This is a genomic window from Microcoleus sp. S13C4 (assembly GCF_036700865.1).
Classification (GTDB): Bacteria; Cyanobacteriota; Cyanobacteriia; order Cyanobacteriales; family Microcoleaceae; genus Microcoleus.
In genome coordinates this window covers 1-92742 of sequence record NZ_JAUBPS010000023.1, presented here as the reverse complement: position 1 = coordinate 92742, position 92742 = coordinate 1, and the positions used below count along the sequence as shown (strand labels likewise).

77 protein-coding genes, 2 tRNA genes and 4 pseudogenes are annotated in these 92742 nt (G+C 45.6%); 33 read left to right on the top strand and 50 right to left on the bottom strand.

Translation table 11 applies throughout. The features are described 5' to 3' along the window. Positions 1 to 4701, top strand: a 4701-nt coding sequence (locus QT996_RS12435) for a trifunctional serine/threonine-protein kinase/ATP-binding protein/sensor histidine kinase (RefSeq protein ID WP_445304562.1), incomplete at its 5' end; no start/stop codon positions are given. Between the two features lie 129 nt (positions 4702 to 4830). Here the strand turns inward: QT996_RS12435 and QT996_RS12430 are convergent. Together QT996_RS12430 and QT996_RS12425 are read right to left on the bottom strand one after the other, a co-directional pair. Beyond that, positions 4831 to 7053 (bottom strand): PAS domain S-box protein, encoded by a 2223-nt coding sequence (locus tag QT996_RS12430; protein ID WP_333046844.1) that lies wholly within the window; start codon positions 7051 to 7053, stop codon positions 4831 to 4833. 412 nt (positions 7054 to 7465) lie between these two features. Continuing rightward, positions 7466 to 8944 (bottom strand): leucyl aminopeptidase, encoded by a 1479-nt coding sequence (locus QT996_RS12425; RefSeq protein ID WP_333046843.1) that lies wholly within the window; start codon positions 8942 to 8944, stop codon positions 7466 to 7468. A 337-nt stretch (positions 8945 to 9281) separates the two neighbouring features. Between QT996_RS12425 and QT996_RS12420 the strand changes: the two genes are divergently transcribed. Continuing rightward, positions 9282 to 11483, top strand: coding sequence for a transglycosylase SLT domain-containing protein (locus tag QT996_RS12420; protein ID WP_333046842.1), 2202 nt, complete (start codon positions 9282 to 9284; stop codon positions 11481 to 11483). A 154-nt stretch (positions 11484 to 11637) separates the two neighbouring features. On the opposite strand, the gene QT996_RS12415 is transcribed toward QT996_RS12420, so the two are convergent. After that, on the bottom strand, positions 11638 to 12135 hold the full coding sequence (locus QT996_RS12415; RefSeq protein ID WP_333046841.1) for a pentapeptide repeat-containing protein: 498 nt from the start codon (positions 12133 to 12135) through the stop codon (positions 11638 to 11640). Between the two features lie 109 nt (positions 12136 to 12244). On the opposite strand from QT996_RS12415, the gene QT996_RS12410 reads away from it, so the two are divergent. Next, complete coding sequence (locus QT996_RS12410) at positions 12245 to 12613, top strand: phage holin family protein (RefSeq protein WP_333046840.1); 369 nt, start codon at positions 12245 to 12247, stop codon at positions 12611 to 12613. Positions 12614 to 12617: 4 nt separating this feature from the next. Here the strand turns inward: QT996_RS12410 and QT996_RS12405 are convergent, their stop codons facing one another. Next, complete coding sequence (locus QT996_RS12405; protein ID WP_333046839.1) at positions 12618 to 13409, bottom strand: cobalamin biosynthesis protein; 792 nt, start codon at positions 13407 to 13409, stop codon at positions 12618 to 12620. A gap of 119 nt (positions 13410 to 13528) precedes the next feature. On the opposite strand from QT996_RS12405, the gene QT996_RS12400 reads away from it, so the two are divergent. Further along, the gene (locus QT996_RS12400) at positions 13529 to 13891 is read left to right on the top strand and encodes a hypothetical protein (RefSeq protein ID WP_333046838.1); all 363 of its coding nucleotides are present in this window, start codon (positions 13529 to 13531) and stop codon (positions 13889 to 13891) included. Positions 13892 to 13941: 50 nt separating this feature from the next. On the opposite strand, the pseudogene QT996_RS12395 reads toward QT996_RS12400, so the two are convergent. Continuing rightward, a pseudogene (locus QT996_RS12395) lies at positions 13942 to 14184 on the bottom strand (TetR/AcrR family transcriptional regulator); the annotation flags it as partial. 75 nt (positions 14185 to 14259) lie between these two features. Between QT996_RS12395 and QT996_RS12390 the strand changes: the two are divergent. Next, complete coding sequence (locus QT996_RS12390) at positions 14260 to 14622, top strand: hypothetical protein (RefSeq protein WP_333046836.1); 363 nt, start codon at positions 14260 to 14262, stop codon at positions 14620 to 14622. A gap of 8 nt (positions 14623 to 14630) precedes the next feature. Here QT996_RS12390 and QT996_RS12385 read toward each other — a convergent pair whose 3' ends face one another. Then, on the bottom strand, positions 14631 to 15152 hold the full coding sequence (locus QT996_RS12385) for a GNAT family N-acetyltransferase (RefSeq protein ID WP_333046835.1): 522 nt from the start codon (positions 15150 to 15152) through the stop codon (positions 14631 to 14633). Positions 15153 to 15176: 24 nt separating this feature from the next. Then, positions 15177 to 15794 carry a helix-turn-helix domain-containing protein gene (locus QT996_RS12380; protein WP_333046834.1) on the bottom strand — a complete coding sequence of 206 codons (618 nt, stop codon included), beginning with the start codon at positions 15792 to 15794 and terminating at the stop codon, positions 15177 to 15179. Positions 15795 to 16076: 282 nt separating this feature from the next. Between QT996_RS12380 and QT996_RS12375 the strand changes: the two genes are divergently transcribed. Together QT996_RS12375 and QT996_RS12370 are read left to right on the top strand one after the other, a co-directional pair. Beyond that, entirely contained in the window at positions 16077 to 17672 is a 1596-nt protein-coding gene (locus QT996_RS12375; protein ID WP_333046833.1) for a pitrilysin family protein, read from the top strand. 343 nt (positions 17673 to 18015) lie between these two features. Continuing rightward, positions 18016 to 19497, top strand: coding sequence for a pitrilysin family protein (locus tag QT996_RS12370; protein WP_333046832.1), 1482 nt, complete (start codon positions 18016 to 18018; stop codon positions 19495 to 19497). Between the two features lie 188 nt (positions 19498 to 19685). Here QT996_RS12370 and QT996_RS12365 read toward each other — a convergent pair whose 3' ends face one another. From QT996_RS12365 to QT996_RS12355, 3 genes are all read right to left on the bottom strand, one after another. Continuing rightward, positions 19686 to 20333, bottom strand: coding sequence for a PEP-CTERM sorting domain-containing protein (locus QT996_RS12365; RefSeq protein WP_333046831.1), 648 nt, complete (start codon positions 20331 to 20333; stop codon positions 19686 to 19688). Positions 20334 to 20738: 405 nt separating this feature from the next. Then, positions 20739 to 22130, bottom strand: a complete 1392-nt coding sequence (asnS, locus tag QT996_RS12360) for an asparagine--tRNA ligase (protein ID WP_333046830.1) — start codon at positions 22128 to 22130, stop codon at positions 20739 to 20741. Between the two features lie 113 nt (positions 22131 to 22243). Further along, positions 22244 to 22609 (bottom strand): DUF2203 domain-containing protein, encoded by a 366-nt coding sequence (locus tag QT996_RS12355; RefSeq protein ID WP_333046829.1) that lies wholly within the window; start codon positions 22607 to 22609, stop codon positions 22244 to 22246. Between the two features lie 115 nt (positions 22610 to 22724). On the opposite strand from QT996_RS12355, the gene QT996_RS12350 reads away from it, so the two are divergent. Then, complete coding sequence (locus QT996_RS12350; protein WP_333046828.1) at positions 22725 to 23000, top strand: DUF6439 family protein; 276 nt, start codon at positions 22725 to 22727, stop codon at positions 22998 to 23000. A 271-nt stretch (positions 23001 to 23271) separates the two neighbouring features. Here QT996_RS12350 and QT996_RS12345 read toward each other — a convergent pair whose 3' ends face one another. Both QT996_RS12345 and QT996_RS12340 read right to left on the bottom strand, forming a co-directional pair. Further along, positions 23272 to 23760, bottom strand: coding sequence for an anti-sigma regulatory factor (locus tag QT996_RS12345; RefSeq protein ID WP_333046827.1), 489 nt, complete (start codon positions 23758 to 23760; stop codon positions 23272 to 23274). A 293-nt stretch (positions 23761 to 24053) separates the two neighbouring features. Further along, positions 24054 to 24203, bottom strand: coding sequence for a hypothetical protein (locus QT996_RS12340; RefSeq protein ID WP_333046826.1), 150 nt, complete (start codon positions 24201 to 24203; stop codon positions 24054 to 24056). Between the two features lie 251 nt (positions 24204 to 24454). On the opposite strand from QT996_RS12340, the gene QT996_RS12335 reads away from it, so the two are divergent. Together QT996_RS12335 and QT996_RS12330 are read left to right on the top strand one after the other, a co-directional pair. After that, the gene (locus QT996_RS12335; protein WP_333046825.1) at positions 24455 to 25351 is read left to right on the top strand and encodes an alpha/beta fold hydrolase; all 897 of its coding nucleotides are present in this window, start codon (positions 24455 to 24457) and stop codon (positions 25349 to 25351) included. 139 nt (positions 25352 to 25490) lie between these two features. Next, positions 25491 to 26477, top strand: coding sequence for an aldo/keto reductase (locus tag QT996_RS12330; RefSeq protein ID WP_333046824.1), 987 nt, complete (start codon positions 25491 to 25493; stop codon positions 26475 to 26477). A 233-nt stretch (positions 26478 to 26710) separates the two neighbouring features. Here QT996_RS12330 and QT996_RS12325 read toward each other — a convergent pair whose 3' ends face one another. Together QT996_RS12325 and QT996_RS12320 are read right to left on the bottom strand one after the other, a co-directional pair. Beyond that, the gene (locus tag QT996_RS12325) at positions 26711 to 26851 is read right to left on the bottom strand and encodes a hypothetical protein (RefSeq protein WP_006631167.1); all 141 of its coding nucleotides are present in this window, start codon (positions 26849 to 26851) and stop codon (positions 26711 to 26713) included. Between the two features lie 108 nt (positions 26852 to 26959). Next, complete coding sequence (locus QT996_RS12320) at positions 26960 to 28651, bottom strand: transglutaminase domain-containing protein (protein WP_333046851.1); 1692 nt, start codon at positions 28649 to 28651, stop codon at positions 26960 to 26962. A 422-nt stretch (positions 28652 to 29073) separates the two neighbouring features. On the opposite strand from QT996_RS12320, the gene QT996_RS12315 reads away from it, so the two are divergent. Further along, complete coding sequence (locus tag QT996_RS12315; RefSeq protein WP_333046823.1) at positions 29074 to 29940, top strand: DUF928 domain-containing protein; 867 nt, start codon at positions 29074 to 29076, stop codon at positions 29938 to 29940. A 414-nt stretch (positions 29941 to 30354) separates the two neighbouring features. After that, on the top strand, positions 30355 to 32475 hold the full coding sequence (locus QT996_RS12310) for a ShlB/FhaC/HecB family hemolysin secretion/activation protein (RefSeq protein WP_333046822.1): 2121 nt from the start codon (positions 30355 to 30357) through the stop codon (positions 32473 to 32475). A gap of 169 nt (positions 32476 to 32644) precedes the next feature. Here the strand turns inward: QT996_RS12310 and QT996_RS12305 are convergent, their stop codons facing one another. Both QT996_RS12305 and QT996_RS12300 read right to left on the bottom strand, forming a co-directional pair. Continuing rightward, positions 32645 to 33043 carry an alr0857 family protein gene (locus QT996_RS12305; protein WP_333046821.1) on the bottom strand — a complete coding sequence of 133 codons (399 nt, stop codon included), beginning with the start codon at positions 33041 to 33043 and terminating at the stop codon, positions 32645 to 32647. Between the two features lie 407 nt (positions 33044 to 33450). Continuing rightward, positions 33451 to 33966 (bottom strand): HNH endonuclease, encoded by a 516-nt coding sequence (locus tag QT996_RS12300; RefSeq protein WP_190660760.1) that lies wholly within the window; start codon positions 33964 to 33966, stop codon positions 33451 to 33453. Positions 33967 to 34534: 568 nt separating this feature from the next. Between QT996_RS12300 and QT996_RS12295 the strand changes: the two genes are divergently transcribed. Next, positions 34535 to 34870: a ribbon-helix-helix domain-containing protein gene (locus QT996_RS12295; protein WP_039886507.1), complete on the top strand. Its 336-nt coding sequence runs from the start codon at positions 34535 to 34537 to the stop codon at positions 34868 to 34870. A 530-nt stretch (positions 34871 to 35400) separates the two neighbouring features. Beyond that, complete coding sequence (locus QT996_RS12290) at positions 35401 to 36732, top strand: D-alanyl-D-alanine carboxypeptidase (protein ID WP_333046850.1); 1332 nt, start codon at positions 35401 to 35403, stop codon at positions 36730 to 36732. A gap of 176 nt (positions 36733 to 36908) precedes the next feature. On the opposite strand, the gene QT996_RS12285 is transcribed toward QT996_RS12290, so the two are convergent. After that, a complete protein-coding gene (locus QT996_RS12285) occupies positions 36909 to 38015 on the bottom strand; it encodes an N-acetylmuramoyl-L-alanine amidase-like domain-containing protein (protein WP_333046820.1) in 1107 nt (368 codons plus the stop codon). 180 nt (positions 38016 to 38195) lie between these two features. Here QT996_RS12285 and QT996_RS12280 point away from each other — a divergent pair, with 180 nt between their 5' ends. Continuing rightward, complete coding sequence (locus QT996_RS12280; protein ID WP_333046819.1) at positions 38196 to 39698, top strand: serine hydrolase; 1503 nt, start codon at positions 38196 to 38198, stop codon at positions 39696 to 39698. A gap of 452 nt (positions 39699 to 40150) precedes the next feature. Here QT996_RS12280 and QT996_RS12275 read toward each other — a convergent pair. Then, positions 40151 to 40222 (bottom strand) — tRNA-Gln (locus tag QT996_RS12275). Positions 40223 to 40324: 102 nt separating this feature from the next. Next, positions 40325 to 43099 (bottom strand): GAF domain-containing protein, encoded by a 2775-nt coding sequence (locus QT996_RS12270; RefSeq protein ID WP_333046818.1) that lies wholly within the window; start codon positions 43097 to 43099, stop codon positions 40325 to 40327. A 777-nt stretch (positions 43100 to 43876) separates the two neighbouring features. On the opposite strand from QT996_RS12270, the gene QT996_RS12265 reads away from it, so the two are divergent. Next, a complete protein-coding gene (locus QT996_RS12265; protein WP_333046817.1) occupies positions 43877 to 44263 on the top strand; it encodes a response regulator in 387 nt (128 codons plus the stop codon). 143 nt (positions 44264 to 44406) lie between these two features. Here the strand turns inward: QT996_RS12265 and cheB are convergent, their stop codons facing one another. The 11 genes from cheB to QT996_RS12210 all read right to left on the bottom strand — a co-directional run bounded on the left by cheB (position 44407) and on the right by QT996_RS12210 (position 61268). Next, complete coding sequence (gene cheB / locus QT996_RS12260; RefSeq protein WP_333046816.1) at positions 44407 to 45492, bottom strand: chemotaxis-specific protein-glutamate methyltransferase CheB; 1086 nt, start codon at positions 45490 to 45492, stop codon at positions 44407 to 44409. Continuing rightward, a complete protein-coding gene (locus tag QT996_RS12255) occupies positions 45492 to 45692 on the bottom strand; it encodes a hypothetical protein (RefSeq protein WP_333046815.1) in 201 nt (66 codons plus the stop codon). The genes cheB and QT996_RS12255 overlap by 1 nt, the downstream gene beginning before the upstream one ends. Positions 45693 to 45754: 62 nt before the next feature. Beyond that, on the bottom strand, positions 45755 to 48247 hold the full coding sequence (locus QT996_RS12250; protein ID WP_333046849.1) for a hybrid sensor histidine kinase/response regulator: 2493 nt from the start codon (positions 48245 to 48247) through the stop codon (positions 45755 to 45757). Between the two features lie 98 nt (positions 48248 to 48345). Then, positions 48346 to 50229 carry a methyl-accepting chemotaxis protein gene (locus QT996_RS12245; RefSeq protein ID WP_333046814.1) on the bottom strand — a complete coding sequence of 628 codons (1884 nt, stop codon included), beginning with the start codon at positions 50227 to 50229 and terminating at the stop codon, positions 48346 to 48348. A gap of 488 nt (positions 50230 to 50717) precedes the next feature. Beyond that, the gene (locus QT996_RS12240; protein ID WP_333046813.1) at positions 50718 to 52178 is read right to left on the bottom strand and encodes a methyl-accepting chemotaxis protein; all 1461 of its coding nucleotides are present in this window, start codon (positions 52176 to 52178) and stop codon (positions 50718 to 50720) included. Positions 52179 to 52437: 259 nt separating this feature from the next. After that, the gene (locus tag QT996_RS12235; protein WP_333046812.1) at positions 52438 to 53568 is read right to left on the bottom strand and encodes a chemotaxis protein CheW; all 1131 of its coding nucleotides are present in this window, start codon (positions 53566 to 53568) and stop codon (positions 52438 to 52440) included. A 3-nt stretch (positions 53569 to 53571) separates the two neighbouring features. Then, positions 53572 to 55242, bottom strand: coding sequence for a CheR family methyltransferase (locus QT996_RS12230; RefSeq protein ID WP_333046811.1), 1671 nt, complete (start codon positions 55240 to 55242; stop codon positions 53572 to 53574). Positions 55243 to 55623: 381 nt separating this feature from the next. Next, entirely contained in the window at positions 55624 to 57390 is a 1767-nt protein-coding gene (locus QT996_RS12225; protein ID WP_333046810.1) for a R3H domain-containing nucleic acid-binding protein, read from the bottom strand. Between the two features lie 115 nt (positions 57391 to 57505). Next, on the bottom strand, positions 57506 to 58657 hold the full coding sequence (ldpA, locus tag QT996_RS12220; protein WP_333046809.1) for a circadian clock protein LdpA: 1152 nt from the start codon (positions 58655 to 58657) through the stop codon (positions 57506 to 57508). Positions 58658 to 59084: 427 nt separating this feature from the next. Beyond that, complete coding sequence (locus tag QT996_RS12215; protein WP_333046808.1) at positions 59085 to 60407, bottom strand: four-carbon acid sugar kinase family protein; 1323 nt, start codon at positions 60405 to 60407, stop codon at positions 59085 to 59087. A gap of 192 nt (positions 60408 to 60599) precedes the next feature. Then, positions 60600 to 61268, bottom strand: a complete 669-nt coding sequence (locus QT996_RS12210; RefSeq protein ID WP_333046807.1) for a hypothetical protein — start codon at positions 61266 to 61268, stop codon at positions 60600 to 60602. Between the two features lie 96 nt (positions 61269 to 61364). On the opposite strand from QT996_RS12210, the gene QT996_RS12205 reads away from it, so the two are divergent. Next, on the top strand, positions 61365 to 62534 hold the full coding sequence (locus QT996_RS12205) for an IscS subfamily cysteine desulfurase (protein WP_333046806.1): 1170 nt from the start codon (positions 61365 to 61367) through the stop codon (positions 62532 to 62534). 260 nt (positions 62535 to 62794) lie between these two features. On the opposite strand, the gene QT996_RS12200 is transcribed toward QT996_RS12205, so the two are convergent. Both QT996_RS12200 and QT996_RS12195 read right to left on the bottom strand, forming a co-directional pair. Further along, the gene (locus QT996_RS12200; protein ID WP_333046805.1) at positions 62795 to 63799 is read right to left on the bottom strand and encodes a glycosyltransferase family 2 protein; all 1005 of its coding nucleotides are present in this window, start codon (positions 63797 to 63799) and stop codon (positions 62795 to 62797) included. A 52-nt stretch (positions 63800 to 63851) separates the two neighbouring features. After that, positions 63852 to 64583, bottom strand: coding sequence for a C40 family peptidase (locus tag QT996_RS12195; protein WP_333046804.1), 732 nt, complete (start codon positions 64581 to 64583; stop codon positions 63852 to 63854). Between the two features lie 95 nt (positions 64584 to 64678). Here QT996_RS12195 and QT996_RS12190 point away from each other — a divergent pair, with 95 nt between their 5' ends. Continuing rightward, entirely contained in the window at positions 64679 to 65617 is a 939-nt protein-coding gene (locus QT996_RS12190; protein ID WP_333046803.1) for a serine hydrolase, read from the top strand. A gap of 229 nt (positions 65618 to 65846) precedes the next feature. Next, complete coding sequence (locus QT996_RS12185; RefSeq protein WP_333046802.1) at positions 65847 to 67073, top strand: alpha-1,2-fucosyltransferase; 1227 nt, start codon at positions 65847 to 65849, stop codon at positions 67071 to 67073. A 101-nt stretch (positions 67074 to 67174) separates the two neighbouring features. Here the strand turns inward: QT996_RS12185 and QT996_RS12180 are convergent. The 4 genes from QT996_RS12180 to alr form a co-directional block, all read right to left on the bottom strand. Beyond that, positions 67175 to 67263 (bottom strand) — tRNA-Ser (locus tag QT996_RS12180). Between the two features lie 97 nt (positions 67264 to 67360). Continuing rightward, the gene (locus QT996_RS12175) at positions 67361 to 68500 is read right to left on the bottom strand and encodes a patatin-like phospholipase family protein (protein ID WP_333046801.1); all 1140 of its coding nucleotides are present in this window, start codon (positions 68498 to 68500) and stop codon (positions 67361 to 67363) included. 47 nt (positions 68501 to 68547) lie between these two features. Further along, complete coding sequence (locus QT996_RS12170) at positions 68548 to 69396, bottom strand: mechanosensitive ion channel family protein (protein WP_333046799.1); 849 nt, start codon at positions 69394 to 69396, stop codon at positions 68548 to 68550. 210 nt (positions 69397 to 69606) lie between these two features. Next, entirely contained in the window at positions 69607 to 70809 is a 1203-nt protein-coding gene (gene alr / locus QT996_RS12165; protein WP_333046798.1) for an alanine racemase, read from the bottom strand. Positions 70810 to 70943: 134 nt separating this feature from the next. Here alr and QT996_RS12160 point away from each other — a divergent pair, with 134 nt between their 5' ends. Continuing rightward, entirely contained in the window at positions 70944 to 72524 is a 1581-nt protein-coding gene (locus tag QT996_RS12160; protein WP_333046848.1) for a peptidoglycan-binding protein, read from the top strand. 100 nt (positions 72525 to 72624) lie between these two features. On the opposite strand, the gene QT996_RS12155 is transcribed toward QT996_RS12160, so the two are convergent. The 5 genes and pseudogenes from QT996_RS12155 to QT996_RS12135 form a co-directional block, all read right to left on the bottom strand. Then, positions 72625 to 73659 carry an S-layer homology domain-containing protein gene (locus QT996_RS12155; protein ID WP_333046797.1) on the bottom strand — a complete coding sequence of 345 codons (1035 nt, stop codon included), beginning with the start codon at positions 73657 to 73659 and terminating at the stop codon, positions 72625 to 72627. Between the two features lie 98 nt (positions 73660 to 73757). Beyond that, positions 73758 to 73823, bottom strand: a pseudogene (locus QT996_RS12150) (DUF3370 family protein); the annotation flags it as partial. Positions 73824 to 73841: 18 nt separating this feature from the next. Beyond that, entirely contained in the window at positions 73842 to 74723 is an 882-nt protein-coding gene (locus tag QT996_RS12145; RefSeq protein ID WP_333046796.1) for a hypothetical protein, read from the bottom strand. Positions 74724 to 74866: 143 nt separating this feature from the next. Then, complete coding sequence (locus QT996_RS12140; protein ID WP_333046795.1) at positions 74867 to 75472, bottom strand: DUF1517 domain-containing protein; 606 nt, start codon at positions 75470 to 75472, stop codon at positions 74867 to 74869. 487 nt (positions 75473 to 75959) lie between these two features. After that, the gene (locus QT996_RS12135; RefSeq protein ID WP_333046794.1) at positions 75960 to 76484 is read right to left on the bottom strand and encodes a hypothetical protein; all 525 of its coding nucleotides are present in this window, start codon (positions 76482 to 76484) and stop codon (positions 75960 to 75962) included. 357 nt (positions 76485 to 76841) lie between these two features. Between QT996_RS12135 and rfbB the strand changes: the two genes are divergently transcribed. The 4 genes from rfbB (at position 76842) to hpsJ-A (ending at position 80713) form a co-directional block, all read left to right on the top strand. Continuing rightward, complete coding sequence (gene rfbB / locus QT996_RS12130; protein ID WP_333046793.1) at positions 76842 to 77948, top strand: dTDP-glucose 4,6-dehydratase; 1107 nt, start codon at positions 76842 to 76844, stop codon at positions 77946 to 77948. A gap of 385 nt (positions 77949 to 78333) precedes the next feature. Next, positions 78334 to 79185 carry a cyanoexosortase A gene (gene crtA / locus QT996_RS12125; protein ID WP_333046792.1) on the top strand — a complete coding sequence of 284 codons (852 nt, stop codon included), beginning with the start codon at positions 78334 to 78336 and terminating at the stop codon, positions 79183 to 79185. Further along, complete coding sequence (locus tag QT996_RS12120) at positions 79185 to 79853, top strand: cyanoexosortase A system-associated protein (RefSeq protein WP_333046791.1); 669 nt, start codon at positions 79185 to 79187, stop codon at positions 79851 to 79853. The genes crtA and QT996_RS12120 overlap by 1 nt, the downstream gene beginning before the upstream one ends. Positions 79854 to 80032: 179 nt before the next feature. Continuing rightward, positions 80033 to 80713, top strand: a complete 681-nt coding sequence (gene hpsJ-A, locus QT996_RS12115; protein ID WP_333046790.1) for an HpsJ-like protein, cyanoexosortase A-associated — start codon at positions 80033 to 80035, stop codon at positions 80711 to 80713. Between the two features lie 423 nt (positions 80714 to 81136). Here hpsJ-A and QT996_RS12110 read toward each other — a convergent pair whose 3' ends face one another. From QT996_RS12110 to QT996_RS12100, 3 genes and pseudogenes are all read right to left on the bottom strand, one after another. Beyond that, positions 81137 to 81778: a cofactor assembly of complex C subunit B gene (locus QT996_RS12110; RefSeq protein WP_333046789.1), complete on the bottom strand. Its 642-nt coding sequence runs from the start codon at positions 81776 to 81778 to the stop codon at positions 81137 to 81139. A gap of 83 nt (positions 81779 to 81861) precedes the next feature. After that, a complete protein-coding gene (gene rpaB / locus QT996_RS12105; protein WP_071587789.1) occupies positions 81862 to 82593 on the bottom strand; it encodes a response regulator transcription factor RpaB in 732 nt (243 codons plus the stop codon). A gap of 145 nt (positions 82594 to 82738) precedes the next feature. Next, positions 82739 to 83979: pseudogene (locus QT996_RS12100) on the bottom strand (RNA-guided endonuclease InsQ/TnpB family protein). Positions 83980 to 84096: 117 nt separating this feature from the next. Here QT996_RS12100 and radA point away from each other — a divergent pair. The 5 genes from radA to QT996_RS12075 all read left to right on the top strand — a co-directional run bounded on the left by radA (position 84097) and on the right by QT996_RS12075 (position 87637). After that, the gene (radA, locus tag QT996_RS12095; RefSeq protein ID WP_333046788.1) at positions 84097 to 85653 is read left to right on the top strand and encodes a DNA repair protein RadA; all 1557 of its coding nucleotides are present in this window, start codon (positions 84097 to 84099) and stop codon (positions 85651 to 85653) included. Positions 85654 to 85659: 6 nt separating this feature from the next. Then, complete coding sequence (locus QT996_RS12090) at positions 85660 to 85929, top strand: DUF2281 domain-containing protein (protein ID WP_333046787.1); 270 nt, start codon at positions 85660 to 85662, stop codon at positions 85927 to 85929. Continuing rightward, entirely contained in the window at positions 85926 to 86252 is a 327-nt protein-coding gene (locus tag QT996_RS12085; protein ID WP_333046786.1) for a type II toxin-antitoxin system VapC family toxin, read from the top strand. The genes QT996_RS12090 and QT996_RS12085 overlap by 4 nt, the downstream gene beginning before the upstream one ends. 129 nt (positions 86253 to 86381) lie before the next feature. Beyond that, on the top strand, positions 86382 to 87236 hold the full coding sequence (locus tag QT996_RS12080) for a TIGR02587 family membrane protein (RefSeq protein ID WP_333046785.1): 855 nt from the start codon (positions 86382 to 86384) through the stop codon (positions 87234 to 87236). After that, positions 87233 to 87637: a TIGR02588 family protein gene (locus QT996_RS12075; RefSeq protein WP_333046784.1), complete on the top strand. Its 405-nt coding sequence runs from the start codon at positions 87233 to 87235 to the stop codon at positions 87635 to 87637. The genes QT996_RS12080 and QT996_RS12075 overlap by 4 nt, the downstream gene beginning before the upstream one ends. Before the next feature lie 170 nt (positions 87638 to 87807). Here QT996_RS12075 and QT996_RS12070 read toward each other — a convergent pair whose 3' ends face one another. From QT996_RS12070 to QT996_RS12050, 5 genes are all read right to left on the bottom strand, one after another. Beyond that, entirely contained in the window at positions 87808 to 88401 is a 594-nt protein-coding gene (locus QT996_RS12070) for a CPBP family intramembrane glutamic endopeptidase (protein WP_333046783.1), read from the bottom strand. A gap of 46 nt (positions 88402 to 88447) precedes the next feature. Beyond that, on the bottom strand, positions 88448 to 89593 hold the full coding sequence (locus QT996_RS12065; RefSeq protein ID WP_333046782.1) for a DUF3326 domain-containing protein: 1146 nt from the start codon (positions 89591 to 89593) through the stop codon (positions 88448 to 88450). After that, positions 89590 to 89781, bottom strand: coding sequence for a hypothetical protein (locus QT996_RS12060; protein ID WP_333046781.1), 192 nt, complete (start codon positions 89779 to 89781; stop codon positions 89590 to 89592). The genes QT996_RS12065 and QT996_RS12060 overlap by 4 nt, the downstream gene beginning before the upstream one ends. Before the next feature lie 57 nt (positions 89782 to 89838). Further along, positions 89839 to 90156 (bottom strand): 2Fe-2S iron-sulfur cluster-binding protein, encoded by a 318-nt coding sequence (locus tag QT996_RS12055; RefSeq protein WP_333046780.1) that lies wholly within the window; start codon positions 90154 to 90156, stop codon positions 89839 to 89841. Between the two features lie 812 nt (positions 90157 to 90968). Next, the gene (locus tag QT996_RS12050) at positions 90969 to 91235 is read right to left on the bottom strand and encodes a transposase (protein ID WP_333046847.1); all 267 of its coding nucleotides are present in this window, start codon (positions 91233 to 91235) and stop codon (positions 90969 to 90971) included. 2 nt (positions 91236 to 91237) lie between these two features. Between QT996_RS12050 and QT996_RS12045 the strand changes: the two genes are divergently transcribed. Genes QT996_RS12045 through QT996_RS28640 form a run of 3 tightly spaced genes read left to right on the top strand, consistent with a single transcriptional unit; the run spans position 91238 to position 92185 of the window. Further along, the gene (locus QT996_RS12045) at positions 91238 to 91624 is read left to right on the top strand and encodes an IS630 transposase-related protein (protein WP_333046779.1); all 387 of its coding nucleotides are present in this window, start codon (positions 91238 to 91240) and stop codon (positions 91622 to 91624) included. Continuing rightward, positions 91621 to 91929 carry a transposase gene (locus tag QT996_RS12040; protein ID WP_333046778.1) on the top strand — a complete coding sequence of 103 codons (309 nt, stop codon included), beginning with the start codon at positions 91621 to 91623 and terminating at the stop codon, positions 91927 to 91929. Before QT996_RS12045 ends, QT996_RS12040 begins: the two co-directional genes overlap by 4 nt. Beyond that, complete coding sequence (locus QT996_RS28640) at positions 91925 to 92185, top strand: transposase (RefSeq protein WP_445304563.1); 261 nt, start codon at positions 91925 to 91927, stop codon at positions 92183 to 92185. Before QT996_RS12040 ends, QT996_RS28640 begins: the two co-directional genes overlap by 5 nt. A gap of 142 nt (positions 92186 to 92327) precedes the next feature. Here the strand turns inward: QT996_RS28640 and QT996_RS12035 are convergent, their stop codons facing one another. Continuing rightward, positions 92328 to 92483, bottom strand: coding sequence for a hypothetical protein (locus tag QT996_RS12035; RefSeq protein WP_333046846.1), 156 nt, complete (start codon positions 92481 to 92483; stop codon positions 92328 to 92330). A gap of 18 nt (positions 92484 to 92501) precedes the next feature. Between QT996_RS12035 and QT996_RS12030 the strand changes: the two are divergent. Beyond that, positions 92502 to 92742: pseudogene (locus QT996_RS12030) on the top strand (hypothetical protein); the annotation flags it as partial.

Genomic DNA, 92742 nt, shown 5'->3' with positions numbered 1-92742 from the left:
GACGACCCCATGGAGTTGATTCACTGCCATATTGCCAAACAACCTCCTGCAATAAACAGCAAAGAAATCCCGCAGGTAGTGTCGGAGATTGTCATGAAGCTGATGGCAAAAAATGCCGAAAAACGCTATCAAAGTTCCTTGGGATTGAAGCATGACTTAGAAAAGTGTTTGCAGCAGTGCCAAGAAACTGGAAAGATTGAAACTTTTGAGTTAGGAACGCGGGATATATGCGATCGCTTCCTGATTCCTGAAAAGCTTTATGGACGAGAAGGAGAAATACAGCAACTTTTAGCAGCCTTTGAACGAGTAGCACAAGGGAACAGCGAAATGATGCTCGTTGCAGGCTTTTCTGGCATCGGAAAAACCGTTGTGGTCAATGAAGTTCACAAACCCATTGTCCGAAAGCATGGCTATTTCAGTAAAGGTAAATTTGACCAGTTCAATCGCAATATTCCCTTTTCGGCATTTGTGCAAGCCTTTCGCGATTTAATGACACAATTGCTCAGTGAAAGCGATCTCCAACTCCAAGCATGGAAAACAAAAATTTTAGCAGCACTCGGTGACAACGGTCAAGTCATTATCGAAGTAATTCCCGAACTAGAACGGATTATCGGACAACAACCCGCAGCCCAAGAATTATCAGGGATAGCTGCTCAAAATCTCTTCAATTTACTATTCCAAAAATTTATATCTGTCTTTACCACAAAAGAGCATCCCTTAGTGATGTTTCTGGATGACTTACAATGGGCGGATTCGGCATCTTTAAAATTGATGCAGTTGCTCATAGGTGAATTCCAGTCCAGTCACCTGCTACTAATTGGAGCCTATCGAGACAATGAAGTTTCCGCTGCCCATCCCTTGATGTTGACCCTAGATGAAGTCACTAAAACAGGGGCAACGGTCAATACCATCACACTTGCACCTCTGGCTCGAACCAGTTTGAATCAATTAGTAGCAGATACGCTGACTTGTTCTCCTAAATTAGCAGAACCGCTGACGGAATTGGTGTATCAGAAGACAAAAGGCAACCCATTTTTTGCGACGCAGTTTCTCAAGGCCTTGCATCAAGATAAATTGATTATTTTCGATATCAAAGCAGGCTATTGGCAGTGCGATATCAGCCAAATTACAGAAGCAGCCCTCACGGATGATGTGGTGGAATTCATGGCGCAGCAGTTACAGAAATTACCCGTGGAAACTCAGGAGGTTTTAAAATTAGCCGCTTGCATTGGCAATCAGTTTGATCTGACAACATTAGCAATTGTTTCCCAAATATCGGAGACTGAAACGGCAACGGCTTTATGGAAAACTTTACAAGAAGGTTTGGTTTTGCCTCAGAGTGAGATTTATAAATTTTATGTAGGGGAAGAAGACAATATCGATCGAGCTACTACTCAAACGGTTGCCTATCGTTTTTTGCACGATCGCGTCCAGCAAGCTGCTTATTCTTTAATTGCTGCTGACCAAAAACAGGCAACTCACCTGAAAATCGGGCAATTGTTGCTCAAAAATACTCCGATTCAAGAACGGGAAGAGCAGATTTTTGCCATTGTCAACCAATTGAATATAGGATTGGAGTTAATTTCTCAACCAGCGGAACTCGAAGAACTAGCGCGGTTGAACTTGATGGCAGGAAGCAAAGCAAAAGCATCCACAGCTTATGCCGCAGCCGTGAAATACCTGAGTACGGCGATGGATTTGCTATCGAGCCAGAGCTGGCAAACTCAGTACGATTTGACTTTAGAAATCGTTGTGGAAGTGGCAGAGGCAGAATATCTCAACACCAATTTCGTTGCCGCCAATACCTTAGTTGAAATGGTGTTTCAACACGGAAAAACATTAATTGATCGCATCCCCGCTTACGAGATCAAGATGCAAGTTCATGTAGCCCAATACCAATTTAACGATGCTACTGACATGGGATTGCAAGCATTGGAACTACTAGGCTACCCCGTCAACCTCAGCGAGCAGGAATTTTTAGTGGAATTGCCCGCTCTAGAACGGCTGGAAGACTACCCCATTATGACCGACCCGGCCCAACTGGCAGCCATGCGGATTCTTCAAGCCAGTTTAGCTTCCATTTTCGCAGGTAGACCGCAAATTCTGCTGCCAGTAGTCCTGACACAAGTGAAACTATGTGTCAAATACGGTTACTCTCCGGTCGCATCAAGTGCCTATGTCTGGTACGGGACCCTCCTGTGTGGCGGGCTTGGCAATATAAATCTTGGATATCAAGCAGGGCGACTTGGGCTACAAATGCTCAAACAGTTGGATGCGAGAACGCACAAAGCCGTCATTTACAATATGTTCTACACCTTCGTTCACCACTGGAAGGAACCTGTAAGAGAAAGCTTATCTCCCCTCGCTGAGGGCGTGCAGAGCGGTCTGGAAAGCGGAAACAACGAATATGCTGGCTACTGTGCCATCAACTACTGCTTCTACAAATTCTTGGTAGGAGAACACTTGGAAACCGTTGAACAAGAACAGGTAAAATACCACGAATTGTTGTTGAAGTTGAAACAAGAACACTCCATCTGTTTGTCTCAGATCTGGCATCAACTGTTGTTAAATCTATTGGGAAAAGCAGCCAATCCACTCGAGTTGATTGGTGAGAGTTTTGATGAATCCGTCATGTTGCCCCGCCTCCATGCTGAGAACAACTACTACGCCTTGTTGATCGGCTATTTAGCAAAGACGTTTGTGTTCTATTTGTTGGAAGAGTCGGCTCTAGCAGTTCAGAGTGCAGCTAACGCAGCCAATTACTCCAGCGCTGGCGCTGGCGCTGAATATTTTGTCACCTTGCACTTGTACCAATCGCTGGCACTGCTGGCGAACTATCCCAACGTCAGTTCCCAAGAGCGATCGCATTACCTAAGTCAGGTTGATGCCAATCAGGAAAAAATGCAGCTTTGGATGCAGCACGCTCCGATGAACTACGAGCATAAATATCGTTTAGTGGAAGCTGAAAAACATCGGGTTTTCAACCAAAAAACAGAAGCCATCGAATTCTATGACCTGGCGATTAAAGGAGCAAAAGAAAACGCATACCTCCAAGAAGAAGCAATCGCCAACGAATTAGCTGCCAAGTTCTACCTGGACTGGGGCAAAGAAAAAGTTGCCGCCAGCTATATGCAGGAAGCGTACTACTGTTATGCCCGTTGGGGAGCTAAAGCCAAAATAGAAGACTTAGAACAACGCTATCCCCAATTACTTGCGCCCATCCTGAATCAGCCCAAACTCCGCTTTAATCCTCTAGAGACGCTGGCAACGATTAGCCACTCTTCACAGACTTCCAGTAATAGCAGCACCAGTATTTCCGATGCCCTTGATTTCGCATCTATTGTGCAAGCTGCTCAAGCTTTATCCAGTAAAATTCAGCTTGATGAATTGCTCGATACCCTCAATCAAATTATTTTGAAAACTTCAGGGGCAGAAACTTGTGCTTTGCTACTCCCCCATCAGGATGAATGGCAAATCCGAGCAATAACGCACCTCAATCCAGATAACGAGTTACCCACAACCCTGCTGCAAACCCAACCTCTAGATGGCTCGGCGGTGATTCCGCTCAAGCTGGTTTATTATGTCAAACATACCCTGCAAACTGTGGTTATGGAAGGTGGCCAAACCGAGATTCCGGGTTTAATGAACGACTGTACGCTCCAGTATCACTCTGAGAGTATGCTATGTACTCCGATTCTCGATCGCGGGAACTTAGTTGGGATACTTTATCTCGAACATCGATCGACAAAAGGAGTGTTTACTCGCGATCGTCTCCTCGTCCTTAACTTCCTCTGTACTCAGGCTGCCATTTCCTTAGAAAATGCGCGATTGTATCAACAAGCGCAGGATTACGCCCACCAGGTGGAACAATCTCAACTGCAATTAGTGCAAAGCGAAAAAATGTCGGCGTTGGGGAACTTAGTGGCCGGGGTTGCCCATGAAATTAATAATCCAGTCGGATTTATTTCTGGCAATATTCATGAAGCGATCGCTGCTGTCAAAGATATTACAGAATACTTGCAACTCTATCAAGAAAAATTTCCCAGTCCGGGTGAGGAGATTGAAGAAAAAGCTGAAGAGAGCGATATCGAATATCTTTTAGAAGATTTACCCAAAATGTTGAATTCGATGCAAATCGGGTGCGATCGCATTCAAGGTATCAGCACCAGTCTTCGTACCTTCTCCCGAGCCGACAAAGATTACAAAGTTCCTTTCAATATTCATGACGGAATTAATAGTACGATTTTGATTCTCAAACACAGATTGAAAGCGAACGAACAGCGTCCAGCGATTGAAGTTGTGAAAGAGTACGGGAACTTGCCCTCAGTTGATTGCTTCCCCGGACAATTAAATCAGGTGTTTATGAATATATTGGTCAATGCCATTGATGCACTGGAAGAATCAAATCGGGAACGGAGTTTAGAGAAGATTAAAGCCGCAGCCAATTGCATCACGATTCGCACCGAAAGACAGTCTCAGGAGTGGGTGACGATTCGCATTTCTGACAACGGGCCAGGGATATCAGATGAGATAAAAGGTCATATTTTTGACCACTTATTTACCACTAAAGGTGTGGGTAAAGGCACGGGATTGGGTTTGGCGATCGCACGGCAGATTGTAGCGGAGAAACACTCTGGTATGCTCGAAGTCAACTCAACTTTAGGTTGGGGTACACAATTTACAATTTCACTGCCATGTTGATTATTACCTTGGTAATTTATAGCCAATTTTTGGATTTTTCTTGAAAATTGATTTTTTTTTACAGCCCATTTGACAATTTATAGTGATCGATAACTTCTGCCAAATTCTGGATACTTCCGTCGCACTCATTCATAAAGGAATCTCGATCGCAAATTCCGTACCTTCTCCTACTGTGGAACGGCAGCTCAAGGCTCCGGCGTGTTTTTCCGCGACAATTCGGTAACTGATGGCTAACCCTAAACCAGTACCTTTTCCCATCGGTTTAGTCGTGAAAAACGGATCAAACAATCGGCTCCGCACGTCTTCTGTCATGCCGATCGCATTATCGGCAATGCGGATGCAAATACTATTTTCGTTCAGGGCTTCTGTACGAATTCTAATAGTTGGTTTCCAATCGTCGCCGCCGGCCGCAGATCGCCTTTTTTGGTTGCAAGCATCTTCCAAGGCGTCAATACTGTTGCTAAGCAGATTCATAAATACCTGATTGAGCTGACCTGCATAACATTCTATTAAAGGGAGCTGACCGTAATCTTTGATTATTTTTATTTCTGGATAGTCGCCTCTGGCTCGGAGTTTGTTGTGCAATATTAAGAGGGTATTATCTATGCCTTCGTGAAGGTTAGTAGGTTTTTTTACCGAGTCGTCTAAACGCGAGAAGTTTCGCAAACTCAGAACGATTTCGCGAATGCGATCGGCTCCCATTTTCATCGAAGATAATATTTTTAGTAAATCTTCTCTCAGAAATTCTAAATCGATATTGTTAATACATTGTTGAATTTCTACCACGGGCTGAGGATAGTGTTTTTGGTAAAGTTCCACAAGCTGCAACAAGTCTCGGATATATTGGCTGGCGTAGGAAATATTGCCGTAGATAAAACTGACAGGGTTATTAATTTCGTGAGCGACTCCAGCTACCATTTGACCGAGACTGGACATTTTTTCGGTATGAATTAGGTGAGCTTGAGTTTCTCGAAGTTCTTTGAGAGCGATTTCTAGCTGCTGGGCTCTGTTGTTGGCGATCGCCTCGGAGAGTCGCAAAGCATCCTCGGCTGCTTTGCGCTCTGTCATGTCAAAAATGGCACCGTTGAGGGATAAAACTTCACCGTCTGCGTTGAAAAGGGCTTGACCTTTCTCTGCAACCCACCGCACATTTCCGTCGCAGTGCATCAGGCGATATTCGATGATGTAAGGTTGTTTTGTCTTAATAGCCCGATCGATAATTGTCTCGATCTGCTCAGCGTCATCGGGATGAACTATACTCGGAAAAGCCTGCACCGGTTTTTGCATAAAGTTAGCTGCAGGATAGCCGGAAATAGCTTCTATGCCACTGCTGATAAAAGTTAGGCTCGCTCGGCCAGCATCACTACATCGGTAAACCGCACCGGGAATGCTCGAAACTAATGACCTAAATTCTTCTTCCCTTTCTCGCAAAGCTGCCTCAATCCGCTTGCGTTCGCTAATGTCGCGAGCAAACGCGCACTGATATTCTTTGCCGTTAAATTCCAAATGGTTGATGGTAATTTCTACCGGAAAAATGCGACCGTACTTAGTGAGGTGGTGAACTTCAATATTAACCGAACCGCAGCGTTTTAAGACTTTCCAGTGCAAACTCCAAGCAGTTTGGGGAAAATCTGGATTGATGTCGTGCACGGTCATCGAGAGCAATTCAGCGGTAGAATATCCCAATGAAGAGCAAGCAGCGTCGTTGACGTACAAAAATTTACCGTCGGGCCCGATCCAGAATATCGCATCTGCCGATCGGTCGATCGCAAACTGAGTCAGTTGCAACCTTTCCTCAACTCGGTGGCGATCGGCAATTTCTTTTTCTAACTGTTCGTTAAGCGAATTGAGAGCTAAAGTGCGATCGACAATAGTATCTGAAGGGGAAAATTTGAATGATGGTTTTGCCAATTCTCCTTTGTGGATATCATGCTGGTTATGGTTTTTTTCTACCTCTTTTAACGGCAGTTGTTGAAGATTTTCTTTGTGATTTAAACCCGAATCTGCAAGTGCTTTCGGCATCAGGGCGAGGGCGGTTGCGGCTAAAAGCAAAGAAATCAAAGCACTTGCAGCTTTGAGAATTACCGACAGCCAATATATGGAATGCCAAAGCGTCCAAACTTCCGTCAATTTAGCAGCGCCCCAGGCAAAAAAAACAACCGCAAACAGCCGGAAAATCTTGCGGTGAGAACCTTGGCGGGAAAAATAAACTAAAGAAAGAGCGATCGAGCAATAAGCCAGTGCCGTCAGTGAGTCAAAAATAGCGTACAGTCGCAACTCCGACACCACGTTGCAGGCGAGTCTAGAAGATACAGCAAGTGTGGAAAAAAAAATTGTTAATTGTTCTTGCATAAAGTTCAAGAAAAAAATTATCTGTACCAATGCAAATCCGATCAAATCTAATTATTTGATTTCGGCTAGTGAAATATTTACATAATTATATACTTTTTTCATTTTTTATGAAACAGCTATTTTTTCAGGAAATGTCACAACTGTGGAGGTGGGGCCCTGGGAACGAAGCTTTTCTCAAGTAAGAGCAATGGTGAGCCTCACGGCTAGCAACGCTTAAGTTGCTCCCTGTGACGGAATAGATAGGTTCGCCTACTGATTGCTTCAGAAACATTTAAATTGTTAATGATCACTATTAAATTTTCTTTTAGATTACTTAAGCAGTGAGCCAGGGGTTTTTAACCCCTGGCTCACAGATGGACTAGCAGACTTTTAAGGCAGAGAAAATCTCAATTTTTGGGCTGGAAATCCACTATTAAGCGCCGCCGAGCGCCCAATGCACCAAAGTCCGAACTCCAAAACCCGTAGCCCCAGGGCCATTGTAGCCATTTTCTTTGTCAGTCCAAACCGGGCCGGCAATATCTAAATGCGCCCAAGCAGTATCCTTTACAAACTGCTTCAAAAATAGCGCCGCCGTAATCGAACCGCCGGGACGTGGACCAGTATTTTTCATGTCGGCGTGCAATGCTTTCAATCCCTCAAAATACTTCTCTTCCATCGGCATCCGCCAAAATTTTTCGCCTGCCAATTCTGAGGCGGCAACTATTTCGGCGGCGACGCTATCTTGAGGACTCCACAAACCGGCGATATCGTCGCCTAAAGCAATTACGCAGGCCCCGGTTAGAGTTGCTAAATCGACAATCGCGTCAAGTCCCAATTTATCAGCAAATACCAAAGCATCAGCCAGGGTTAAACGACCTTCAGCGTCGGTATTGTTGACTTCAATTGTTTTGCCGTTGGAAGCTGTAAGGATGTCTCCAGGGCGCATGGCGCGGCCGCTGATCATGTTTTCAGTGACGGCGCTGATAAAGTGAACTTCCACATCTGGTTTGATGTGACCGATCGCCTTTGCCGCTCCCAAAGTAGCCGCAGCGCCGCCCATATCTATTTTCATCATTTCAATGCCACTGCCCGCACCTTTGATGTTCAAACCGCCGGAATCAAAGGTCAATCCTTTGCCCACAATTGCTATTTTACGGCGCGGTGTGCCTTCGGGTTTGTAAGTTAAGTGGATGAATTTTGGGGGTAAATCAGATGCTAGGGCAACGCCGAGAAAGGCTCCCATGCCTAGTTTTTCGCAGTCTTCCCGCTCCAGTATTTCTAATTCTAAACCGCATTCTGCCGCTAGACTTTGAGCAGTTTCTGCCATGGTAATCGGGGTGACAAAATTTGCAGGCGCTGCGACTAATTCCCGTGCTAAAATGACTCCGGCAGTGATTTGGCGGGCGCGGGCGATCGCACTTTCGGTACCGGCAAAACCGAGCAAATGAATTTGTTCGAGTTGCGGGCTTTTGTCTTCATGTTCCGATTTGAAACGGTTGTCTTGATTCAAGGAGAGTTCAACGCCTTCGGCGATCGCGCTTGCAGTAACATCCGGGGCGTTTTTCCACACCGGAAAGCTAATTCCGAGGGTTTTGCATTTCTCTTTTTTGGCTAACTTGGCGCAAACGCCTGCTGCTTGCCGCACGGTGTCTAATTTTAAGTCCTCTGTTTTGCCCAAACCGACGATCGCAATTTTGCGAATGGGATTATTGCCGCCGACGCGGGTGATGGCGCTCGTACCCACTTTGCCCTTAAAATCTACTTCCAGTAGCAGCTCTTTCAAAGTGCCTGCCAGCTTTTCATCTAATTGTGCCAGCTCGCCGGTGAGTTCCAAGCCGTCCTCAAATAGAGCAATTGCCAGGGCGTCTCCGGTCCAAACAGAGCGGGGCGTATCGGTGACTAGAAATTCCATGTTTTGATTTACACTTTAGATTTTAGATTTTTGATTGTACTTTGTACTTGGTGGTTTGTGGTTTTTCCTTGGTGCGGGGAAATAGATCGAGCGCACAAATTCTTCGCTCCACATCGAAATAAATTCTGCTACTATATCAGCCAAGTCCGCCTGCGATCGGATCTCGCGCCAATTTCAATAATCTGTTTTGGGGTCGGGCCAAAGGGCGCGCCCCACTCTTAACATTTATTTCTCGTTAAAGAGGTATCCTGCCTGTGATGGCGTGGAACACCCATCCTGCCTCTGATGGCTTTTGACAAACGATCGGTTATCTATTGTTATTCTCTTAAATTTTCCCATGCTAAAACGACGCCGGGCCCGATTTTCTGTTTTAATCAGCGTTTCAGTTTGCGTTATTGCGATCGGCTCTTTGGTTGCTGCGATGAAATGGATGGGTTTTGGCTCGGTCCAGAAGGCTCAGCAGCCCCAGAATGCAGCGAATTCCGAATCGCAAGTTAAGATGCTGGTATCGCTGTCACCGAGCGAGCGATCGGCAAAATTAGTTGAACTCGCAACCAGTCAGTCTGCAAGTACGAACCCGCAGCAGGAAATCTCTCCTCAAAGCCGCGCCCGCTACCTGCTTGCCAGCGATTTAATCCAGCAAGGAAATGCGGCCAAAGCATTAAAGTTATTGGACAAATTAGAGCAAGAATATCCGGTTTTAGCTGCTCAGATTGCCCTAAAAAGAGCAGAAGCCTACCAATTGAGTGGCGACAAAGGCAAAGCCCAAAAAGCTTGGCAGGAACTGCTCAAAAACTATCCGAGCGACCCGGTAGCAGCGGAAGCTTTATATGTTTTAGGCAAGTCAAAACCAGAATATTGGCAACAGGCAATTACTGAATTTCCTGGTCATCCCCGCAGCGTAGAAATTGCCCTCCGCAAGTTAAAAGAAAATCCCAATCAGCCGGAGTTGATGCTGCTCGTAGCAAAATACGGTCATTATGTCAAAGACTACGGGACAATTTTGGAACAACTGGTGCAACGAAACAGCGCCACTTTAAAACCGGAAGATTGGGAAGAAATTGCCTTTGGCTATTGGGAAAAACAAGATTATGGCAAAGGAGCTATTGCTTACGGGAAAGCTCCCCGCAACGCCAAAAATCTTTACCGCAAAGCTCGCGGTTTGTGGCTCGACGGAAAAATCCCGGAATCGAGAATTGCCTATCAAGAATTAGTGCGCGAGTTTCCCGATGCCGAAGATACTGGTTTGGGTTTAATTCGGCTATCGCGGCTGAGCGAACCGAAAGAAGCGATCGTTGTGCTCGATCGAGTTATTAGCAAATTCCCCAATTATGCCCCCGAAGCTTTGTTAGATAAATCCCAACTTCTCGACAAAGCACGCAGTGGTCAATCCGCCTCAGATACCCGGAAGTTGCTCTTGACAAAATACACTAATTCTGATAAAGCTGGCGAATTGCGGTGGACGATCGCCCAGCAGTTTGCCAAAGGCGGAGATTTAAAATCAGCTTGGCAGTGGGCGAGAGAATTAACCACCCACAATCCCGATAGTGAACAAGCTCCAGAAGCAGCATTTTGGGTCGGGAAATGGGCACAGCAACTCGGCCGCGAAGAAGACGCCAAGACTGCATTTGACTACACTATCTTACGCTATCCAGAATCATATTTTGCCTGGCGATCGGCTGTAGTTCTCGGCTGGCCCGTAGGCGACTTTACCACAGTCCGAAATTTGTCTCCCAATGTAGTGCGGCCGCCCCAGCGCCCCGAGCCAACCGCCGGTTCTCCTGCGTTGAAAGAACTCTATCAATTAGGTCAAGATAGAGATGCTTGGACGCTGTGGCAAGTAGAATTTATCGACCGCGTAGAACCAAGTATTGCCGAACAGTTTACCGACGGTTTAATGCGAATTGGAGTCGGAGACAATTTAGACGGTTTGTGGATGGTTGGTAGTTTGCGGCAGCGCGATAAACCAGATGATAGAACCCAATACCTCGAACTCCGACAGCAACCCATTTATTGGCAAGCACTTTATCCTTTTCCTTACTTAGAAACCATTGTCAAATGGTCGCAAGAACGCAAAATAAATCCAGTATTAGTAACAGCATTAATCCGGCAAGAATCGCGGTTTATGCCAGGCATAAAATCATCAGTTGGCGCTACCGGGTTAATGCAAGTAATGCCGGAAACAGCAGCTTGGGTTGCTGGACAAATCAGCCTTAAAAAGTATTCATTGGAGAATGTGGACGACAACGTTAAACTCGGTACGTGGTATTTGGATCACACTCACGACGAGTACAAGAATAACTCGATGTTAGCTGTGGCGAGTTACAATGCCGGGCCGAATGCAGTATCAGATTGGTTGAAGAAGTTTAAATTTAGTGACCCGGATGCTTTTGCGGAAAAGATTCCGTTTCCTGAAACGAAAGGATACGTGAAATCAGTCTTTGAGAATTACTGGAATTATCTGCGGATTTACAATCCAGAAGTTAATCAGTTAATGAGTGAGCATTATGCGGCTGCTCAGAAAAAAGCAAAGCCTTAGTAAATTTGGTTTTAGCTAAGCTTTCAGGAACGCACTCTCCGGCCCGTTCCACAAATAAATTTATTTGGTGTATTAATTTTGTGGGGTGGGCTTATAGGCAGGAACCGGCAAGATGCCCGTTCCACAAATTGAAATTATGGAATTTTAAAATAAATCAGCGGCATCCCAAGGAATCACGAGTAGAAATCCCTGTTTGAGAATTAATACCGCTGGCTTTTGTGCACAATTCTTTAACTTGTGAGCCGTCCATAATTGCGTCGGTAAAGTCAGCGCCTGTGATATCAACTCCGTCAAAGGTAGAACGCAGCAAAATTGTTTCCGCTAAAATTGCATCACTTAAATCGGCATTAGTAAATTTAACTTGATCTATCATTGCATTAGTTAAATTTGCTCCGTGCAAATTCGCGTGAGTCATCACCGAAGCGCTCATAATTGCTCCCCGCAAATCGGCATTAGAAAAATTAGTCAAGTCCATATTAGCGTTAGAAAACTCAGCGGAGCGCAGCATTTGACCGGAAAAATCGCGCCTTGTCAGTTCGGCGTTGCTAAAGGACAAGGGCGGAGCGTAATATTTAGATTGAGCCTGGGCTGGCTGCGGCAGGATGAAGATAGTTAGCGCCAAAAGGAATGCTGCTAGTTGCCGGAGTTTCATAAGTCTGATATTCTCGCAAGGTGGGTATTTCGTAGTGTATCCCGAACTTTGGTCGATCGACTAAACAGTTACAATCTTAATTAATAGTGATGGAGATGGAAAAAAAGATATGCTAAGTTTTTTCTTAACTTGGATAGTAGCAGCGGTTTCGCTAATCATTACCGCTAACATTGTACCAGGTATTGCGGTGGTTAGCTTTCCGGCGGCGATGCTGGCTGCTGTTGTTATCGGATTGGTGAACGCGGTTGTCAGACCGATTCTTACATTGCTGACGCTGCCTTTGACCATTATTACTTTGGGTTTGTTTTTATTCGTTGTTAATGCAATTTCGCTTTCCCTGGCTTCGTGGTTGGCGGGTGCGTTCAATATCGGCTTTGCGGTTAACGGTTTTTGGCCAGCTTTGTTGGGTTCGATTGTGTTGTCATTTGTTTCTGGGTTGATTGGTCGATTTGTGAATGCCAATACTTTGTCTCAGTAATACATTATCCCAGATACTCGATCGGGCAAACTGCAACCGCTACTGTTACGGCAGAACCCGCCCTAACCCCTCCTTGTAAAAGGGGGGGATTTTTGCTGCGAAATATTTTTTTAGGAACTAAGAGGGGATTTGAACCGCAGATAAACGCAGATGGACGCAGATGATTGATGGATATCTGCGTATATTCGCGTTCATCTACGGTTGAATTTTCTTCTCTAACTGCACAAAGTGCGGCAGCTTCTGCTACGCTGGGCGTCCCGACTGCTTTTGCTGCAATATTTGAAGGATTGGGGACTTCTACGGAACTTAAAATCTCAGCCGCAAAGGTTTTTAACGGCCAGTTTCGCTTTTGACAAAGTTCTAACAAGCCGACTTCACCTGCTTTAGTGTCTATTGTAGCAATACCTGCGATCGCACTTTCCGCTAAATGATTAGCGCGACATACATTTTGAATCGCAGTTTCGATTAATTCTCGTCCTGTTCCGCGTTCACAACCTATCCCTATCCACAACACTCTCGGATGCCACTGAACCTTTGGCAAAACAGATTCCGGCGAAAATCTTCTCTGCGTGAAACTAATCCAAATTCGAGCTTTGATCGTTGATAGATTTTCTCCCTCCCAATACAAAGAATGTTTTTCTGGCAGACTGTTTTGCCACAAAGTAGAACCAACTTCTTGAATAAATTCGACAGTTTCTCCTCTAGCCATAGCCGCCGCCACTCCTGTCCAGTCACCTTCCCCGCGCTGCCAGCCGCGGGGAAGGTCTAGCATATCTAAAGTAAATTCATCGCTCATTATTCAGTTATCTATTCTGTAGTTTCACTGCGACCGCAATCTTAAAAAAAAATAACACTCTGTTTAGTGAAAATTTTGTTATAATTGTAGCGCAAACTACAACAAATCGAACATTTAAGATGGTAGAACTAAATCAGTTAGTGTTAGAGCTTGAAAGCAACCTCAAATCGGAAGGAGTGAAAAAAGAATGGAAAGAGCGTCGGTCAAGTTGGGTGAGCGATGTGGCAGCATCAGTTAACCTGACATATCTATCAGAATTGCTAGTTGAATTGGAATCTAACTTGCAGGGTAAATCTGTAGATATTCAGTGGGGAGAGCGTCGGAACCGTTGGGTAGAAGAATGTCTGGCAGCATCGATTGTTCAAGAAGTATCAAGTTTATTGCTGGAACTAGAAACCAATATCAATTCGGAAGCTATGGCTGATGAATGGCAGCAAAATCGCGAGAAATGGGTACAGCAAATGCACAAGTTTAAGGAGTAGTTTCGAGGATTCAGAGCCTGTAGATATGCGTTTCCAGGCTCTAAAATTTCCTAATAACTCATCACTAATTCTTCATTTTTCAGCAAAACCCCATTCAGAAAAATATCGGCGAGTCCTTCAGCCATTCCCTGCATTTGCTGCCGACAAGCATTCGGCTCCATAATCGTATTTTGACTAAAGGGCGCGACTGCAAACATTCCCAAAAATACCTGAGCGACAATCTTCGGATTCATCTTTAGATAAACTTGTTTTTCCATCGCCGTTTCCCAAAACGCCTCAGCCACATCGCTCATTATAAAAAACCAACAGTCTAAATCAATAAAATTTGTACAAAAATAGCACAAACTGCAAACAAGACAAAATTTAATATGGTAGAACTAAACCAATTACTGTTAGAATTTGAATCCCACCTAAACGGGGACGCAGTGACGGAAGAATGGAAAGAACCTCGCCACTGTTGGATGAGGGAGGTATCAGCAGCAATTGACGAAAACCACCTAGCCAAATTGCTAGTTGAATTAGAAGCAAATTTTCAGCGGGAAGCGGTACAAAGTTACTGGAAAATGATCCGGGAAAGTTGGGTAGAAGAATGTCACATAGCATCGACGCTTGAAGAAGTATCAAGTCTCTTGCTGGAACTTGAAAGCAATACAACTTGGGAAGTAATGACGGATGAATGGCAGCAAAATCGTGAGAGTTGGGTGCAACAAATGTACGATTTTATAGAGTAATAATTCACTTAATCAAAATCAATTTTCATGGTGAATGATGTCCCTCCTGTGCGGTTGATTGTCTCGCTTCCGTCAATTACTTGAAATCCCGATCGCTCGTACAAACTCAGGGCTCGATTCGAGCTTCTGACACTCAGGGATACCGATCGATAAGATGCTTTTGCTGCTGACAACAAACGATCCAGCAACTGCGTTCCTACACCCTGATTTGTATATTCGGGAAGAACGGCGATCGCCAATTCCGGGATAGTATCGTCAACCCAGCCAAACCCCTTGTCATCCTCTGTAAACAAACGCAGCCAGGCGGCTCCTACTGGCTGGTTCCCGTTCAATTCTATTGCTGCGAAGCCCAAATCGTTTGCACGTCCCCAATTCTTGACATATTTCGCAATTAAAGGATGATTGACAACCTCTTGCAGCGTTGATTCGCCTTCTTCGGCCATGTGCGCTGCTTCGTACAGCATTTGCCACAGAAAAGGCTCGTCTTCCTGGGTTAGCGGCCGAATAGAATAGTGCCAAATTTGGCCCATAACAACTTTTTCCTGTTGCCCTAATTATTCATCTTTCAGCAAAACTCCATTCAGAAAAATATCTGCGAGTCCTTCAGCCATTTCCTGCATTTGCTGCGGAGAAGCATTCGGCTCCATAATCGTATTTTGACTGAAACCTGCGACTGCAAACATTCCCAAAAATACCTGAGCGACAATCTTCGGATTCATCTGCCGATAAACTCCTTTTTCCATCGCTGTTTCAAAAAAAGCTTCAGCAACATCGCTCATTTTTCCAATGACTTCCAACTGAATTCGATCGCGCAAATCCGGGTGAAATTGCGCCTCCAAAAAACACACCCGCATCATGTCGCTATTCTCGCGGATATTCAGCATCCGTCGCCGCATCACCTGAGCCACTGCTTTGTAACTGCCCATCTCGCTCAATTCTGTCAGCAAATCCGTCAGTAACTCCACCCATCCTTCCGTTGCCACCTGAATCAAAATCGCTTTTTTATTATCAAAATGCCGAAATAGCGTACCCTCTGCCACCCCCGCAGCCGCTGCTAAATCGCGAGTTGTCGTGCCGTCGTATCCGCTGCGGGCAAACAACCGCTGAGCTGCTTGTAAAATCCGCTTCTTAGTTTCTGTTTCAGAAGGAGGAGACTGATTAAAAATTCGCATGGCTTTGCAATCGGTAATTGGCGACTTGGAACTACGGGACCGGGACTGAATGGCTAAATAATGTTAAGTTTTAAGTTGTGCGCGGCTTTGATCCCAAACTTAAAACTCCTCGCCGCGCCCCAGATCCTTTTTGAGATTTGCTGTATCAGCCTAACATCTGCGGCACAACAGATCGCTTATGCCTCCAAAAATCTTTATCCTTAGAAAAGAATCTCTGGCCGCCGAGCACAAACATTTTTTTGTTTGATAATCCAAAATCTAAAATCTAAAATCTAAAATCGAATGACCCCGCAGTTCCAAAAACCCCGTGAAGCAAAGCTATCCCGTAGGGAATCGCCCGTGAGCCACACTCGATTCATAGCCTCCCTGCTGGCCGCTGTACTGCTGTGGTGGGGAATTTCTCCCGAAATCGCCCTCGCCCGCTCCAACCCCGCTAGCGGCTCCGAAGCAGTCTCTGTTCAACCGTCGCTCGATCGAGTAATCAGCCAAGTCAGCGAATTTAAGCTCGACAACGGCATGACATTCATCGTACTCGAAAGGCCCAGAGCGCCCGTAGCATCGTTTTTGATTCACGCCGATGTCGGCGGCGCAAACGAACCCGACGGCCAAACAGGTGTCGCTCACTATCTGGAACATTTAGCCTTCAAAGGCACGCCAAAAATCGGCACTACCGACTACCAAGCCGAAAAGCCGCTGCTAGAAAAACAAGACCAACTCTTCGAGCAAATGCAAGCAGCCAAGGCCAGCGGCAAAACTGAAGAAGTCGCCAAATTAAAAGCAGAATTTGACAAAATTGAAGCCGAAGCTTCGCAATTTGTCAAGCGCAACGAACTCGGCAAAATAGTCGAACAAGCAGGCGGAGTCGGACTAAATGCCCAGACTTCTACCGACGCCACAATGTATTTTTACAGCCTTCCAGCTAATAAGTTAGAACTGTGGATGTCGCTGGAATCCGAGCGATTTCTAGAACCAGTATTTCGGGAATTTTACAAAGAAAAACAGGTAATTTTAGAAGAGCGCAGGCTGCGAACCGAGAATTCTCCGATCGGACAAATGGTTGAAGTTTTTGCCAACAAAGCTTTCTCTGCTCATCCCTACCGCCGTCCTGTAATTGGCTCTACTGAAGACATTCAAAACCTCCGCCGCAGCGACGTGCAGAAGTTTTTCGAGACTCACTACGTCCCCAGCAAACTGACTGTTGCGGTGGTAGGAGACGTGAAAGCTTCGGAGGTGAAGCGACTGGCTCAAATTTATTTCGGACGTTACAAGGCGAAACCAGCGCCTCCAGAATTGCAGATTGTCGAACCTCCCCAAACGCAAACTCAGGAAGTTACGCTGAAATTAAAAACTCAACCTTGGTATTTGGAAGGATATCACCGGCCGGCGATGAATCATCCCGACAATGCGATTTATGAAATGATTGGTTCTTTGCTCAGCGATGGCCGCACTTCTCGGCTTTACAAATCTTTGGTAGAACAGCAGCAATTGGCGCTGGTGGCTAAAGGTTCCAGCGGTTATCCAGGGGACAAGTATCCGAATTTGATGTTATTTTACGCTCAAACTGCTCCAGACCACACGGTTGATGAAGTAGCTGCAGCTTTGAGCAAGGAAATCGAGCGCCTAAAAACTGAGCCGGTTTCTGCTTTGGAATTGGAGCGAGTGAAAACTCAGGCGAGAGCCGATTTATTGAGATCGCTCAATTCTAATATGGGCATGGCATTTTCCCTGGTGGACTATCAAGTGAAAACTGGTTCGTGGCGAAATTTGTTCAAGGAATTGGATGCGATCGCGGCTATTACTCCCGCTGACATTCAGCGTGTCTCTCAGGCAACTTTCCGCCCGGAAAATCGCACGATTGGTAAGCTTTTGTCGCTGTAAGAAGAAGGAAGAGGGAAGAAGGAAGAGGGAAGAGGGAAGAAGGAAGAAGGAAAACTCCTTTCCAGACTCTGCCCATTTCTGACAACTTAACGTAAAACCCCTAATAAATGTCCCTTTTAGTCGAGTCTAGAGCCCCCTAAATCCCCCTTAAGAAGGGAGACTTTGAGAACACTCTTGTCCCGGCCTTAATAGGGGGGTTAGGGGGGATCTCGCAGTTCGCGACAAACAAGAGAGACGGTTGGTTTAACGTTAAGTTTTCACGCCTTGGGTAGAGCTGGGGAACGCAGATCCAGAGGCTAGGCCTCGCTGTAGAATTGTCACAATATCAAACTTAGGAGAAAGAATGAAAAGGACTAAATTGAGACTTAAAAAAGTAAAGTTATTTCTGCTATCACTTTGCTTTTTTACTGTTTCACTGGGCACGTTTAATTTGTTACCTTCCTTCGCGGCTGCACCGAAACACTACGACGAATTAACATTCCCGGCGGTGCCAGAAATTAAACTGCCTAAATATACTCGCTTCGAGCTAAAAAATGGTATCCGCGTGTATCTGATGGAAGACCGGGAACTCCCGTTAGTCGGGGGAACGGCCCTATTTCGCACGGGCGAGCGCTTTGAACCTGCCGAGAAAATTGGATTGGGAGGATTGACGGGAGAAGTGATGCGAACTGGCGGCACGAGCCGGCATACTGCTGATGAACTAAATCAGTTGCTAGAACAGCGGGCAGCTTCGGTAGAAACGGGGATTGATGTTGCTTCTGGCACCGCTAATTTTAGTGCTTTAGCTGAAGATGTGGAACCCGTGTTTGACCTATTTTCGGAAGTGATTCGGGAACCAATATTTGCTAAGGAAAAGTTAGATTTAGCGAAGAACCAAACTCAAGGTGCGATCGCCCGCCGCAATGACGATCCTAACGATATTACCGGCCGCGAGTTTGAAAAGTTAATTTATGGATCTCGCAGTCCTTACGCGCGCACGGTAGAATACAAAACCCTGGCGAATATTTCCCGCGACGATGTGGTGAGTTTCTACCAGAAATATTTCCACCCCAAGAATATGATTTTGGGTATTTCTGGCGATTTTGATACAGCTAAAATGCGATCGCTCATCGAGCAAAAATTTGGCAACTGGCAACCGACTCAAAGTGCAGAAATGCCTGCGCTACCGACGGTATCGCCAGCAAATGGGGGCGGCATATTTTTGGTAAATCAGCCACAATTAAGTCAAAGTTACGTGCAAATGGGACATTTGGGCGGAATGCTCAGCAGTCCAGATTACGGTGCTTTGGACGTAATGAACGGGGTTCTCAACGGTTTCGGTGGCCGTTTGTTCAATAACGTGCGATCGCGCCAAGGCTTAGCTTATTCAGTATATGCGGCTTGGAGTCCGAGATATGACTATCCGGGGGTGTTTGTGGCAGGAGGCCAAACGCGATCGGACGCAACAGTACCGTTTATCCAGGCAATTCGCGCCGAGATCGATCGTATCCGCACCGAACCAATTACCCCGGAAGAATTAGCTTTTGCTAAAGATTCCACCCTAAATTCTTTCATTTTCAAATTTGAAAATCCCAGTCAAACTTTGTCGCGATTAATGCGCTACGAATACTACGGTTATCCCGAAGATTTCATTTTTCGCTACCGCCGCAGCATCGAAGCAGCAACAATTGCCGACGTGCAGCGCGTAGCCAAGACTTACTTGAAACCAGAGAATCTGGTAACATTAGTAGTGGGAAATACGGAGGCCATTCAACCGCCGTTATCGAGTTTGGGAACTTCGGTCAAAGTGCAATCTGTTGATATCACAATTCCCTCGGCAACTTAATCGGTAATTGGAAATATTGCCAAAGATCATTCGGCGATTGAAATTGCTTCTATACCTCTTAGTCCACTCGTAGCGGACTAAGAGGTATAGCAACCGCTGACGCATCAAGTTTTATAGATGAGGACACGGCATCAAGCCGTGTCCCGAAAAATTCTGGTGGGCGGACACTACTACCACCTACCTAAATTTTAGTCGGTTCTTTTTGGGACTCCAGCCAGCGATGATGAGCGACTCGATTGGCGACGGCGGAAACTCGCTAAAAGTCCCAATCCTAATGCCGTACCTGAGCCAAAAATAGTAACAGGTTCAGGAACTGCTTTTACTTCTGTGAGTTCTAAAACTCCCTCACTCAACCTTCTACTTCCTGGTCCTAAAGGAGTTTCCAGATGAAAAATTGATGGCACGTGACCACTTTTAAGAAAATCGTATTGTAGCCGTAGATCAAATGCTGAAAATTCTGGTAGTTCAGGATCGAACATTGAGGCTAGTAGTACCAGAGTATAGCTAGCACTCTCTCTATCTAAATTAAATCTAGTGACCGAAGACGTTTGAAATTTAATATTAATGTTATTAGGTTGCCAGGGTAATGAATTTACTAGCCCTTTCCAATTGGCTTCAAAAAATATTGGCTTACCACTTGTATCTGGATAACTTGGTATTTTTGAAGCGTCATATATGATAGTTCCCGATAGAAAGCCTTCACCACCATAGCCAGATAGTGTTTTTTCGTCGAAAACCAACTGAGTTAAAGTTGCAGAAAATGCTGGACTAAATCCACTAGCAATAGTAAGGCTCATCACAGCCATTCCGAAAGTCATCAAAGTTCTAGGTTTCATATTCTAGTCTCCAAAATGTTAGTTTTGAATGAAACAGGAAAAATTTCTGTTTTGCCGAGCTTGAGAGGTTATATCAAATCCGGCTTAAAAGCGGCGTTTATATCTTAGTCTGCGTGGGCAGACTTCGTCAAGAAGCGGTTGAAACCGCCGAATCATAAAGGGGCTCAATAACAAGGATTTGGTATTATCGCCTTTATCACCTGCTTACTCCCAATCCGACACTTTGTGTGAAAGTGGGTTCAGGGGTAACGGATTTTATATGGTAGTAGGGCATTTAAGTCGGATTTTTTATCCCACCCAGAACCCCGACTTCTTGAAGAAATCGAGGTTTTCTTAGTCTGCGGAGGCAGACTTCGTTTGTCTAGTCGCGGTTTCAACCGGCGAGTCCCATTTGGTATTACTCAACTAAAAATCAATGCTTAAAGGCGCTCTCGGAAACGGAATCACATCCCGAATATTCCCCATTCCCGTCATAAACTGCACTAACCGCTCAAATCCCAAACCAAACCCAGCGTGAGGCACAGTACCGTAGCGGCGCAAATCCAAATACCACCACAATTCCTCCTTATTCATACCCTGGGCTTCCATGCGCCGCTCCAACACATCCAGCCTTTCTTCCCGCTGCGAACCGCCGATAATTTCCCCAATATTAGGAGCCAAAACATCCATTGCTCGCACCGTTTTCTCGTCCTCATTTAAACGCATATAAAATGCTTTAATCCCAACGGGATAATCGCTGACAATTGTCGGCTTTTTAAACAAGTCCTCAGCCAAATAACGCTCGTGTTCCGACTGCAAATCCAAGCCCCAACTTACCGGAAAATCAAACTTTTTGTCTGCTTTTTCCAAAAGTGCGATCGCCTCCGTATAAGTAATCCGCTCGAACTGATTATTAATGATATTTTCAGCAGTAGCCAAAACCGTTTTGTCAATGCGCTCATTGAAAAACTGCATATCTTCAGGGCAATGCTCCAAAACGTATTTAAAAATGTACTTTAAAAACGCCTCAGCCAAATCCATATCTCCCTGCAAATCGCAGAAAGCCATCTCCGGTTCAATCATCCAAAACTCAGCCAAATGTCGCGAAGTATTAGAATTTTCCGCTCTGAAAGTCGGCCCAAAAGTGTAAACATTCCCGAAAGCCATCGCCATAACTTCCGCTTCCAACTGGCCGCTAACTGTTAAATAGGCGCGCTTTCCAAAAAAGTCTTTAGCATAATCAACCTCTTGCGAATCAGTGCGCGGCACATTCTTTAAATCAAAGTTGGTAACGGCGAACATTTCCCCCGCCCCTTCGCAGTCGCTAGCAGCAATAATCGGAGTGTGAACCCACAAAAAACCGCGTTCTTGAAAAAATTGGTGTACCGCCGCCGAACAAGCATTGCGGACTCGAAAAACAGCACCGTGGGTGTTTGTGCGCGGGCGCAAATGCGCGATTGTCCGCAAAAATTCAAAGGAATGTCGCTTTTTTTGCAGCGGATAAGTTTGCGGGTCTGCATCACCGTAAACTTGCACTTGTGAAGCTTTCAACTCAATTCGCTGTCCCTTTGCTGGAGACGCTACCAGCACTCCCGACACTTCTAGAGATGCACCTGTATTCAGTTGTTTGAGTAGATTTTCAAAATCTGGCAAATCGGAATTTATGACTACTTGCAAGTTAGCCATCGCCGAACCGTCGTTGACTTCGACAAAGGCAAATTCTTTCAATTCGCGCTTAGTGCGAACCCAGCCTTGAACAGTTACAGTTTCGTCGGGTTCACCTGCGCGCAAAATTGCTGCTATTCGTTGATTTGTCATATCCACTCCTGTTTATTTAATATTTATTTTGCACCATATTTCTCTCTTTTCTCTGACTCTGCGCCCTCTGCGCCCTCTGCGGTAAATAAAAAAATCAAAAATCCCAACATTGTTCAACCTGCATAGGATTTCAAAATCCAACCGATCAAAATGCCGAGTCCCCCAAAGCGAACTGCTTGCCAAAAAGGTTGTTTTATGCTTCCCCAAGAAAACAGGCTGCTTTCTAAATTCAACTCGATAGTTTCCAATTCTTGCTCAATTTCCCGCAATTCTTTTTTGAGTTCCGGCAGTGGATTTTGGCGGTTGGACTGGCGGATTTCTTCGCGCCGATGGCCGAGTTCGACTTGGCGCTGTCGATCGACCTGAATTTGAGTGTACCGTTCTTTGACTGCCGCGAGCGATCGCTCCACTGCTGCGAGCGCTTGAACAAACTCGCTTTCTTGCTCTTCCGGATTTAACTCTGACGGCTGTTGAGGCATTTCGATCTGCAAACCTGACAATAATAAAAAAAACCGATTTCCAATTAAGTTGTTATTATATGCAGTATATTTTTTAAATTCAGAAACGGCAGCCAAATCCCTATAATTGCCACCTATGCTTGAAACTACACAAACAGCCCAAACTGTCAACCTCAACGAGCTGAGCACGGTAGAACTAGCCCAAGCTCTAGCGGCGCGCCTCGCCATCCACGAAAAAGATTGGCACCGCCTCAAAGCCAACCGTTCCGCGCGAGCCTGCGAGCAAGCTGCGGCCGCTTTGGTCTTTTTGCTCAAAAAACAGCCCGAAGAAGCTCTCCCGCGCTTAAACCAAGCAGCAGGATGGCTGGATCGATCGATATCTGCTCCTCCCTGTCCCACCCACGGCAAATAATTAGATTGCTTCGTTCTTCGTAACGCTTCGCGGTTTTGAGTAGGGAGTTTTGGCTTGAGTAGTCGCTCAAAACTTCGACAATCGCGCCGATCGATCGAGCAGCGCGATTGTGAGTTCAAAAGATTTATACTTTTTTAACTCAAAACTCACATTTTGCATTATGATCAGCTATCAATAGCCAGAGCGTTCAAATTCTCACTGCAAGCTTGAGCCCGAGAACGAAAAAATTTCCAGGTCTAGCTGAGGTGAAAACTGCTGCCAAATAGCGGTGCTAGCGCAAGCGAGGCAGTCTGTAGGGGCTGGCAAGTTCTTTGCACAGCCGTAACTCTGTACCTTCAGAATTCCACTCTACCCGATCGAATATTTGGTAAAGAATAAATAACCCCCTACCACATTCCTGTTCCACATGGGGTAGTCCAGAGTTATCTGCAACGTCCTCTGCTAGGAGACTGTCGCAATCATCGGTATAAAGGTTACAACTGCAAGGGGCATTAAAGCCAGAACCTTCATCCGATATCACCCACCAATATTGGTTTTGGACGATCGAAAAACGGACTCCTACAGTTTTACCGGGGTCTAATTTGTTTCCATGCTTAGCAGCATTTACCAAAGCTTCTTGAAGCCCCAACCGCAATTCTGCTTGCCAGTAATCTGGCACCTCTGCTAGGAGCAGATCCAAAATAGGACAAAGGTATAGAGTAGAAGCGAAGCTAATTGTAATCCAATTGCGTCCGACGGGACGAGGTGAAATAGCAATCACTCAGAAAACTCCCTAACTTTCAGGTGGATAAAGTTCACACCCTGCATAGTTGGCTCCCTAGTATTCAAAATGCTAATTAATTGAGCGGCGCAGCTCTACTTCTATCTTAGAGTATCAAAGCAATTAAGAACAGCAAACAACGTCACAAAATATTCTGCGATTCTGAGAAACTTCTGAAGAGAACCATCAGTAATTTTACTTATAACTTCTTCCAGTAGCGAAATTTTTGAGGTCGGCTTTTACCAACTAGCAACGCTTAGGCTCGCTGCATCCCCCAAGCCATTAACAGCTACCTAACAAACGATCCCCACGTTGAAAAGCTCGGAAATAACTATAAAAAAGTCGATCCCTTGACCCTCGCCAATCAAGTTCGACCCTAGCAGGCGCTTGCCCAGCGCCATCGCCCAGAACTTGCTCAGGTCGCCAAACAGCAAAATCATCATACCTAGGTATGTTGCAGCCCAAACCCGATTTATTGTGCCAAATGCAATCGGGCAAAATATCTCGCATTGCTGCACCCCTCACAAAATCAATATTCGTTACAAAACTTATGAAGCCTGAGTGCGGCAGAGCGACAGCTCCCAACTCGCTCACATTGACGAATCCTTTGCTAGCGGAACCCCGGCGCGGATGCCAAACTTTATAAATCTGAGCGTCGCGATACAATAGTTAAAGTAAATAATTATTTCTTTACATGACGCAAACAACCCCAGCCATCACCACAGCCCCCATAGCCGGCACTTACTGGCAGTGGCGGGGGCATTCAGTATACTACGTTCGATCCAGCGATCGGCATCCAGAACGCCCTCCCCTGCTGTTAATTCACGGTTTTGGAGCCTCCACAGACCACTGGCGCAAAAATATCAGCGGCCTGAGCAAAGATTTTGAAGTGTGGGCGATCGACCTGATCGGATTTGGACGATCGGCAAAACCCGAATTGCAGTACAGCGGCGACCTCTGGCGCGACCAACTCCACGACTTCATCACCAACATCATCGGCCGGCCCGCCGTACTAGCCGGCAACTCCCTCGGAGGCTACGCCGCCTTGTGTGTAGCCGCCCAGCGCCCCGAATCAGCAGCCGGACTCATATTAATCAACAGCGCCGGCCCCTTCAGCGAACCGCAGCCCGCACCCGAAGCCCCGCCCGTGCAAAAAGCCATATCTGCAGTAGCTAAAACCTTATTTCAGCAAGATTGGGCAAGTTTTCTGCTGTTCCAGTACGTGCGCCAGCGATCGACAATTCGGAAAACCCTAGAAAAAGTTTATCTCGACCAAAGCGCCGTCACAGACCAATTAGTAGAAGAAATTTACCTTCCCTCCTGCGATCCCGGTGCCCCCAAAGTATTCGCCTCCGTATTCCGAACACCCCAAGGCGAAAAAATCGACGTATTACTTAGTCAATTAAACTGCCGGTTGCTAATGCTGTGGGGAGAAGGCGATCCGTGGATGAATTCCACAGAAAGAAGCGCTAAATTTCGCAAACACTATCCGCAGTTGACAGAACACTTTATCAAAGCCGGTCACTGTCCCCACGACGAAGTACCAGAACAGATCAACGAACTGATTCGCGCATGGATAATTGACCAATAGTCGATCGGCACATAGATAATTTTCCCCCGGCTATCTCTTCCCTCGGAGAGGGGGAAAATTATCCGATTTGGGGTAGAAATCTATGTATTGTGCCAACACCAACGCGGTTAATTTCTCTCACTCTGAGGAGACGGAAACAATGACCCGCAAAAAGACTCGCCGCAATTTTATATTGAGCAGTATAGCTGTTGCCAGCGGCATTGCAGGCGCTAAGGCGATCGAACAGCAGGATGGGGAAGTCGCAGCCGCACCCAATAACCAGGCGGCCGCCACAGTAAAAATGCCAGAACGACTGTTAGGTAATACCGGCGTGAAAGTGCCGATTTTCGGTTTGGGGGGGGCCGGACAAACACCGCTGTCGCAGCCGGGAAGAGAAGCAGAAGCGGCAACGCAAATTGAACGGGCGATCGAACTAGGCATTCGTTATTTTGACACGGCGGCCGAGTACGGGCCCAGCGAAGAAAACTTAGGCAAAGTTTTGCCACCATATCGATCGCGCCTATTCCTAGCCACAAAAACCTCCGCCAGAGACAGAGACGGCGCGTGGAGAGACTTAGAGCGATCGCTCAAAAGATTGAAAACCCATCGACTAGACTTGTGGCAACTCCACCACGTCTCATTCCAAGCCGAATTAGACCAAATTTTCAGTGCCAAAGGAGCAATAAAGGCGATCGAAGAAGCCAAACAGCAAAAAATAATTCGTTTTGCCGGCATCACCGGACACCACGAACCAGCCATCATTGCCGCAGGCTTGCAGCGCTATCCTTTTGACACAACATTAATCTCCCTCAACGCCGCCGAAAAACATCACCCGCGCTCTTTTGTTATGAGCGCTTTACCAGTCGCCAAAGCCAAAAATATCGGCGTTATAGCCATGAAAATACCAGCTTACGGCAAATTATTTCAGAACGGTGTTTTAGATGGAATGCACCAAGCAATGGGCTACACGCTTTCACTTCCCGGCGTGCACTGCTGCGTCATCGCCGCCGACTCAGTAAAGCAATTAGAAGAAAATTTCAAAGTCGCCCAAGCATTCAAAACCCTGAACCAAACAGAAATGGCAGCACTTGAAAAACGCACCGCCGCCGCTTGGCAAGAAAATACATTTTTCCGACAGTGGACTTAAACTTCCAAATCCAAAATTACATTTTTCCTCTGTGTTTATTGTGGCGCGCGCGGGATGCCCATGAGTCATAGTTTTGTATGAAGACTCAAGTCGTCACTACAAAATTCTAAGGGTTATTTTTAGTGAAGTTGATATCATCTGCGGTGAAAATATTTCAAATCACAAAACAAGGCGACCTGGTTGGGTCGCCTTGTTTTATATCATAAAAGACGCGATTTGTCAACAGCAAACCGCTACTTTTTTTTCCGTTTAGCCTTATCTAACCGCCTGCGATCGCGCCACTCAACAGAAGTCAAATAAGCGACCCCGCCAGTCACCGTCAGCAGCAGTACAAAAGCGACTAAAACGAGAATATTAGCAATCGAAAATTCCACAACCCCTCTTCCTCTGATTTTACACTTTCTACTTTCGATTTTAGATGAAAAATGTTAACAATTAAGAGTTGAATATTGAGGGCTAACTGTTAACTGTTAACACTCGATTCAAACTGCTGGCAAATCTTCCAAAATTGTAAACCTCACATGATTAATTGCCAGAGTCCCCACGGAAACATCCTCCTTGTTTAAAGGAAGACCCCCGCTCGTGAGACTTTGAAACCTAATTCCCTTGCCAATTTCTACGTGATACCAAGCCAAGCCCATAAAAAATCGCAAAGGATAAGGGCCTCTGTCTTGAATATCATCAGGATTAGATTCCATCGGCACCCAGCCAAAACCCGGAATGTAAAATTCCAGCCAAACGTGATTGAAATCCGGCTCCAGCGACACACCTTTTCTGTCAGCAAAAGCCGGACACTTGTAGCGCCCGATCGTGCGGCAAGCAATCCCGTTTAACCTAGCCAAAGCCAACAACAAGCCCACGTACTCGCCACAAGAACCGATGCCGCGGCGCAGCACAATATCGGGAGTGTCAATGTGAGGCCTAATCCCGTAAGAAAGTTGGTCGTAAACAAAATTGCGAATGCTCAGTAACTGCCTGAGAATGTTAGTTTCTGAGCCAATGGCCGCCACAGCAGCCGATCGCACAATCTCCGTATCCATCGCCAAATTGTCATTGTCCACCAAATACTTAGCTGCAAACTCCGGCGACAGCTTCGGAACCTTTTCGACATCCCGAGGCGACAACTGATACTTAATCGAGCGAACTTCTAATAATGCCTTCCAGCCAAAAATTCGGCGTTCCCCAGGGTGCAGGCGATCGAACTTAAAGACCGCCACCCGTTCCCCTTCCTGAATTTCCTCAGTAAAAGGCATTCCGATCGGCGTAACACTCCTTACCTTTTGCCGGTGAGTTTCCGAAGGCAAAGCAATCCGCCACTCCAAATTTTCGATTTCTACCTCATCGAGAGGAGACAGTTCCTCCACATAAGACATTTCTATCAAAAAACCGTTTGACAAAGCGTAGCGGTCAGCTTCATTATAGTGAAAAGACAAAGGCTGAATAAAAGTGCGATCGCGCTTCGTCAACTGAAAAGGATCTTCCGAATTCGGGTCATCCCGGATGTAAAGTTCATCCCCGGCATAAGCCACGTACAGAACTTCCTCCCCGGTTTCGGCATCCTTGTGAAAAGCTAAACCAGAAGGCGACTCAAAGGGAGTCAAAACGCTAAATTTAATCTCCCCAGTTCCCCGTTCCAAACAGTAAACAGTTTGCTCAGTCTTGTCGCAAACCCAAATTTCCTCATCCCGGACTGTGATATTTTCTACCCCAATACCGGGAGCGTAAAACCGAGTAATTTCCCGACCCGTTTTCAGGTCAAAAACCAGAATAGATCCCAATCTCTGGCAAGTCACATAAAGCGTAGATTTCCAAACAGCAATCCCGTCAGCAGAATAAGGAAGGGAAACAAAATGTTCCGGTTTGAGTTCAGCGATCGCCCCGTCCCGAATTGCGCCCCGACAGCAACAAATATCCTCATCCCGCGCAAACCAGAGAGTATCTTCCGAAATAGCCAGCCCCGTTGCGCCGGCAAACTTAGCCGTTTGATAAGGATTCAAAACAGTAGTGTTGTCACTTTCTCGATCGATCTCCAATAGCAGCCCTTCGGCGCGATCGACAGCGAACAACCTATTTCCTAAAAAAGCAATGCCGTGCAGTGCCAAGACTCCTATGGGTCTTACCATCCGCAGCCCCGAAGGCTGTTTGTCCGAGAGAACAGGTGAATCGAGATTCATGCTAAATTTATTGCCGGTATTGTACAGAAAACCTGATATGTAACTTGTAGCCGATCGCTTGAGGTTCACCAGCAAAATTGCCGAGTTTCCTGATATCCAGGACTGACGCATCAACCCGGTGTTTTTACGAAAAGACGCGTTGTATCCTCTTGCTAGAGTTAAAGGAACCCGAATATTAGTCTTTGTCAAAGTTGGGTTTAACAAGCTCAACCCAACCTGCTGCCGTGAATGGAAGTAAGTATAACTACTAAGCTACCACTAACAAACGCGACACAGAATTCTATGTTGATCAGAGCGACCCAAATAATCGTATCTGCCTGAAGATATAAATTAAGTACAACAGATTACTATATCCGTCAAAACCTTGGATAGAATAAAACCGTGCGATAAAGTTCCTAGGTTCATCAAAAGGCAGGTTCGTCATGGCTTTGAAGTCTGCTCTAAATATCGGTGCTCTTTCGTTAATTCTGTCTTTAGAGGCAGTTGCCGCCGGTAGTTTTTTAATACCAGCAGAGGCTCTCAACAGCCGCGCAAATATTGTCCAGCGCCCCTCACGACCCCAGCTACCCCTCAACTGGCAAACAGTTCAACCCCCTGAACCCAGCGGAAGCAGATCGAACATTCAGCCAGCGGGAGCCACGTGGAATAGTTTTCAACCGCCGGAGGACGGAGTACCCGGAAGGCGTGAAGGGGGAGGAACCCGCGGTTTAGAATGCCCCACGGCCACAACTGCCTTAACTGCGTTGATTCCCCAATCAACTATGGGGCAAACCATATCAGCAAAGCCAACATTTTTCTACTACCTTCCCGTAGCCCTCGACAAAACAGTTCAGTTTGAGTTAGCAGACCAAAGAGACAAAACACTATACAAAAAAAGTTTTCGCATGGTAACTAGCCGTGCAGGTATCGTTAGCGTCAGCCTCGGCTCCGACGACAACTCGCCAGCCCTGGAAGTTGGCAAAAACTATCAATGGTACTTTACTATCAAATGCAACCCAAAAAATACAACTGATGACGTTCTCGTTTCCGGGTGGATCAACCGCACCGCACTCGCCCCAACCGTCAAAACAGAGTTGGATCGATCGCCCGATCTCACCAAGCTCAGCATCTTCGCCCAACAAAGTCTCTGGTACGAGTACCTGGCAACTCTAGCTCAATTGCGTATCGAGTCTCCCAGCGATGCCAGTTTAGCGATCAAGTGGTCAGCAGTCTTGAACTCAGTCCAACTCGGCAAAATAGCCCAAGAACCCTTAGTCCCCAGTGAGTTAACACCTATCACAAGAAAATAATTCAACACCTGTTTTAAAAAAGAATGCAACGGTAGGCGAACCCCAAACGGTGATAGCCATAAGTCAGTCGATTTGAGATTTGAGATTTACTTGCTGCATTGAATCTGGGAGCAGGAACAGGAGTCTAAAATTTTAGGATTTACACTGATGAGCGTTCGGGGCACGGTATCCGTTTTTGGGCGACTCATTGCCAAACCTCAAATCTCAAATGGTATGACTTGTACACGGCATACAAAAAACTCGGTTTCGAGCGGGGTGTTTGGCAGCGCCACAGATGATTTTTGCGTGTTCGGGGTTGTTTGGTCGATCGTCCTAAATAAATTAAAATTTTTGTACTGATCAGCAGTTCGGACTCCTGGCATCTTGAAAGCTGGACTGTGGAAATTTTAATAGTCAGATTTCGCCTAATACTAAATGATAAACTGGCATAGTCAAGCAGCCGACAAACTTATTTTAGAGAAATTATTAATTATGCGCCCGAGTGCAAATATTGCAATATTTCGGTTGGGGCTTTCACTTCTAACTGCGCTCCCAATGGCTTGCTTTTATGCCAATAAAGCTATATCCCAAACAAACGATATTTTCCCGTTGCCCGTCGCCGCTGACAACTCAGCAGATACGGGCAATCAAGTATTAGCACTGCAAAAACTGGAAATCAACCAGGATAAAACAGCGACCAACTTAAATCAGCTTCCCGATTGGATCGAGACCAACCCTGAACCAGAAACACAATCGAACCCCGCCGAGAACAGCCAAGATGCCTGTTCCCCAATCGATGAAACTGCTTGTGGTGCGGGCATCTTGCCCGAAAAAACAAATCTGGTTGACAACGATCCCCAATGTCAGAACCAGCTACATTGCAATCATGTTTTAGCCCAGAACCAACCCTCGCCACCTCCAAACCTGCCACCGCCGCCGACGAAGCCAGATCCAAATCGCGATCAATTTCTGCAACCTGCCCCGCAGCCTTCCCCAGAACCTCCCCAAGTACCGCCTACAGTAGCGCCGCAGTCTCCGTCGCCAGTTCCCCCAACGCTGCCGAATACACCAATTGAGGTGCAGAAAATTCAAGTAGTTGGCAGCACAATTTTAAGCCAAGATGAAATTAATGCTTTAGTCAACCCCTTAGAAGGCCGTTCTACCACCCTAGAACAGCTCAAACAAATCGCCGACAAAATTACCGAAATTTACCTCAATCGTGGCTACATCACTTCTAGAGCAGTCTTGCCACCCCAAACTATCACCGCAGGGGTAGTCCAAATTCAAGTGATTGAGGGCAAGCTAGCCCGAATTGAGGTAGAAGGAACTAAAAGATTGCATCCAAGTTACATCCGCAGCCGGATTCGACTCGGTGCCGGAATGCCTTTAAGCACAGCTTCATTAGAAGACCAACTCCGGCTGTTGCGGGTCGATCCTTTATTTGACAATGTAGAAGCCAGCCTGCGGGCTGGGGATAATGAAGGCGAGAGCATTCTGATCGTCCGAGTCTCGGAAGCTAATCCGTTTCAACCTACTTTCAGCATTGACAATTACTCGCCTCCCAGTGTCGGTTCCGAAAGATTGGGAGTTAGTTTGCGGCACCGCAATATAACGGGAAATGGTGACGAACTTGCGGCGGCTTATTACCGATCGCTCGGCGATTCAGACGTGTTTGATTTCAGCTATCGCGTGCCACTAAATGCGATGAACGGCACTTTGCAATTGAGGGCGGCACCGAATCGCAACAGTATCGTACAAGCACCTTTTAACCGTTTTGACATTTCGGGAAAATCGCATTTATTTGAAGTTAGTTACCGCCAGCCGTTGCGGAGAACGCCGATCGAAGAATTTGCCTTATCGGCCGGTTTTACTTATCAGACAGGCAGAACTTTTCTCGCCGGCGACCCGTATGCTTTTGGCATCGGCCCGGACTCCAATGGTGTCACCACTACGAGCGCAATTAAGCTGGGACAGGACTACATTCGGCGCGACCCGCAGGGTGCTTGGGCCTTGCGATCGCAATTTACGATCGGCACTAGCTTGTTTGATGCTACTCAAAACGAAGGTTCCGATCCAGACGGACAATTTTTTAGTTGGCTGGGTCAAGTGCAGCGAGTACAGCGATTGAATGACAAACATTTATTAATTTTGCAGGCCGACTTACAGTTGTCAGCTAATAGTTTGTTGCCTTCGCAGCAATTTGTAATTGGCGGCGGTCAATCTTTGCGCGGCTACCGCCAAAATGTCCGTTCTGGCGATAACGGCTTCAGAGTTTCCCTCGAAGATCGGATTACTTTGCAGCGCGATGCTTCGGGAAACCCTAAACTTCAATTGGCTCCTTTTTTGGATGCGGGTCAGGTGTGGAACGTTGCGAACAATCCTAATAAATTAACCAATCAGACATTTTTAGCAGGTGTGGGTTTGGGGGTAATCTGGGAACCGATACAGCGGGTGAACCTGCGCGTAGATTACGCTTTCCCTTTGGTGAGAATTAGCGATAAAGGCGATAATCTGCAAGATAAGGGCATTTACTTCAACATAATTTATACGCCCTAAAATGAGCGCTCAGCACCTCTGGTAGGCATATAAATTGTCTGTTATGGCAGAGGGGAGATGGGAAGAGTGGGCGAGTGAGAAAGAGGGAGAAAGTGGGGGAGTGGCAGAGGAAGAAAATATTTCTTTCTTCCTTCTTCCCTCTTCCCTCTTCCGTGTTCAACATCCGATATTAATCGCCGACTTCCCCGACAACCTCCGCAGCAGCCTGAGTTTCGAGCCAGAGTTTGAGCAGCAAGAGCTCGGCCCGATCGCCCAAAACAGTCGCAAACACCCCATCAGCCCCCTCAGACGCGCCAGAAATCCACGTACCGCGCAGAGTCACTTCTACAAAGTCAGCATCAGCAACACAAAGGTCGATCGCTTCGTTGTCGTTTCGGCGGGCCTCAGATTCCAACAGAGACAGCGCCGGCAAATTCGCGGGCAGCAAAAATGCCGCAGTGCTCGGTTCGACGCTGATGCTTTGACCAACTCGCATAGCCAGCACAACTCGCAGCGCCACTAACTGTTCGGGAGATTGAGCCAAACGCTCCAGGTTAAAGCCCGTTTCAGTGTAAGTCAACTTCAGCATATTGACAGCCCTAAATTTGGAATTGAAAGTTGAAAATTGGTAATTGAAAATTGGTAATTGAAAATTGGTAATTGGGAATTGGGCATCGGGCATGGGATAGCTCGGAATGAAAAGTTTGCTATTCCGACCTAAAATCCTTTTCAATTACAGGACTTAATTAGCTAAGCTGTTCACCATTTAAATTTTCGATACTATCTAAGCCAGTAAAGGGTTTCAGCCTCTGCAACACCCAGTTTAAATGCTAAACAGCTTATTAACTATTAGCTATAGCAATCCTTGCAGGAGTCGTAAATTTTTGACCCCACCCCAGCCCTCCCCTTATCAAGGGGAGGGAGTAAGAAATTCACAAATGATTTAGGATGGCTATATTACCAATTACCAATTACCAATGCCCCATGCCCCATGCCCTATTCCCCAATTTGGTATTCGTGCCAAAACAGTTCGGCAAAAGCAACAGTGGGGTGTATAGGAGCCTTCGGCTTAGTTCGCAGAGACATTCCAGCTTCTATGGGAGTTCGATCGCCCTTACGAGAGTTGCACCGTTCGCAAGCAGTCACCACGTTGTCCCAAGTATGCGGCCCGCCCTTCGATCGAGGCATCACGTGATCCAGCGTCAAATGTCGGTTGCTACCGCAGTATTGGCAAGAATGAGCGTCGCGGCGCAGAACTTCCCGGCGATTGACCGGGGGCACTTTCCACAGGCGTTCCCTGTTACCAAAAGTCAAGCGGATTTGTTCGGGTACGTGGATGCTGGTGCTGGGCGATCGTACCAGCCAGCCGTTGCCGATGCTAAAATCCAGAGGTTCAGCCTTGCCTGTTACCAAAAGTACGATCGCCCGTTTGATGTTGACACGGCTCATTGGTAGGTAATTCTGAGAAAAAACGACTACAGATTGCCTCAATACATCAGTTACTACGGTCACGGCTTGCTCCTCCTCGTCAATTTTGGATTTTAGATTTTAGATTTTGAATTTTGAATTTTGCTTGCTTCGTCAGCATGGGCTACATCTGGTTTTTTCCCAGTTCCCCAAGCGGATCGAATTTCTCAAATATCCAATCAAATGCCCCCGCTTCTCTTACTTAGAAGCGGGGGCTAGAAAAACTGCTTTCATGCAAATTTTCATCCTGTCTTGGTACAGTCGTTTAGCTGTACCTCCCGCTTCGCGTATCTCGATATGGCTGTGCCACTTGCAGACCATGCCGGTCTACCTCGTTGTAATTAAATTCTGCAATTTGTCCTAATCCACTATAACCGGGTTTAATTAGGCCCAAGCCCGCCCACGAGGTCGCTGCGACAGTCGCAAAACCCGTCCAAAAGACGTGCTGTAACGACTCGGAGCGACCCCTAGGGCGATCGCACTTCAGTTGATAGTTGGAGTAGGTGGGGAGAAATTTCACAGCAGGCAGAAGGTGGTTAAGAGGCTTTCAATCTAGCTGTAAACATACTACACTGATATTACACATATGTCCACCCCGTCACGGAGAAAAATTATGCATACCCTACCTAGAACCTCAACCACCGAAATGGAAGTCACCAGCATTCGACTGGAAAGAGAGCTCAAGGAGAGACTTAAAGAGCTCGCGGGTAATCAAGGCTATCAAGCTTTGATTCGAGATTTGCTCTGGAATTACGTGCAGCAGAAGTCTGGAGAGTATCGGCAGATGTTTTCTCGATCGGATATTCGAGCCAGCATTAATGCCACAGCACAGCAGGAGGAACGCTGCGCGCTTACAGGAGAGTTGATTCGACCGGGCGGGCCGATGTTATTAGGCCTGACAATGCACGGCGAAATGGTGCCGCTGAGTATAGGGAGTATGGCTGGATAAACCAGTTTATCGAAAATTTGTGAGAGCGATCGGCCTGGGGTGAAGGCCCCAGGCGCTGAAGATCATACTATTTTAGATTTTAGATTTTAGAATTGGGAATTGGGAATGCCTTATAAGATAAGGGTTGGGAGCTTGCCTATCGTTGCATTGTTTTTGGGAACGGCTATCACAATACTTCAAAGAGTTTTTGATTTCCAACCGTACAATAAGGGTTTCAAGGCTCCAAGGCAAGTTCGCTACCAACGAAAATTCAGGGTTTCAGGTTACGAACTAAAAACACTCCGGGCTATTGCTATAAAATCCCGCAGTATTTAAACAATATCTATTTAACGAACCACGAAGACGCGTTCGGCGAAGCCGTTCCCGTAGGGTAGAGCACGAAGAAAGATGGAGAAGGAGATAGCTAATGTTAGCGGTTCGCACTTCTAGTAACGCAGATGCGGATGCTCCAAAACGCGCGGGCTAGTGCTAAACTTTCCATCGGGCGTGCCGAACAGACGATCGTACATTTGATGAAAAAAATTAAAGTAATGCTGAAAAACCGCTACTTGACTGCTGCGAGTTCGATCGCCCTTCTCACACTTATTGCCGGATGTGCAGCTACTGAATCACCTCAACTTGCATCTCCCTCTCCTGTAGCTGAATCTTCCCCGCCGCCAGTTAAACCAAGTCAGCCTCAGCCCTTAATAGTCTCTGCTAGCAATCCCGAAACCCCCACAAATACCAAAATCCAGCAATATCTCAACGGGTTGGCAGCCCAAGGTTTTGCCAAAGAAAACCAAGGCGTCTGGATACAATCTGGCAATACTTTGCTAGCCAATCATCAAGGTACCGTTCCTCTGTCGGCCGCTTCTATTACCAAAGTAGCAACATCTCTCGTAGCGCTGCAACAATTCGGGCCGGAACATGAATTTATTACCTTAATTGGTACAACTGGAAAAATTGAAAACGGCGTATTAAAAGGCGATTTAATTGTTCAGGGAAGCGAAGATCCGTTGTTTGTCTGGGAAGAGGCGATCGCCCTTGGTAACGCCTTAAATCAAAAAGGGATCAAGCGAGTCAGTGGCAATTTGATAATTGTCGATAAGTTTTACATGAACTTTGAACTTGATCCCCTCAAATCTGGAGAATTGCTCAAACAAGGATTGAACAGTCTAATCTGGCCCAGCGAAGCCGCCGCCCAGTATCAAACCCTGCCTCCCAATACGCCAAAACCCCAAATAGCAATTGAGGGTACTGTCAAAGTTTTGCCAGCATCTCCCAACGGCGTGCAGCCTTTAGTCAAACATTATTCTTTGCCCCTTGCTGAACTAATCAAAAAAATGAATCAGTACAGCAACAATCTCATGGCAGATATGCTAGCTGATACTGTCGGCGGCGCCAAAACAGTCGCCCAAAAAGCAGCAGCAGCAGCCGGAGTTCCTCCTGCAGAAATTCAACTCGTCAACGGTTCGGGATTGAGCGAAGAAAATCTCATTTCTCCCCGGGCTGCTTGCGCGTTATTTATAGCTTTAGAACGTTATCTTGAACCTTACAGTATGACAGTTGCTGATGTCTTAACTGTAGTTGGGAAAGATAAAGGAATACTGTCAGAACGGCCGCTTCCCAAATTAGCAGTGGTCAAATCTGGCACGTTGGATAATGTTAGCGCTTTGGGCGGAGCCCTGCCCACTCAAAAACAAGAAACAGTGTGGTTTGTGATTATGAATCGCGGGGCAAATGTCGAGACATTTCGTACTCAGCAAGAGGTTTTGCTGAAAAGCTTTTTGAATGAGTGGGGAAGTGTTCAAGTTTCGCCGCCAGAATTAACGCCAAATCCTGCTAGAAGTAGTAAGGTATCTCGCAGCGAAATTGTTAATTGATTTGAGGCTTACGCATGGGGACCCAAAAACCGGGTTTTTTTACATAAAAAGGGGTTGCAGCCCGCAAATTCAGCAAAAAACCCGGTTTGTTTAGTTTGTAGGGTGCATCAGCACAGAGATTTTAAATTTTCAGCTAAAATAATGCAAGCTGATGCACCCTAGGAGTACAAACCAATTTAATTAGGTGTTTTCGCCCTAGCGACTACAATGCCGATCGCACTTTCAACTCTCCTAATATATCTCTGCAAGTCATAAGCAACCGTCACCTCCCCAGCCGGCGAAGCGTGAATTAAACCAATATTGCCGTCAGCATTGCGGTAGACTAAACCCGTGTGGGTGACATCCAATCCTTTAACATCCGTCGCTACCGCTACAATATCCCCTGGTTTTAACTGAGAATAAAGACTTTTTATTTGATTTGTCGGGATGTAATTAACAGTAGTTTTGGCTAAGTCTGCTTCTTGGCTGACAATGCACTGATAAGTTGCTTCGTCTTTGACCATTTGCGGGTAACTGCTGCGGTGCTGGCTCATGAAATTTAGTGTTTTATTCATGGGCACTCCGCCTAATTCAGCGGTGATATTTTCCACTGTTTGCCGTTTTTGATTGTCGTTAATCCATTCGGAGAAATAATGCAATCTGCTGCAATAACCGTTGATTTTACCGTTTAAATACCGCTGTTCTTCTATGCGATTTACAAAATTTTGATAGTCGTAATCTTTTACTGCTACGCCCCTGGCGATCGCCAAAACGGTTTCTACAAACAAAACGCAATCAAATTTATTCAAAGTTATAATCAACTTTTCTTCGCCTGGTTTGTCCAGCAAACCCTCGGCGTAGGGCAATCCTTGGAAATTATCGGCGATCGCCTGGACGATTTCTCCCATCGAGCGATCGTGCAAATTTTTTCGTTTAGCATACTGTACAACCTTTTCAAAACGTGCTATATCTTCGGGTTGTGCAGCGGTTTCTCTCTCGGTATTATTGGAGTCAGGTCGTCTCACCAGCAGCTTCAGCAACTCGGAATAGGAAATTTCCGCTAACTTGTTGAAGTCCCACAACATAGTCGGAAAACTGGAAACAGTTTGCTTGTTTGTTACTTCCAGATTTTCGCTTTCTCCCGTCAAGGAAAACGCTACATCCCCGCCCTGTCCTGCTGTTTGTCGATCAACAACATATCGCGTAGCAGCTTGAGACTGAAGTGCCAAAACATCAGGGATCAAAAAATTATTTACCCAGGCGCTCGCAAATCCTAAAACCGCCAGACTCCAAAAATTTCTCATGTTTTTCAAAGGATTTTGCTTCCACTGAGTGCTATCCTGAAATTTTTACAATTATTTAGAACTATAAATCAGCCTAGCAGACAGATAAAATTGGCAACAGCGGACTCGATCGACACAGTTGTCATTTAGATGCCGCCCTATTATAAACTGATCGTGCGAGTTTGATACCACAAAACTGTAATGCAAGTAGAACGCCGACGCCGCCCCATCGGGCCCCAACGCCCAATCGAGTCCCGACGCCAAAGCAGCGAGCGTCCAGTCCAGTCCCGACGCCAAAGCACCGAGCGCCCAGTCCCATCTCGTCGCCAAATTCAGACCCGACGCCCCATAGACCTCTTGCAAAAGTCGCTCTCAATTCTTGAAATTATCTGGGTTAATCTGCGTTCCTCTACCTTGTATCTGCGGTTGACCGAGCAAGCCAAGATTCATGCAACAGGTCTAATCCAATCCCGACGCCAAAGCAGCCAGCGCCCTGTCGGACGCCGACGCCAAAGCAGCGAAGGCCCAGTGCCATCTCGTCGCCGAGTGAGGACGAAATTTTCTCGGCTAAAATACCGTAACATTTTGTGTTTAATCGCCGGGGCGATCGCGTTATTTTGGGTCGTCACAATACCCTTCAGAATTCGCCGTCCCCCAGAACCGCCAGTCATCTTGGCTCAACCCGCCCTCTCGCCTCAAGAAACACTCTCGCCTCCGACAATTGAACCATCGGAAAATTTAGTCGCTCGTCAAAGCGAGCCTACCTTTAGCTACAACATCAAAACACCTCCCAATCCCGTTTACTCTCAAGAATTGCAAGGGATTGTTGATGAAGCTGTGAAGATTGCAACCAGCAAAGGACTGCCTGCTGAAGCGCTATCAATTACCTTATTTGATGTCAGCAATTCCAAAACTCACACCTTTGCCGGATATCAAAATCAAACTCTCCGATTTCCCGCTAGCGTTGCCAAATTATTTTGGATGACCGCCTTTTACTCTGCTATAGAAAAAGGCCTCATTACGCAAAGAGAATCTGCCTTTAAAAACGACCTCGATCAAATGATTCGCGTCTCCAACAACGATGCTGCCAGCCGAATTTTAGACACAATCACAGATACAAAATCCGGCGACAGGCTGGCAGGGGAAGAGTTGCAAACCTGGCTGAAAAAGCGCACTCAAATTAACTCATTTTTCCAGTCAGCAGGCTACAATGATATTCGTATAAGCACCAAAAATTATCCCATATACTATTTGAGGCAAGAAGGCCCAATCGGTCGCGACTTGCAATTGCGGGGCGATGCTTCCCAGCCGATTCGCAATCAAGTAACTACCGACCAAGCCGCCAGATTAATATATGAAATCTATACTAGGCAAGCGGTTTCTAGCGTCGCCAGCCGCAAAATGGCTTACTTGCTGACAAGAGATTTAGACCCCAAGGCATGGAAAAATGACCCCAGCAATTCGATACAAGGATTTCTCGGCGAATCTTTACCAACTAATATTTATTTTGGTTCCAAAGTGGGCTATACTTCCAAATCCCGCAGCGAAGCGGCATTTGTGAGAACCTTAGACGATCGCGCGATTTATATCTTAGTTGTTTTCGCAGATGATCCGGCTTATGCCAAGGACGAAACAGCATTTCCGGCCATTTCCCGATACGTTTTCGATCGGCTAAACGCTCGTGGTCCCAGCACTTTGCAGTGATATGGAGTAGGGCGGGTTGACTGTTGACTGTAGAAAAAGGGGTCGAAAAACAGAAGGATGGTTGATATCAAATCCGGTTGCATCGGAATTATTCATCTCTCTGTTCTCTTCCTATGTATTCTCGGCGTCCACAGCGGTTTAATTATTCCAATGCAACCGGATTTGATATGAGTGTTGAATGTTGACTCGATTTTACAATTCCGGGGCACTCAGAAGTCATATTACGCACAAACAACGGTTTCTGCCCAAAATGGGCAATGACGACCAAAAAAACCCATTTCTTGACCACAAATCTAGGCTTTTAGGTAAAACCTGCCGCCAGAAACCCGGTTTGTTATATCCTATGAGCAAGACCTAATTAGGTTTTTAGTTAGGAAGTCGTTTTTCTATCGTCTGTCAAGCGCTAACTCTAAACGATGAGTTAAATAATTGATTTACCGGACACAATTTAACTGGGGCGAAAGGATTCGAACCTCTGAATGGCTGGACCAAAACCAGCTGCCTTACCACTTGGCGACGCCCCAACGTCTCAACGTTTACTATACTAACACCCAGACACGGGAATCTGTCAAGCACTTTGACAATAAAATTTAAAAAATCTTTTTGAATACCGATCGCCCGCAGGTTTATTCTTTGATCACACGGGGGCAAGCTACGGGGATTTCAATCCTGAAATCCGCTCCCTCTCCCGGTTTCGAGAGACAGTTCAAGCTTCCTCCGTGTTTTTCCACCACAATCTGGTAGCTGATGGACAAGCCGAGTCCCGTACCCTTGCCCACAGGTTTAGTGGTAAAGAAAGGGTCAAACAAGTGGGATTTAGCTTTTTCGGCCAATCCGGGCCCGCTGTCTTGAATCCGAATCACCACAACTTGAGGGCTCGACTTTCCTGAATCATCAGCCTCCCAGTTTGGGCCCACCACCGCCGTCGAGATTTTGATCGTCTTGGGTGGGGGCTGATTTTCCAAAGAGTCGATCGCATTCGCCAAAATATTCATAAATACTTGGTTGAGCTGTCCGGGATAGCACTCTACCTTCGGCAAGTTGCCGTAGTCTTTAATTACCTCAATTCCCGGTATTAGCCCATTTGACTTCAACCGGCTCTGCAAAATCAGCAGCGTGCTGTCAATCCCTTCGTGAATGTCCACCCGCTTCATGTCGGCTTCGTGGTGCCGCGCGAAGTTCCGCAGAGACAGGACAATTTGGCGGATTCGTTCAGTGCCCATCTCTATTGAAGACAGAATTTTCAGCAAATCCGGGGCTATGAAATCAACATCGATTTCTGCGTTTTTGTCGAGAATTTCGGGGCAAGGCTCGGGGTAGTGCTTTTGATACAAGTGCAGCAAGTCCAGCAGATTTTTCATGTACTGCTTGCAATAAGTCAAGTTGCCGTAAATAAAATTAACCGGATTGTTGATTTCGTGGGCGACGCCAGCGACCATTAGACCGAGAGAGGACATTTTTTCGTTTTGGATGAGCTGAGCTTCTTTCTGCTGCAACTGCTGCAAAGTTTCCGTCAGTTGGCGGGCTTGAGTTTGGGCGGCTAAGGCTGCCGCGCGGGTTTGGGCGTAGAGTTCGGCTTGGTCGATCGCGATCGCCAGTTGATCAACCACCGCTTGCAGCAACTCCACTTCGCTCGTCGCCCAGGAACGGTGGCTGCTGTAATGGTTACAAACTACAGCACCCATTTGACCGGAGCGAGTCTTGACCGGCAGCAGCAGGTTAGAAACAATGCCGAGACTGGTCAAAAAATCTCGCGTGGGCGGTTCGATGCAGAGTGCTGTGGCCGCGTCCCCGATCCGCAGCGTTTGGCGGTGGCAAATTTTCTCGGCCAGCAGGGTTACTTGTTCGATCGGGTATTCTGTAAGCCGCTCTTTCAGTTCGGGATTTGCCGCCTCGTGGGTGATTGCAAAGCTTGGCTGCCCGTCTCGCGAGATGGAATACCACAAAAAGTAGCACTGGTCAACCTGCAACAAGCTGCGAATTTCGTTGACAGCCGTATCTAAAATTTTGTCGAGGTCGAGGGAATTCCGCATCTGGCTGGCGAGGCCGAAGAGCAGGCCTTCGCGGCGGCTCAATAATTCTTCTCGGGCCGTGATGCGATCGATCGCCACGGCGATAGCGTTAGCCATGCAACCCAGAACCTCTAGGGCTCCCTCGCTTGCCAAAGCGCTACTGCACAGAGCCAGCACTCCCACCAGCCGCTCCTCCACTATCAGCGGATAGGCAATGGCGCAGAGAGACGGGTTCGACAGTAGGCATACAGGAGCCGTTTGGAGTTTTCCCGGTTCTGCTCGCACCCAATCTTCTATTTCCCGTTCCCACCCTTCGGTGCTGACTCCTGAATCGGCCTGCAATTCTAACTGCTCTGTCTGTGGGTTGAACGTCCAGATACTCGCCTCTTTGGCGTCGAGGTAATCTACCATTGCTTCGGTGCAGCGGTTGAGGATGGGCGATATTTTCCCACCTTGTCCGAGGGCGGCACCGACTTTAGCTTGCAGGGTTCCCAAGCGAGCTCGCTCTTGTAGGGACGCGGCCGTTAATAGGCGATCGGAGGTGTCTGGGGGGCCGGCAACGATTTCTCGGATTTGTTGGGTATCGTCTGCACGCCCGATGCTCGCTGAAGTTTGCCACAAATATTGAGATTTGTCTGTTTCCCCCCGCGTTGGGAGCTTTTTTGTTGGGTATATTCTCATGCTGCTCTGTGGCGTCTGTACCGCACACAAGCTGGATGGGTTCGAGCCACGAACTACCTCGGAGATTTGCTCGCTGTCGGAGCTGATATCTTCTGCCACTGGCAACTGTTTCTGAGCTTTGAGTAATTGCCAGCGCAGCTCCACCAAACTCGCAACTTGCCGACTCAAAGCTTGCAGAGCTTCTATGGTTTCTTTTGTCAAGTCTCTCGGTACTGAGTCCATGACCGATAGCACTCCCAGCATCTGCCCCTCTGAGGTCAGGACTGGGATGCCGCCGTAAAATTTCACGAAGGGGTAGAAAACCGTTAGGGGATGCTCGCCAAATCTCACATCTGTGGAAGCGTCTCCGACAATGGCGACGGGCGGTTCCTGAAACGAATTTGCAGGGGGTTCGATCGCAAATTCGGGAGTAACTGGCGGTTGTTGCAGGGAAATTGGCTGGTCAAATTCCCAGTTTGAGTTGGACCAGGCTGCGAACTCTTCGGGAATTTTGTCCAAGGCGCGAGTGCAAAAATTCAGGTAACGGTGGGCCAAAGTTCGATCGATACCTAACTCGGACTTCAACCAGTGGCGGTTACCGTCAATCAAGCTCAAGAAAGCAATAGGAGTTCGGCTGATTTGAGCTGCCAAACCTACCAAATTGTCCAAGCAAGCGTCTGGAGCACAGCCGAGAAGCTGATACAAGTCTATGTTATGGAGCTTGAACACTTTTTTTACCAAGAGGCAAGGGTGCTTTCATCGTGTGTAACTGCCCGTCTAGTTGCTGGCAACCGCCCTTCTCAATACTTCCCTTGAAAAACAAGAAACTATGAATTCTGTGCTGGTAGACTCTGGGCGCAAGTTCGGCGCAGGCTGCTTGCGCCGAATTCAGACTAACCTCTTGACTGATCAGGAAACTTTTGAGTTATGGGAGTTAGAGCACCCCAAATCTAAGACTATATAAATTATACTTCCAGTTGACTATGCTTTTGAATATCTCCGGCTCTCTAAATCTAAGAGCCTCTGTTCGGAGGAAGCAGCTTTCCAAAATATATGACGATTGCTTACCTAGAATTTTTTAATCAGTTTAATTGTATTTTAACAGACTTGTCTAATCCTGGGTAGCGGGCTTGCTGGTAAATTTAAATCATGGGTGTGTGCCACAATACCAGCGTCCTTTAGCGAGCTGTGCCTTAGCCGACAGTTCAGCTACAGTTACGAGATGAATTACAAAAGATTGGTAAGATGTTAAACTTTGTAACAATAGTTACTCCAACTCGACCTTCTAGGGTTTCTGGGCCCGGATGCACATTTTGCAACTGTTGTAATCGCCGATCAACAACTCTCCCAATCCCTTTTTTCGAGTTTGAGGTAAAAAAACAGGACTAAACTTTCTACTAATGCTCCAACGGGTTGGCAACTATTGCACAGAGGCAACTCTAAAAAAATGACGGTGGGAATTATGTTTTGTATTTTCAAGAACTATAAATAAAGAGGGAGAAGAATATGTCTGCAATTAGCAGTCAAGTACCAACTATTTTGGCAGTTGATGATAGCGTCGTGATGCAAGGACTTGTTAAACAGGCCTTAAGCAAAGAGTTTAGAGTTCTCGTAACCGACAATGCAGTGGATGCTTTGTCAACGATTTATCACGAACAAATTTCTGTTTTGTTGCTGGATGTTTCGATGCCTGGTATTGACGGATTGGAACTCTGCCGCACGGTACGCAGCTTGCCTCAGTTTCAGAATTTGCCGATCGTAATGCTGACAGCGCGAGATGGAGCCTTTGATAAGGTACAGGGGCGTTTGGCGGGAGCAACAGAGTATTTAACTAAGCCGTTTGATGCTGAGAAGTTGCGCGAGGTAATTGGTAAGTTTATCAAAATCAAATAATCGGAATAAAAAATCATTTTTGAGTAATTAATGAAGTAATTTGAGTAATTAATGAACTACCAAGTTGCGATCGCGCTCTCTTATGCCCGATTTTTTTAAGAAGTCGCGGATCGGGGTATTCTGCACTATTTGCGGGGTAAGTCCTAAATTTTTAATTTAGCCAGGAGTAAGGGAGCGATCGCACTGACAGGTAGAACATATTGGGCGGCACCGAGGGCGATCGCCTCCTTGGGCATTCCGAAGACAATGCAGCTAGCTTCGTCTTGGGCGATTGTCAAACCGCCCTGTTTAGCGATAGCCAACATTCCGTCAGCACCATCTCTACCCATTCCTGTCAGCAAAACCCCCGCTGCCCCCCGATTATAAAAATTAGCTACCGATTTAAATGTCACCGTTACAGAAGGGCAGTGTCCCCCGACATGAGCAGCTTCTGAATAAACAAATCGCCCTTGAGAGTCCAATTCTAAATGACGTTTTTCGGGCGGGAAATAAACAGTCCCCGCTTGTGGCAATTCCCCAAAAGAAGCTATCTTAACAGGCAGTTTCGATTCATTACCTAGCCAATCAACTAATCCTTGCAAAAAACCTTCACTGATGTGCTGGACACAAATTATAGGCACTGGAAAACTAGCCGGAAATTTAGAAATCATCGTGTACAGCGCTTGCGGGCCCCCTGTAGAAGCCCCTATAGCCAATACTTTAATAGTTGAAGATTTAACATTTTCGTTGAAAAACTTGTAATTAGCAACTGGTGCTTGGTTGATTTTTAAAATTTGATTATTATCTTCTGGGTGCATCGTTTTTTGATGCCGTGTAAATACTTTAACTCCTGAGAGGATTTTCACTTTAGCTATTAATTGATTGCCTAGACGATCGTAATCTGATACCAAGCCGCCAATCGGTTTCGGAAAAACATCCAATGCACCAGCCTTTAAGACTTGAAATACATTCTGAGTATCATTCGCTTGCACTGAAGCACTAATTACTAAAATTGGTAGCGGATATTTCTTCATTACTTCTTTCGTAAATTCTAATCCGTTCATTGGTGCCATGTTCAAATCTGTACAGATTACTTCGGGGTGAAGTTTCGGGATTAATTCTAGTGCTTCTAACCCATTGCAAGCGGTTCCTACAACTTTGATTTCGGGCGAGGAATCAAAAATTCGTTTGAGGACGATCGTAACTACTGGAGAATCTTCAACTAACAATAGTTTAATGGGCGATAACATCAGTTTGCTAGGAAATGGGGAATGGGGAATAGGGCACTTGTGCTGCCCTTCGACTTACTTTCCTTCGGGGAAGCTGAGCGGGCAAACCGCGCTGGGCGAGTGGCTACGATCAGCACGAGTCGCTCAGTAACCGCGTAGTCAAAGTATTGGGCATTGATGAGCGTCGATGCACTGGTAATTGTGCGCTGGGCACTGGACATTGGGCCTTGCTAATTGGTAGTAAATAACAAATGCCTCATAGCCAAGGAGTAATGACTAATGCCTAAACTAACCTTTTTAGTGTCTCTACCAACACATCTTGATTGAAAGTACCTTTAGGAATATAAGCATTAGCCCCCGCATCAGCGCCTCTTTTTCTATCTTCATCCGATGCCAAAGATGTCACTAAAATTATCGGCAACTCACTGTATTGTTTTTGCTCCCGAATTTTAAGAGTCAGAGCCAAACCGTCTAAATTTGGCATTTGTACGTCAGAAATCACAGCATCAAAATCGCGAGTTTTCAATTTATGGAAAGCATCCAATCCGTCTACCGCAGTAACAACTTCGTAACCCGCACCTTCCAGGATGCGCTTTTCTTGAGTGCGCGTAGCGATCGAGTCTTCTGCTAATAGTATAACTTGTTTTCTAGTGGCAGTCTCAAGTTGCGATCGCGCCCCAGAAACCCCACGGGACGACACTTGCTGGCGTACAGATTTTATCAAATCGTGGGGATTGAGTACCATACAAACTTCCCCAGTACCCAGAATTGTGGCACCCGAAACATTTCGCACCCGTTTCAGCAATTGACTTTGAGGTTTAATCACCACATCCTGTTCGTCTATCAAAGCGTCTACAAATAATCCCAATCTTTCCTCCCCAACTTTCAAAACAATACAAGGCATTTTTGAAGAAGTTGAACTTAGGAATTCTTGGGATTTTTTTTTCATAATTGCGCTCCCCGTTTCCTGTCTCAAGTACCGATTATTTTTCCAGCCTTGTCTATGGTTTAATTCTAGTAAATCTGTCAGATGAGCAACTGACAGAGGCTGACCGTTTGAAAGTATAGTTTCCTTACCTTCTATAGCAAATATCTCAGACTGAGACACCTGTTTTGCCGTGTCTACAAACTCTACGGGCAGAGCATAAGGAATATCTTCAACTACTACAATTAATACATTGGCTGTAGCTAAAGACGTGCTTATTTGCAGCCTCAAGGTGCATCCTTTTCCCGGTAAAGACTCTACTTGAATACTACCTTTTAGGGCTTCAACATTAGTGCGAACTACATCTAAACCCACCCCACGCCCCGAGACTTCAGTAACAAAATTTTTGGTCGAAAAACCAGGACTAAAAATTAAAGATTGTACTTGAGTCTCGGTCATTTCTGCGAGTTGTTCAAGCGTACAAATATTACGTTTTACCGCCGTTTGTTTAATACTCTCTAGATTTAGTCCTCGACCATCATCAGCAACTTCAATAATAATATTGCTAGCCCTATTATAGCCTTTAATTCGGAGAGTAGCCACAGGATGTTTACCTATTTTTGTCCGTTCTTCCACAGTTTCAATACCGTGGTCGATCGCATTTCTAATCATGTGCATTAAAGGGTCTTTCATTTCCTCTAAAATGCGTTTATCTGCTGTAGTTTCGCCTCCTTCAATCACTAAGGCAACTTCTTTACCTTCCCGTTTCGCTAAGTCTCGTACAGTTCGAGGAAATAAATTAAAAATAGTAGACAAAGGCAGTAGTCTCAGAGTGCGAATTCCTGATTCTAATGCCTCGGCGATTAATTCGAGTCTGGCAGTATCTTCATAAACTCGATTTCTCAAGCAGTTGACTAAAGTTCCGAGACGTTCTAAACGTTCTTCTGTACGTTGATAGTAATCCTGCAAGTGGCTAAATTTAGCGTTGGCTTTAATACCGTTTTTATCTATTTGCATCCTACCAACAGTCAAGCTCGTTACAAAATATTCTCGGCTCCACTCTTCCCACAAAGTTGTAATTTGTTCTATCTCTGCAACTCGGTGCCCTAGCCGAGTTTTTGTGACAGTAAGTTCCCCCGCTTGAGTCATTAAATCGTCTAAATTTTGAGTAGCAACGCGAATGGTTTCAATGCGGTAAGATGAGGTTGAGGATGCAGTAACTGGCAACTGCGAAGCCGACGCGGCGGGCCCAGAAGGTGCAGGCGAGTGTTGAGCTTGCAGTAGAAATCCGGGCTTGGATTCTAGGGGTAAAAAAGAGGAATTTTTCTCTAACTTAGGAACTTCAGAAGTTTCAACAGTTGTTTCTATTTCTTGGGTAGGAGGCTCAGTAAATTGCGGTTCTACCAACGGTTGTTCTGGTACTTGTGAAGAAGAGGTATCTACTATTGAGGTGGCATCCTGTGGCTGTGGCTGACTAGAAGCACCCATCATGCTAGCGAGGATGGAAAAAGTATTAACGCCGGAATCTTCGCCGGTAATGGCTTCGTTAACGAGTTTCCGCATGGCATCTAAACCTTGCGAAAGTCGATCGCTAATATCGGAATTCAGTTGAGTTTGTCCCCGCTTGATAGCTTCCAAAATATGCTCCATTTGATGAGCTAAAGATGCTACATTTTTTACGCCTAGCATCCCAGCATCACCTTTAAGAGAATGGGTTTCCCGCAACAATTGTTCTAGTTTAGCTAAGTCGCTCGGATGTTGTTCTAAGTACAGCAGTCCGTCATCTAGTTTCTGTAAGTGTTCTTGACTAGCGACTTTAAATACATCTCGAAGTTCTTGATCTTCAATCATCATATATGTTTTTGAGTAATAGGTAATTGAGCATGGCTCATGGGCAATGATAATTATGTTGAATACTCAGTCGATTGCTAAGGACTAAGGACTAATGACTACACTACTTCTTTAAGATTAAAGGCAGCTTCTGTGAGTTTTTGAGTGCCGATTTTAACTTGAGTAATACCACTGACTGTTTGAGACGCGGATTCCTTCATAGAACTCATAGTATCACCTACTTGCTGAATCGCGATCGCCTGCTCTTTAATATTAAAATAAATTTGCTGGTTGCTAGCAAACACAAGATTGCAAGCTTCCCTCACACCCGTAAAAGCTTCTGCCGTATCTTGTGCTGTTTTCACCCCTTCTGCAACCGTTTTGCGGCTATCTTCAGTTACTTTCACCGTTGAATCGATCGCGCCCTTAATTTCTGGAATAATATCATTAATCTTTTGTGCCGCTTGTTGGCTTTCATCTGCTAACTTACGAATTTCTCTTGCTACCACCGCAAAACCTTTACCGTACTCCCCGGCTCTGACTGCTTCAACAGCGGCGTTGAGAGCCAGCATATTAGTTTGGGCGGCTAAATCGCTAACCAAACTTGCGAGAGTCGATATATTGCCAATCTGACTCGTGCTGTCATCGAGTCGATGATTTTGCTTAGAAATTGCCACCACAGCTTCTCTAAGATTCAGCATTTGATTGAGAGTTTGATCTACCTTTTTAGTACCTTCTTCGGCTAGATTTAAAGCTTGGCGAGCGGCAAGGGCAACAGACTCAGCTTGCTCGGCTGTTTGCTGAGAAGATATGCCCAAATTTTCTAGAGTTATAGTTGTTTGATTAACCGAGACAAATTGCCTATCTGCTATTTGCTCTTGTCGATTCATATTAGATTCTATTTGCAGTGAAAATGACGATATTTGGTAAATTAAACCCCGAATCAGAGCAACAATTTTTTGCAAAAAAAACCATCCCAATCCCAGCACCACAGCCAGAGAAACAATAACAATAATCGCTGCTATTTTTTGAAGAGAATCGATCGAATCAAATAGCAGCTTTTTGGGTGAAGTATCCACGATTACTAAAAATTTATTGGTATTTTTTGGGCTGGGAAAAACTGTATTATAGCTAATCACTAGATCCCTATTATCAATATTTCCCTGACCACCTGAGAGTATTTTTGCAACAATCTCCTGTGAATAATCATTTTTGACATTTTCATTAGTTTGGAGTTCAAATCCCCAGGCTTTTTTAGAATTGGGATGAGCCAGATAATACCCATCTTGATTTAAGATAAAAGATTGGTCTGATAGTTCAGGATTGAAGTTTTTAACCATATCGATCAAAGTGCTACCCAGAGCATTCGTAATTAAAAAGCCTTGTCTTTCTCCTTTAGGATTAAAAATTGGAGTTGCGTAGCGAATTGTTGGCTTGTAAGGAATTTCTATTTTCCCCCTTTCCTTATTCAGATTTAAGGAAGACACATAGACTTCTCCTGGTTTTAGCTTCATAGTTGCCGAAAAGTAATCTGTGTCAGCTTTGTTTTGTAGTTGAGAATCTGGAATAACTTGAATATTTGTCCCGTCAGAATCTACGCGCACGATCTCCTTACCGCTGTTATCTATGTAACGCAATTGCATATAATATGGCTTTGCCTCCATCATGGATAAAAATGTGAGTTGCATTCGCTCAACCCAATCTTTATAAGGTGAATTAGTTTGTTTGTCTACTCCATTTCCTTCTCTAGCTCTAATCATTCCCTGAACAGCGGGAGTTTTGCGGAGAAACAAAATATCGGTTCTCAGATTTTCAAATTTGTTAATCATTTGATTTGCCGTGGAATCCACACTGTCACTAAGGGTTATTAATGCTAAATTTTGCAGTGCTTCTGTTGAAGAAGAAATTCCATACCAACCCACAATAGATACTGGAATCAAGGTACTTAAAATTAGGAGCAGCAGCAGTCGGTGCTGCATTTTTTGAAAAAAGTTGTTAATCATTGGTTACTATAAATGGGTTACTGGTAACTTGTACGCTCGCATAGTCTAAGTATAGGGAATTAGAAGATTGTACGCTGGCGTAGCGGATAGCATCTCATATTTGTAAAAACACTTCTTCTGGCTCCTTCCTTTTGGCTCCTGGCTCTTGGCTCCTGGCTCCTAGCTCCAATTTCTAGCTTGGCTGCTTTCATTGAGATTCTCCCGCGTAGCCAAAGTATAGGTAATTGGAAAATTGTACGCTGGCGTAGCCGAAGTATAGGGAATTGAGAATTGGTAGTAAAGAAAAAATAACAACTCCCAAATAATAATAACTCACAACTCACAACTAACTACACTGCTAATTGGAAATTATGTTTTGATTTGCACCGAAACCAATTATTAGTCCCGTTAATATCGCTGGAATTGTAGCGAGGTTAATCGCCAAAGCAATTGCTTTAATTCTTAAGGATATATTTGGCATTTTTGGGTACTCATAATTTATTTATCTCCTACAAAACTGCTTTCAAATCTAAGGCTGCTTCATTCAATTTTTGAGTGCCGACTTTAGTTTGACTGATACCGCAAGCGGTTTGGGCTGCGGCTTGATTGAGGGAGTTCATAGCTTGCACTACCTGTTCGATCGCGATCGATTGCTGTTTGGCATTCAGCGAAATTTGCTGAGAACTCAAAACCACATTGTTAATGGCATGGGTCACTCCTGCAAATGCCGCTGCGGTTTCTGAGGCAATATTCACGCCCGATTCCACTGTTTTAGTCCCTTCGTCTGTCACCATTACCGTTGAGTTAATCGCCCTTTGAATATCAGCAACTAATAGATTAATTTGCACTCCTGATTTTTTACTGCGATCGGCAAGTTTGCGAATTTCTGACGCCACCACGCCAAACCCCTTGCCGTGTTCTCCCGCCCGCACTGCTTCAACAGCAGCATTGAGTGCTAACATATTAGTCTGATTCGCCAAATCGCTAACTAAAGTTGAGATATTACGAATGTGATCGGTTTGTTCGCTCAACTCTATAATTTGTCCTTGGATATCTTGAACTTTAGTTTTCAAAGTTGCCATTGCTTCTAAAGTTTGTTCTACAGCTTTTGTGCCACCTCCAGCTAAATTTAAGGCTTGCATTGCTTGAACCACGGCGGTTTCGATCTGCTGTGATGTCGCCCTGGAAGATGCTCCCAATTCGTCCATTGTAGTAGTAGTTTGATTTACTGAAGCTGCTTGCTGACTTGCCATGCGTTCCTGTTCTTCCACGGTAGCTGCAATCTCAGTGGAAGAAGAGGCGATCGAGCTAATTGCCCGATCGATAGTTTGGGCAATTCGTGATGAAATCAGCCAAGCTATAACCGCACCTAACACCAATAAAAACACGGAACCAAATACCAATACCGAACTCAATAAAAGTAAAGATTCCTTCGTTTTTTTTGTGGATTGCTTAATCAAATCTAATTCTATTTCGCGAAATTGCCGATTCACTTCCACAAATTCATCCACAAATTTTGTCATTTTTCCTGTATTAAATATAGCCACTGCTTCCGCTGTCTTATTTTGTTGTAACAACCTAACTATTTCGCTAGAACCATCATAATACTCGTTGGATAGATAAAGCATTTTCTCTAAACGAGTTTTCTGCTCGGGATTTTTAATCATAAACTCCACACTCTTAGCCGACTGGCGAGCTAATTCTCCACCTGTTTGAAAATCATTTAAAAACTGCGGATTTTTATTAATCAAATACCCGCGCAAACCCCGTACCATTTGGTCAGCACCTGCAGACATATTATTTGTGTGACTGAGCACTTTTTCGATCCTTTCTACTTCTTGAAAATTCTTCAATACCTGTTCTGTCGTTGTATAAATTAGCACAGGGCAACCTAAATATATAGCTGCTGGTGCTACATAGGCAAGCAGCATTCTATTTCTAATATTTAATTTTATTAAGTTAGCCAACATATTTTTTCTCCTTAATTTAAGTAAGTGCATACAGGAATTAGATTCCTTAGTGAAATATCGCTTGAAAAGCGGATTTGGTATAACTAACTTCTTTAGCCATGCACGCATTTCAAGATAATTATCTCATGCTGAGTCCCGATCCTTACCAGTCCTGAGCTGTGCGTTGGATCGGGATTGCGAAGGAAATGAAGTATCAAGCCAGATGCTTCACTTGACTCATGATACATAGGCTTTGCGTAAGTCCTGTTCTTGATTTGATTCAAACCTCTTCATCAACAACAACTCCTCCTTTTGTCAGCAGTTTTTGCAAGTTCAGAATAGCCATCATTTTTTCCCCGTAAATAGCCGTCCCCCGTAGATATTCGCGGTTAGCAGAATGCAGCGCTGCCGGAACAGCAGCCATTTCCGACACATTTAAGTATATAATATCTAATATTTCGTCAACCACTATGCCAGCGACTAAATCCGCCACTTCAACAATGATCGCCTTAGAGAGATAATTTGCAGTATCCAACATATTTAAAGACATATTTAAAACACTGCGAATATCAATTAGCGTCACAATTTCTCCCCGTAAATTTATATTTCCCACTATGCGATCGGGAGTGCAAGGAACCGGAGTTACTTGGTTAATATCAGTAAATTCGCGCACTATATCCAACGGAATACCAAAGTATTCACCATTCAAAACCAACACCGCCAGGGAGATATTAATTGCCGCCTCATTTTCCCCCTCGCCTTGCAGCCTCAAATTATTAGCCCGCGATTTAAAAATTGCCTTTTCTTCCGGCGTAGCTTGCGGGCAAAAAACGTGACGATTGCTCAAACTTTTAGGATTTTTGCCTAACAATTTTGCATTTATTGACCACGGTAAATTTTCCGTGTCTGACTCACCTGCTGTTTCTTTATTACCTGCATTGCTTGGAGAAACAGGCCAGCTTTCCTCGGACTTTTTGGGAGAAGATCTAATTAGGGAATCGAGGTTCAGCAGCATGATAATATCGGCTTCGCAGCGGGCCAATCCAGCTACAAAATGATGAGAGGCTTGTGAATTCTCTCGCCCGTAAGATAGCTGCGGAGTGATAGCATCTTCTGAGATTTCCTTAACTTCGCGAACTTGATTGGCAATTATACCGACTTTCGATTCTTGCCACTCTATGACGATCGTACTATCTGTCACAGCATACTCTTGCCAAGCGTATCCAAAACGAAGATTCAGATCCATCACTGGCAGAATTTCGCCCCGAAGGTCGATCGCCCCAACAATATCTTGAGGTGCTTCTGCAATTGCTGTCAACTCCGGCAGCAAGAAAATTTCCCGAACATAACAGGCTTCTATACCGCAGAGAAAACCGTTCTGTTCAAAGATAAGATACGGTTTAGTTTCCATATTTTAGTGTACAGTTTCTTTACTGTATAATCTTAACAACTTTTTTTTAACATTCATCAGCAATTGACTAGCTGTCATTTTCCCCTGTGAATCTATGGGAGTGTTGGGCGGTAGTGCTTTCAGGATTTCACAAGATGAAGTGTACATTTTAATAGCTCTTTTTACTTGACCTTCTTTATGGTATATATTCCCTAGTTCTATATAAGCTGAAACAAAAGATGGACACATATAAATAGTCCTCTTTAATAATTTTTTTGCTGTTTCCAATTGCCCCTGTTCTTCAGCAATTTGAGCTTGTAAATAATCAGTATATACTGAGCCAGGCTCTACTTTCCTAGCTCGATTACAGTATTCTATTGCCTGAGAATAATTCCCGGCATTTGCCTGAACTTGAGCGATTAAAAAATAAGCATCAAAATTATGCCCCTGCAAGTCTATTGCCTCTTGTGCCTTGCTGATTGCCTCAGCATAATCTTTATCTTTAAATAATTTTTTAGCCTCTAAAATGAGCATTTGAGGCGTTTTATTTTGAGTATTTTCTGCTATTATTTTTTCTGTAACTGACACGACATTGTTCGGCAAGCCGTTCTCCACATAGCAAGAGGGCAGCATTTTTCCCAGCGGATTAGTTATGTTTGATACGGGCGGCATCTGGGGAAAATTGCTGTTAGTAGTAACATTAGGTGGCCTCGTTTCCCCTGTTAGCAACTCACCACTATCATCGCCCATAGTATCTGCTTTCGGGAATTCCCGAAATGCCGAGTTGGCTTCCCCTACCGTCGCAACCCTAGACTCTATTTCACAGCCTTCCTCCGGTAATGAATTCCGACGCTCATACACCACCGACTCCGGGAAAATCTTGGGTTCAAACTCGTTCATAATTTGACCGAAAACTTCAGCGTGACCAGTCATTAAATATCCTCCAGGTCTGAGGGTCTTGGAAAATTTTTTCAGTACCAGTGAAATATACTTATGTTCAAAATACACAAAAACGTTTCTACACAAAATTAAGTCTATGTTATAAATATTTTGGTAAATATTAGGAAACTCATCTGTGATTAAATTTACACAGCTAAAGTTGACACTTTGGCGCAATTCTAGATTAATTTCCCAATCATTTTGCCTCTGATGAAAATACTGCTTTTGTATCTGCGGTTCAACCAAGCGAAACGACCAATGACTGTAAACTCCCTGGGGGGCTTTTTTGATTACTTTTTTATTGATATCTGTACCTAATATTAATATTTTCCATTGCTCCCAATCGGGAATCAACTGTTTTAAAACAATAGCTAAAGAATAAGGTTCTTCACCGGTGGAGCAGCCCGCACTCCAGATTCGCAGTGTCGGCTGCATTCCCAATGTCTTGTGCAAGTTTCTTTTCTGCTCTATCAATTCAGGAAAAATTACTCTTTTTAACAGAGCAAACTGTCCTTTATCTCGCATGAAATAACTTTCAATTGTTGTTAATAGCAATACTAATTCGATCCATTCATTTTTACCTGCATTTTTTTTATCGGTTAAAAGTTTATAATATTTTTCGGGTTCCGTGATTTTTATTGCTCTCATTCGACTCAGGATTTTATGAGACAAATCCGCTCGATCTTGGGATCTGATTCGCACTCCAATCTCAGTAGTAATTAAGTTAATAAATAGCTGAATTATGGAATCATTCATGTCAACTCAGGTAGATTCGTTTAATAATTTTGGAAGGGGCAACTTTTACTGAGCTGGTGCTGAGTTTGTGCTGAGCATAGTTGCTAGCCTGCGGCTCGTCCGTTCGCGAAGGCGAAGGGAGCGGAAGGATAGTGCGTAGCTGAACTATTAGGAATTGGGGAACTTGTAAGCTCGTGTATTTCAAGTATGGGGAATTGGGAATTATAAATTGGGAATTATAAATTGGGAATTTAGCCGATCGCATTAACAAGAACAGTGTTACACCACATCATATCAGAAACTTGCCAGCTACTTAAAGGAAAAAGGCAGAAGGTAGAAGCCAGGAAAAAATTATCCCTTCTGCCTTCTACCTTCTGCCTTCAAACGCACCAATCTCCAACTTTAAGCTGGATATATCCGCAGGCGGCGATTGGGTTCTTCTCCAAAACTGTGGGATTTCAGGTGATAGTGTTCCACAAGTTCGTGCTGCATTTTACGGACGTTGGGAGAACGGGGTAGGAGTTCCACCGGCTGTCCCTTCGGAATGACAATTTGCTCGACTGCTAAGCGCGTTTCTTCGAGAGCTTCGAGCTCGTCAGAAGAACCGCTGCGGGCGAATAAGGCGAGGTCTGCCACTTCCGGGGTGCCCGGGTCATCCATGTCCAACAGGCGCCGCAAAGCTCTGGCTACGTGGGGAATAGTGGCGGCCTTAATTGTGTGCACGGGAACTTGGCGAGTTTTGGCCAAGTGCCTCAATTTCGACTGGTTCCGAACGTTCGATCGCAAAGCCACAACCACGTCAGCACTCTCAATATCCTTCGTCAGCAGTACCGGCAGGTTCAGCGTCGAAATCACCTGTTCGAGCTGGTGGCGAGGTATGCCGTAAGGATAAACGTGGAGGGGCAAATCTTCGCCGTTAGGGCCGACATTATGGGAATAGCGTCCGGCCTTGGGTACCGGTTCGACGGACAGGGATTCTTCGAGCAGTTGCTCGAAATACCGAGTCTCAGAAACCGGCGCGCTCTTAGCAGCTAAGTTCTCGCTGGGAGCGGGCATCGGCACCATTTTGCCAGCACTCCGCCACCCAGAGATCGGTGTGACGGGCCGGATTGCCGATACCGCAGCCGGCCCGCTGGAAGCTGCCATCCCCGGAAACCGGGCAGGGGGAGCGGCCGACTCGCGCTCGATAATTACTTCTCCTCTCTCGCTGACACTTCTGATTTGCTGGTTCGGTTCGCGTCCCCGCAGCAGAGTGTCGATCGCATCTGCAACTCGCTCGTGTATTACCCAGCGCTCGCGTTCGAGCATTTCGATGGCAATTTCAAAAGTTGGAGGTGCTTTGCGCTCCAAAACCGTCTTTTGAGAACCGCGGCGTCTTGCTTCGTCATCTCCCAGCGTCACCGCTTGGATGCCCCCAATTAAATCTGCCAGAGTCGGGTTTTTCATCAAGTTTTCGATCCGGTTCCCGTGGGCGGTACCGACCAACTGCACGCCCCTTTCGGCGATCGTCCGAGCCGCCAAAGCTTCGAGTTCCGTGCCGATTTCGTCAATCACGATCACTTCCGGCATATGGTTTTCCACTGCTTCGATCATGACTTGGTGCTGGAGTTCGGGACGGGAAACTTGCATTCTGCGAGCTCTGCCGATCGCCGGGTGTGGGATATCTCCATCTCCGGCGATTTCGTTGGAGGTGTCGATAATTACCACCCGTTTTTCCAAGTCATCGGCGAGAACGCGGGCAATTTCGCGCAGGGCTGTGGTTTTGCCGACTCCGGGGCGACCGAGCATCAAAATTGACTGACCGGTTTCCACCAAATCGCGGATTATGCCGATCGTCCCGAACACAGCGCGGCCCACCCTCAAAGTCAAGCCGATAATCTCGCCGCTGCGGTTGCGAAGGGCGCTAATTCGGTGCAGGGTTTGCTCGATACCGGCTCGGTTGTCGCCGCCGAAGTGGCCGACTCGCTCAATGCAATAGTTGAGGTGTGCCTTGGAAACCGGTGTTTGGGAAAGAGGTTCGGCCAAGGATGGAAAACGAGCTTCAGGTCGGCGGCCCAAATCCATGACAATCTCAATGAGATTGTTGCGCTGCGGGTGCTGCTCTAAGGGCTGCCGGATCTCATCTGGCACGATGTCTAATAATCTGTTGAGGTCGTCTGTAATCTGCATTCGCCTCGATGTGTTCGGTGACGTTTTCAACTTTTTAGTCAGTTGTCAGTTGTCAGTTGTCAGTTGTCAGTTGTTTTTTACTTCTAACTAATGACTAATGACTAATAACTTCTGACTAAAATTCTTTGAGCTGGGAAACTAGAGAACAAGCTAAACTCACGGCCTCCGAGAGAAGTTCTGGGACGGCTTCGAGCTGAGGTAGCCGAGATGTTTGAACTCCGGCTCCTGGGCGCGCGGCTGCCACCGGAACGGCATAGGCTCGATCGGTCTGGATTGTTTCTAACTGTTCTAAAATTGGTGATAGCAAAACCCTGGCATAGCTGCCGTAAGCTACACCTGCAATATATGGGACAGGGGGATCTGACAAATTTTTCCCGGCATCCTTCATCAGTCCCTCGGCTCTCAACTTGCTGACAGTGTGAGCATTAGTGCCGCCTGCAAGTTGCACGTATCCCGGCAACTGGGCAGCCAAAACTTTTTGACCGAGTTTGACCGCGGCTCTAGTAGTTCCTGTTCCGATATCTCCGCTCATTGGCCTACCGTCTGTTTGCCAAATTAGGGGACAAGGAAGGGGGGAAATTATTTTATAGAGTGTCCGCAAATAATCAATCAAACCGTCTCCATCGGGGCAACTAATTGCTATTACCTTGAGTTGAGCGACCCAGGGAGCTATGCTCGACCAAAGTCGCGCAAAATCTGCCTCTCTGCCTACTTGCGTGTGGATTTCTAGGGCGTCGGCACCGGATTGCAAGATTAAAGGTGCGATCGCGGCGGGAGCAGACACGTAAGAACGAGTATAAATCAGTTGGCTCGGACAAATCGGCAGACAGCGACCGCAGCCATAGCACTGCTGGTCTATCACCCCGGAAAAACCACTGCCAGCACTCTGAAAAACTATTGCTTCGGCTGGACATATTTTTTCGCACGGCCGCCAGCAGTCCACCGGACAATCGGCTGGGTTGAATTCGGCTTTGCGAAAATGCGGGTCTTCTCCATCGTTTAAACTCACCATCAGCAACGGCAACCCTTTGCCGCCAAACCTGCGGTTTTGAGTTCTTGCCTGTAATTCGCTGGCCACTTGTAGGGCTTCTTTCGCTGCGGCGACGGCGGCGGGATCTGCCGCGACATCGATACAGTCAGCGCCTGCTAGGGTGTAAGCCAAGGTGAGATTCCGTACAGCCGGTAGGTGTTGAAAGCTCGCCCCACAGATCAGCTTGAACCAATGGCCATCTTTTAATGAGTTTAGGGGATGATAATGTTCTGTCACCCTTATATGCTAATCCTTTGAGCTGAAAATTACGATCTGAAAATTTTTACTTAATTTTAAAATTTAGGCTGATACAAGCTGGAAACGCTACTGATAGCAGTAGCTCTGGTGCTGTTGGCCCTATATGTAGAGTTCTGAGGTAAGTATTTTTGAGAAATCTAATTTTTTTGATAGTGCCTAACGATGAGGCGATTTTCAACTTTGGCGATCGCTTTGACTTACAGACAGACTCTCTACCATATCATATTCGGCTGGATTTGGCAAGCCAAAAGTAGACTAGAATTTTTTTTTTGAAGTTGCCCTGCAGTGGCAGTTGCCATAAAGTTCGATCGAGCATTGAAGCCAATCGACCACCCGCAGATGAACATTCTTCTGTCTGACTTGAAGCTAAATTCATCTGCGTTAATCTACGATGCAACGAGCTCTACTACTTGCTCAGCCGCTTGTAAACCGTAGCCAAAGCATGGCTATCCCCCACATTTCCCGGAAACAAAACCACTGGTAAATTGGGAAACTGAGGATGATTCGCCTCGGTTTTCACCACCGAACAACCTGCGATAATTTGACCGATTTGCCTGACACTTTTCAGCGACAAACCTGTACTCAAAACATCATTAGAAGTAATACCGCCCTTGCTAATCAAAAACCCGATATCTGCAGGCAGTCCCCGCACGATATCCATCAATAAAGCAGAAACCGCCTCTCCAAATTTTAACCGGATTTCCGCATTTTTAAATTGTAGTTCCTGGCGGCTGGTATAAATTACAGGTGTTTTGCCATCGGCATGAGCAGTGCGGACTTTTCCGAGAGTTTCATCCAGCATTTGGGTGCGATACTCTGGCGAATCTTCGAGCAAGTGAGAGACATCTATTTCAATGCTAACTATATTGGGCTCTTTTAACAAGCGTTCTAATTGATCTGTAGTTTTCTTAACGTGGGAACCAACTATTACTGCACCCGGTTTGCCGCCCCTCACGTATTTTGCCATATTGTCGGCTGCGATGGGCTGGTGGCCGAGGTCAGCTAAGGAGGTTAAAATACTCGCCCCGCTGCGGAATAAAAACTTTTTGCCTTGACTGACTGCATCGAGAATGTGTTTGGCAAATGTGTCTAAATCGGCTTGGCTTTCGCCGTCAACAACTGCACATTGGTTGTCTGTCATGTCCATCAGTCGATCTAAACTTCCATAGCGGATGTCTGCGAGTAAAATGCGATCTACTGCATCACCTTTGATGCGACCTTTTGTTTTTTCTTCTACATAATCTGGCAGGTAACTGTGACTGTAGCCGAAGACTGAATCTTTGGCAAATTCGGTTTGGTGTACTGGTATTTCGACGCTGTTAACTATTAGGTAGTGTACGCTGTGACGGGTAATTCTTCCTCCTTCAAAAAAGGCGGGAATTAGAAAATGAGCGTCGAAGGGGCCGAGTTCTTCGGCGATCGCGTCGGTTTCGATGGGATAGTGACCGCGCAGGGTAGAATCGGAACGGCTAACTATTATGAAGTCTTCGATTTTTTCGCTGGCGATCACCTTTTTGAGATTTTGGCACACTTCGCGGGTGACACTGGCTGCTTTTTCCGGAGTTAGCGATCGAGTATTTGTCAGGATGAAGAAAATCGGGCACTTGTCGCGCAGCCCCAAACGCAGGGTGTCTTCGTCCCAACGTGTCAGCAGCAAGCAACTGTGCACGGTTTGAGAACCTGTCGGATCGTCGTCGAGAACTATAATCTTGGGTTTGGCAGAAGACATACTGACCTGGTTGTTAACGTCACCTTTCCAAGATATCCTTACCTGTTACGTAACAGGAAAAAATTTACAATAGTTATGATATTTTTTTCACAATTCTCATAACTTATAATTTGGAGAATGTGTTTGACTTCTAGCGGTTCAGTAAGCTGCATATTGCTACTGGGTAAGAGGCGCACGCAGCCGTGCACACTACTAAGTTTTGCCATTTTTAAAATTAGCGGCGTTTCGATCTTGCAACTTTTTCATTTCTGCTTGAACTTCCACGGCTACCTGCAAAGCTTCGTTGAGCAATCGTCCCGGCTGGCTCGATCTATCGCTTATTTGCAGGGCATTCAAATTTCTTAAGTTATTGGCAAACAATTCTGAGTTAGTAGCGACAAATTTTTTGTTTTCCCTAAGAATTCTTTCGGTTTTCAAAGCTCTAACTAAATCGTCTCTGATTAGCTGCAAAGCTTGAATTACTTTTGCGCGATCGCTGATTTTGACTTCCGCATTGCCAGCATCTTCTATCCGATCGTTAATTGCGATCGCTTCGATTATACCATTATAGCGATCGACATCATCAAAAAGATTAATTAAATGTTGGTTTTGCCGACTGCACCGAATTTTCCACGCATCCTCAAAGATTAAACCGACGATCGCAGCCAAGTGAAGGGCGAACCACAACAAATAAGCTCTACGAAATATCGCAACTAGCAGCCAACAACTGATTAGAACCAAAACAATTAAACCGACAGTTTTCAAAGCTTCGCGGGCAAACTTAGTCGCTGTCGGGGGTCGGTATACGCGATCGGGCCCCGCGCCGGTGAGGTGCTTGAGCTCACCGAGAGTAATTTCTAATCCCTGAATGTCAGCTCGCATAAATCTTTACAAATATTTGTTAATTATAAAGTTTTGTAGTAGAACAAGGGGCTCGTCTACAATAAACCTAACACTTTTTTCACCCAAAACTGCACTATGTCCGCACGTCCTATATACCTCGACAACCACGCCACAACCCCCGTAGACAAACGGGTACTTGATGCGATGCTGCCGTATTTCACCGAACAATTCGGCAACGCAGCCAGTATCAACCACGTCTACGGCTGGGAAGCAGAAGCAGCGGTAAAACAGTCACGACAAATCATAGCAGAAGCGATCAACGCCTCCCCAGAAGAAATTGTTTTTACCAGCGGCGCCAGCGAAGCAAATAACTTAGCGATCAAAGGCATCGCTGAAGCTTATTTCAGTAAAGGAAAGCACATTATCACAGTAAAAACCGAACACAATGCAATTCTCGACCCCTGTACCTATTTGCAAAAATTAGGGTTTGACATCACGGTTTTACCGGTGAAAAGCGATGGGCTGATTGATATAGGCGATTTGATCAAAGCGATTCGCGCGGAGACAATTTTAGTTTCAGTGATGACGGCTAACAACGAAATTGGCGTCATCCAGCCGATCGCAGAAATTGCAGCAATTTGCCGCGGAAATGACATTCTTTTCCACACAGATGCGGCACAGGCGATCGGGAAAATTCCCCTCGATGTAGAGGAGATGAATATCGATCTAATGTCCTTGACAGCCCACAAAATCTACGGGCCAAAAGGCATCGGTGCTCTGTACGTGCGCCGCAACAAACCGAGAGTGCAGCTAGCGCCGCAAATGCACGGAGGAGGCCACGAACGGGGAATGCGATCGGGAACTCTCTATCCACCGCAAATAGTTGGGTTTGCCAAAGCAGTAGAATTGGCAATTGCAGAAATGCCGTCGGAAACAGAACGAGTGGTTAATTTGCGGCAGCGTTTGTGGGAAAACTTGAGTGAATTGGGCGAGGTTTTTCTCAACGGTCACGCTACTAAGAGATTGCCGGGGAATCTCAATATTAGTGTAGCCGGGGTTGACGGTCAAGCGTTGATGTTGGGTTTGCAACCGGCGGCGGCAGTTTCTTCGGGATCTGCTTGCACTTCGGCGAAAATATCTCCATCTCATGTTTTAGCAGCGATCGGGCGATCGGACAAATTAGCTTATGCTTCAATTCGGTTTGGTATTGGTCGGTTCAATACCGAAGCAGAAATAGACGCAGTTTCCCAACACGCGATCGCAACTATTCAATCTCTCCGACAAGCACAAAAAGTAATGAGTTAGGAGTTAAGAGTTAGATCCCATCTGGCTTAAATACTCCCTTTATTTCTTAGTCTCTCTGGGCTAAGACTTCGTGTGTGTAGGCGCGGTTTCAACGGCCGACTTCCTTTAGACCTCTTGCATAAATTTTTGATGGATAGAACAACCGCAGATGGAAGGCAGATAAACACAGATAAACGCCGATAATTTCAAGAAGAGTGAATGAATGCAAGAGGTCTTTTGTTTGTGTAGGGGCGGTTTCAACCGCCGATTTCCTTTGACTCTTATTTAGAACCAAACACCTCGCGCACCCGATAAATCGGTTTTCCCTGCGACTCGTGATAAGTCCGCATCATCACTTCCGCCAGCAAACCAAAACAAAATAATTGCACTCCAGTTAACAGCAAAACCACGGCCAAAATGAGCAAAGGACGATTGCCAATACTTTGACCAAAAGCCAATTTTAGGAAAGTCAAATAAATCCCTAAAACCGTTCCCAACGTCATAGAACTTAGTCCCAAAAGTCCAAAAACGTGCATCGGTCGAGTCAGGAACTTTTTCATAAAAGAAATAGTTAACAAATCCATCAACACCCGAAAAGTCCGCCAAATCCCGTACTTACTTTGACCGAAACGGCGGGCGTGGTGTCGCACCGGAAGTTCTGCAATTCTCGCCCCTTCAATAAACGCCAACGCCGGCAAAAAGCGGTGCAATTCCCCGTAGAGATTCAAGTCTGCGACTAACTCGGATTTATAAGCTTTCAAAGAACAGCCGTAGTCGTGTAAAGTTACGCCTGTAACGCGACCAATTAACCAGTTCGCAATTTTAGAAGGAATCAACCGGCTAATAGTATTGTCTTGCCTATTTTTCCGCCAGCCACTCACTAAATCGTAGCCTTCATCTAACTTTGCCAACAACAGCGGAATATCAGCCGGGTCATTTTGCAAATCGCCGTCAAGGGTAACAACAGCACGGCCGATCGCGCGATCGAAACCTGCCGACATGGCAGCAGTTTGCCCGTAATTGCGGCGCAAAATTACAGCACAAAGGTCATCGCGAGTGCTGGCTAACTGCTGGAGAAGTTCAGCAGAACCGTCCTTAGAACCGTCATCTACACAAATAATTTGATAGCTGAGTCCAGATGGTTGGATAGAAGAGGCGATCGCCTCAATCAAATGAGGCAAACTTTCCACCTCATTATACACCGGCACCACCACCGAAACATCCAGAACAACCTCAGCCTCAGCTTGCTGTCTCGCCAATTTTTCCAAAAATAATGCAGCGTCCATTTTTTTATTTGATAATATCAACAGTCAACCGTCAACAGTCAACCGTCAACAACTAACTAGGTTGATAACTTGCCACAACTTTACCATATCCCCGCAACTGCTGGTAATAAGCTTGACTGACTCGATCCCCATCCTCCGACAAAACATCGATACCTATACCGTTGCGACCTTGTGCTTGTCCCGAACTGTGAATGTAGCGATTATCTCCGAGATATAATCCTACATGAGTTGCCTTTTCTGGCGTACCAAAAAATACTAAATCCCCCGGTTCTAAAGCACTGATACTAATAGATTTAGTAAAAGCTTCCTGCTGATAAGCATCCCTCGGCAACCAGATCCCGGCAGCCACAAACGCCGCTTGCATCAAGCCAGAACAATCATAATTTGGCCCGACTGTACCGCCCCAAAGATAATAATTGGATTGGTGCATAGCCTCGCGAGCGAAAGTAATTACAATGGGTAATTTTTCCTTGATTTCCGCCTCAGAAACCACCAGAGGATGATACACTGTTTCTGTCGGGTCGAGCAACTCAACATCTCGAAGATCCAGCCATCCCGGATAATCATCTTCGCACAGCCGCACCATTACAGCCATTGTATCCCCCTCAATAACCGAGTGTATGCCATTTCTCCCCCCCTTCATAAGCTGGGGGGGGTCAACTACTCGCAAATGTCGCCCCAGCGCTGCTTGAGTTGCCAATCGATCGCACTTTGGGGAATCGTAAATATTTATGTGCGATCGGGCTCGGTACTCCACAACATCAGATAATTGATAATTGGCCATTGCTAATTGCTCATTGTTTGCTGTTAATTGTTCGCATTTAACGATAGATTGCCATTAGCTGCTAGCCGTTAACCGTTAACCGTCAGCCATCAACCATGACATTTTTTCACAAAGACGAACAATTAGAAAATCTCGGCAGTAGCATTATAGACTCCGCCTTGTCAGAATTTACAGGATTAAGTGGCGATCGTATAGCCATTACGTGGATAGTCTACGATCCGCCGGTGCGAGTCAATACAGGCGGCGCCCTGAGTGCAGAAGAATTTTGGAAATATCAACCCCGAGGTTTTAGCAACCGAGCTTCCGAACGAATTTATCCAGCCAGCATCGTCAAATTATTCTACCTCGTTGCCATCTGGGAATGGGCGCAAAAAGGCATGATTCAAACATCGCCAGAATTAGAACGCGCCGTCCGAGATATGATAGTGGATTCCAGCAACGACGCCACCAGTTTAGTAGTAGACGCGCTCACCGGCACCACCAGCGGCCCAGAATTATCACCAGGCCCCTTTGAAACTTGGAAACAGCAGCGAAACCTCATCAACCGTTACTTTCAATCATTAGATTGGCCGGAATTACAAAACATTAACGCCAATCAAAAAACCTGGTGTGACGGCCCCTACGGTCGCGAGCGAGCATTTCTGGGAGAATTAATGGAAAATAGAAATATGCTGACGACAAATGCAGCGGCGCGTTTGCTGCACAGTATAATCGGCGGCGTAGCTGTTTCGGCCCAAGCATCGCAAGAAATGATGGGTTTAATGAAACGCAGTTTAGACCCAGCCGAATTAGAGGCAGATCCTGAAAATCAAGTTACAGGTTTTGTAGGTGGCGGATTGCCAGAATCAGCAAAATTATGGTCAAAAGCCGGACTGACAAGTCAAGTTCGTCACGATGCTGCTTATATTGAAATATCGGGTTTGCGGCCGTATTTGTTAGTTGTATTTACTGAGGGGAAAGAGAATAGCAAGAATGAAGAGATTTTGCCATTTATATCGCGGCAATTTGTCGAAGCGATGAAAGTGCTTAATTAGACAGGAGTTACCGAAAAAGTGCTTGGCAACACAGTTGGTAGAAGTAAGGTGCGCCGTGCGCACCCTACAGATACAGTTTATACCTAAATCATAACTTTCTCACTTTCCTCTTCCATCGCATCGAACCATCGCCTCACCTCGGAACGAGTTAAAACTACAAGCAGATGCCTCGATTGCTTAGGCAGTTCGACAATTTATCTAAGCATCACTACAATCAATCAGTAAAAAAATGACTAACCCTAAATACACATCTAAAAGTGAAACAGAGCGAGTTTTCGATGTTTTTGCAACTTTCAATAAAGATGCTAAGAATATTCAATCTCCCCTAAACATTGATACTGAAACCTCCAGTCAGTCAGTTTTAACTATGTCTTCTTTAGGACAACTGGGACGATTTGGCAACCAACTTTTTCAGTACGCTTTTCTGCGAATCTGTGCCCACAAAACAGGAGCTTTAGTGGAATGCCCCCCCTGGATTGGTCAAATTCTATTTGGACATAATGACGCTCCAATTTCCCGTCGGCTAGAGCCGGCCATTGAGCGTAAAGATGATGAAAAAATTTTATTCGATATAGTCCCAGAATTTGTCCCTTACGTTGAAAAACTTGCCGGCGCAAAGAGTCGTCGTATTGGCTCAGAAATACTTGAAAATGGGATAGAAAATGTCGATTTATGGGGCTTCTTCCAGATATCAACTCGTTTACTTGCCCCTTACAAGGACTATATTCGCTCACTATTTCAACCTGTGAGTGAGTTGAATTTTTCATTGGAAGAAGGTCTGAAGATTCTTCGCTCTAAAGGCAAAACACTTGTGGGAATTCATATTCGTCGAGGTGATTACATTACTCAAGTACGAACAGGATTTACTTTAGTTTTCCCGGAAAGTTGGTATTGTGAATGGTTAGATACAATTTGGAATGATTTGGAAGACCCAATTCTATTTCTCTGTAGCGACGATATAGATAGAATTCTGCCTGCTTTTGAAAAGTTTTCTCCTGTCATAGCGCGAGATTTGCAGGTAAAAGTACCTGAAGTAATGCAAGATAAAAACATAGAATTCTACATTGATTTTTTTATCTTGAGTAAATGCGATATCGTTGCTACGAGCAATAGTGTTTTCAGTTTTGCCGCTTGTCTATTGAATGAACATGGTCGAATGTTTGTGCGTCCACACTGGAACTTTTCCTCAAGGTTTATTGTTTTCGATCCCTGGGACAGCGAACCATTGCTATGGATAGGAGATGGGAAACCGAAATTCTTTAAAAATTTGCCTGAAGTGGTTTTTACTACCTATGCTACCCAAGGTCTCTGGTCAACGCTCAAAAGTTTGTTTTTTTTCGCTCCTAGAAGTTACCTCAAGCAGTGGGCAATCCGAGTTTACTTGGGTTACAAAATCCAAGGATTCGTCGGCGTATTTAAAACCTTTGCGTCTATCTTGGGTTGGTACTCCTGGTGAGATAGCTAGTGCAGTCTCAACATTACGTTGCAACGTTAAATTCATTAACGTTCGATCGCTTCCGATCGCGTCACCCTTGATTCATAAACGATTAAATAGAACGGAGAGGGAGGGATTTGAACCCTCGAAGGATGTTAACACCCTTAACAGATTAGCAATCTGCCGCTTTCGACCACTCAGCCACCTCTCCAAGATGACAGTAACTAACTATAGCACACACATCTTATTTTTGCCAACCCCTAATTTAAAAATTCCTCAATCCCTTACTCTGTATACTTTTCGCCCCCTCAACCGCCAGCCTCTGCCCCAAAGCCCCTAGCCTTCAAGTGCTTTTCCCAACTAAAATTGGAACTCAAAAAGAACCTCTTAGTATACAAATATCCCAATCGGTACAGGTGAGCCTTGCGATCGGCATCGAGATTAAAGTCCGTCGTTGTCACCCCAGCTTGAGTCACATCAATATTAATCACCCTGCCTTTATCCATTTCCCGCTGGTGATAGCGGTCTCTTGCTTTCATCATCGTTCTGAACATCGCCGCCAGCATCGACAGCGGAGTATCAATCTTAACTTTACTCTCAATTCCACTATCAACTAATCGAAACCCAAAGGTAAACCAGCGGGGCACAGCGGGAGTCGAACCGACGGATGGTTTGTCATAAATCCACAGGGGGAAATTGCTCAGAATGCCGCCATCTACAATTAAGTCATCGCCCAGTTTTCCCGGTTCAAAAAATAGGGGAATACTCATCGACAATCGAACGGCTTCAGCCACGCTAAAATCTTCTGGATGTGTGAGCTGCAACTGCTGGTATAAAGCATCGGAATCCGCCGATTCCTGCCGCCGCAAGTCGTCGGGCAGCACCAACATTTCACCGCGAGTGAGGTTAGATATTACTACTTTTAATTCCCGGTCTTTTACGATTTGTTTGACATCGGCAAAAGTGTGCAAGTTACCTCGACCGAGCATTGCTTCCAGCCACTGCCGGAACGGCTGCGCGGAATATTCTCCCATCTGACGGCTAACTGTTAGGAAAAGCAGCGTCCAAGCAGGAGATTGCAAGTCGTCGGCGGGGTCGCCGTTTAAAATTAAAGGGCTGTTTTTTTTAGTTAAAAATATGCTGTAATCGAGCTGTCCTAAAATTTCCTCTAAATCATCAATTGACAAGTCGGTTGCCAATACTGCGGCAGTAATTGCACCGGCAGAAGTACCTGCCAATTTTCGCCAGCGGATGCCCAAATCGCTACAGCACCTGAGTGCTCCTAAAAACGCAACGCCGCGCACGCCACCGCCTTCAAAAACCCCGTCGGCATAGATTTGACCGTTTTCGTCGGGAGGCGGAAATTTGCTGAGAATAGTTTCTTTCTCCGTTGCGGTCATTCTGACACCGGGTTCTTGCAAAATTTGCTGCGGATACCACTTGCTCATGGGAAATACCTCGGATCGATTTGGGATTTTAGATTTTAGAGAGATATCTATTGTTCTGGATTTTTGTCGGCATCCATTGCCTCTTTGACGTATTGTTGAACTTGCGATCGCACTTGTTCGTAAGCCACCGACGCGCACCAAGGTCGGAGAGATAAAATAGTTGTATCGGGAGTAATCTCGGCTACCAAACAAGTCGGGGGCGGATTCTCCAGCACCAGCGGGTGAGAGTGGGCAATTTCTAATAACTCAGCTACAGTTGGACGAATTGGCCGATCGCCAATATCAATCCTCAAGTCAACTCGCCTCGTTCCCATTGCCGTTGTATTTTTCAATGTACCGTTAAACAACTGATTGTTCGGGACAATAATTTTTATGCGATCGTCTGTCACCACGGTTGTTGAAAAAATCCCGATGCTATCCACTACTCCCTTAACATCGCCAGCTTCAATCCCATCCCCGACTTCAAAGGGCCGCAAACTAATCAACATTACCCCAGCAGCAAAGTGCGACAAAGTATTTTGCCACGCCAAACCAATGGCCAAACCCGCTGCACCCACCACCGCAACCACGCTGGTAGTTTGAATTCCCAACTGATTCAAAGTGGCGACTACTCCGACTACCAAAATCGTAATTTCAGCAGCTTGAACTAAGAATTTCCTCAGCGTGGCTTCGGTGCGACTCAGAGCTCGGCGAGTCACGCGACCAGCAAAGCCGATCGCAAATCGCGTAATTAACAAAATGCCGATCGCCCACAGCAGTTGAGGTATAATTTTAAACCCCAATTCTACGAATTTTTTCGAGAATTCTTGGGCTAGTTCCAAGGCTTGTGTTCTTTCTGCATTTAGTTGAGAATAGAAGGTTTGGGCTATTGGTAAAAACGTCTGAATAACTGTCATATCAATGGGGAATTGGGACTTGGAAAGTGAGAATTGCAGTCTCAGTATTATCGCTTATTACGAGAGTCCGACAGGGGTTTAAACCCCTGTCTCATAGCGAAAGTCCTTTTTTAGAGGACTAAATTCGATAATTTTATCCTTCAAACTCTTGAGTCGGTTTAAACCGACTTTAGCTATGAGCCAGGGGTTTAAACCCCTGCCGGACTAATGTTAATAGTTTACTGCTACGCGGGGCAATCGGTGTTTAAAACCGCAGAGAATTTCCCACGAAATAGTCCCTAAAGTCGCGGCCCAATCGTCAGCAGTAATTTGATATTCCCCATCTTTGCCCAACAGCGTCACCACTTCGCCGACTTCTAAATTGGGAATATCCGTTACATCCAGCATTAATTGATCCATCGTTATCGCGCCCACTTGCCGCACGAACTTACCCCTGATTAAAACCTGCATTTTATTAGAAAGATTGCGCGGAATGCCATCTGCATAGCCGATACCAATTACGGCAATCTGTGTCTGCCGCTGAGCTATAAATTGATGGCCGTAACTGACGCCGATTCCGGCTTCAATTGTTTTCACCTGCGTTACCCTAGCTTTTACCTGCATTGCGGGCTTCAAATTGGATCTCGACTGCAAGTGAGGTGCTGGATAAAGACCGTAGGTAGCTAAACCGACTCGCACTAAATCGTAGTGCAAATGCGGGTCAGCGAGGGCGGCAGCAGAGTTTGCCAAGTGCAGGCGAGGGGGGGTAATTCCTGCTATTTTAATTTGCTCGATCGCCTGTTGAAAACGCTGGTGCTGCTCTATCATAACTGCGGGGTCGGGACTATCTGCTGTCGCCAAGTGAGAGTAAATACTGGCTAATTTTAAATTGGGCAACCGCTTGACTAATTGCACAAATTCTGTAGCTTCCTGCCAGGGCGTACCCAGGCGAGACATTCCCGTATCTAACTTAGCGTGAACAGGCAAAGATTGGTTAAGACCAGCGAGAACTTCCGAAAAAATTAGGGCTTGTTTGGCAGTACAAATGGTCGGCTGCAAGTGCCAATGGGCGATCGCCTTTACTTGTTGGGCTGTATGGGTTGCCCCCAACAGCAAAATCGGCGCTTCTATCCCAGCTTCTCGCAATTCTATTCCTTCGGGAATTGTCGCCACTCCCAGCCAACTAGCACCTGCTTGCAATGCTATTTGACTGACGGCAACAGCACCGTGCCCGTAAGCATCTGCTTTCACAACTGCCATCAGTTCTGTGTGGGGAGATAAGAGCTTTTTAAGCTGTTTTACATTGTGAGTTAAAGCTGCTAAATCCATTTCTACCCAAGCCCGCTGGCACAGTCCCCCGTCACCGTCCCCCAGCACCGTCTGGCGGGATTCTTTTGTCGTTGCTTCTGCGGTTGTTTTTTCCCCACTCCTCATTGTTGATCGCTCCTACTTGCTTACACCATTAAAAACTGCTCGGAGATTTTACCCTAAGTTTGATTATAATAATATTCTCTCTTTAATCAATGTTAATTGGTGTATCATAGCACCAAAAATACCCGGTGAAAACTATGGACGGACTGGCCTACCTACATTTAGCTGAAACTTGGGAAACGGCTGCAGGTCAAACTCGATCGACCCACTCAAAAATTCACCTGAATTTAGCCTCTACTCCTTTACTTTTCTTTACGATCGCTCTCACAATTTTCAATTTAGTCAATCCCTCACTCGCCATCAAAAAAGGTGATTCAGGCTCGGAAGTAGCCGAGCTCCAGAAAACTCTACAAAACGCAGGCTATTTTCGCGGTAGGGCTACAGGATTTTACGGTTCTCTCACCCAGGCTGCTGTGAAAAAGTTTCAAGCAGAGAACAACCTGAAAGTTGACGGAATTGTTGGCCCTAAAACCTTGTCAGCACTGAAAGGTAAGCCGGAGGAGGCGAATAGTGAAGCTGCGGAAAAAATCGCGCCAAATGTCGATCAATCTTCGCCATCTCCTACCGCCCGAGAAAACAAAAACGAACTAGAAGATCCAACTAAAACTCAGCCCCAAGAACCTATATTTCAAGAACCCTCTCTGCCACCATTTAAAACTGAAAAGCCCGAGCAAAAAGAAAGTGAATTACCACCTAAAAGGCTAGTAAATCCTCCCGACAACACTCAAGGAAAAATGACCTTGAAAAAAATAATTTACGGCAACATCTCGCCAAAATCAATAGTTTATTCGGGCTCTGGTTTGTTTTTTGCTCAAAACATGATGTACCGCCACACAATCACAGTTTACGACAGGAACTTTAAATTAGTCAAGACTATTCCGGATACAGTAAACTTGTCGAAGTTCGGCTTTTCTAAATTCCAAGGTAATTATCAAGGCTCTCCCGTAGAAGCTGCTTTTTCAACAGATGGCAAATATGCCTATGTATCCAACTATCAAATGTACGGTTCGGGGTTTAGGAATCCGGGGAGCGACAGGTGTTCTCCAGCGGCAAAACACGACCAAAGTTTTCTGTACCGCATCAATACCCAAACTTTGAAAATAGAAAAGGTAATTCCTGTAGGTGCAGTTCCGAAATTCAATGCTGTTTCGCCTGACAATCGCTTCGCGCTAGCTAGCAATTGGTGCAGTTGGGATTTGAGCGTAGTTGATATCAATAAAAATCTCGAAATCGAGCGCGTGAAACTCGGTGCATATCCTCGGGGTATTGTTATCACTCCTGACTCAAAAAATGCCTATGTTGCCATCATGGGTTCTTCCGATATTGCGAAAGTGAATCTCATAGACTTTTCGGTAGAATGGCTGAGAAATATTGGCAATGCGCCGCGTCATTTGACGATCGATCCCAATGGAAAGTATCTGTATGCCACTTTAAATGGTGAAGGAAATGTGGCAAAAATTGACCTAAAAACGGGTAAATTAGTGGACAAAGTGGCTACTGGAAAAGCCCCTCGCAGTATGACTATTTCTGATGAAGGCAAACTGCTTTATGTGGTGAACTATTTCTCGAATACTGTTAGCAAAGTTAGGACGAGCGATATGAAAGTGCTGCAAAAAGTTAATGTTAATTCAAGCCCGATCGGGATTACTTACGATCCCGACACTAATCAGGTTTGGGTAGCTTGCTATTCGGGCAGTATTATGGTGTTTCAAGATTAATTTAGTTGTTTGGTAGTGAGGTGAGGGCTTCAGTCCTGACTACAAACAAGGGCGATTAAATGTTATTGTGGGGCGGGCTAGGAGCAACGCCCCTAAAATACTATTTGGACAACTTTAAAGGCTTCACCAGATACTCAGAAGACTTAGCAGGTACTTTGCCTTTTTTTGCCATAGCTTGGTAAATCATGGCTGCTACTTCAGCGCGAGTTGCTGTTCTATTAGGCTGCAAAAGTGTGCGCTTCGGGTGGTTGACAACAATGCCAGCTTCCGTGGCTGCTGCTACTTTGTTAACTGCCCATTTCGGCACTTTTGCCCTGTCTGTATAAACTTGTAAAGTTTTGGTTGCTTTTGTTGATGGTTTCAGGTTTAAACCGCTCGCTAAAGCGGCAATGACTTCGACACGCGGAATCTGTTTGTCGGGACGGAACTCATTGTTTGGGTATCCTTTAAGATATCCAGTTTCGACGGTGTGGTCGATCGCAGGAGCGGCAGGGCTCTTGTCTTTTACGTCTTTAAAATCAATCGGTTTTCGGATCGGCTTTTTATCGTCGGACATTCGCTGAATTAAGCGGGCTAGTTCGGCTCGCGTCATCGGTTCGTCGGGGCGAAATTTGTTGTCGGTAGAATCAGCAAAAATTTTCCCATCGACTAAAGCGACAATGAACGGACGCGCCCAATATTTGTCTGGAACATCGGAGAATCTAACGGGCCCAACTTTGGGTTTATCGGCTTTGGGTTTATCGGCTTTCGGTTTGGTAATTGCTGGAGCGGGAGTCGATCGCGCAATTGGCTTGGGAGGAACAACGATCACCCCCACGGGAGGATTTTGCGGTAAAATCGGCCCTAAAGGTGCAACAGGTGCGACTTCCCGTTGTGAAGGAATGAGCGTTGTAGCCGGCGATCGCAAATCCGAATTCGGCGCCGCAGGCGTTAATATTCCCGGGCTCGCGGGCGTAACACCAGGTTGAGAAAAAACGGCTGGAAATTGCCAATTTCTGGCATTCAATCGATCGGGATTTTTACCCGCTACCCAAAATAAAATTGCTCCCATCGTGCCGAAGGCAACCAAGATCGCAATCAATTCATCCAATCCTAGAGGGTTTTTTTCCCCTGACGGGGGTTGTGAAGAAGACATATTGTCACCTACATATCAATGTAGAAATTAAATCACATATTTTTTGGGTCTGGGGGAAACACAGAAGGCTAAATCAATTATTCCAAAGTTTTCACTCTCTATACCTGCGCCGGCGTGGCATCCGGAGGATAGATAAAATCAACTTTTACGGATCTCGGTTGCTGATTTTCGCAATTTTTTACTCAGCGCCTTCTACTCCCGAAAGAGCGACTTCGACTCGGTTGACGAGAATTCCTACCACTACCAAAACTCGGCTGTCGCTTGTATTGATTTTGAGGCTGCTGCGGCGATCGCCTCAAAGTGCTGCCACCGTAACCCGAACCGGTCGATCGATTACCATTTGGACGTGCGGAGGGTGTTACTGGCTGGTTAGATGTGGGCGAGCGCAAGCGGCCGGTCGTCCTTAAAACTTGACGGTTTCTCACCTCATGAGGCGGAGTTCGGTAGCGAGTTTGATATTGGTTAACAGCTTGGCTATAAGTATTGCCATAGCCGCCATATCCTGTCATAATTCCCGGCTGATAGACTGGCGGCATATAATATTGCGGTCTAAATAACAAACTGCCGATCGCCTGACCAGCTATAGCCCCAGCAAACGGCGCCCAGAAGCCTGACTGCTGCCGAACCACCACTGTTTGTGGCTGGCCTGTTTGAGGATTAGGAACAGTTTCGGTAACGTTGTGAACGTACTCAATTTTAAAATCTTCTGTCAAATGCAAAACCGCTTGATTGTTATCCAAATTTAGATAACTTTTCTTGCCTGCCGATATTTCTTCCTCTGTTAAGCGAGCCATTTGCAAATCCCTAGTGCGGTAAACTGGGGGACTGCCGGCGGGAGTATTCAGCAACATTAAACTGTATTCGCCATCCGCATCGTCGTAGGTAGCTTGCTGTACTGCATATTGACCTTGACTTAAATTATTATTTGGTGCAGGGCGCACTGTGTTAATATTTGGATTGCCAGCAGGATTTGTATAAGTTTGTGTGCGAGGGGAACCGCAGCCGGTTGCCGTCCACAAAAAAGTTAAAGCCATTAAATAAATTGTCAGTTTTCGCAGCATCATAAATAGTAATTTATAATTTGTAATTGGGCATGGGTTGTTTGATAATTGCTCCTTCTTCCTCCTTACCGACATCGGTTAGAGCCGTAACATCAGTTACATCGGTTACATCCGTTACTGAATGCGTTGCAGGACTTCTTCCTTCCTTAAAGCGGAATAAGTTCGGGGAAATTGACTAACACTTGGTCGTTGGTAAGTTCGTCTCCCAACTGTGCAGGAGAAAAATGAACTTGCACAGCTCGGAGCCTTTCTTGGTAATGTAAATTAATCAGTGCTTTTAAACCGACTTTCAGCGGGCTGATGTCAGCGAGGTCAGTTTCTAGGGCAGGAACTTCGCCTTCATAAGCAACTGTCAGCATCACCACCACATTTCTAGTTACAGGCAAAGACAAGGGGGAATTTTTATCGTAAACAGATGTACTGTATTGAGGCTCGCTGAGATAGCGATCGGCTGAATCAATGAAAAGTTCATCCACATAATCGCCCGCTTCGCCTTCATTCCAAAAAACATCGCCTTCATTGGCGGCTGATTGCCAGTAGTTGTCGTACTGCAACAGGTGATTGCAAATTTCTACAAGACCTTCTCCTAAAACTGTTATGTCGCCATCGGCATCAATTGCTTTTCTGGCGGTGCGGTTGAGAACTCCTAACAGCGGTGCAACTTCTTCGCCTGTTAGGTGAACGAACACCCGGCAAACTGCCAGTCTCGTTTTACCTGTAAATTGATTGAATCGATCGCGCCAAGCATTCATAATAACCTAGAGTTGTAATCTGTAGGGCTATATTTTCAACGATAACAGGTGATTTGAACTCTTGCCGTCTACCCTCAGATTGATCTCAAGAGTATTTTTAGCGATTGCCTCCACAACATACTATCTCACTATGACTCACCTAATTTTATAGCAGTTTTCAATCGTATCAAATACAGTAGGGAAACGGCACAGCCTTGTCGTGAGGGGGAGTGGCGACTTTTAATAATTGGTATAAGATTGAGGATAGTAGCAAAACTTTTTAAAATTGATATTAATTCAACGATCGTTTGCTTCGCTGGAATATGATATTGTGTGCTATCGATTAATCTGTCAATTGTTTGTAGTGCTTCGCGATGATCGCAATGACAAGAAATTGTAGGGGGTAGATAATTTTAACTCAAAAAACCTCCAATCTTGCAAGATTGGAGGTGCGCTAAGCGAATACTTTGGTTTGAGATAACTATTTGACGATCGCGCTTTGGACTTGTTATATCGCAATTTCAGAACTCAACTCGGCAACTGGCGAAACCGCCAAATCCAACTCACCGCCTGGAGCTTCTGGGTGTTCGCGAACGGCTGCAACCGCATCTACTGACTCAGCTACAGCACCCGCCGCCGCGCAATCGAGCAAGGTTGGAACTTCCATGTATCCAGAAACACCTGCATCTGCGAGCGGCTCGATCGACTCTTCAAAAACTTCAAAATTATCGGTCATCGCAGCGCAAGCAGCAGAAGCGCGCTTGCCGGCGCGGTAGCTCATGTAGGCCACACCGCCACCCAAAACTCCCGCCAAACCTAGGAAACCGAGAGCTCCTGTTTTGTAGGATTTCCACGGATTCATTCGCTCCGAACCGCCGGAACCTAGGATCGTTAGCCCCGGCCCCGAATCAGATTTACCCCCCCCAGAGTTACTGTAGGGACAGGGGAAAGCAGATGTGGCGTCACAAACAGCGATGCTACTTGCGATCGCGACGACCGAAGCAATGCCAGCTAACACTTGAAACTTCTTCATGGTGTTCTGGAGATTGTAAAGGATAATTAAAAAATTAATGGTAACAGCTCTTTACAAATGTATCAACTCTGTGCGCCTTCCCAATCGCGGATCGATCGCAAAAGTCAGCTATAGCCTCACGCAATTCAAATTTAAAATTGCCCGCTTAAACATCTTAAATGGTTGCTCTGTAAGCGTTGCGGCTAATAAATCGGTAGAAGTTCAAGTTTTGTTAACCAATACTTTGATCGCGCCCAAATTAGAAAATCTGAGGTGAGACAGAAGAAAATTTAGTTACAGAGCGGCAAACACTTGGTGACAAACTACTTTTAAGGCTACTTTTGTAAAGGCTTAGTTATTGGAATAACTCTTATTTTTATGACAGACAACGCGACTCAAGGCATTGACCGATCCCCTCGCCGATTGTTGGTGACCGGCGGGGCTGGATTTATCGGCTCGAATTTTGTGCATCACTGGTGCAACAGCTATCCGGGCGATCGAGTAGTCGTACTCGACGCTTTAACCTACGCCGGAAACAGACAAACCCTGGCAACTTTGGAAGGAGGAGAAAATTTTCGGTTTGTGCAGGGGGATATTTGCGATCGTACCCTAGTCGATACCTTGCTCAAAGAAGAAAACATCACCACAGTCGCCCACTTTGCCGCAGAATCCCACGTTGACAGGTCAATTATCGGGCCTGCCGCCTTTGTTCAAACAAACGTTGTCGGCACCTTCACACTTTTAGAAGCCTTCCGCAAGCATTTTGAAGCAATTGATGAGTCCTCTCTCAAAGCACAAATGCGCTTCCTCCACGTTTCTACCGACGAAGTTTACGGCAGTCTCGGCCCCGATGACCCAGCCTTCACAGAAACAACTGCCTACTCGCCCAACAGTCCCTACTCAGCCTCCAAAGCTGGTAGCGACCACCTCGCCCGCGCCTATTTCCACACCTACGGCGTCCCGACAATTATCACCAATTGTTCCAACAATTACGGCCCCTATCACTTCCCAGAAAAGCTCATTCCATTAATGTGCATCAATATGCTATTGGGCAAACCGCTGCCAGTTTACGGCGACGGTCAAAACGTGCGAGATTGGCTCTACGTTCTCGACCACTGCCGCGCTTTAGATGCCGTTATTCACCGTGGTCAGCCTGGGGAAACCTACAATGTTGGCGGCAACAACGAGGTAAAAAATCTCGATTTAGTAAAAATGCTGTGTCAGCTAATGGACGAATTAGCTGAGGATTTACCGGCCCGTCCTTGCGAACAATTGATCACATTTGTCAAAGACAGAGCCGGGCACGATCGGCGTTATGCTATTGATGCCACCAAAATTAAAACAGAGTTAGGTTGGACTCCCTCAGTAACAGTTGAAGAAGGTTTGCGGCAGACTGTAGAATGGTACTTAGCCCATCGGGAGTGGTGGGAACCCCTGCTTTCGGAGGAATATCAAACTTACTACCGGAAAGTCTACTCTAATTAATCTTCCCTGGACGCACGGGCCGCTAGCAACCGGAACCGGTAAAAAACTTGTTTTCCAGCTCAAGAGTGCGTCCAGAAAGGTTTCTGTCTTGCCTTCAAGCTTTACATTTAAACTCCAGGCGCAGAAACTGGGTTTGAGGGAGGAAAATCTTTCGTGGAGTGCGATCGATCCGAGTTAAAAAACCTGTTGTCTTGGGTCTTTGCTCCTAACTTCAGATTTAATTAAACGAAGGTATGTATCACACATATTTGCTCTTGTCAATCTTTGTGAAGATTTAGTTAAAGATCATCCGAAACGCATAAATTCAAGTGTTTGTAGCTGATAATTTTAATAGAGTTACAAGATTAAGCATTTTAGAAGCTTTTAGGAAAAACAAAAAGCACCAATGACCGAAATAAACTGGCTCAAGCACGTCCAAGAACCTAAATACTGGCTGTTAGGCATCGCCTCCGGTTTGATTGTCCTACACCTAACTCTGACTTCCCGAACAAACGACACTGACCTGTTCGGCACAATGTTCCTGTTTTGGGGAGTCGTAGCATTTCTCATTTGGGAAAGGCACGAATCCTTAACTTTTGAAAGCGGAATTTTCGCCAGCTTCTTTGGTTCATCGTTAATTGCTTTAATATTGCTCAAAAGTTCGTCGATATCGGGATACGACTTTTTTATCAGAGCAACGCCTTTTTTGTCGGGAATCAGTCTCGCATTGCTGGCTTCTGGAACAAAAGGACTGAAACAATATTGGCAGGAACTTCTAATTCTTGCCTATATAGTTATTCCTCCCGGATTTATCGGAGTATTCGTTGATGTCGCCCTATTAACGGCAAAATTCTCAGCTTTCCTCCTGCACTATCTAGGCTTTGAAGTTGTGCGGAAAGGGGTTTTGCTAATTCTGGAAAAGGGCAGCGTAGAAGTTTATCACGGCTGTTCGGGGGTGAATGGGATGCTACAATTGTTAGGATTGGCTCTGGTTTTCTTGCTGATGTTTCCTACAACGGTGGGTCAGAAAGTTATATTGCCACTCGTGGCAATAATTACTGCATTTGTAGTTAATGCTGCGCGAGTTGGTCTCATGGCCGTGCTGGTATCGCTATCTCAACCCGAAGCATTTAAATACTGGCACCAAGGAAATGGTTCAGTAATATTTTCGATGATTGCTGTATTTATTTTCGGGCTATTCTGCTGGTTTGCTATTTTGAAAGACCAACCCCCAAATAAGGAAGGACAGAATTGCTAATGGCTATTACCTCTTGGAAACCACTTAGGCTTTCCCTGTTGGCTGTTACTTTGGGAGGGGTTTTGTTGGTTGCCGGAAAATTGGTTTTCTATCCATCTGCCAACAATAATCTGGCAACCCCGTTTGAGTTTCCCGCGTCGGTGCCTCTAGCCGATTGGAAACTAAACAAGAGCGAGCCACTGGCAATTAAGGACAATTCAGGATTCAAAGCTGCCAGGAAATATGAATATCAAAAAAATAGCATGGCTCTAGACATAGAGATGCGGTATGCGGTAAACACCATTGGAGATGTGGAAGGTATGATGAAGGGACATACTATTCTCAAGTCGAATCCTGGTAAACTAACATTGGCAAACACTCAAGGCGCGGGGTTTCACGGACTTTTGCAACAGGAAAATCGACTGTATTTGAGTTCGTGTATCAATCCTCATGGCAGTGCTACAGTAACTTCCCAACAGTTTAGATATAATCGAAATACTCGCGATTGGCAGCCAAACCGTATTCTGTTTTGGTTGTTGGGTAGGGGAAATATTCAAGACCGACGCTGTTTGTGGACTCAGATGTCTGTGCCTTTGGATAAAAAAACTCCAGAAGAGGCCAAAAAAATTCTAGAGAATGCTTGGGTTTCTTGGTATGGGTGGTGGCAGCCGCGATTCCCCGAGCCTTGACTCGATTCAGTCGATTTTAGCTTTTAGCTTTTAGCTTTTAGATTTACTCCACAGGAGAATCTGGAAGCTTGAACAAGAGTCTAAAATTTTTGGCTCTCCACGACTTTTGTCGGGGACTTGTATCCGTTCTTTGGGCGGGGTCAAGAGAGATTTTTCTTAACAGCAACTCTGATTATTTTATGAATGACTTACAAGGCGAACAAGGTTTTTCTATCTACAGACTGCGTTGGATTGGCTACGGTCTATTAATTTTGTCTGTATTAGATACGATCGCAGTTCTTATACCAGCCAATTTTGGCAATCGTCTCTGGGAATTGCAAACGATTGGGGCTGTAGTGGAACGGGTGCCAGTTCCTTTACTGGCAATGGCGCTGATCTTTTTTGGAGAAGGGTACGATCGCAGAGGTTTGGAAGACGTTTTTTTGAAGGTTTTGTCTTGGGTGTGTCTGCTGCTAGGTCTGCTTTTTCTGTTGATGCTACCTTTGGGAATTTTTGGCACTATCTACGTCAACAACCAAAACAACCAGCAAATTACTACTCAAGCAAATCAACAATTAGCTCAGTTGCAGCAGGTGGAAGAACGGCTGAATAAGGGTAGCCCTGAAGATTTAAGGAATTTGGCGGGGGAACTTACCCGTTTGGGGGTACAAGCGGATACGCAAAACCCCCAGCAATTGAAAGAGCAAATTCTTTCGAGAATTACTCCGGCTAAGGAACGGTTACAGACGCAAAGTGCTGCGGTTCAGTCTAGTCAGCGCTTGGGGTTATTTAAAAATGCTATTAAGTGGCTGCTGGGCGCGCTGATTTCTAGTGTTTTGTTTTTTACGCTGTGGCGCGGTACTGACTGGGCTCGGGAGTAGTTTTGAGTTTTGAGTTGAGAGTTTTGAGCTAGTAAGGTGCGCCTAGCGCACCCCGAGAGCGTTATTGAGGACTAAGATGCGCTCTGTGTACGCAGCCGGTTTCTTGGTGGTGAAGCATACCCTCAAACCCTGCAAATTTTGTTGGGGGAGCGCTCGCTCTTTTTCTTTTCAAAAGATATCGGTAATAAATCTTGTTTATTGCCGATAGCCAACACCTAGAATGAGGCTAATCCGTCGTTAGCGCAGCCCTCGAAGACGATCGCACTTTGAGAGGGGTGGCATGGTGCAATCCCCAATTTAAAATCAAAAATCAAAAATCAAAAATCTAGAACCTAAAATCTAAAACCTAAAATTCACAATCTAAAACCTAAAACCTAAAATCTAAAATCTAAAATCTAAAATCTAAAATCTAAAACCTAAAATCTAAAATAGATTGATGGTATTTTCTAGTTTGTCCGCAATGCCTTCAACCCAGTTTTCATCTTGTTTTGTATAGCTGCGGGGCGCGTTAGCACCTAAGATTAAAACGCCTTGGGTGCCGATTGGCTGACAGATGACTCCTTGAGTATTTTCTGGCAAATAGTCAAATTCAATTCGCCCCGGATAAATATTGAGATTTACTAAATAAACTGGTTTATTTTTGTCGAGCACTCGCTGCAAAATCGGCCCTGGTTTGACTTCGGGATTGATGCCTAAAATGCCGCGCCGCAATAAAACTTTTCCCTGATACACAATTACGATCGACCTTGTGGCGGTATTTGTCAACAGCAAACGCGACGCCCAGGCTAATTCTATTTTCACTGCCTCCGGCAAATCCGGCGCAAATTCAAAACCTTCTTCGCCGATAAGTTTTACGGAATCGGGCGATCGCGCTTGCACCTGCTGCCACAGCAAACCTGTTAAAATCAGCAGAGCGCTAATAATTACTCCCAAAGCGTCCGATCGAGCTTGAGAATCTGTAATTTGCTCTGTCAACAAGCGGTTGACCATTAGCAGCGTACCTGCTAACCCTCCTGCAACTAAGGGCAATTGCCGCAAAACTTTATTGGGATCAGATTTAGTCATTAGTCATTAGTCATTAGTCATTAGTCATTGGTAATTGGTAGTTGGTAATTTAACTAATGCCAACTGCCAACTGCCAACTGACTTTATCCTACTTCTCCAATTTCGACAATTCGCTGGAAGAGATAGCCTGTGCCACGGGCGGTGAGAATTAATTCGGGATTGCTGGGGTCGTCTTCCAACTTTGCCCTAAGCCGCGAGATGTGAACGTCCACTACGCGGGTGTCTACGTGGCGTTCTGGCGTGTATCCCCAGACTTCCTGCAAAATTTCCGATCGCGAAAAAGGCTCTCCAGAACGGCTGACAAGCAGTTCTAACAGGCTGAATTCCATGCCCGTGAGGCGAATTCGTTCGTCGCCTTTGTAAACTTGGCGCTTGTTGGTGTCAATCCTAATATTGGTGACGTGGATGACTCCGGAGCTGGGAATTCCCGATGCGCCGTTTTTGTCAACCCGGCGCAGTACCGAACGGATGCGGGCTTCGAGTTCTTTGGGAGAGAAAGGTTTGACGACGTAATCGTCGGCGCCCAATTCTAAACCGGTGATGCGATCGGCTACGTCTCCCAAAGCAGTTAGCATGATGATGGGCACGTCGGATTCCTTTCGCAACTCCTGACAGACGCCGTAACCGTCTAGCTTCGGCATCATCACGTCCAAAACCACTAAGTCGGGTTCGGTGTTGCGAAATGTTTCGAGAGCTTCTTCGCCGTCAGCAGCGGTGACGACATCGTAGCCAATCATGGAAAGGCGAGTCTCCAGAATGCGGCGGATACTGGCTTCGTCATCGACTACCAGAATTTTTTCTTTATGGTTTTCCAAGTTACCGAGCACTCCTTAAGTTACATTTCAGATAATGTTAATTTTTTGTACCCTATCATAGAAGACACCAATTGAATCATATGTGGGGCTCGGTCTGAAAGCTTGATAATTGCTTTAACTCAAACTTTTCTAAATGTTATGGTGACTATTTATCATATTGACACTCCCCGACCTCAAGGCGCAGGGATTTTTGGTTCCGCGTCGTGACTTGCTGAGATAGGTTTGCACCAACCTCAGTAGCGGTCTCAACTCCCCAAACGTTTATTGGACTCGTCCAAAAGTTCCGACGTGCCCCGCCGTACTTAATCCTCGACTCAGGATATTTCTAGCTGCATTGTGGTCTCTATCTAGGACGCATCCACACTGACAAGCATGGGTACGGGTGGATAGAGTCTTTTTCACCACTGTCCCACAGCTAGAGCATTCAAGGCTCGTATAAGCTGGATTTACCGCAATCGTGATTTTCCCAAACACCTTGCCGAAATATTCCAGCCAAATACGGAACTGATACCAAGATGCGTCGTTAATCGATTTTGCAAGGCAGTGATTCTTTACCATATTTTGCACTCTCAAATCTTCATAGGCCACTACATCGTTTGATGTGATTACGCACCGCGCTAACTTGACAGCATGGTCTTTACGTTGCCTACTTATTTTGAGATGCCTCTTACCCAGAACCACCCGTGCTTTGCGACGATTGTTTGAACCCTTGACCCGCTTTGATAAGCGCTTTTGGGCCTTCTTTAATCTCAATTCACCTGTGCGGAGGAATCGGGGATTGATTGCTGTTTCACCGTTTGAATCGGTATAGAATTCCTTCAAACCCACATCTAACCCTAGAGCATTACCCGTTGCGGGGATAGATTCAGAGCGGTCTACGGAAATACTAAACTGAACATAGACACCATCAGCTCTCTTCACCAGTCGAACCCGTTTTACTTGATCTAAGCTATAGAAAAGCAGAGTGCGAGTCCCTTTCAGCTTGAGTTTACCTATCCCACATTTATCGGTGAAGGTGATTGATTTTCGGTCTTCTGCCAGTTTCCACCCAGAGGTTTTGTATTCTACAGAGCGACAATTTTTCTGGAATTGAGGGAAACCATTTTTCTTGAGAGTCTTTTTCTGGCAATTTTCGTAGAACCGAGTTATTGCAGCCCATGCCCGTTCTGCACTAGCCTGCCTTGCCATAGAATTTAATCTATTTGCAAAGTCAAACTCTTTTGCCAGAACAGCACAGTTCCGAGACATCTCTAACCAAGACTTAGCGTTGCCATCCATCCACAGCCTGAGCGATTTGTTCCGAATAAACTGAGTTATCCGAATCGCCTCGTCTACTGCAACGAACTGAAACGCTTTGCCGTAGGCTTTGAACTCAAGAACTAGCATGGTATTTCCTCCTATTCTTATAGTAGCACACCTAATATAAGAATGGCTTGAGATGCTACTATGGATTAACAAGTAGCCCTGAAGTGCGGGGCTTTAGACCCATCTTTTTGGTAAACAATGCCTAAGCCTCGAATACAATATATTTGTCGGGAATGCGGGTATGATTCACCACAATATTTTGGCAGATGTCCTAGCTGTCAGAAGTGGGATTCTTTTGACGAGCAGTTAGAGCAACCTACTGCTGGTGTGCCGCGGGCTGGTTTAACTGGGGTGACAACTAAGACAGTGGGCGGTTCGCCCCCTGATAAGTCGAAGGGTCAACCAAGGGTATCTTTCAGATTATCGCAGATTTCCGACCAAACTCAGTCTCGCTGGCCTTCTGGCTACGGGGAACTCGATCGAGTTTTGGGAGGCGGGATTGTTCCGGGTTCGCTGGTGTTGATTGGCGGGGAACCGGGAATCGGGAAATCGACGCTGCTGTTGCAGGTAGCGAATATGTTGGCCCGTAAGGATCGCATACTGTATGTCAGTGCGGAGGAGTCCGGTCAGCAGGTGAAGTTGCGATCGCAGCGTTTGGGCGTGGCTAATCCGGTTGAATTGTCAAGTAATGGCGGACATAAATCCGGCAGCAACGGGGAAGCTAAAAGGGATTCCGAGGATCATTCAGCGGAGAATTTCTACTTGCTTCCAGAGACGGATTTAGAAGTTGTTTTGCGGGAGTTGGAAGCGCTGAAACCGAATGTGGCGGTGATTGACAGCATCCAAACTATTTATTTTGCTAGTTTAACATCGGCTCCGGGTTCGGTGGCTCAGGTGCGGGAATGTACGTCTGCTTTGATGCAGGTGGCGAAACGGGAAAATATTACTTTATTTATTGTCGGTCACGTTACGAAAGATGGAGCTTTGGCTGGGCCGAGGGTTTTGGAACATTTGGTAGATACTGTACTGTATTTTGAGGGCGATCGCTTTGCTTCTCATCGACTTTTGCGATCGATGAAAAACCGTTTTGGCGCGACTCATGAAATCGGTGTTTTTGAAATGGTAGCCAACGGTTTGCGAGAAGTAGATAATCCGTCGGAGTTGTTTTTAGGGAATAGAGATGAATTTTCTCCGGGTACTTCGACGACTGTTACTTGCGAAGGAACTCGACCGATTTTAGTGGAAATTCAGGCATTAGTCAGCCCTGCGAGTTTCGGTTCGCCGCGCCGTACTACTACTGGTGTGGACAATGCTAGATTGCAGCAAATTTTAGCTGTTTTGGAGAAAAGGGTGGGGATTCCTTTATCTAAATTAGATGTGATTTTGGCGACGGTGGGCGGGTTGAAGGTGGACGAACCGGCCGCGGATTTGGCAGTTGCGATCGCCGTTGTGGCCAGTTTTCGCGATCGGGTAATCGATGCACGCACAGTTTTGCTCGGAGAAGTTGGTTTGGGGGGACAGGTGCGGCCGGTTTCGCAATTAGAGTTGCGGCTGAGGGAGGCGGCGAAATTGGGTTTCAAAAGAGCGATTATTCCTAAGAATCAGCCCGTACCAGAATTAGGGATGGAGATTATTCCGGTGGCGAAGGTAATTGATGCGATTATCGCAGCGATTCCAGCTACTCCGGCTCAGTTGCAGTCTGGTGATATGGAGTTACAGTCTGTTGATTTGGAGGAAGATGATTTGTTTAATTGAGTTAGAATGGTGATGTGGGAAATTGATAGTAAAAAGGCAGTAATTATGTATCAAGTAGACATTATTGAGGCCAAAGAAAAGCGTGTGGGATTAATCGAAGCGACGATGAGAGGCGAAGAAGTGGCGATTACTCAAGATAACCAGCCTGTTGTAAAATTGATAGTAATTCCTAAACAAGCTAAACCCAATCGGCAAGCAGGAAGTGCCAAAGTAATGGTTTGGATGTCCGATGATTTTGACGAACCGCTAGAAGAGTTTAAGGAGTATATGGAATGAGGTTGTTGTTGGACACTCATACTTTCATTTGGTATACGACAGACAGTTCGAGACTCACCGCAACAGGGCGATCGCTAATTGACCACGGAGAGAATGATATTCTCCTCAGTACAGCTAGCGTCTGGGAAATGGCTATCAAACATAATATAGGCAAACTGAGTTTTAGTAGGTCTTTTATGGAGTTTATCAAGCAGCAGATCGCAGTTAATAGAATTAATATACTGGAAATAACTTTCGATCAAATTGAGGTTGTGGCTTCACTGCCTTTGCATCACGGTGACCAATTTGATAGGCTGATAATTGCACAATCTGGCATTGCTTAATCTGGGTATGAAAAAAATAAGTTAAAAATCCAGAAGCTTTGTGGATACTGGTTTCTATGATTTGCATATTTAGTCTTTCATACCGTAAATCACCAACGCCCCTTTTTTGAGGTACGTTTTCACTAAAACATGAACAAATCAAAAAGACGTAAAAATCAGTGGTCAAATGAACTAAACGACATCATTCGAGGTGCATCGGGTGGCTTTTTGTTCGGGATTCCCCTGCTTTATACGATGGAGGTTTGGTGGATCGGTTCGTATACTAAACCAGCGGAAATGTCGATCGCGATCGCAACTACTTTTGTCGTCGTTTTCTTGCTGACTCGCACTGAAGGTTTTCGCAAAACTAAGGATATCCGCTGGCTAGATGCTGCAATCGATACCGTAGAAGCGATCGCCATCGGCATTGTCTGCGCGGCTTTTGTCCTGTTTTTGCTCAGGGAAATTACGCCGGAGACTCCGCTGCAACAAACTTTGGGGAAAATCATCTTTGAAGGCCTGCCGTTTGCCTTGGGAGTGGCCTTAGCAAGCGGTTTCTTGAGTGGCGATCGCTATCAAAGTTCAGACAGCGACAACGAACCTACGATTAATCCAACTGTAGCAGATATCGGCGCTACTTTAATCGGCGCGATGATCATTGCTTTCAACATCGCCCCTACTGACGAAATTCCCATGCTAGCGGCAGGTATTTCGCCCCCTTGGCAATTAGCAATTATCGCCGCCTCGCTGCTAATTTCCTACGGTATTGTATTTGTAGCAGGCTTTACTTATCAAGCAAAACGGCAGCAGCAGCAAGGGATTTTTCAGCGTCCCCTCAGCGAAACTGTCATGGCCTATTTAGTGTCGCTGGCAGCTTCTGCATTTATGATGTTTTTCTTCCAAAAACTCAGTTTTGACGACCCCTGGTCGATTTGGTTGAGCTATACGTTAGTATTGGGATTGCCGGCCACAATTGGCGGCGCGGCGGGGAGGTTGACCGTATGAGTGAAAGTAATAAAGAACAGCAGCCAAAAAAAACTTTTGCTGAATGGGCGACATTTGCGATCGCCTGCTCGATCCTTTCTCTCCTCATCGGACTCGTACTCTACAACTGGCTGGCTAAAAAGCAGGAACCTCCGGTTATTTCTGTCACTCGCAACGCGCCTATTCGCGAAACTCAAGGGCAATTTTACGTGCCGTTTACAGTTACCAACACGGGCGGCGAAACTGCCGAATCAGTGCAAATTATTGCCGAATTGCGCGTCAACGGTGAAGTCTTGGAATCCGGCGATCAGCACATTGATTTTTTGTCAAGCGGCGAAACTCAAGAAGGAGCTTTTATCTTCAGCCGCAACCCCAGTCAAGGTCAATTAATTGTGCGAGCGAGCAGCTACAAACTGCCTTAACACAGATCAAACTCGGCGGTTAAAACCTTTTCACCTCTGTGAACTCTTCCTCTTCCTTCGCGCCCTTAGCGTCTTCACGGTTCGTTCAATCTAAAAACCCCCTTGCGCGTTGGCATTTATTGCTATATTCTGCGCCAGCGCGATTTCAATGGGTTTGGAATTGCGTCGAACTAACGCTTCACCGCATTGTGTTCCCACTTCCAAACACAGCTAGAAATCAAATTCGTGCAGATATGAGCCGTAATTGGCACTAACAAATTCCCAGTAGCTAAAACGCTATAACCCAACAGCAATCCGACAGCCGTTGCCCAAACAGCATAAGGCCACTGATCCATGCCTCCCAAGTGCAGAATGCCGAAACAAAAACTCGATAAAACTAAACCGGTAACATTCAATCCCAAAGCAGACAGCATCACCCCTCGAAATAGCAATTCTTCGCTAAGTCCCGGCAGCAGTCCCAGCCAAATTAAATCCGGCCAAAACAAAGGTTTGAGCACTACTTCCAAGTAAACGTCTGCACTCCGGCGATAACCCGGCCAGAGGTGATAAACGATCGCACTGCCGCCTGTAATTGCCAGTCCGATCGCACATCCTTTGAGTAAGTCGATTCCTATCAATTTGACTGGCAAAAGCGATACAGATCCAAATAGCAACCACACTTTAGCTACCGCCAGCAACATAATTGCTGTCACGCCCATTGCTACTAAAACTTGGGTGCGCGTCAAGGGTTCAATTTCAGGATTTTCGGGAATTTTTTCTGCCACTTAATCACTTTTAGATTTGAGGTTTGAGATTTTAGATTTGTTTAGTTTAGTCAGACAAACAACGCAGGGAGGAGATGTCTGCACCCACGGAAGCTGGACTGATGCCGGCCCGCAAAGCTACCAAAACTCCGATCGCCTCTAAATATGAGTTTACCTGCAAAGCTTTGATTCCGAGTTTTTCTGGAGTCGCCTGCATCTGGGTTTTGTTGTCGCCCACAGCGATGATTTGTACCGACGATCGCCCACTCAAACTCAGAATAGCACTGCCACCGCACGCTGTGGCGGGTATCACCACCGCATCGACTCGATCAGCCCACAAACCCTGGGACTCGAAATCTCGCCTGTTTGCATAGAATTTCTCTCTTGTGGGGTGGGCATCTTGCCCGCCCAATACCTGCGACAGGCAAGATGCCTGTCCCACAGTAGGAGTGACAAATTGGGGAGCTTTGCTGAGGCCGGCAAGCACGCAAGGTAGGAAAGTATAGCCGATTTCCTCAGCAGCCGATCGCGGGGACAGGTGCGGATCGAGGGGAAGCGCAGACAACGCGGGGGCGTGGGCGCAGGGGATTTTAAACGTCCTGACGACGAGGTGACTGATCACAGCTTCCGCCCCGGCGAGGGGGTCAACTCCTTTGCCGCGGCGGTAGTTTTCGAGGGCGAGGCTGCCTTCATCGTCGGGAAATCTGGCTACAACTGCGATCGCCTCTACTCTTGCTTGTTTGATCAATTTTTCCGCAGCGCGCAATAAACTGTCTGGATTGCCGATCGTCCCCCAAGATGCCCCTGATTCAGAAATACGCAATTCTACTTGCAGAGGGCGATCGGTTAAAACACAATCGGTTATATTCAAACCCAATGTAGCTCTAGCAGCATCAACGGCTTGCAAGTGGCGCAACTGCAAGTCTGGTTCCATGCCGGCATCGAGGATTAAGCCGATGCGATTTTGATGTACCGGTTGGAGTCCCCAACATCCGGCAGCAAATTTGTCAAGGGCGTAACCTTCAACGTAGAGAGCGTTAGGTATCGGCCAATAAAGTTGAGCGCCGTTGAGGACGTTGGGGTGAGTGATCAGGGTGTCTGAAATTTGGGCGATCGCCCTAGCCACGGGCAGTGCATCTCCTGCAAAGCCCCCTATCGAGGCTCCAACGCCTGTGGGGACTATCAAAACCACTGTCAAAGGGCGGGGGTTCACGGTGTTGCCGGGGATACTTCCACGAGCACGTAGCCTTCTACCACAGCCTTTTGCCGATCGACATCCACATCTGTGACTGCCCACCGCAGGGGTTCGCCGTACTTTTGCAGTTCAATTTCAATAGCCGAGTGCAGTTGCTCGGCGGTCTCGTGGAGGTCAACTTCTGCGGAAATGAAATGGGTGGTCATAGGGCGATCCATAGTGGTTTTACCGCTAACGGTACTTAGGTCAATTTTAGCTTAGTCCTAGGATTTACCGAATTGGCGATCGTACACAATGTCTTCTTTTTCGGTTTCTATCTTCAAGTTCGATCGGGGATAAGCAACACACAGCAACACATAACCTTCTGCCTGAAGCTCCGGACTAACGCCCATGCCATCAACTTGATCAACTTCACCCTCAATAATTTTAGCAGCGCAAGTAGTACAAACCCCCGCATTGCAGGAGCTCGGCAACTCAATGCCGGCGGCGTTGGCGGCGCGGAGAATTTGTTTATCTTCGGGTACTTCTACGGTATAGGTACTGCCTTGGTGGATCAATTCAACAGTGTAAGTCTTAGACATATTTCAATTATTGGTTTTAATTCCCCAATTGGAATTTACGCTAGATTTGGAAACAAAGCAATCAGTATTTTACCGCTGTTTGTGCTTTTGTGCAATTTTATTTACAACTGCATTTTTTATTGATAATTTTTTATTAATTGGTTGGGGCGAGCGATCGGCATTTTGTCAATGACTTTTTCACAAATTATTACAAGCCTCACGGCGGAACTGTGCCACAAAGCACTTATACCTAATTAATTTTTTGCCTTCAAGCCAACAACTCATCAACCCAGGGTAAACGCATCTAAATTAATTTAACCAAAACGTGAATTTGTGCATTACTCAATAACTAAAAAAACATTCTTAAAATTCTTAATTTTAACCCTAATTGAGCAGATTAAATCAGAACCTTAAGATTTTCTGAACTTCTTATTTAAAGCCGGATAACTTGCCTTGTTAGATAGTAATAAATTTCGAGCATTAACTGGCATAGTTTAAAATTTGAACTAAATAATTATTGTCCATATAGGCTTTAGTTCATCGTTTGGAACGTGCATGAGTTCTGGTTAAACAAGCGTAATACTCCAGTCTCATCTAAAAATACGCTCATTTTTTGGCTCGATATACTTGACTTTTTACCAACACTATAACCTTAAGTTTATGACTCTTTCGGTTCCTGCTTGGCTACTCCTGATAGTTGTTTTTTCGATCTGATAGCCATTCATTAATTAGCTCTTCAGGAAAGAGTTTGATCACTTGATAAAAGTTATATTAATGGCCTTTTTCGAGGAACTCTACCCACCTTTTTTTGGATATTCCGTACTTACCGCTGCTCATTTTTCAGGAAAATGCCAAAAAAGTAAGGCCCCTATTTCAAAAATTATCAAATTTCTAAATCCAAAACCACACCTTTTTAAGAGCTTTAATTTAAGATTAATTCCCTCTACTATCTTATGAGTTATTCTTTTTTCAAAATACGCCACAATCTCTCCCAACCATCTTTTGATTGTTTCTACACTCTCTTTATAGTAGGGTTGTGCCTTTTTTACAGCACTTCCGGGTGTTATGAGGTACAATAAGAATAGATTAAAAAAATACATCAATGAAAGCATATTCAGTTGATCTGCGAAAAAAAATAGTAGCAGCCCATCAAGAACAGAAGCTGTCGATCAGAAAAACAGCAGCCATATTTTCCGTCAGTAAAAGCTTAGTTCAAAAACTGGTCAAGCAACAAAAAACCGAGGGAAATTTACAGCCGAAGCCCAGGGGGAAACCGAGATACAGTCCTGTGAATAATTCCACAGCAGAGTTGAGAGAAATAGTGGCACTACATCCCGATGCAACCTTACTAGAATTGTGTGAGTTATTTGCCGAACGGACGGGAAATTGGGTGGGTAGAACAGCCATGTGTAACGCGTTACAGAAGTTGGGATTAAATCGTAAAAAAAAACAGTCAGGAGTAGCCAAGCCGGAACAGAAAGAGTCATGAAGTTAAGGTTAGAGTATTGGGAAAAAGTCAAGCATATCGAACCTCTCAATCTAGTATTTTTAGATGAGACTGGAGTATTGCTAGGTTTAAACCGAACTCATGCACGTTCCCAACGAGGAACGAGAGCCTATGCGGTTAAACCTTTTTACCGAGGGAAAAAAGTCACAGTAATCGGTGCAATTAGTATCAAGCGAGTAGTGGCACTCATGACAATGGATAACTCAATGGATGGCAAAGCATTTGAGGTATTTATCGAAAAATGTTTAGTGCCACAGTTGTGGTCGGGAGCAGTAGACGTGAATTGATAATTTACCCGCGCATAAAGTAGATTCAATTACATCGATGATTGAATCTGTGGGTGCTTCTATTTTATGTTTGTCCCCATACTCTCCGGATTTTAATCCGATTGAATTATGGTGGTCGCAACTTAAATCTTTATTGCGAAAGTTTTCGCCAACGACCACTAAAATGGTTGATACGATAATTGCTGTGGCTCTTGACTTAATTAATCCGAAACATCTCAAAAACTGGTTTACTAATTGCTGCTACTGTACCTCATAACATCCGGAAGTGCTGTAAACAATCGGTTAATTCTAATATCCGTCACCCAAATTATTACTATTTTCAAATAAACTGTAAAAATATTCTTTTAAAGTGTGCATATTTTCTAGTATTTCTGAAGCATTTATTACTTGTTGTAATTTTAATTATTGTTGCTGGACAAGTTTTTTTCTAGTTTCAACAAGGTATATTTACTTGCTTTTAAACTATCCAATATTTTTGCTTTTTCTTTCAATTTTAGCGAGGATGATGCCTTTTTTTTGTCGATTCTCGCCTGATTTAATTCCTCATGAATCATTTTTGTCACATGAAATTTATCTACCTACCTTTAGAACCTGAATGGGAAGCTCGATTCGAGCCAAACAGTTACGGATTCAGACTCTTGTCGCTCATCCCATGATGCAATAGAAGCTATTCATACGGTAATCGCGCAAAAAGCCAAATATGTGCTGGGCGCTGACATTACCAAATGCTTTGACGGCGTGCGACGTGAAAGTCGTGTGTTAGGCGCATCAGCGCTATATGACAGAGAGGTCGTCCTCTCTAGGGATTCTCTT

Coding starts and splice junctions, on each gene's coding strand:
- QT996_RS12200 (WP_333046805.1), bottom strand. CDS start 63,799: ATGGACGCTGCATTATTTTTGGAAAAATTGGCGAGACAGCAAGCTGAG.
- QT996_RS12255 (WP_333046815.1), bottom strand. CDS start 45,692: ATGTCCAGTGCCCAGCGCACAATTACCAGTGCATCGACGCTCATCAAT.
- QT996_RS12080 (WP_333046785.1), top strand. CDS start 86,382: ATGAACAAATCAAAAAGACGTAAAAATCAGTGGTCAAATGAACTAAAC.
- QT996_RS12195 (WP_333046804.1), bottom strand. CDS start 64,583: ATGGCCAATTATCAATTATCTGATGTTGTGGAGTACCGAGCCCGATCG.
- QT996_RS12365 (WP_333046831.1), bottom strand. CDS start 20,333: ATGAAACCTAGAACTTTGATGACTTTCGGAATGGCTGTGATGAGCCTT.
- QT996_RS12420 (WP_333046842.1), top strand. CDS start 9,282: ATGCTAAAACGACGCCGGGCCCGATTTTCTGTTTTAATCAGCGTTTCA.
- QT996_RS12120 (WP_333046791.1), top strand. CDS start 79,185: ATGGCTATTACCTCTTGGAAACCACTTAGGCTTTCCCTGTTGGCTGTT.
- QT996_RS12400 (WP_333046838.1), top strand. CDS start 13,529: ATGGTAGAACTAAATCAGTTAGTGTTAGAGCTTGAAAGCAACCTCAAA.
- QT996_RS12330 (WP_333046824.1), top strand. CDS start 25,491: ATGACCCGCAAAAAGACTCGCCGCAATTTTATATTGAGCAGTATAGCT.
- QT996_RS12430 (WP_333046844.1), bottom strand. CDS start 7,053: ATGCAAGAACAATTAACAATTTTTTTTTCCACACTTGCTGTATCTTCT.
- QT996_RS12240 (WP_333046813.1), bottom strand. CDS start 52,178: ATGTTGGCTAACTTAATAAAATTAAATATTAGAAATAGAATGCTGCTT.
- QT996_RS12210 (WP_333046807.1), bottom strand. CDS start 61,268: ATGCGAGCTGACATTCAGGGATTAGAAATTACTCTCGGTGAGCTCAAG.
- QT996_RS12160 (WP_333046848.1), top strand. CDS start 70,944: ATGGACGGACTGGCCTACCTACATTTAGCTGAAACTTGGGAAACGGCT.
- QT996_RS12045 (WP_333046779.1), top strand. CDS start 91,238: ATGAAAGCATATTCAGTTGATCTGCGAAAAAAAATAGTAGCAGCCCAT.
- hpsJ-A (WP_333046790.1), top strand. CDS start 80,033: ATGAATGACTTACAAGGCGAACAAGGTTTTTCTATCTACAGACTGCGT.
- QT996_RS12250 (WP_333046849.1), bottom strand. CDS start 48,247: ATGATTGAAGATCAAGAACTTCGAGATGTATTTAAAGTCGCTAGTCAA.
- rfbB (WP_333046793.1), top strand. CDS start 76,842: ATGACAGACAACGCGACTCAAGGCATTGACCGATCCCCTCGCCGATTG.
- QT996_RS12305 (WP_333046821.1), bottom strand. CDS start 33,043: ATGCTGAAGTTGACTTACACTGAAACGGGCTTTAACCTGGAGCGTTTG.
- QT996_RS12170 (WP_333046799.1), bottom strand. CDS start 69,396: ATGACAGTTATTCAGACGTTTTTACCAATAGCCCAAACCTTCTATTCT.
- QT996_RS12215 (WP_333046808.1), bottom strand. CDS start 60,407: ATGTCTTCTGCCAAACCCAAGATTATAGTTCTCGACGACGATCCGACA.
- QT996_RS12235 (WP_333046812.1), bottom strand. CDS start 53,568: ATGGAAACTAAACCGTATCTTATCTTTGAACAGAACGGTTTTCTCTGC.
- QT996_RS12350 (WP_333046828.1), top strand. CDS start 22,725: ATGCTTGAAACTACACAAACAGCCCAAACTGTCAACCTCAACGAGCTG.
- QT996_RS12090 (WP_333046787.1), top strand. CDS start 85,660: ATGGTGATGTGGGAAATTGATAGTAAAAAGGCAGTAATTATGTATCAA.
- QT996_RS12285 (WP_333046820.1), bottom strand. CDS start 38,015: ATGAGAAATTTTTGGAGTCTGGCGGTTTTAGGATTTGCGAGCGCCTGG.
- QT996_RS12335 (WP_333046825.1), top strand. CDS start 24,455: ATGACGCAAACAACCCCAGCCATCACCACAGCCCCCATAGCCGGCACT.
- QT996_RS12035 (WP_333046846.1), bottom strand. CDS start 92,483: ATGATTCATGAGGAATTAAATCAGGCGAGAATCGACAAAAAAAAGGCA.
- QT996_RS12155 (WP_333046797.1), bottom strand. CDS start 73,659: ATGTCTTCTTCACAACCCCCGTCAGGGGAAAAAAACCCTCTAGGATTG.
- QT996_RS12385 (WP_333046835.1), bottom strand. CDS start 15,152: ATGGGCCAAATTTGGCACTATTCTATTCGGCCGCTAACCCAGGAAGAC.
- QT996_RS12315 (WP_333046823.1), top strand. CDS start 29,074: ATGGCTTTGAAGTCTGCTCTAAATATCGGTGCTCTTTCGTTAATTCTG.
- QT996_RS12405 (WP_333046839.1), bottom strand. CDS start 13,409: ATGAGCGATGAATTTACTTTAGATATGCTAGACCTTCCCCGCGGCTGG.
- QT996_RS12225 (WP_333046810.1), bottom strand. CDS start 57,390: ATGCAGATTACAGACGACCTCAACAGATTATTAGACATCGTGCCAGAT.
- QT996_RS12050 (WP_333046847.1), bottom strand. CDS start 91,235: ATGTATTTTTTTAATCTATTCTTATTGTACCTCATAACACCCGGAAGT.
- QT996_RS12135 (WP_333046794.1), bottom strand. CDS start 76,484: ATGAAGAAGTTTCAAGTGTTAGCTGGCATTGCTTCGGTCGTCGCGATC.
- QT996_RS12055 (WP_333046780.1), bottom strand. CDS start 90,156: ATGTCTAAGACTTACACTGTTGAATTGATCCACCAAGGCAGTACCTAT.
- QT996_RS12205 (WP_333046806.1), top strand. CDS start 61,365: ATGTCCGCACGTCCTATATACCTCGACAACCACGCCACAACCCCCGTA.
- QT996_RS12290 (WP_333046850.1), top strand. CDS start 35,401: ATGCTGAAAAACCGCTACTTGACTGCTGCGAGTTCGATCGCCCTTCTC.
- QT996_RS12175 (WP_333046801.1), bottom strand. CDS start 68,500: ATGAGCAAGTGGTATCCGCAGCAAATTTTGCAAGAACCCGGTGTCAGA.
- QT996_RS12280 (WP_333046819.1), top strand. CDS start 38,196: ATGCAAGTAGAACGCCGACGCCGCCCCATCGGGCCCCAACGCCCAATC.
- QT996_RS12410 (WP_333046840.1), top strand. CDS start 12,245: ATGCTAAGTTTTTTCTTAACTTGGATAGTAGCAGCGGTTTCGCTAATC.
- alr (WP_333046798.1), bottom strand. CDS start 70,809: ATGAGGAGTGGGGAAAAAACAACCGCAGAAGCAACGACAAAAGAATCC.
- QT996_RS12375 (WP_333046833.1), top strand. CDS start 16,077: ATGACCCCGCAGTTCCAAAAACCCCGTGAAGCAAAGCTATCCCGTAGG.
- QT996_RS12110 (WP_333046789.1), bottom strand. CDS start 81,778: ATGACTAAATCTGATCCCAATAAAGTTTTGCGGCAATTGCCCTTAGTT.
- QT996_RS12230 (WP_333046811.1), bottom strand. CDS start 55,242: ATGAATGATTCCATAATTCAGCTATTTATTAACTTAATTACTACTGAG.
- radA (WP_333046788.1), top strand. CDS start 84,097: ATGCCTAAGCCTCGAATACAATATATTTGTCGGGAATGCGGGTATGAT.
- QT996_RS12085 (WP_333046786.1), top strand. CDS start 85,926: ATGAGGTTGTTGTTGGACACTCATACTTTCATTTGGTATACGACAGAC.
- QT996_RS12060 (WP_333046781.1), bottom strand. CDS start 89,781: ATGACCACCCATTTCATTTCCGCAGAAGTTGACCTCCACGAGACCGCC.
- QT996_RS12245 (WP_333046814.1), bottom strand. CDS start 50,229: ATGATTAACAACTTTTTTCAAAAAATGCAGCACCGACTGCTGCTGCTC.
- QT996_RS12320 (WP_333046851.1), bottom strand. CDS start 28,651: ATGAATCTCGATTCACCTGTTCTCTCGGACAAACAGCCTTCGGGGCTG.
- QT996_RS12190 (WP_333046803.1), top strand. CDS start 64,679: ATGACATTTTTTCACAAAGACGAACAATTAGAAAATCTCGGCAGTAGC.
- QT996_RS12185 (WP_333046802.1), top strand. CDS start 65,847: ATGACTAACCCTAAATACACATCTAAAAGTGAAACAGAGCGAGTTTTC.
- QT996_RS12295 (WP_039886507.1), top strand. CDS start 34,535: ATGCATACCCTACCTAGAACCTCAACCACCGAAATGGAAGTCACCAGC.
- cheB (WP_333046816.1), bottom strand. CDS start 45,492: ATGTTATCGCCCATTAAACTATTGTTAGTTGAAGATTCTCCAGTAGTT.
- QT996_RS12355 (WP_333046829.1), bottom strand. CDS start 22,609: ATGCCTCAACAGCCGTCAGAGTTAAATCCGGAAGAGCAAGAAAGCGAG.
- QT996_RS12040 (WP_333046778.1), top strand. CDS start 91,621: ATGAAGTTAAGGTTAGAGTATTGGGAAAAAGTCAAGCATATCGAACCT.
- QT996_RS12140 (WP_333046795.1), bottom strand. CDS start 75,472: ATGAATGCTTGGCGCGATCGATTCAATCAATTTACAGGTAAAACGAGA.
- QT996_RS12425 (WP_333046843.1), bottom strand. CDS start 8,944: ATGGAATTTCTAGTCACCGATACGCCCCGCTCTGTTTGGACCGGAGAC.
- QT996_RS12265 (WP_333046817.1), top strand. CDS start 43,877: ATGTCTGCAATTAGCAGTCAAGTACCAACTATTTTGGCAGTTGATGAT.
- QT996_RS12390 (WP_333046836.1), top strand. CDS start 14,260: ATGGTAGAACTAAACCAATTACTGTTAGAATTTGAATCCCACCTAAAC.
- QT996_RS12310 (WP_333046822.1), top strand. CDS start 30,355: ATGATAAACTGGCATAGTCAAGCAGCCGACAAACTTATTTTAGAGAAA.
- asnS (WP_333046830.1), bottom strand. CDS start 22,130: ATGACAAATCAACGAATAGCAGCAATTTTGCGCGCAGGTGAACCCGAC.
- crtA (WP_333046792.1), top strand. CDS start 78,334: ATGACCGAAATAAACTGGCTCAAGCACGTCCAAGAACCTAAATACTGG.
- QT996_RS12340 (WP_333046826.1), bottom strand. CDS start 24,203: ATGATGATTTTGCTGTTTGGCGACCTGAGCAAGTTCTGGGCGATGGCG.
- QT996_RS12415 (WP_333046841.1), bottom strand. CDS start 12,135: ATGAAACTCCGGCAACTAGCAGCATTCCTTTTGGCGCTAACTATCTTC.
- QT996_RS12380 (WP_333046834.1), bottom strand. CDS start 15,794: ATGCGAATTTTTAATCAGTCTCCTCCTTCTGAAACAGAAACTAAGAAG.
- QT996_RS12075 (WP_333046784.1), top strand. CDS start 87,233: ATGAGTGAAAGTAATAAAGAACAGCAGCCAAAAAAAACTTTTGCTGAA.
- QT996_RS12370 (WP_333046832.1), top strand. CDS start 18,016: ATGAAAAGGACTAAATTGAGACTTAAAAAAGTAAAGTTATTTCTGCTA.
- QT996_RS12145 (WP_333046796.1), bottom strand. CDS start 74,723: ATGATGCTGCGAAAACTGACAATTTATTTAATGGCTTTAACTTTTTTG.